This window comes from Kitasatospora sp. NPDC058184 (assembly GCF_042883725.1).
In the GTDB taxonomy this organism is placed as follows: domain Bacteria; phylum Actinomycetota; class Actinomycetes; order Streptomycetales; family Streptomycetaceae; genus Kitasatospora.
In genome coordinates, this window is record NZ_JBHVVE010000029.1 from 1 (window position 1) to 105,521 (window position 105,521).

Annotated in this window: 97 protein-coding genes; 42 read left to right on the forward strand and 55 right to left on the reverse strand. The window is 72.7% G+C overall.

From position 1 onward, the window contains the following. Positions 1 to 442 precede the first annotated feature (442 nt). Positions 443 to 937, forward strand: coding sequence for a hypothetical protein (locus tag ACFVXH_RS36020; protein WP_049661190.1), 495 nt, complete (start codon positions 443 to 445; stop codon positions 935 to 937). Positions 938 to 984: 47 nt separating this feature from the next. Here ACFVXH_RS36020 and ACFVXH_RS36025 read toward each other — a convergent pair whose 3' ends face one another. Next, on the reverse strand, positions 985 to 2,427 hold the full coding sequence (locus tag ACFVXH_RS36025; protein ID WP_387830334.1) for a BTAD domain-containing putative transcriptional regulator: 1,443 nt from the start codon (positions 2,425 to 2,427) through the stop codon (positions 985 to 987). A 153-nt stretch (positions 2,428 to 2,580) separates the two neighbouring features. Between ACFVXH_RS36025 and ACFVXH_RS36030 the strand changes: the two genes are divergently transcribed. The 5 genes from ACFVXH_RS36030 to ACFVXH_RS36050 all read left to right on the forward strand — a co-directional run bounded on the left by ACFVXH_RS36030 (position 2,581) and on the right by ACFVXH_RS36050 (position 9,056). Beyond that, positions 2,581 to 5,514 (forward strand): BTAD domain-containing putative transcriptional regulator, encoded by a 2,934-nt coding sequence (locus ACFVXH_RS36030; RefSeq protein ID WP_387830336.1) that lies wholly within the window; start codon positions 2,581 to 2,583, stop codon positions 5,512 to 5,514. Between the two features lie 133 nt (positions 5,515 to 5,647). Beyond that, the gene (locus ACFVXH_RS36035; RefSeq protein ID WP_387830337.1) at positions 5,648 to 6,553 is read left to right on the forward strand and encodes a CAP domain-containing protein; all 906 of its coding nucleotides are present in this window, start codon (positions 5,648 to 5,650) and stop codon (positions 6,551 to 6,553) included. A gap of 42 nt (positions 6,554 to 6,595) precedes the next feature. Beyond that, on the forward strand, positions 6,596 to 7,465 hold the full coding sequence (locus ACFVXH_RS36040; protein WP_387830340.1) for a peptidoglycan-binding protein: 870 nt from the start codon (positions 6,596 to 6,598) through the stop codon (positions 7,463 to 7,465). A gap of 35 nt (positions 7,466 to 7,500) precedes the next feature. Then, entirely contained in the window at positions 7,501 to 8,067 is a 567-nt protein-coding gene (locus ACFVXH_RS36045; protein WP_074005532.1) for an RICIN domain-containing protein, read from the forward strand. 281 nt (positions 8,068 to 8,348) lie between these two features. Then, positions 8,349 to 9,056, forward strand: a complete 708-nt coding sequence (locus ACFVXH_RS36050) for a hypothetical protein (protein ID WP_079272758.1) — start codon at positions 8,349 to 8,351, stop codon at positions 9,054 to 9,056. Between the two features lie 50 nt (positions 9,057 to 9,106). Here the strand turns inward: ACFVXH_RS36050 and ACFVXH_RS36055 are convergent, their stop codons facing one another. Further along, a complete protein-coding gene (locus ACFVXH_RS36055; RefSeq protein ID WP_049656674.1) occupies positions 9,107 to 9,772 on the reverse strand; it encodes a TetR/AcrR family transcriptional regulator in 666 nt (221 codons plus the stop codon). Positions 9,773 to 10,097: 325 nt separating this feature from the next. Between ACFVXH_RS36055 and ACFVXH_RS36060 the strand changes: the two genes are divergently transcribed. The 3 genes from ACFVXH_RS36060 to ACFVXH_RS36070 all read left to right on the forward strand — a co-directional run bounded on the left by ACFVXH_RS36060 (position 10,098) and on the right by ACFVXH_RS36070 (position 12,735). Beyond that, the gene (locus ACFVXH_RS36060; protein ID WP_049656675.1) at positions 10,098 to 10,556 is read left to right on the forward strand and encodes a DUF6542 domain-containing protein; all 459 of its coding nucleotides are present in this window, start codon (positions 10,098 to 10,100) and stop codon (positions 10,554 to 10,556) included. Further along, positions 10,549 to 12,171, forward strand: a complete 1,623-nt coding sequence (locus ACFVXH_RS36065; protein WP_387830345.1) for an LCP family protein — start codon at positions 10,549 to 10,551, stop codon at positions 12,169 to 12,171. The genes ACFVXH_RS36060 and ACFVXH_RS36065 overlap by 8 nt, the downstream gene beginning before the upstream one ends. 180 nt (positions 12,172 to 12,351) lie before the next feature. Then, positions 12,352 to 12,735 (forward strand): VOC family protein, encoded by a 384-nt coding sequence (locus tag ACFVXH_RS36070; protein ID WP_387830347.1) that lies wholly within the window; start codon positions 12,352 to 12,354, stop codon positions 12,733 to 12,735. A 78-nt stretch (positions 12,736 to 12,813) separates the two neighbouring features. Here ACFVXH_RS36070 and ACFVXH_RS36075 read toward each other — a convergent pair whose 3' ends face one another. The 20 genes from ACFVXH_RS36075 to ACFVXH_RS36170 all read right to left on the reverse strand — a co-directional run bounded on the left by ACFVXH_RS36075 (position 12,814) and on the right by ACFVXH_RS36170 (position 36,979). After that, on the reverse strand, positions 12,814 to 13,869 hold the full coding sequence (locus ACFVXH_RS36075) for a 2-oxoacid:ferredoxin oxidoreductase subunit beta (protein ID WP_387830350.1): 1,056 nt from the start codon (positions 13,867 to 13,869) through the stop codon (positions 12,814 to 12,816). Further along, positions 13,866 to 15,863, reverse strand: a complete 1,998-nt coding sequence (locus ACFVXH_RS36080; RefSeq protein ID WP_387830352.1) for a 2-oxoacid:acceptor oxidoreductase subunit alpha — start codon at positions 15,861 to 15,863, stop codon at positions 13,866 to 13,868. Before ACFVXH_RS36080 ends, ACFVXH_RS36075 begins: the two co-directional genes overlap by 4 nt. 277 nt (positions 15,864 to 16,140) lie before the next feature. Beyond that, complete coding sequence (locus tag ACFVXH_RS36085) at positions 16,141 to 16,803, reverse strand: response regulator transcription factor (protein WP_049652547.1); 663 nt, start codon at positions 16,801 to 16,803, stop codon at positions 16,141 to 16,143. 216 nt (positions 16,804 to 17,019) lie between these two features. Beyond that, a complete protein-coding gene (locus ACFVXH_RS36090; RefSeq protein ID WP_049652569.1) occupies positions 17,020 to 18,030 on the reverse strand; it encodes a polyprenyl synthetase family protein in 1,011 nt (336 codons plus the stop codon). A gap of 312 nt (positions 18,031 to 18,342) precedes the next feature. Then, entirely contained in the window at positions 18,343 to 19,980 is a 1,638-nt protein-coding gene (nuoN, locus tag ACFVXH_RS36095) for an NADH-quinone oxidoreductase subunit NuoN (RefSeq protein ID WP_049652549.1), read from the reverse strand. Next, positions 19,977 to 21,596, reverse strand: a complete 1,620-nt coding sequence (locus tag ACFVXH_RS36100; protein WP_074005526.1) for an NADH-quinone oxidoreductase subunit M — start codon at positions 21,594 to 21,596, stop codon at positions 19,977 to 19,979. Before ACFVXH_RS36100 ends, nuoN begins: the two co-directional genes overlap by 4 nt. A 34-nt stretch (positions 21,597 to 21,630) precedes the next feature. Beyond that, positions 21,631 to 23,526, reverse strand: coding sequence for an NADH-quinone oxidoreductase subunit L (gene nuoL, locus ACFVXH_RS36105; RefSeq protein WP_049652555.1), 1,896 nt, complete (start codon positions 23,524 to 23,526; stop codon positions 21,631 to 21,633). A 14-nt stretch (positions 23,527 to 23,540) separates the two neighbouring features. Continuing rightward, positions 23,541 to 23,840 (reverse strand): NADH-quinone oxidoreductase subunit NuoK, encoded by a 300-nt coding sequence (nuoK, locus tag ACFVXH_RS36110; RefSeq protein ID WP_049652557.1) that lies wholly within the window; start codon positions 23,838 to 23,840, stop codon positions 23,541 to 23,543. Further along, a complete protein-coding gene (locus tag ACFVXH_RS36115) occupies positions 23,837 to 24,775 on the reverse strand; it encodes an NADH-quinone oxidoreductase subunit J (RefSeq protein WP_387830454.1) in 939 nt (312 codons plus the stop codon). Before ACFVXH_RS36115 ends, nuoK begins: the two co-directional genes overlap by 4 nt. Then, the gene (gene nuoI, locus ACFVXH_RS36120) at positions 24,775 to 25,383 is read right to left on the reverse strand and encodes an NADH-quinone oxidoreductase subunit NuoI (RefSeq protein ID WP_117489179.1); all 609 of its coding nucleotides are present in this window, start codon (positions 25,381 to 25,383) and stop codon (positions 24,775 to 24,777) included. Before nuoI ends, ACFVXH_RS36115 begins: the two co-directional genes overlap by 1 nt. A 6-nt stretch (positions 25,384 to 25,389) precedes the next feature. Next, entirely contained in the window at positions 25,390 to 26,745 is a 1,356-nt protein-coding gene (gene nuoH / locus ACFVXH_RS36125) for an NADH-quinone oxidoreductase subunit NuoH (RefSeq protein ID WP_375876368.1), read from the reverse strand. Then, positions 26,742 to 29,303, reverse strand: coding sequence for an NADH-quinone oxidoreductase subunit G (locus ACFVXH_RS36130; RefSeq protein ID WP_387830358.1), 2,562 nt, complete (start codon positions 29,301 to 29,303; stop codon positions 26,742 to 26,744). The genes nuoH and ACFVXH_RS36130 overlap by 4 nt, the downstream gene beginning before the upstream one ends. Further along, entirely contained in the window at positions 29,300 to 30,661 is a 1,362-nt protein-coding gene (gene nuoF, locus ACFVXH_RS36135; protein WP_049651165.1) for an NADH-quinone oxidoreductase subunit NuoF, read from the reverse strand. The genes ACFVXH_RS36130 and nuoF overlap by 4 nt, the downstream gene beginning before the upstream one ends. Further along, positions 30,661 to 31,521 carry an NADH-quinone oxidoreductase subunit NuoE gene (nuoE, locus tag ACFVXH_RS36140; protein WP_387830361.1) on the reverse strand — a complete coding sequence of 287 codons (861 nt, stop codon included), beginning with the start codon at positions 31,519 to 31,521 and terminating at the stop codon, positions 30,661 to 30,663. The genes nuoF and nuoE overlap by 1 nt, the downstream gene beginning before the upstream one ends. After that, positions 31,518 to 32,858, reverse strand: a complete 1,341-nt coding sequence (locus ACFVXH_RS36145; RefSeq protein ID WP_049651167.1) for an NADH-quinone oxidoreductase subunit D — start codon at positions 32,856 to 32,858, stop codon at positions 31,518 to 31,520. Before ACFVXH_RS36145 ends, nuoE begins: the two co-directional genes overlap by 4 nt. Beyond that, a complete protein-coding gene (locus tag ACFVXH_RS36150; RefSeq protein WP_387830365.1) occupies positions 32,858 to 33,571 on the reverse strand; it encodes an NADH-quinone oxidoreductase subunit C in 714 nt (237 codons plus the stop codon). The genes ACFVXH_RS36145 and ACFVXH_RS36150 overlap by 1 nt, the downstream gene beginning before the upstream one ends. Next, a complete protein-coding gene (locus tag ACFVXH_RS36155; protein ID WP_074005520.1) occupies positions 33,568 to 34,122 on the reverse strand; it encodes an NADH-quinone oxidoreductase subunit B family protein in 555 nt (184 codons plus the stop codon). The genes ACFVXH_RS36150 and ACFVXH_RS36155 overlap by 4 nt, the downstream gene beginning before the upstream one ends. 127 nt (positions 34,123 to 34,249) lie before the next feature. Further along, positions 34,250 to 34,609 (reverse strand): NADH-quinone oxidoreductase subunit A, encoded by a 360-nt coding sequence (locus ACFVXH_RS36160; protein WP_030060100.1) that lies wholly within the window; start codon positions 34,607 to 34,609, stop codon positions 34,250 to 34,252. 535 nt (positions 34,610 to 35,144) lie between these two features. Beyond that, entirely contained in the window at positions 35,145 to 35,855 is a 711-nt protein-coding gene (locus ACFVXH_RS36165; RefSeq protein WP_380776165.1) for a response regulator, read from the reverse strand. A gap of 44 nt (positions 35,856 to 35,899) precedes the next feature. Further along, entirely contained in the window at positions 35,900 to 36,979 is a 1,080-nt protein-coding gene (locus ACFVXH_RS36170) for a sensor histidine kinase (RefSeq protein WP_387830368.1), read from the reverse strand. Between the two features lie 197 nt (positions 36,980 to 37,176). Here ACFVXH_RS36170 and ACFVXH_RS36175 point away from each other — a divergent pair, with 197 nt between their 5' ends. Then, positions 37,177 to 37,752 carry a hypothetical protein gene (locus ACFVXH_RS36175; protein ID WP_387830371.1) on the forward strand — a complete coding sequence of 192 codons (576 nt, stop codon included), beginning with the start codon at positions 37,177 to 37,179 and terminating at the stop codon, positions 37,750 to 37,752. Positions 37,753 to 37,765: 13 nt separating this feature from the next. Here the strand turns inward: ACFVXH_RS36175 and ACFVXH_RS36180 are convergent, their stop codons facing one another. Together ACFVXH_RS36180 and ACFVXH_RS36185 are read right to left on the reverse strand one after the other, a co-directional pair. Next, positions 37,766 to 38,782, reverse strand: a complete 1,017-nt coding sequence (locus ACFVXH_RS36180; RefSeq protein ID WP_387830374.1) for a DMT family transporter — start codon at positions 38,780 to 38,782, stop codon at positions 37,766 to 37,768. A 176-nt stretch (positions 38,783 to 38,958) separates the two neighbouring features. Next, positions 38,959 to 39,624 carry a CatB-related O-acetyltransferase gene (locus tag ACFVXH_RS36185; protein WP_387830377.1) on the reverse strand — a complete coding sequence of 222 codons (666 nt, stop codon included), beginning with the start codon at positions 39,622 to 39,624 and terminating at the stop codon, positions 38,959 to 38,961. 94 nt (positions 39,625 to 39,718) lie between these two features. Between ACFVXH_RS36185 and ACFVXH_RS36190 the strand changes: the two genes are divergently transcribed. From ACFVXH_RS36190 to ACFVXH_RS36200, 3 genes are all read left to right on the forward strand, one after another. Continuing rightward, on the forward strand, positions 39,719 to 40,369 hold the full coding sequence (locus ACFVXH_RS36190) for a TetR/AcrR family transcriptional regulator (protein ID WP_387830380.1): 651 nt from the start codon (positions 39,719 to 39,721) through the stop codon (positions 40,367 to 40,369). Between the two features lie 84 nt (positions 40,370 to 40,453). Next, entirely contained in the window at positions 40,454 to 41,161 is a 708-nt protein-coding gene (locus tag ACFVXH_RS36195) for a peptidylprolyl isomerase (RefSeq protein WP_063780137.1), read from the forward strand. A 92-nt stretch (positions 41,162 to 41,253) separates the two neighbouring features. Next, complete coding sequence (locus tag ACFVXH_RS36200) at positions 41,254 to 41,610, forward strand: MazG-like family protein (protein ID WP_049651176.1); 357 nt, start codon at positions 41,254 to 41,256, stop codon at positions 41,608 to 41,610. Between the two features lie 146 nt (positions 41,611 to 41,756). Here the strand turns inward: ACFVXH_RS36200 and ACFVXH_RS36205 are convergent, their stop codons facing one another. From ACFVXH_RS36205 to ACFVXH_RS36235, 7 genes are all read right to left on the reverse strand, one after another. Next, on the reverse strand, positions 41,757 to 43,046 hold the full coding sequence (locus tag ACFVXH_RS36205; protein ID WP_117491907.1) for a geranylgeranyl reductase family protein: 1,290 nt from the start codon (positions 43,044 to 43,046) through the stop codon (positions 41,757 to 41,759). Positions 43,047 to 43,296: 250 nt separating this feature from the next. After that, positions 43,297 to 43,992 (reverse strand): demethylmenaquinone methyltransferase, encoded by a 696-nt coding sequence (locus tag ACFVXH_RS36210; RefSeq protein ID WP_049651181.1) that lies wholly within the window; start codon positions 43,990 to 43,992, stop codon positions 43,297 to 43,299. Between the two features lie 113 nt (positions 43,993 to 44,105). Continuing rightward, the gene (locus ACFVXH_RS36215) at positions 44,106 to 44,693 is read right to left on the reverse strand and encodes a hypothetical protein (RefSeq protein ID WP_074005515.1); all 588 of its coding nucleotides are present in this window, start codon (positions 44,691 to 44,693) and stop codon (positions 44,106 to 44,108) included. A 254-nt stretch (positions 44,694 to 44,947) separates the two neighbouring features. Beyond that, complete coding sequence (locus tag ACFVXH_RS36220) at positions 44,948 to 45,664, reverse strand: hypothetical protein (protein WP_387830385.1); 717 nt, start codon at positions 45,662 to 45,664, stop codon at positions 44,948 to 44,950. 121 nt (positions 45,665 to 45,785) lie between these two features. Further along, positions 45,786 to 47,006, reverse strand: coding sequence for a cyclic dehypoxanthinyl futalosine synthase (mqnC, locus tag ACFVXH_RS36225; protein ID WP_049651178.1), 1,221 nt, complete (start codon positions 47,004 to 47,006; stop codon positions 45,786 to 45,788). Between the two features lie 159 nt (positions 47,007 to 47,165). Continuing rightward, a complete protein-coding gene (locus ACFVXH_RS36230) occupies positions 47,166 to 48,896 on the reverse strand; it encodes a protein kinase (protein WP_387830389.1) in 1,731 nt (576 codons plus the stop codon). Positions 48,897 to 49,137: 241 nt separating this feature from the next. Beyond that, positions 49,138 to 50,058 (reverse strand): menaquinone biosynthetic enzyme MqnA/MqnD family protein, encoded by a 921-nt coding sequence (locus ACFVXH_RS36235; protein WP_074005512.1) that lies wholly within the window; start codon positions 50,056 to 50,058, stop codon positions 49,138 to 49,140. A gap of 486 nt (positions 50,059 to 50,544) precedes the next feature. Between ACFVXH_RS36235 and ACFVXH_RS36240 the strand changes: the two genes are divergently transcribed. After that, positions 50,545 to 50,748 (forward strand): cold-shock protein, encoded by a 204-nt coding sequence (locus tag ACFVXH_RS36240; protein WP_045692393.1) that lies wholly within the window; start codon positions 50,545 to 50,547, stop codon positions 50,746 to 50,748. 344 nt (positions 50,749 to 51,092) lie between these two features. On the opposite strand, the gene ACFVXH_RS36245 is transcribed toward ACFVXH_RS36240, so the two are convergent. Next, on the reverse strand, positions 51,093 to 52,439 hold the full coding sequence (locus tag ACFVXH_RS36245; RefSeq protein ID WP_049655677.1) for a dicarboxylate/amino acid:cation symporter: 1,347 nt from the start codon (positions 52,437 to 52,439) through the stop codon (positions 51,093 to 51,095). Positions 52,440 to 52,925: 486 nt separating this feature from the next. On the opposite strand from ACFVXH_RS36245, the gene ACFVXH_RS36250 reads away from it, so the two are divergent. Then, on the forward strand, positions 52,926 to 54,134 hold the full coding sequence (locus ACFVXH_RS36250; protein WP_387830392.1) for an MFS transporter: 1,209 nt from the start codon (positions 52,926 to 52,928) through the stop codon (positions 54,132 to 54,134). A 98-nt stretch (positions 54,135 to 54,232) separates the two neighbouring features. Here the strand turns inward: ACFVXH_RS36250 and ACFVXH_RS36255 are convergent, their stop codons facing one another. From ACFVXH_RS36255 to ACFVXH_RS36275, 5 genes are all read right to left on the reverse strand, one after another. Further along, on the reverse strand, positions 54,233 to 57,607 hold the full coding sequence (locus tag ACFVXH_RS36255; protein WP_387830395.1) for an SdrD B-like domain-containing protein: 3,375 nt from the start codon (positions 57,605 to 57,607) through the stop codon (positions 54,233 to 54,235). A 222-nt stretch (positions 57,608 to 57,829) separates the two neighbouring features. Further along, entirely contained in the window at positions 57,830 to 58,996 is a 1,167-nt protein-coding gene (locus ACFVXH_RS36260) for a LacI family DNA-binding transcriptional regulator (RefSeq protein ID WP_387830398.1), read from the reverse strand. Positions 58,997 to 59,025: 29 nt separating this feature from the next. Then, complete coding sequence (locus tag ACFVXH_RS36265) at positions 59,026 to 59,370, reverse strand: DUF4229 domain-containing protein (RefSeq protein ID WP_380718657.1); 345 nt, start codon at positions 59,368 to 59,370, stop codon at positions 59,026 to 59,028. 114 nt (positions 59,371 to 59,484) lie between these two features. Further along, positions 59,485 to 60,015 carry a GNAT family N-acetyltransferase gene (locus ACFVXH_RS36270; RefSeq protein ID WP_074005508.1) on the reverse strand — a complete coding sequence of 177 codons (531 nt, stop codon included), beginning with the start codon at positions 60,013 to 60,015 and terminating at the stop codon, positions 59,485 to 59,487. An 80-nt stretch (positions 60,016 to 60,095) separates the two neighbouring features. Beyond that, positions 60,096 to 61,412 (reverse strand): MFS transporter, encoded by a 1,317-nt coding sequence (locus ACFVXH_RS36275; RefSeq protein ID WP_074005507.1) that lies wholly within the window; start codon positions 61,410 to 61,412, stop codon positions 60,096 to 60,098. A gap of 120 nt (positions 61,413 to 61,532) precedes the next feature. On the opposite strand from ACFVXH_RS36275, the gene ACFVXH_RS36280 reads away from it, so the two are divergent. Next, a complete protein-coding gene (locus ACFVXH_RS36280) occupies positions 61,533 to 62,615 on the forward strand; it encodes a GlxA family transcriptional regulator (RefSeq protein WP_387830403.1) in 1,083 nt (360 codons plus the stop codon). A 404-nt stretch (positions 62,616 to 63,019) separates the two neighbouring features. On the opposite strand, the gene ACFVXH_RS36285 is transcribed toward ACFVXH_RS36280, so the two are convergent. Further along, the gene (locus ACFVXH_RS36285; RefSeq protein ID WP_049658191.1) at positions 63,020 to 63,493 is read right to left on the reverse strand and encodes an anti-sigma regulatory factor; all 474 of its coding nucleotides are present in this window, start codon (positions 63,491 to 63,493) and stop codon (positions 63,020 to 63,022) included. 677 nt (positions 63,494 to 64,170) lie between these two features. Between ACFVXH_RS36285 and ACFVXH_RS36290 the strand changes: the two genes are divergently transcribed. Together ACFVXH_RS36290 and ACFVXH_RS36295 are read left to right on the forward strand one after the other, a co-directional pair. Next, complete coding sequence (locus ACFVXH_RS36290) at positions 64,171 to 64,749, forward strand: RNA polymerase sigma factor (protein ID WP_074005505.1); 579 nt, start codon at positions 64,171 to 64,173, stop codon at positions 64,747 to 64,749. Further along, a complete protein-coding gene (locus tag ACFVXH_RS36295; protein WP_387830406.1) occupies positions 64,746 to 65,972 on the forward strand; it encodes a zf-HC2 domain-containing protein in 1,227 nt (408 codons plus the stop codon). The genes ACFVXH_RS36290 and ACFVXH_RS36295 overlap by 4 nt, the downstream gene beginning before the upstream one ends. A gap of 32 nt (positions 65,973 to 66,004) precedes the next feature. Here the strand turns inward: ACFVXH_RS36295 and purU are convergent, their stop codons facing one another. Both purU and ACFVXH_RS36305 read right to left on the reverse strand, forming a co-directional pair. Further along, a complete protein-coding gene (gene purU, locus ACFVXH_RS36300) occupies positions 66,005 to 66,868 on the reverse strand; it encodes a formyltetrahydrofolate deformylase (protein ID WP_181970649.1) in 864 nt (287 codons plus the stop codon). Positions 66,869 to 67,009: 141 nt separating this feature from the next. Further along, complete coding sequence (locus ACFVXH_RS36305) at positions 67,010 to 67,525, reverse strand: hypothetical protein (protein WP_074005503.1); 516 nt, start codon at positions 67,523 to 67,525, stop codon at positions 67,010 to 67,012. Positions 67,526 to 67,699: 174 nt separating this feature from the next. On the opposite strand from ACFVXH_RS36305, the gene ACFVXH_RS36310 reads away from it, so the two are divergent. Next, positions 67,700 to 69,001 carry an ABC transporter substrate-binding protein gene (locus ACFVXH_RS36310; protein WP_049649970.1) on the forward strand — a complete coding sequence of 434 codons (1,302 nt, stop codon included), beginning with the start codon at positions 67,700 to 67,702 and terminating at the stop codon, positions 68,999 to 69,001. 91 nt (positions 69,002 to 69,092) lie between these two features. Here ACFVXH_RS36310 and ACFVXH_RS36315 read toward each other — a convergent pair whose 3' ends face one another. Then, positions 69,093 to 70,334: a hypothetical protein gene (locus ACFVXH_RS36315; protein ID WP_387830409.1), complete on the reverse strand. Its 1,242-nt coding sequence runs from the start codon at positions 70,332 to 70,334 to the stop codon at positions 69,093 to 69,095. A 178-nt stretch (positions 70,335 to 70,512) separates the two neighbouring features. After that, the gene (locus tag ACFVXH_RS36320; RefSeq protein ID WP_049649968.1) at positions 70,513 to 71,889 is read right to left on the reverse strand and encodes a hypothetical protein; all 1,377 of its coding nucleotides are present in this window, start codon (positions 71,887 to 71,889) and stop codon (positions 70,513 to 70,515) included. A 306-nt stretch (positions 71,890 to 72,195) separates the two neighbouring features. Between ACFVXH_RS36320 and ACFVXH_RS36325 the strand changes: the two genes are divergently transcribed. Continuing rightward, a complete protein-coding gene (locus tag ACFVXH_RS36325; protein WP_053111970.1) occupies positions 72,196 to 72,906 on the forward strand; it encodes a bifunctional DNA primase/polymerase in 711 nt (236 codons plus the stop codon). A gap of 483 nt (positions 72,907 to 73,389) precedes the next feature. Here ACFVXH_RS36325 and ACFVXH_RS36330 read toward each other — a convergent pair whose 3' ends face one another. Then, entirely contained in the window at positions 73,390 to 74,082 is a 693-nt protein-coding gene (locus ACFVXH_RS36330) for a metal-dependent transcriptional regulator (protein ID WP_049649967.1), read from the reverse strand. A 220-nt stretch (positions 74,083 to 74,302) separates the two neighbouring features. Between ACFVXH_RS36330 and ACFVXH_RS36335 the strand changes: the two genes are divergently transcribed. The 3 genes from ACFVXH_RS36335 (at position 74,303) to ACFVXH_RS36345 (ending at position 77,179) form a co-directional block, all read left to right on the forward strand. Next, a complete protein-coding gene (locus tag ACFVXH_RS36335) occupies positions 74,303 to 75,067 on the forward strand; it encodes a sugar isomerase domain-containing protein (RefSeq protein ID WP_049649966.1) in 765 nt (254 codons plus the stop codon). Between the two features lie 271 nt (positions 75,068 to 75,338). Continuing rightward, on the forward strand, positions 75,339 to 76,256 hold the full coding sequence (locus tag ACFVXH_RS36340; protein WP_049649965.1) for a DUF4231 domain-containing protein: 918 nt from the start codon (positions 75,339 to 75,341) through the stop codon (positions 76,254 to 76,256). Between the two features lie 11 nt (positions 76,257 to 76,267). Next, positions 76,268 to 77,179, forward strand: a complete 912-nt coding sequence (locus ACFVXH_RS36345) for an alpha/beta fold hydrolase (protein ID WP_049649964.1) — start codon at positions 76,268 to 76,270, stop codon at positions 77,177 to 77,179. 7 nt (positions 77,180 to 77,186) lie between these two features. Here the strand turns inward: ACFVXH_RS36345 and ACFVXH_RS36350 are convergent, their stop codons facing one another. The 3 genes from ACFVXH_RS36350 to ACFVXH_RS36360 form a co-directional block, all read right to left on the reverse strand. Beyond that, entirely contained in the window at positions 77,187 to 78,155 is a 969-nt protein-coding gene (locus ACFVXH_RS36350) for a 2-hydroxyacid dehydrogenase (RefSeq protein WP_387830413.1), read from the reverse strand. A gap of 31 nt (positions 78,156 to 78,186) precedes the next feature. Next, the gene (fxsT, locus tag ACFVXH_RS36355; protein ID WP_375876388.1) at positions 78,187 to 82,182 is read right to left on the reverse strand and encodes an FxSxx-COOH system tetratricopeptide repeat protein; all 3,996 of its coding nucleotides are present in this window, start codon (positions 82,180 to 82,182) and stop codon (positions 78,187 to 78,189) included. A gap of 73 nt (positions 82,183 to 82,255) precedes the next feature. After that, a complete protein-coding gene (locus ACFVXH_RS36360) occupies positions 82,256 to 83,719 on the reverse strand; it encodes a TIR-like protein FxsC (RefSeq protein ID WP_387830416.1) in 1,464 nt (487 codons plus the stop codon). A 198-nt stretch (positions 83,720 to 83,917) separates the two neighbouring features. On the opposite strand from ACFVXH_RS36360, the gene ACFVXH_RS36365 reads away from it, so the two are divergent. After that, on the forward strand, positions 83,918 to 84,112 hold the full coding sequence (locus ACFVXH_RS36365; RefSeq protein WP_074005498.1) for a DUF397 domain-containing protein: 195 nt from the start codon (positions 83,918 to 83,920) through the stop codon (positions 84,110 to 84,112). Between the two features lie 247 nt (positions 84,113 to 84,359). On the opposite strand, the gene ACFVXH_RS36370 is transcribed toward ACFVXH_RS36365, so the two are convergent. Continuing rightward, positions 84,360 to 84,716: a helix-turn-helix domain-containing protein gene (locus ACFVXH_RS36370; RefSeq protein ID WP_063780062.1), complete on the reverse strand. Its 357-nt coding sequence runs from the start codon at positions 84,714 to 84,716 to the stop codon at positions 84,360 to 84,362. Positions 84,717 to 84,853: 137 nt separating this feature from the next. Between ACFVXH_RS36370 and ACFVXH_RS36375 the strand changes: the two genes are divergently transcribed. From ACFVXH_RS36375 to ACFVXH_RS36395, 5 genes are all read left to right on the forward strand, one after another. Beyond that, positions 84,854 to 85,174: a hypothetical protein gene (locus tag ACFVXH_RS36375; RefSeq protein ID WP_387830418.1), complete on the forward strand. Its 321-nt coding sequence runs from the start codon at positions 84,854 to 84,856 to the stop codon at positions 85,172 to 85,174. A 68-nt stretch (positions 85,175 to 85,242) separates the two neighbouring features. After that, on the forward strand, positions 85,243 to 86,454 hold the full coding sequence (locus ACFVXH_RS36380) for an acyl-CoA dehydrogenase family protein (RefSeq protein ID WP_074005496.1): 1,212 nt from the start codon (positions 85,243 to 85,245) through the stop codon (positions 86,452 to 86,454). Beyond that, positions 86,451 to 87,326, forward strand: a complete 876-nt coding sequence (locus tag ACFVXH_RS36385) for a hypothetical protein (RefSeq protein ID WP_387830420.1) — start codon at positions 86,451 to 86,453, stop codon at positions 87,324 to 87,326. Before ACFVXH_RS36380 ends, ACFVXH_RS36385 begins: the two co-directional genes overlap by 4 nt. Continuing rightward, positions 87,323 to 88,321 carry a ThiF family adenylyltransferase gene (locus ACFVXH_RS36390; protein ID WP_053111967.1) on the forward strand — a complete coding sequence of 333 codons (999 nt, stop codon included), beginning with the start codon at positions 87,323 to 87,325 and terminating at the stop codon, positions 88,319 to 88,321. Before ACFVXH_RS36385 ends, ACFVXH_RS36390 begins: the two co-directional genes overlap by 4 nt. Beyond that, positions 88,318 to 89,379, forward strand: a complete 1,062-nt coding sequence (locus tag ACFVXH_RS36395; RefSeq protein WP_387830422.1) for a TauD/TfdA family dioxygenase — start codon at positions 88,318 to 88,320, stop codon at positions 89,377 to 89,379. The genes ACFVXH_RS36390 and ACFVXH_RS36395 overlap by 4 nt, the downstream gene beginning before the upstream one ends. Positions 89,380 to 89,389: 10 nt before the next feature. On the opposite strand, the gene ACFVXH_RS36400 is transcribed toward ACFVXH_RS36395, so the two are convergent. Then, positions 89,390 to 89,785 carry a MarR family winged helix-turn-helix transcriptional regulator gene (locus tag ACFVXH_RS36400; RefSeq protein WP_158077779.1) on the reverse strand — a complete coding sequence of 132 codons (396 nt, stop codon included), beginning with the start codon at positions 89,783 to 89,785 and terminating at the stop codon, positions 89,390 to 89,392. Between the two features lie 77 nt (positions 89,786 to 89,862). On the opposite strand from ACFVXH_RS36400, the gene ACFVXH_RS36405 reads away from it, so the two are divergent. Beyond that, complete coding sequence (locus ACFVXH_RS36405; RefSeq protein ID WP_387830424.1) at positions 89,863 to 91,341, forward strand: MFS transporter; 1,479 nt, start codon at positions 89,863 to 89,865, stop codon at positions 91,339 to 91,341. Between the two features lie 88 nt (positions 91,342 to 91,429). Here ACFVXH_RS36405 and ACFVXH_RS36410 read toward each other — a convergent pair whose 3' ends face one another. Continuing rightward, a complete protein-coding gene (locus ACFVXH_RS36410; RefSeq protein WP_380782601.1) occupies positions 91,430 to 92,359 on the reverse strand; it encodes a helix-turn-helix transcriptional regulator in 930 nt (309 codons plus the stop codon). Between the two features lie 91 nt (positions 92,360 to 92,450). On the opposite strand from ACFVXH_RS36410, the gene ACFVXH_RS36415 reads away from it, so the two are divergent. Further along, positions 92,451 to 93,002: an NIPSNAP family protein gene (locus ACFVXH_RS36415; RefSeq protein ID WP_387830427.1), complete on the forward strand. Its 552-nt coding sequence runs from the start codon at positions 92,451 to 92,453 to the stop codon at positions 93,000 to 93,002. A gap of 32 nt (positions 93,003 to 93,034) precedes the next feature. On the opposite strand, the gene ACFVXH_RS36420 is transcribed toward ACFVXH_RS36415, so the two are convergent. Further along, positions 93,035 to 93,562, reverse strand: coding sequence for a hypothetical protein (locus ACFVXH_RS36420; RefSeq protein WP_387830429.1), 528 nt, complete (start codon positions 93,560 to 93,562; stop codon positions 93,035 to 93,037). A gap of 94 nt (positions 93,563 to 93,656) precedes the next feature. Then, positions 93,657 to 95,162, reverse strand: coding sequence for an MBL fold metallo-hydrolase (locus tag ACFVXH_RS36425; protein WP_387830431.1), 1,506 nt, complete (start codon positions 95,160 to 95,162; stop codon positions 93,657 to 93,659). A gap of 78 nt (positions 95,163 to 95,240) precedes the next feature. On the opposite strand from ACFVXH_RS36425, the gene ACFVXH_RS36430 reads away from it, so the two are divergent. Continuing rightward, positions 95,241 to 95,834, forward strand: coding sequence for a TetR/AcrR family transcriptional regulator (locus ACFVXH_RS36430; RefSeq protein ID WP_387830433.1), 594 nt, complete (start codon positions 95,241 to 95,243; stop codon positions 95,832 to 95,834). Positions 95,835 to 95,882: 48 nt separating this feature from the next. On the opposite strand, the gene ACFVXH_RS36435 is transcribed toward ACFVXH_RS36430, so the two are convergent. Together ACFVXH_RS36435 and ACFVXH_RS36440 are read right to left on the reverse strand one after the other, a co-directional pair. Next, positions 95,883 to 96,125 (reverse strand): hypothetical protein, encoded by a 243-nt coding sequence (locus tag ACFVXH_RS36435; protein WP_375876465.1) that lies wholly within the window; start codon positions 96,123 to 96,125, stop codon positions 95,883 to 95,885. Then, positions 96,122 to 96,490: an ATP-binding protein gene (locus tag ACFVXH_RS36440; protein WP_074005487.1), complete on the reverse strand. Its 369-nt coding sequence runs from the start codon at positions 96,488 to 96,490 to the stop codon at positions 96,122 to 96,124. The genes ACFVXH_RS36435 and ACFVXH_RS36440 overlap by 4 nt, the downstream gene beginning before the upstream one ends. Positions 96,491 to 96,628: 138 nt before the next feature. Here ACFVXH_RS36440 and ACFVXH_RS36445 point away from each other — a divergent pair, with 138 nt between their 5' ends. The 3 genes from ACFVXH_RS36445 (at position 96,629) to ACFVXH_RS36455 (ending at position 97,991) form a co-directional block, all read left to right on the forward strand. After that, positions 96,629 to 97,522, forward strand: coding sequence for a helix-turn-helix domain-containing protein (locus ACFVXH_RS36445; protein ID WP_387830435.1), 894 nt, complete (start codon positions 96,629 to 96,631; stop codon positions 97,520 to 97,522). 2 nt (positions 97,523 to 97,524) lie between these two features. Further along, positions 97,525 to 97,722, forward strand: a complete 198-nt coding sequence (locus tag ACFVXH_RS36450) for a DUF397 domain-containing protein (protein ID WP_387830437.1) — start codon at positions 97,525 to 97,527, stop codon at positions 97,720 to 97,722. A gap of 71 nt (positions 97,723 to 97,793) precedes the next feature. Beyond that, positions 97,794 to 97,991 carry a DUF397 domain-containing protein gene (locus ACFVXH_RS36455; protein ID WP_387830439.1) on the forward strand — a complete coding sequence of 66 codons (198 nt, stop codon included), beginning with the start codon at positions 97,794 to 97,796 and terminating at the stop codon, positions 97,989 to 97,991. A 53-nt stretch (positions 97,992 to 98,044) separates the two neighbouring features. Here the strand turns inward: ACFVXH_RS36455 and ACFVXH_RS36460 are convergent, their stop codons facing one another. Further along, positions 98,045 to 98,548: a GNAT family N-acetyltransferase gene (locus tag ACFVXH_RS36460; protein WP_049649944.1), complete on the reverse strand. Its 504-nt coding sequence runs from the start codon at positions 98,546 to 98,548 to the stop codon at positions 98,045 to 98,047. A gap of 480 nt (positions 98,549 to 99,028) precedes the next feature. Between ACFVXH_RS36460 and ACFVXH_RS36465 the strand changes: the two genes are divergently transcribed. The 7 genes from ACFVXH_RS36465 to ACFVXH_RS36495 all read left to right on the forward strand — a co-directional run bounded on the left by ACFVXH_RS36465 (position 99,029) and on the right by ACFVXH_RS36495 (position 104,386). Next, positions 99,029 to 99,238, forward strand: a complete 210-nt coding sequence (locus ACFVXH_RS36465; protein WP_387830441.1) for a hypothetical protein — start codon at positions 99,029 to 99,031, stop codon at positions 99,236 to 99,238. Beyond that, positions 99,222 to 99,743, forward strand: coding sequence for a DUF6879 family protein (locus ACFVXH_RS36470; RefSeq protein ID WP_387830443.1), 522 nt, complete (start codon positions 99,222 to 99,224; stop codon positions 99,741 to 99,743). Before ACFVXH_RS36465 ends, ACFVXH_RS36470 begins: the two co-directional genes overlap by 17 nt. Further along, positions 99,740 to 100,555, forward strand: a complete 816-nt coding sequence (locus ACFVXH_RS36475; protein WP_387830445.1) for a helix-turn-helix domain-containing protein — start codon at positions 99,740 to 99,742, stop codon at positions 100,553 to 100,555. The genes ACFVXH_RS36470 and ACFVXH_RS36475 overlap by 4 nt, the downstream gene beginning before the upstream one ends. A gap of 151 nt (positions 100,556 to 100,706) precedes the next feature. Then, on the forward strand, positions 100,707 to 101,540 hold the full coding sequence (locus tag ACFVXH_RS36480) for a phosphotransferase (RefSeq protein ID WP_387830447.1): 834 nt from the start codon (positions 100,707 to 100,709) through the stop codon (positions 101,538 to 101,540). Between the two features lie 4 nt (positions 101,541 to 101,544). Continuing rightward, on the forward strand, positions 101,545 to 102,570 hold the full coding sequence (locus ACFVXH_RS36485) for a hypothetical protein (protein ID WP_259316706.1): 1,026 nt from the start codon (positions 101,545 to 101,547) through the stop codon (positions 102,568 to 102,570). Positions 102,571 to 102,580: 10 nt separating this feature from the next. After that, positions 102,581 to 103,255: a histidine phosphatase family protein gene (locus ACFVXH_RS36490; RefSeq protein ID WP_387830449.1), complete on the forward strand. Its 675-nt coding sequence runs from the start codon at positions 102,581 to 102,583 to the stop codon at positions 103,253 to 103,255. A gap of 9 nt (positions 103,256 to 103,264) precedes the next feature. Continuing rightward, complete coding sequence (locus ACFVXH_RS36495; RefSeq protein WP_387830451.1) at positions 103,265 to 104,386, forward strand: hypothetical protein; 1,122 nt, start codon at positions 103,265 to 103,267, stop codon at positions 104,384 to 104,386. A gap of 370 nt (positions 104,387 to 104,756) precedes the next feature. Here the strand turns inward: ACFVXH_RS36495 and ACFVXH_RS36500 are convergent, their stop codons facing one another. Next, complete coding sequence (locus ACFVXH_RS36500) at positions 104,757 to 105,290, reverse strand: NUDIX domain-containing protein (RefSeq protein WP_074005475.1); 534 nt, start codon at positions 105,288 to 105,290, stop codon at positions 104,757 to 104,759. Positions 105,291 to 105,521: the final 231 nt, after the last annotated feature.

Below are 105,521 nucleotides of genomic sequence, written 5' to 3' on the forward strand. Positions count from 1 at the left end.
TCCAACTCGCCGGTGTCTTCCGGGGTTTGACGCCCTGTCCGACGTTTCAAACTCTAGCCGATCCCCGCTCCGAAAAGCGAATCCGACCGCAACCCAATAAACATGCACACCGAATGCGCACCAGGCCGCGACGCGAAAACGACGAAGCGACCCGGCCTGAACCGGGAAGTGGTGTTTCAGAGGATTGGCCACCCCGGGACCGTCCGCGCGGCTGCGTGTCCGGTGCTCCCTGTCAGGCGACTAGGAGACACTACTCCCACTCCGGGCCCAAGCCAAATGCCCCTGGTCCCGCCGTGGGCCCCGGCCCGCCGGCCCGGCCCCCGGACCCCGTTAAACGGCGGCGTTCATCGTTTGTCTACCGCCTTCCGCCAAGGTCGTGCCACACCGCGCCCCGAGGACCTGGCGGGCGCGAACGCACGAGAGAACCACGAGGCACGGGTACATGAAGACGACGAAGACCCTCCGGCAGATCGCCCTGGCCACCGCCACCACCGCGCTCGCCCTGGCCGGGACCGTGGCGTCGACCGGTACCGCGGAGGCCGCGATCGAGCGGGCCGTCGACCACGTCTCCATCTGGGACGACGAGCCGCTCTACCAGGGCTGGTACATCGAGTCCGGCTCCACCCGGATGATCATGCAGCCCGACGGCAACTTCGTCGTCTACCAGTACGGGACCCAAGTCAAGATGGCCAGCGGCACCGTCGGCTGCGGCTACAAGGCCGTCATGCAGGTCGATGGCAACTTCGTCGTCTACTCCGCCAACGGCGCCGCCTGCTGGTCCTCCGGCACCTACGGCCACCCGCACGCCAAGCTGACCGTCACCGCCAGCGGCACCTCCGGCGTCTACTGGGGCGGCAACGACATCCCGCGCATCCCCCACTCCTCCAACCCCGGCCCCGTCCCCGGCGCAGTCCTCTTCTCCTCCGACCTCTACTGAACCGGCCCCGGTCACCGAGAAGGCCGGGGTCGCCGGGAGAGCCGGCGTTACTGGGCCCGCCCCGGCCCGTCGGCCCGCAGGGCGAGCCACCGCACCAGGTCGGCCACCGACCACTGCGGCCGGGAGGCGAGCCGCTCCGCCGCCGTGCGCAGCAGGACCGGCAGGTGGCCGCAGAGCGCGGCCACCTCGGCCACCGCCTCCGGCTCCCGCCGGACCCGGTCCGCGCCGGCGATCCGGGCCAGCAGTTCGTAGGCGTCGTGCGGCTCCAGCGGTCCCACCGCGAGCCGTACGGCGCCGTCGGGCAGGGTGCCCGGTTCGGCGCCCGCCACCACCGCCGCGCAGCCGGGCACCGACGGCAGCAGCACGCCCGGCTCGGCCACCCCGTCCAGCAGGACCAGCACCCGGCGCCCGGCGAGCAGCCCGCGGTAGCGCGCGCCGAGCTCCTCGACGTCCGCGCCCGCCGCCGGCCGGTCCCCCAGCGCCCGCAGGAAGCCGGCGAGCACCACACCGGCCCCGCCGCCGCCCGCGTACAGCCGACCGTCCGGGAAGGCGTCCTGGACGGTGTGCGCCACGTGCACCGCCAGCGCCGACGCGCCGCAGCCCGCCGGACCGGACAGCCCCAGGACCGGCGCCCCGGCCGCCCGCAGCACCCGCTCCGCCTCCCGCACCTGCGCCGCCCGCCCGACCAGGTCCGGGATGTCCGGCGGCAGCTGGCTCGGCCTCGGCAGCCGCCGCAGCAGCACCGGGGCCTCGCCGCGCCGGATCTGCCCGGCCAGCTCGACCAGTGCCGGGGCGGGTTCGAGACCGAGCTCCCCGTCCAGCCGCTCACGCAGCGCCTCGTACCCCGCCAGCGCCTCCGCCGTCCGGCCGCAGCGGTGCAGCGCCAGCAGGTGCAGCCGGTGCACCTCCTCGTCCTGCGGGTGCGAGGCGGCCAGCCCGGCCAGCGGCTCCAGCGCCTCGGCGTGCCGGCCGAGCGACAGGTCCAGGTCTAGCAGGGTCTTCACCGCCGCGAACCGCCCGGCCGCCAGTCGTTCCCGGACCCGCTCGGCGAACGCCCCGGGCACCCCGTCCAGCGCCCGGTGCCCCTCCCAGGCGCCCAGCGCCCGCGCCAGCGACTCGCGCGCCCGCAGGGGATCCTGGTGACGCAGCGCGACGGCCTCCGCCACCTCGGCCTCGTAACGGAAGAGGTCCACCGCCGTGCGCGGCGCCTCCAGCCGGTAGCCGCCCGCCGCTCCGACCAGCAGCCCGGGCTCGCCCAGGGCCCGCCGCAGACGGTGGACGTGGGTGCCGATCTGCCCGACCGGATCCTTCGGCCAGCGGGTTTCGTCCGCCCCCCACAGGTCCTCGACCAGCCGATCCGTGGACACCAGCTGCCCCGGCGGGACCAGCAGGGCCGCGAGCACGGCCCGCTGCTGCGGTCGGCCGAGGTCGAGCTCACGACCGTCGTGCCGGGCCCGCAGCGACCCCAGCAGGCTGAAAACGAGCCCCACGGCCCACCCCTCGAAGCCCTCGATCCGGTGCACAACCTGTGCACGATCCGGTGCACAATCTGTGACAGAGCATAGGCCGCCGGGGTATGGGGGCCCACCGTCCGGACGGAACTGGCGGGATCCCGGCGCAGGACGACTTTCGGGGACGGGTAGATGGGTGACATGGGGGGTTCCGGGCTGCGGTTCGGACTGCTGGGACCGCTGCGGGCCTGGTACGGGGAGCTGGAACTGGAGTTGGGCCGGCCGCAGCAGCGGGCCGTGCTCGCCGTGCTGCTGGCCGCCGCCGGGCGCACGGTGTCGGTCCCGGTGCTGGTCGAGGGGGTGTGGGGCGGGGCCGCGCCGGCCGACCCGCGCAAGGCCGTCCAGCTCGCCGTCTCCCGGCTGCGCACCGCGTTCCGGCCGTACGCCGGGGACGACCCGGACCGGATGCCGCTGGTGCGCGTCGGCGACGGCTACGCGTTCAGGGCGCCCGGCAGCGAGGTGGACGCCGCCGCCTGGGAGGCGCTGCTGGCCGAGGCCGAGCGGCTGCGCGAGGCGGGCGCCCCGCCGCGGGAGGTGCGGGAGGTGCTGCGCCGCGCCCACCGGCTCTGGGTCGGCGAGGCGCTGGCCGGACTGCCCGGGCCGCACGCCGAGGCCGTCCGCACCCGCCTCACCGAACAGCGGGTCTCGGCCAAGGAGACGGAACTGGAGCTGGACGCCGACCTCGGCGACCGCACCGACCTCACCGCGGCGATCGCCGCCCTCGCCCTGGAGCACCCCGGCCGCCCCCGGCTCACCACCGTCCTGATGCGCGCCCTCTACCAGGCCGGGCGCAAGGCCGAGGCGCTCGCCGTGTACGAGGACGCCCGCGCCTCGCTCCCGCCCGGCGAGGACGCCCCCGCCGAGCTCCAGCTGCGGATCCTGCGCGAGGACGCCGCCCTGCTGCCCGCCGGCGCCGCCCAGGCCGGGCCCGCCGCCGACGCCCCCGGCGCCGCCGACACCTGGCGGGCGCCCGACCAGCTGCCGTCCGGCCTGCCCGACTTCACCGGCCGCACCGAGGAGGTCGAGGCCCTCACCGACCGCCTCGCCGGCGCCGGCGGACGGGCCGTCGTGGTCTCCGCTCTGGACGGCATGGGCGGCGTCGGCAAGACCACCCTCGCCGTGCACGTGGCCCGCCGGACCCGCGACCGCTTCCCCGACGGGCAGCTCTTCGCCGACCTGCGCGGCGCCGACCGCACCCCGCCCGACCCCGGCACGGTGCTCGCCGGCTTCCTGCGGGACCTCGGCGTCGCCCCCGGCGAGATCCCCCCGGACACCGGGGAGCGCAGCGCGCTCTACCGCTCGGCCCTGGCCGGGCGGCGCGTCCTGGTCGTCCTCGACAACGCGGCCACCCCCGGCCACGTCGAACCCCTGCTGCCCGGCTCGCCCGGCTGCGCCGTCCTCGTCACCAGCCGCCACCGGCTGGCCGGCCTCGCCGGAGCCCACCAGCTGCGCCTGGACACCCTGCCGCCCGGGCAGGCGCTGGAACTGCTCACCCGGATCGTCGGCGCCGAACGCGTCGCCGCCGAGCCAGGGGCCGCCGAGGAGGTCGTCCGGGCCTGCGGGCTGCTGCCGCTCGCCGTCCGCATCGTCGCCTCCCGGCTCGCCGCCGACCCCGCGCTCACCCTGGCCACCCTCGCCGAGGGCCTGCGCCGGGAGCACCGGCTGGCCGAACTCAGCGACGGCGAACGGACGGTGGAGGCCAGCTTCGCGCTCTCCTACCACCGCCTCGACGTCGAACTGGCCCGCGCCTTCCGGCTGCTCGCCCTGCCCGACGCCCCCGACATCCCGCTGCCCTGCGCCGCCGTCCTGCTCGACCGCACCGAGGCCGAGACCGACGAACTCCTCGAAACCCTCGTCGACCTCAACCTCCTGCAGTCCCCCCGCTTCGGCCGGTACGGCTACCACGACCTGGTCCGCGCCTACGCCCGCGGCCGGCTCGCCGCCGAGGACGGCCCCGCCGAACGCACCGCGGCCACCGGACGGCTGCTCGACTTCTGCCTCGCCACCGCCCGCAACGCCGACGTCGCCGCCCGCAAGCCCGACCCGGTCGAGCTCAGCCTGCTCGACGTGCCGGTGCCACACCCCGGCCGGCCCGTCGCCGACGGCACGGAGGCCGTGCGCTGGATGCGCGAGCAGGCCGAGGTGCACGCCGCCGTCATCGCCCTGAGCTGCGCCGACCCGGCCCTGCCGCTCGACCGCGCCGTCGAACTCGCCGACCGGATGGGCGCGGTGCTCGCCGAACGCACCCAGACCACCGTCATCGCCGACCTCGCCGAACGCCTGGCCGACGAGGCCGAGGCACGCGGCGACCACGGCCCGCTCGCCCTCGCCCGGTACGTGCGCGGCAGCATGCTCTGGCACGTCAACCGCTACGCCGAGTCCGTGGAGGAGATCCGCCGGGCCGTCGAGGTCTGCACCACCACCGGCACCGACCGGGTGCTCGCCAAGGCCCTGCTCACCCTCGGCGGCAACGCCCGCGTGCACGGCCGCTACGCCGAGGCCGCCGAACACGCCGGCCGGGCCGCCGGGCTGTTCCACCGCCTGGGGGCCGGACGCTCCGAGGGCAGCGCGCTCGGCGAGTTCGCCTTCAGCTGCGCCCAGACCGGCCGGCTCGACGAGGCCCGGGAGGCCGCCGAGCGCAGCGCCCGCCTGATGCGCGACTCGGGGCCGGTCTCCGCCGCGATCGGCCGCTACTACCTCGCCCGGGTGCTGCGGCTGTGCGGCGACCCGGAGGCGGCGCTCGACCACGCGGTCGGCGCCCGCGACGAGTTCACCGCCCTCCAGGTCACCGTCTTCGCCGCCGCGTCCGGCGACCTCGCCGCCCGCATCCACGCCGAGGCCGGCCGCTGGCTGCTCGCCGTCGACGCGGCCGAGGCGGTCCTCCCGCTCGCCCGGCGCACCAGCCCCGCCCTGGAGGGCGCCCTGCTGCGCACCCTCGGCACCGCGCTCACCGGCCTCGGCCGCCCGAGCCAGGCCCGGGCCTGTCTGACGGACTCCCTGGAGGTGTACGAGCGGCTGGGGCTCACCGAGGAATCGGCGCAGGTCAGGGCCCTTCTGGCGCGGTAGACACGGCATCAACGGCGGCACCGGCCACGCGTGTTGACCGGCCGTCTACCGCCGTGCAGGAACGTCTCTCTCGTCAGGCCCCGGGCCGCAGCGGATGCGGCCCGGGGCGACACCACAGACGAGAGGCGCCACCATGCCCACGCTCCCGCAGCACGGCCAGACCTGGACGATCAAGTCCGCCAACGGAACCGTCGCCGACGTCCGTTCCAGCCAGACCGCCGCCGGCACCGCCGTCCAGTCCTGGGGCTCCAACGGCACCACCGCCCAGGGCTGGACCTTCTGGGCCAAGGAGAACGGCAGCTTCCTCCTGGAGACCCAGCTCACCACCGGCAAGCACGTCGGCGGCCAGGCCATGGTCATGGACTTCAACTACTCCACCGGCCAGGCCTGGCTGTACAACGAGCACAACCAGCCCAACCAGCACTGGTGCTTCGAGCCCCTCGACAACGACTGGGTCCGCATCCGCACCACCCGCACCAACGAGGGCATGCTCTACCTCACCGCGGCCGCCCCCGGCTCGCCGCTCACCCTCTCCAGGCAGGACGACGGCAACCCGGCGCAGCGCTGGCAGCTCGTCCCGGCCGGGGGCATCAGCGGCGGCGGCGGCCAGCAGCAGCCCCAGCCCCAGCCGCAGCCCCAGCCCGGCGGTGGCGGCGGCGACTTCCGCTCCGAGATGCTGAACGCCGTCAACGCCGAGCGCGGCCGGGTCGGCGCCCCGCCGGTGCGCCTGGACGACCGCCTCAGCGCGGCCGCCCAGCGCCACGCCAACGACATGGCCTCGCACGACCTCACCCAGCACAACGGCACCGACGGCAGCTCCCCCTGGGACCGCATCGCGGCCGCCGGCTTCGTCTCCCGCTCCTCCGCCGAGAACGTCACCCCGAGCAACAGCGTGCCGGAGGCGATGCAGATGTGGATGAACAGCCCGGGCCACCGCGTGAACATCCTCAACCCCGACTACAACTACATCGGCATCGGCTACGCGCCCCGCCAGCGCGGCAACTGGGGCCGCTACGTGCAGACCTTCGGCAAGGCCTGAGACCCCGACCGGCACCCTTCCAAGAACAAGGAGTCCACACCCATGTCCTCGAACGCGGCGGACCTGATCCGCATCGCCCGAGACGAGGTCGGCTACCACGAGGGTCGCAGCGGCGGGCACTGGAACAACATCCAGAAGTTCTCCCCCGCCGTCGCCGGCCTGGAGTGGTCCCAGGGCGAGGCCTGGTGCGCCACCTTCGTCTCCTGGTGCGCCGAGCAGTCCGGCAACGCCGGGCGCTTCCCGGTGACCGCCTCCTGCGCGGAGGGCGTCGCCTGGTTCAAGGAGCGCGACCGCTTCACCGAGTACCCGGTGATCGGCGGCCAGGTCTTCTTCGGGCCCGGCGGCGGCAGCCACACCGGCATCTGCATCGCCTACACCAGCTCCACCATCACCACCGTCGAGGGCAACACCAACGACGGCGGCAGCGCCGAGGGCGACGGCGTCTACCTCAAGACCCGTGAGCGCCGCTCGGACTGGGTCTACGGCTACGGCATCCCGGACTTCGCCGAGGGCGCGGTCCTCGCCGACCCGGAGTGGAAGGACCGGCCCGGGGCGCTCTACTTCGGGCAGGAGGCCTCCGCGGAGGACAGCCCCGACGGCGGGGCCCCGTCCGGCGGCGGCGCTCCGGCGGGCGGCGGCGGTGACGGCGGCGACGGCGGCGACGGCTACGAGCCCTTCCCCGGCGCCGACTTCTTCCACGACGGCCAGAACAGCGACGTCATCACCCGGATGGGCGAGCGCCTCGTCGCCGAGGGCTGCTCCGCCTACGCCGAGGGCCCCGGCCCCGAGTGGTCCGACGCGGACCGCGAGTCCTTCCGCAACTGGCAGCACAAGCTCGGCGACTCGGGCGCGGACGCCGACGGCGTCCCCGGCCCCAAGCAGTGGGCCGCGCTCGCGGTCCCGCGCGGCTGAGCCGGCCCGCCCACCACACCAGAAGGAGAGACCCGATGAGAACCACCACCCGTACCCGCAGGCTCCTCGCCTCGCTCGGGGCCGTCACTGCCGTCGCGGGGGCGGTCGTGGCCGGCGCGCCGGCGGCGCAGGCGGCACAGGCCGGCGCCTGCGACCTGTCGCCGTCCGTGGGAGCCTTCGCGGCCGTGAACAACGGCTCCGGCGCCGGAGCGCTCGACCTCTTCCACAACGTCGAGGCCAACGGTCAGCCGATCATCGTCTGGCCGGCCAACCAGTCGCCCGCGCAGACCTGGTCGTTCTGGAAGTACTGCGACGGCACCACGGCGATCGCGCACGGGCAGGGCAAGGTGATCGACCTCGACACCGGTTCGGGCGCCGTCCACCTCTGGGACACCCCCGGCGGACTGGACGGCCTCAACCGGCCGGCCGGCGACTGGATGCCCGCCAACCAGAAGTGGCGGCTGACCGACGAGGACCACGGCTGGTACCTGGTCCGCAACGCGGCCACCGGGCAGTGCCTCACCTCCAACGGCGGCGGCCAGGCCACCGGGGTGGCCTCCTGCGACCCCGCCGCCCCGGCCCAGCGCTGGCTGCTCGGCTGACGAACCACCGGGCCCGGTCCGCTCTCCAGGCCGAGCGGACCGGGCCCGGTCTCCTCCGGGTGCCCCACGGCCCCCCGCGCCGACGCCGGTCGGCCCCTCGCCGGCCCCCCGTCCGGGCGGCTGATCACGACTCGGCATCCCTTGTCACGGTGGCGCGAGGGACTCGTCACGACCGTGTCAAGGACGCGTCGAAGCCATGGCCCCGCTCGTTCGCGCTGCGCTATGAACGTCCCTCAGGAGGACCACCGGCACCGGGGGTCCGCTACCACGGGGGACATCACGTGAAGCCCATCCGCAGCAGTCGTCGCGCCCTGGCCCTGGCCTCACTGGCCGCGGTCGGCGCGCTCACCCTGACCGCCTGCAACGACGACGCCTCGTCGTCCGACACCGCCAAGACCCCGCCGGCGACCGGTGCGCCCGCCACCCAGGCCGCCTCGCCGAGCACCGCGGCCACCACCCCGGCCGCCTCCGGTTCGGCCTCCGTCCCGGCGGGCGGCGCCGGGTCCGGTTCGGCCACCGCGCCCGCGCCGGCCGGCAGCGCCCCGGCGGCCGGGACCACGCTGAAGCTCGGCGACGCCGCCACCGTCCCGTTCAGCTCGGGCAGCACCAAGGGCACCATCGCGCTCGCGGTCACCTCGATCGAGAAGGGCGACCCGGCCGACCTCGCCCCGCTGAACCTGGGCGACAAGGCCAAGGGCCTGGTGCCGTACTACATCCACTACAAGGTCACCAACGCCGGCGGCACCGACCTCTCCTACACCAGCGTCAGCCACATGAAGGGCCTGCTGGCGGACGGCACCGAGGCGCAGGAGCTGATGGTCATCGGCTCCTTCGCCAAGTGCAAGAGCGAGTCGCTGCCCAAGGGCTTCACCAACGGCCAGTCCGCCACCTCCTGCGCGGTGGCGATGTCCCCGGAGGCCTCCAAGGTCGCGGGCGCCGAGTACTGGGGCGAGCCGTACACCCTCGGCAAGGGCCTCAACTGGAAGTGATCCGCGGGTGGTCCGGGCGGGAGCGGCCGGCCGCTCCCGCCCGGGCGGGCTCAGCCCCGTGCCGCCGAGGACGCCTCCGCCGCCTCCGGCGCGCCGTGGATCCGCAGGAAGGCGTCCACGCCGGCCGTCGCGATCCGCTCGACCTCCTCGTCCGCCACCGGGAGCGCGCCCCAGAAGGAGCGCTCGGCGACGCCGTGGAAGGTCAGCAGGGTGAACTGCTCGGCGGCCAGGGCGGCGTCCTCGACCGCGAGCAGCCCGCGCCCGGCGAGCGCCTCGACGTGCTGCGCGAGCGCGCGCTGGGAGGCGACCGGGCCAGCCTCCAGCCAGGCCTCCAGGACGTCCGCCGGGATGTTGGCCACCTCGGCCCGGATCGCCCGGCCGAGCGCCCCGTGCTCCCCGGCCGACAGCACGGCGCGGGCCCGCTCGACGGCGAAGTCGATCAGGTCCCGGCGCAGGTCCACCACCCGGCCGAGGTACGTCGCCATCAACCCGTCGATGCGTTCGGTCAGTTCCGCCGAGGTCCGCAGGGCCACCGACAGGAAGAGGGTCTCCTTGTCACCGAAGTGGTTGTAGACCGTCCGCTTGGACACCCCGGCCTCGGCCGCGATCGCGTCCATGCTGGCCCGGACGTACCCCTCGCGGCCGAACACCACCGTCGCGGCCCGGGTGATCGCCTCGCGCTTCTCCGGCCGTCCCGCTCCGCCCGTCGTCGCCACGGCCCTCTCCTCTTCCGTCGGCGCACCGGCCGACCCTCTCAGAAACTGCCCGGTGTAGTTTATCCAGGCCACGGAAGACCCGGACGTCCCGCCGAACGGACGTGCTCTATGCTGCGTACGACTTCTACACCCGTGTAGAAGACATTGGGAAGCGCCTCCCCCGATCACGGGTGGCCGGACCCCCGCACGGGAACCGGCCGACCGGCAACCGGCGTCCGGAACTGGCAGCGCCACGAACAGAGTTCCGGACCGACGAAACCGACGGACGGCACGCGGCGCAGGCGCCACCATGGCGCGCGGAACACGGGAACACCGGGGTGAGGGCGTGGCGGGGCAGCGAGGACGGTCGGCCGACCAGCGGACGCGCCGACGGGCGGCGGACAAACCGGCCGGGCACATACGCCCGCTGCCCGGCGGCCCCGCGCTGCCGGCGGCCCTCGCCCTCGGACTACCGCTGGCCGGCGCCGCGGTCGACGAGCTCTCCGGCCCCGGCATGGGCCTGGTCTTCGCCGTGGCCGCGGTGCTCGGCACCGGCCTGGCGGCGGCACTGAGCAGCCGCAACGGCTGGTGGTGGGTGCTCGCCACCTCGCCGCTGGTGGTCCTGGGCGTGACGGCCGTCGTCGAGTTCACCGCCCACCGCGACCGGTACCAGGGCAAGGGCCTGGCCACCGGCGCCGCGAAGTGGGTGGTGCACGGCTTTCCCGTGATGGCCGAGGCCGCGGCCGCGGCCGTCATCGTGATCGCGGTCCGGCTGGTCCGGGCGAGGAGGAGGCAGCATGGCTGACAACCCCGGGACCGACGGCGGCGCCGAGGCCCGCCGCCCCCGCCGCCCCTCACCCGCCCTGGTCGCGGGCCGGGTGGTGGCCTGCACCGTCGGCCTGGCGGTGTTCGCCGCCAGCGGGGTGGTCTGGTACGAGTACAAGCAGCTCACCGACGGGATGACCACCTCCGGCGTCATCGCCGAGACCAAGAAGGACGCCCCCAAGCACCTCGACAACTCGGTCAACCTGCTGCTGATCGGCCTGGACAGCCGCAAGAACATGGACGGCACGGACCTCCCGCCCGAGTTCGTCCAGGACGAGCTGCACGCCGGCCACAGCTCCGACATCGGCGGCTACAACACCAACTCGCTGATCCTGCTGCACATCCCGGCGAACGGCGGCAAGGTGCAGGCCGTCTCGATACCCCGCGACGACTACGTGATGACCTACGACGCCAACGGCTCCCAGATGGGCATGGCCAAGATCAAGGAGGCCTACGGCGCGGCCAAGGACAAGGCCGACGCCGGTCTGCGCGCCAAGGGCCTCAAGGGCGCCGACCTGGAGAAGGCCGGCCGGGACATCGGCCGCGCGGCCACCATCCGCACCGTGCAGAAGTTCCTCGACCAGCCCATCGACCACATCGCCGAGGTCAACCTGATGGGCTTCTACGACATCGCCAAGGCCCTCCAGCCGATCGAGGTCTGCCTCACCCACGACACCAAGGACCCGGCCATCGAGGGCCAGGGCTCCGGGGCCGACTTCCACAAGGGCGTCAACAAGCTCAACGCCTCCCAGGCGCTCTCCTTCGTCCGCCAGCGCCACAACCTCGACGGCCCGGACGGCAACACCGGCGACTTCGCCCGCACCCACCGCCAGCAGGCCTTCATCTCCTCGGTGGTGCACAACCTCAAGCAGAAGGGCGTCATCGGCGACCTCGGCAAGATGCAGGAGCTGATGGGGGTGATGCAGAAGGACCTGGTGATCGACAACGAGTGGAACGTGCTCGACTTCGCCCAGCAGGCCCCCAACCTCACCGGCGGCAACGTCGAGTTCAACACCCTGACCTTCGACGGGTTCGGCACCAAGAACGGCCAGGACGTCAACCTGGTGACCCCGGCGAAGGTCCAGAAGGTGGTCAAGCAGCTCTTCGGCTACGCCGACGCCGCCCCCGCCCCGGCCGACCCGGCCGCCCCCTCCGGCGCGCCCGCCACCCAGGCCCCCGCCGCCACCACGCCCCCGGCCGCCGCCGGGCCGGTCACCGTGGACGTCTTCAACGCCTCCTCCGCGGCCGGGGTCACCTCCGCCGAGGAGGCCAAGGCCCTGGCCGGCCTGGGCTTCAAGGAGGGCCGCACCGGCTCGGCCGCCACCCGGCCGAAGACCACCACCGTCACCTACGGCAAGGGCGCCAAGGAGGCCGCCGAGCAGGTCGCGGCCCGCTACGGCGTGACCGCCACCGCGTCCGCCGCCACCGCCGCCGACCACGTCGTCGTCACCCTCGGCACCGGCTTCACCGGCGTCGCCGCCGACAAGCCCGCCGCCCCCGCCGGCGGAGCCCCGACCGACCCGGCCGCCAACCTGCCGATGCAGGGCCCGGCCGTCGACGCCCAGTCCGACGGCGGCATCCCCTGCGTCTACTGACGCGCGCCGCACCGGCCTCGCCGACCTCCTGAGGGAGGCTCCCCCGCCCGGGGAGCCTCCCTCCGTCGTTTCCGGCCCCGTCCCGGATTCCCGTGGAGACCCCTGGCGCAATTCTCCGTACTATGTATAGTGTACTTCGTACGGGATAACCGTGCGATGCCGACGAGAGGGTTCTCCGCCTTGCAGATCACCACGACCGCCGTCTCCCTGACCGTCGAGGACGTCACCACCTCCGCCGCCTTCCTCCAGCGGCACTTCGGCTACACCGAGCAGATGTCGGCCGACGGCTTCGTCTCGCTCGCGCACGCGGGCGGCGGGGTCAATGTCGTCTACCTGCGGCGCGGCCTCGAAGTCCTGCCCGAGGACCAGCGCCACCGGATCGCGGACGGCGTGATCCTGGCGTTCGTCGTCGAGGACATCGCCGCCGAGGAGCGGCGGCTGCGCGAGGAGGGGGTCGTGATCACCCTGCCGCTGCGCGAGGAGCCGTGGGGCGAGAAGCTCTTCCAGGTCGTCGACCCGAACGGGGTGGTCGTCGAACTGGTCGAGTGGGCCGAGCGGCAGTAGCGGTAGGAGCAGGCGACGACGCCCCCTGTCCCGGTCGGGACAGGGGGCGTCGCTCGCTCCGACGGGACGGTCGGACGGTCAGTCCACCGTCCAGGTGTCGTGGCCGGCGAGCAGCGTGGCCAGGTCGCCCGGGCCGCGCCCGTCGGTGGCGGTGGCCAGCTGGCTCGCCATCAGCTCGTCGTAGACCGGCCGTTCGACGCTGCGCAGCACGCCGATCGGCGTGTGGTGCAGGGTGTCCGCGTCGGCGATCCGGGAGAGCGCGAAGGCGGTGGCGGGGCTGGCCGCGTGCGCGTCGTGGACCAGGACGTCCGCCTCGTTGTCCGCCGTGACCGGGGCGGTGAACAGCTCGCCGTCCGGGCCCCGGAAGACGCCGTTCGCCAGGTCCGCGCCGAAGCGGGCGGCCTTCCCGTGCTCCAGCCGGATCAGCGCCTCGTCCCGGCTGCCCGGGTCCTTCAGCACCTCGAAGGCGCCGTCGTTGAAGATGTTGCAGTTCTGGTAGATCTCCACCAGCGCCGTGCCCTGGTGCTCGGCGGCCGCCCGCAGCACCGACTGGAGGTGCTGGCGGTCCGAGTCGATGGTGCGCGCGACGAAGGTGGCCTCGGCGCCGATCGCCAGCGACAGCGGGTTGAACGGCGCGTCCAGCGAGCCCATCGGGGTGGACTTGGTGATCTTGCCGAGCTCACTGGTGGGCGAGTACTGGCCCTTGGTGAGGCCGTAGATACGGTTGTTGAACAACAGGATCTTCAAATTGACGTTCCGCCGCAGGGCGTGGATCAGGTGGTTGCCGCCGATCGACAGCGCGTCGCCGTCACCCGTCACCACCCAGACGCTCAGGTCCTGGCGCGAGGTGGCCAGCCCGGTCGCGATCGCCGGCGCCCGGCCGTGGATCGAGTGCACCCCGTAGGTGTTCATGTAGTACGGGAAGCGCGAGGAGCAGCCGATGCCGGAGACGAACACCGTGTTCTCGCGCCTGATGCCCAGCTCCGGCATGAAGGACTGCACCGCCGCCAGGATCGCGTAGTCCCCGCAGCCCGGGCACCAGCGCACCTCCTGGTCGGTCTTGAAGTCCCGGGCGCTCTGCGGGCCTTCGGCCTTGGGCACCAGTCGCAGGGACGGGAAGCCGCTCTCGCTCATCGGTGGTCCTCCTCGTCCAGGGTGCCGATCGCGGCCCACAGCACGTCCGCCAACTGGGCCGCCTTGAACGGCAGTCCGCGCACCTGGTTGTAGGACTCGGCGTCCACCAGGTACTTCGCCCGCAGCAGCAGGGCCAGCTGCCCCAGGTTCATCTCGGGAACGATGATCTTCTCGTAACTCCGCAGCACCGAGCCCAGGTTGGCCGGGAACGGGTTGAGGTTGCGCAGGTGCGCCTGGGCGACCTCGCCGCCGTCCGCGCGCACCCGGCGCACCGCGGCGGTGATCGGCCCGTACGTCGAGCCCCAGCCGAGCACCAGCACCCGGGCGTCGCCGCTCGGGTCGTCCACCTCGACCGGCTTCACCGTGATGCCGTCGACCTTGGCCTGCCGGGTGCGGACCATGAAGTCGTGGTTGGCCGGGTCGTAGGAGATGTTGCCGGTGCCGTCCTGCTTCTCGATGCCGCCGATCCGGTGCTCCAGGCCGGGCGTACCGGGCAGCGCCCAGGGCCTGGCCAGGGTCCGCGGATCACGCAGGTACGGCCAGAAGGCGCCGTCCTCGCGGTTCGGGCCGGTGGCGAACTCCGGGTCGATCTCCGGCAGTTCGTCGACCTCGGGGATCCGCCAGGGCTCCGAGCCGTTGGCCAGGTAGCCGTCCGAGAGCAGGAACACCGGGGTGCGGTAGGTGACCGCGATCCGGGCCGCCTCCAGCGCCGCGTCGAAGCACTCCGCGGGCGTGGCCGGGGCGACGATCGGCACCGGCGCCTCGCCGTTGCGCCCGAACATCGCCTGCAGCAGGTCCGCCTGCTCGGTCTTGGTCGGCAGGCCGGTGGACGGGCCGCCGCGCTGGATGTCCACGACCAGCAGCGGCAGTTCGAGCGAGACGGCCAGGCCGATCGTCTCGGACTTCAGCGCGACACCCGGCCCGGAGGTGGTGGTCACCCCGAGCGCCCCGCCGAAGGCGGCGCCGAGCGCCGCACCGACACCGGCGATCTCGTCCTCCGCCTGGAAGGTGCGCACCCCGAAGTCCTTGTGCCGGCTCAGCTCGTGCAGGATGTCCGAGGCCGGGGTGATCGGGTAGGAGCCCAGGTACAGCGGGAGGCCGGAGCGCCGCGAGGCGGCGATCAGCCCGTAGGACAGCGCCAGGTTGCCGGAGATGTTGCGGTAGCGCCCGGCCGGGAGCCTGGCCGGCGGCACCTCGTAGGAGACGGCGAAGGACTCGGTGGTCTCGCCGAAGTTCCAGCCCGCCCGGAAGGCGGTGATGTTCGCCTCGGCGATCTGCGGCTTCTTGGCGAACTTGGTGCGCAGGAACGACTCCGTCCCGTGCGTGGGCCGGTGGTACATCCAGGACAGCAGGCCGAGGGCGAACATGTTCTTCGCCCGCTCGGCGTCCTTGCGGGCCAGGCCGCTGTCCTTGAGCGCCTCCAGGGTCAGCGTGGTCAGCGGCACCTTGTGCAGGTGGAAGCCGTCCAGCGAGCCGTCGCCCAGCGGGTCCGCCGGGTAACCGACCTTGGCCAGCGCCCGCTTGGTGAACTCGTCGGTGTTGACGATGATCTCGGCACCGCGCGGCAGGTCCGGCACGTTCGCCTTCAGCGCGGCCGGGTTCATCGCGACCAGCACGTTCGGGGCGTCGCCCGGGGTCAGGATGTCGTGGTCCGCGAAGTGCAGTTGGAAGGACGAGACGCCCGGCAGGGTGCCGGCGGGCGCCCGGATCTCGGCCGGGAAGTTCGGCAGCGTGGACAGGTCGTTGCCGAACGACGCCGTCTCCGAGGTGAAACGGTCACCGGTCAGCTGCATGCCGTCACCGGAGTCGCCGGCGAAGCGAATGATCACCCGATCGAGTCTGCGGATGGGCTTGCCCGGCTTCACCGGAGGGCCGCCCGGGCCGGGCGGTCCGGCGGACGCGTCCGCACCCGCGTGCGCCTCTCCGCTCCCGGCGCGGGCCTCGTCGCCGTCCGGGCCGTCCACTGCCTCTGACTGATCGACCTGACTGGTCACTGCCGCGGACCTCCTCGTGGGCGCACCACCGCGGGCGCGGCCCCGTGCCCCGTCCGCCTGGTGCACCTCTCGCATCCTATGCGGGCCGACCCGACGGCGACCGGAAGCACGGCAGTTATTTCACCGGCCCGCGGCTGCACCGCACATGAAGGTCAACGCCCGCCCGCCGGAGATCATTCCGGCTCGGACGGGCGGGCGCGAGCACCTCACGGGCGCATGGCCGAGATGCGCTCCCGGGGGCGCGCCCCGGGCGCCGGGGCGACGGAACCGGAGGGCGTCAGGAGTTGAGGTAGGTGAGCACGGCCAGCACCCGGCGGTGGTCCTCGGCGCTCTGAGCCAGTCCCAGCTTGAGGAAGATGTTGCTGACGTGCTTCTCCACCGCGCCGTCGGAGACCACCAGCTGCTTGGCCACCGCGGCGTTGGTGCGGCCCTCCGCCATCAGCCCGAGCACCTCGCGCTCGCGCGGCGTGAGATTGGCCAGAACGTCGCCCTTGCGGCTGCGGCTGAGGAGCTGCTGCACCACCTCCGGGTCCAGCGCGGTGCCGCCCTCGGCGACCCGGACCACCGCGTCGGCGAACTCGCGCACCTCGGCGACCCGGTCCTTCAGCAGGTACCCCACGCCCCGGGTCGAGCCGGCCAGCAGCTCCGAGGCGTAGCGCTCCTCCACGAACTGCGACAACACCAGCACACCCAGCTGCGGGTACCGGGCGCGCAGTTCCACGCAGGCGCGCAGGCCCTCGTCGGTGTGGTTCGGGGGCATCCGCACGTCGGAGACCACGACGTCCGGCAGGGCGTCGGCGGCCGCCAGGTCGTGGATGGTCTTCACCAGGGCGTCTCCGTCACCGACCCCGGCGACGACCTCCAGGCCGCGATCGGTGAGCAGCCGGGTCAGTCCCTCCCTGAGCAGTACGGAGTCCTCGGCGATGACGACGCGACGCATAACGACCTTCCGGGCAGGCGTGTGCTGACGGAAGTCAGTCTCCCCCATCCCGGGGCGGGCGGAGGGTCCGGGACGGGCCACCTCTCGGCCCGGCCCGGACGGCTCCCGGCGGTCCCGCCCGGAGCGGGGTCCCCCATCGTGCGGGGCCTCACCCGGAGCGGGGTCCTCCCCGGAGCGGGGTCCTCCCCGGAGCGGGGTCCTCCCCGGAGCGGGGCCTCACATCGTGCGGATCGCCACCGCGTCGCAGAGGCCCTCCAGGGCGGCCTTCGCGGCGCAGTCCGGCAGCGGCGCGAGCAGCGCCCGGGCCTCCTCGGCCCGGCGCAGGGTCTCGGCGCGGGCGCGCTCCAGCGCGGGGTGGGCGCGCAGCAGGCGCAGCGCCTCGGCGTGCAGGTCGTCGTCGGAGAGGTCCTGGTCGAGCAGTTCGCGCAGCCGGGCGTCGTCCGGGTCGGCCGGGTCGGCGGGCATCTGCTGCAGCAGCAGGGTCGGCAGGGTCGGCACGCCCTCGCGCAGGTCGGTGCCGGGGGTCTTGCCGGACTCGTGGCCGTCGCTGGCGATGTCGAGCACGTCGTCGGCCAGCTGGAAGGCGATGCCGATCCGCTCGCCGAACTCGCCGAGGGTGTCCACCAGCTCGCGCTCGGCACCGGCCATCAGCGCTCCTATCCGGCAGGAGACGGCGATCAGCGAGCCGGTCTTGCCCTCCAGGACGTCCAGGTAGTGCAGCAGCGGGTCCATGTCCTGGCCCGGGCCGCGGGTCTCCAGGATCTGGCCGGTGACCAGCCGCTCGAAGGCCTCGGCCTGCATCCGCACGGCCTCCGGGCCGAGGTCGGAGAGCACCTGGGAGGCGCGGGAGAACAGGAAGTCGCCGGTGAGGATGGCGACCGAGTTGTCCCAGCGGGAGTTGGCGCTCGGGGCGCCCCGGCGCACCGGCGCCTCGTCCATGACGTCGTCGTGGTAGAGCGTGGCCAGGTGGGTCAGTTCGACCACCACGGCGGCGGGCACCACGCCGGGCGCCCCCGGGTCGCCGAACTGGGCGGCCAGCAGCAGGAGCAGCGGGCGGAAGCGCTTGCCGCCGGCCTCGAGGAGGTGACTGGCGGTGACGGTGATGAAGGGGACGTCGCTCTTGACGGCCTCACCGAGCGCCGCCTCCACAGCGTCCAGTCCGGCCTGGACGTCCCGGGTCAGGTCGCGGTCCTGCACGCTGAGCCCGAAGGGTTCCACGACGGTCACGAAGACCACTCCTCTGTCCCTGGTCGATCTAGCGGCCTGGTCCCTGAGTGCCGCCGCTGGCCATACAGGCAGGGTATCCGGTCGCGAGTGGATCACTGCACGGGCGTGCGGATCCTGTCATGATCGGGCTTGATGCCCTGGTCAGGGCGGCTGCGCGGGCCGGACGGCGGTGGGGGGCGAATTCGGCTGGTAATAAAGGTGGGAGAGCCCCCGGAACTCCCCCGGCCCCGGCACCCGACACAGACCCGTCCGGGCCGCGCGGGCTGAGCGCGGCCCGGACGGGGCCCTGGTCGGGAGCGGTGGGCGTAAAGGTCAGCGCACGAACAGCGAGGCCTTGGAGGCGAGGTCGAGGAAGTACTGCGGCAGCAGTCCGAGACCCAGCGTGACCAGCACCCCCACCCCGATCGCGGTCGCCGTGAAGGCGCTCGGCACCGCCACCGTGGGGCCCCCCGGCTGGGGGTCCGAGAAGAACATCAGCACGATGACCCGGATGTAGAAGAACGCGGCCACCGCCGAGCTCAGCACACCGACCACCACCAGCGGGGTCGCCCCGCCGCTGGCCGCGGCCTGGAACACCGCGAACTTCCCGGTGAACCCGGAGGTCAGCGGAATCCCGGCGAAGGCCAGCAGGAACAGCGCGAACACCGCCGCCACCAGCGGCGAGCGCCGCCCGAGCCCGGCCCAGCTGGACAGGTGGGTCGCCTCGCCCTTGGAGTCGCGCACCAGCGTCACCACCGCGAACGCGCCGAGCGTCACGAAGGAGTACGCCAGCAGGTAGAACAGCACCGAGGAGATGCCCTGCTTGTTGACGGCGATCACGCCGGTCAGGATGAACCCCGCGTGCGCGATCGAGGAGTACGCCAGCAGGCGCTTGACGTCCTGCTGGGTCACCGCGAGCACCGCGCCCACCACCATGGTGAGGATCGCGACGCCCCACATCACCGGCCGCCAGTCCAGCCGCAGGCCCGGGAAGGCCACGTAGAACAGCCGCAGGAAGGCCCCGAAGGCCGCGACCTTGGTGGCCGCCGCCATGAAGCCGGTCACCGGGGTCGGCGCGCCCTGGTAGACGTCCGGGGTCCAGGAGTGGAAGGGCACCGCGGCGACCTTGAACAGCAGGCCGACCGCCAGCATCGCCAGGCCGGTCAGCACCAGCGCGTCGCTCTGGGTGGTGCTCAGCTGCGCGGGGGTGGTCATCGCCTTGCCGGAGATGACGTCCCCGATGTCGCCGAGCTTCACGCTGCCCGCGTAGCCGTAGAGCAGCGCGGTGCCGAACAGGAAGAACGCCGAGGCGAAGGCGCCGAGCAGGAAGTACTTGACCGCCGCCTCCTGGGACAGCAGCCGGCGGCGCCGGGCCAGCGCGCACAGCAGGTACAGCGGCAGCGAGAAGACCTCCAGCGCCACGAACATGGTCAGCAGGTCGTTGGCGGCGGGGAACAGCAGCATGCCGCCGACCGCGAACATGGTGAGCGGGAAGACCTCGCTGGTGGCGAAGCCGGCCCGGACCGCGGCCCGCTCCTGCTCGCCGCCGGGGGTCGCGGCGGCCTGGGCGGCGAAGGCGTCGGCGGGCAGGCCGCCGGCCTTGGGCTCCAGCCTCCGCTCGGCGTAGGTGAGCACCGCGACCACGGAGGCCAGCAGGATCACGCCCTGGAGGAACAGCGCCGGGCCGTCCATCGCGACGGACTCCATGGCCAGCAGGTCGATCCGGGTGAAGCCGTGGCTCTGCACGGCCAGCACCACCACGGCGACGAAGGCGCCGACCAGCCCGGCCAGGGCGAGCGTCACCTGGGTCCAGTGCCGGTACCGGCGGGGCACGAAGGCCTCCACCAGGACGCCGGCCACGGCGGCCGCGAACACCACGAGCATCGGGGAGAGCTGGCCGTACTCGATGTGCGGCGCCGGGATGCTGGGGGTGTTGCCGCCGGCGGCGGCGAGCACTGCGGTGGCACTCACTTCTGCTCACCTCCTGAGGTGGCGGCGACCGGGTGGGCCGGCGCCGGGTCGGTCTGGTGGACCTGCGAGAGCGTCGCGTTCACCGAGGGGTTGACCAGGTCGGTGAGCGGCTTCGGGTAGACGCCGAGCAGGATGGTCAGCGCCACCAACGGGCCTACCACGGCGAGTTCGCGGGCCTTGAGGTCGGGCATCGTGCGCACCCCGTCCTTCACCGGGCCGGTCATGGTGCGCTGGTACAGCAGCAGGGCGTACAGCGCGGCCAGCACGATGCCGAAGGTGGCCACGATCCCGATCGCCGGGTAGCGGGTGAAGGTGCCCACCAGGACCAGGAACTCGCTGACGAACGGGGCCAGCCCGGGCAGCGACAGGGTGGCCAGACTGCCGATCAGGAACGTCCCGGCCAGCACCGGGGCGACCTTCTGCACGCCGCCGTAGTCGGCGATCAGCCGCGAGCCGCGACGGGAGATCAGGAAGCCGGCCACCAGCATCCACGCCGCCGTGGACAGGCCGTGGTTCACCATGTAGAGGGTCGCGCCGCTCTGGCCCTGGCTGGTCAGGGCGAAGACGCCCATGATGATGAAGCCGAAGTGCGAGATCGAGGCGTACGCCACCAGCCGCTTGATGTCCTTCTGGCCGATCGCCAGCAGCGCGCCGTAGACGATCCCGATCAGCGCCAGGACCAGGATCGCCGGGGCGAAGGTCTTCGAGGCGTTCGGGAACAGCCCGAGGCAGAAGCGCAGCATCGCGAAGGTGCCGACCTTGTCCACCACCGCGGTGATCAGCACCGCGGTGCCGGCGGTGGACTCGCCCATCGCGTTCGGCAGCCAGGTGTGCAGCGGCCAGAGCGGGGCCTTCACCGCGAAGGCGAAGAAGAAGCCCAGGAACAGCGCCTTCTCGGCGGTGCCGGTCAGCTGGAGCCGGCCGTCGGCGATCGCCGAGGTCAGGGTCGGCAGGTCGAAGGTGCCGAAGCCCTGGTCCTGCGCCGTCACGTACAGGCCGATCACGGCGGCCAGCATCACCAGGCCGCCGAGCAGGTTGTAGAGCAGGAACTTCACGGCCGCGTAGGAGCGCTGACGCGCCGACTCGGGGCCGCCCGCCCGGTCGCCGAAGCCGCCGATCAGGAAGTACATCGGGATCAGCATGGCTTCGAAGAACACGTAGAACACGAAGACGTCGGTGGCGTAGAAGGAGACGACCACCATCGCCTCCACCGCCAGGATCAGGGCGAAGAAGGCCTGGGTGCGGCGCTTGTTCTCGAAGGTGCCGTCCGGCCCGGCCGGCGCCGGGTCGGCGTCGTGCCAGGAGGCGAGGATCACCAGCGGCACGAGCACGGCGGTGAGCAGGGCGAGCACCGCGCCGATGCCGTCCACGCCGAGCGAGAAGGTGATGCCGAAGGAGCGGATCCAGCTGTACGACTCGTTCAGCTGGAAGCGGGCGCCGTGCGGGTCGAACCGGGCCGCCACCACGGCGGCCAGCACCAGGGTGACGGCCGAGGCGCCCAGCGCGACGGCCTTGGTGGTCCTGCGCCGGCTCTCGGAGGACCCGGCGGGCAGCGCGGCCGTCAGCACCGCGCCGGCCGCCGGGACGGCGCAGGTGGCGGTCAACAGAAAGCTCATGGCCTGGCCCCCCAACGGATATCAGGACGAGTCATCACGTGGACCTCATCAGGAGAGTCATGGCGACCAGCACCAGCGTGCCGCCGAACATGGAGAGCGCGTACGAGCGGACGTAGCCGTTCTGGACCCGCCGCAGCCGGCCGGAGAGCCCGCCGATCCCGGCGGCCAGGCCGTTGACCACGCCGTCCAGGCCGCGGCTGTCGAAGAAGACCAGCGCCGCGGCGAGCGCCGAGCCCGGCCGCACCAGCACCGCGTGGTTGAAGTCGTCCTGCAGCAGGTCGCGGCGGGCGGCCCGGGTGAGCGGGGAGCCGACCGGCGGCACCACCGGGACCGGCGAGCGCCCGTACACCAGGTACGCCAGGCCGACGCCGGCCAGCATGCAGGCCGTGGTCAGCAGGGTGACGGTCAGCGGGGCGAGCGGGGAGTTGCCCTCCTCGTGCCCGGTGACCGGCTCCAGCCACTTCAGGAAGGAGTCGTTGAAGGCGAACAGTCCGCCCGCGAAGACCGAGCCGAAGGCCAGCAGGACCATCGGGACGGTCATCGTCCGCGGCGACTCGTGCGGGTGCGGGGCGTTGCCCTCCGCGTCCGGCTGCCAGCGCTTCTCGCCGAAGAAGGTCAGCACCATGACCCTGGTCATGTAGAACGCGGTGACCGCCGCGCCGACCAGCGCGCACCCCCCGAGGATCCAGCCCTCGGTGCCGCCCTTGGCGAAGGCCGCCTCGATGATCTTGTCCTTGGAGAAGAAGCCGGACAGGCCCGGGAAGCCGATGATCGCCAGGTAGCCGAGACCGAAGGTGACGAAGGTGACCGGCATGTACTTCCGCAGGCCGCCGTAGTGACGCATGTTCACCTCGTCGTTCATGCCGTGCATGACCGACCCGGCGCCGAGGAACAGCCCGGCCTTGAAGAAGCCGTGGGTCACCAGGTGCATGATCGCGAAGGCGTAGCCGATCGGGCCGAGCCCGGCCGCCAGCACCATGTAGCCGATCTGCGACATCGTCGAGCCGGCCAGCGCCTTCTTGATGTCGTCCTTGGCGCAACCGACGATCGCACCGAACAGCAGCGTGACCGCGCCGACCACCACCACGGCGGTCTGCGCGTCCGGCGCCAGGTCGAAGACCGCCGAGGAGCGGGTGATCAGGTAGACGCCCGCGGTCACCATGGTGGCCGCGTGGATCAGCGCCGACACCGGGGTCGGGCCCTCCATCGCGTCCCCGAGCCAGGACTGCAGCGGCACCTGCGCCGACTTGCCGCAGGCCGCCAGCAGCAGCATCAGGCCGATCGCCGTCAGCTTGCCCTCGCTCGCCTGGTGGGCACCGCCGAAGACCGGGTCGAAGGCGAAGGAGCCGAACTCGGCGAACATCAGCATGATCGCGATGGACAGGCCCATGTCGCCGACCCGGTTGACGATGAAGGCCTTCTTCGCCGCCGTCGCCGCACTCGGCTTGTGCTGCCAGAAGCCGATCAGGAGGTACGAGGCCAGGCCCACGCCCTCCCAGCCGAAGTACAGCAGCAGGTAGTTGTCCGCGACCACCAGAAGCAGCATGGCGGCCAGGAACAGGTTCAGGTACGCGAAGAAGCGGCGCCGGCGCTCGTCGTGCGCCATGTAGCCGACCGAGTAGAGGTGGATCAGCGTGCCGACACCGGTGATCAGCAGGACGAAGGTCATCGACAGCTGGTCGAGCCGGAAGGAGATATCGGCCTGGAAGCCGTTCACCGGGATCCAGCTGAACAGGTGCCGGGTGACCGCCCGGTGCTCGGCGTCACGGCCGAGCATGTCCGAGAACAGGGCCAGGCCGAAGCCGAACGAGAGCGCCGCGAGCGCGGTGGCCAGCCAGTGGCCGAAGCGGTCCAGCGCCCGGCCGCCGAGCAGCAGCAGGGCGGCGCCCGCCAGTGGAGCCGCCACCAGCAGCGGAATGAGAGATTTCACCGAGGGCCCTCCGCCTACAGCTTCATCAGGTTGCTGTCGTCGACCGAAGCGGAGTGCCTGGTCCGGAAGATGGAGACGATGATGGCGAGGCCGACCACGACCTCGGCCGCCGCGACCACCATCGTGAAGAACGCGATGATCTGGCCGTCCAAGGTCCCGTGCAGCCGGGAGAAGGTCACCAGGGCGAGGTTCGAGGCGTTCAGCATCAGCTCCACGCACATGAACAGCACGATCGCGTTGCGTCGGACCAGCACTCCGGCCGCTCCGATGGTGAACAACAGGGCCGACAGGTAGAGGTAGTTGACCGGGTTCACTCCGCGCCCTCCTCGTCGGCCGGGTGCTTCACGTTGTTCGCCGTCACCGCCCCGCCGTTCGCCGGCAGCGGGGCGCCGTTGGCCGGCACCGGCTCCAGCGACTTGCGCGGGGCCTTCACGGCCGGCCGCTCCGAGGACGGACGGCCCAGCCAGTCCGCCGTGCTGTTCTCCAGCTCCGCCATCCGCCGCAGCATCGCCTGGCTGACGTCCCGGACCTGGCCGCGCTCGCGCAGCGTCGCCATCACCGAGTCCTCGGCGATCGTGCCGTCCGGCAGCAGCCCCGGCACGTCCACCGCGTTGTGCCGGGCGTACACGCCCGGCGCCGGCAGCGGCGGCAGCTGGATGTTGTCCACGACCCGCTGCGCCGCCAGCTCGCGCTGCGTCTTCGGCGCCTTCACGTGCTCCCGGTGGGTCAGCACCATCGCGCCGATCGCCGCGGTGATCAGCAGCGCGCCGGTGACCTCGAAGGCCCACACGTAGCGGGTGAAGATCAGCCGGGCCAGGCCCGGCACGTTGCCCTCGGCGTTCGCCTCGGACAGCCCGGTGAAGTGGTCCAGCTTCGCGTTGGCGATCCCGGCGATCAGCAGCACGCCGAAGCCCAGCCCGCACAGCGCCGCGGCGAACCGCTGGCCCTTCAGCTGCTCCTTCAGCGAGTCCTCGCCGGTGACGCCGACCAGCATCACCACGAACAGGAACAGCATCATGATCGCGCCGGTGTAGACCACGATCTGCACCACGCCCAGGAACACCGCGCCCTGGGCCATGTAACAGACCGCCAGCGCCATCATGGTGGCCGCCAGGCAGAGCGCGCTGTGCACGGCCTTGCGCATCAGCACCATGCCGAGCGCACCGCCGACCGCGATCACCGCGAGCACCCAGAACTGGACGGCCTCGCCCGTCGAGGTCGTCCCGGTCGCCTCCGCCAGCCGCGCGATCACTGCTGCACCTCCTTGTCCCGCTCGGTGCGCTCCTGCTGGACCGTCCCCGGCGCCGCCGAGGTGACCTCGCCCCGGTAGTACGCGCCCTCGTCGGTGCCCGGGAAGATCGCGTGCGGGGTGTCGACCATGCCCTCGGACAGGCCCACCAGCAGCTGCTCCTTGGTGAAGATGAGGTCCCGCCGGGAGGAGTCGGCCAGCTCGTACTCGTTGGTCATGGTCAGCGCCCTGGTCGGGCAGGCCTCGATGCACAGCCCGCACAGGATGCAGCGGGCGTAGTTGATCTGGTACACCGCGCCGTAGCGCTCACCCGGGGAGTAGCGCTCCTCGTCCTGGTTGTCCGCGCCCTCCACGTAGATCGCGTCGGCCGGGCAGGCCCACGCGCACAGCTCGCAGCCGACGCACTTCTCCAGGCCGTCCGGGTGCCGGTTCAGCTGGTGGCGGCCGTGGAAGCGCGGAGCGGTGGGCTTCTTCTGCTCCGGGTACTGCTCGGTGAGCCGCTTCTTGAACATGGCCTTGAAGGTCACGCCGAAGCCGGCGGCCGGGCCGAGGATCGACGGACGGTCGCCCCGTTCGGCGTGGCCCGTTCGATCGGACTGGTCGGACATCTCGGTTCAGCTCCCTTCGGAATGGTCGGCCCCGTTGAGGGCGTCCTGGAGTTGCTTCGGGGCACGGCTGCGGCGGCGCGGCACCGGCGGGAGCACCTGGCCGGGCAGCGGCGGGACGGGGTAGCCGCCCGCCATCGGGTCGAACTCCCCCCCGTCCTTCGGCCGGGCCGGGCCCGCACCGGGCGGGGCCTCCCCGGACTCCGGCTGCTTCCTCAGGAAGTCCCGCAGCAGCGCCAGCAGCAGCACCGCCCCGACCGGGGCGCCCACGTACAGCACCACCTGGCCGAAGCCGTAGCCCTCGTTGCGCAGCGCCCGCACGCTCGCGATCAGCACCAGCCACACCAGCGAGACCGGGATCAGCACCTTCCAGCCCAGCTTCATGAACTGGTCGTAGCGGAGCCGGGGCAGCGTGCCGCGCAGCCAGATGAAGAAGAACAGCAGCAGCTGGATCTTCAGCGTGATCCACAGCATCGGCCACCAGCCGTGGTTGGCGCCCTCCCAGAAGGTCGTCACCGGCCACGGGGCCCGCCAGCCGCCCAGGAAGAGGGTCGAGGCCACCGCCGAGACCGTCACCATGTTCACGTACTCGGCCAGCATGAACATCGCGAACTTCAGCGAGGAGTACTCGGTGTTGAAGCCGCCGACCAGCTCGCCCTCGGCCTCCGGCAGGTCGAACGGCGCCCGGTTGGTCTCGCCGACCATCGCGATGATGTAGACGATGAACGACACCGGCAGCAGCGCCGCGAACCAGGTCGGCTGCTGGTGCGCCACGATCTCCGAGGTCGACATCGAGCCCGAGTAGATGAACACCGCCGCGAAGGACAGGCCCATCGCGATCTCGTAGCTGATCATCTGCGCGGACGAGCGCAGCCCGCCCAGCAGCGGGTACGTCGAACCCGAGGACCAGCCGGCCAGCACGATGCCGTAGATGCCCACCGAGGCCGTCGCCAGGACGTACAGCAGCGCGACCGGGAAGTCCGTCAGCTGGAGCGGCGTACGGGTGCCGAAGATCGACACCTCGTTGCCGGCCGGACCGAACGGGATCACCGCGAAGGCCATGAACGCGGGGATGGCGCAGACGATCGGGGCCAGGATGTAGACCACCTTGTCCGAGCCCTTGACCACCAGGTCTTCCTTCAGCGCCAGCTTCACGCCGTCCGCCAGCGACTGCAGCAGGCCCCACGGGCCGTGCCGGTTGGGCCCGATGCGCAGCTGCATCCAGGCCACCACCTTGCGCTCCCAGACGATCGCGATCAGCACCGTCAGGACCAGGAAGGCGAAGCAGAACACCGCCTTCAGCAGCACCAGCCACCACGGGTCCTGCCCGAAGAAGTGGAGCGTCTCGTACGGCTGCGACGTCATCGGTCCTCCCCTGTGCCGTCGCCGGCGGTCTCGTCCGCGGCCCCGGGTTCGGAGCCGGCCCCGGGTGCGGGTCCGACTTCGGGTCCGGGTCCGACTTCGGACTCGGGTTCTGACTCGGCCGCGGCGATCGTGACCAGGTGGCCGACGGTGGTGCCGAGCGCGCGGTGGGCGCCGCCCGGCGTGGAGTCCAGCGGGACCCAGACCGTGCGGTCCGGGATCGAGTCGGTGACCTCCAGCGGCAGGGTCAGCGATCCGGCCGAACCGGTCAGCCGCAGCTCCTCGGCCGCCTCGGCGCCGATCTCCTTGGCCGTCTCCGCCGAGATCCGGGCCACCGCCCGGTGCCGGGTGCCCGCCAGGTGCGGGTCCCCCTGCTGCAGCACGCCGTTGTCCAGCAGCAGGCGCCAACCCGCCAGCACCGCCTGGCCGGTGGCCGGTCGGGGCAGCAGGCCCGGGTGCGCCGCCGGGTCGGCCGTGCGGTCGCCCTCCCAGGGGGCGAAGCGGTCCAGCTCCAGCCGGGCCGCCCGGACGTCCGGCAGGCCCAGCCGGTGGCCCAGCGCGTCGGCCAGCATGCCCAGCACCCGCAGGTCCGGCTGGAGGTGGCGGCCCATCTGCTGGTCCGGCTTGAGCGCCGACTCGAACATCCGCACCCGGCCCTCCCAGTCCAGGAAGGTGCCGGCCTTCTCCGCCACCGCCGCCACCGGCAGCACCACGTCGGCCCGCGCCGTCACCGCCGAGGGCCGCAGCTCCAGCGACACCAGGAACGGCACCGCCGCCAGCGCCTCGTCGGCCAGCGCCGGATCCGGCAGGTCGTCCGGGTCCACGCCGCCGACCAGCAGCGCGTCCAACTCGCCCGCCGCGGCCGCCGCCAGGATCCCGTCGGTGTCCCGGCCCGGCCGGGACGGCGGCTCGGCGCCGCCCCACACCGCGGCCGCCTCCGCCCGGGCCGCCGGAACGGCCACCGGACGCCCGCCGGGCAGCAGGCCCGGCAGCACGCCCGCCTCGACGGCCCCGCGCTCACCGGCCCGGCGCGGCACCCAGGCGAGCCTCGCGCCCGTCGCGTGCGCCAGCCGCAGCACCGCCGTCAGCCCGCCCGGGACGGCGGCCAGCCGCTCGCCCGCCAGGATCACCGCGCCCGGGGTGCGCAGCAGTTCGGCCGCCCGGCCCGCGTCGTCGTTCAGCGGCTCGTCCGCCGCCAGCGCCGCGAACCACTCCGGCTCGGTGCCGGGGGCGGCCGGCAGCAGCGCCCCGCGCAGCTTCGCCAGGCCCCGGGAGCCGAACGCGGCCACCGAGAACACCTTCAGGCCCGTCGCCCGGGTCGCCTTGCGCAGCCGCAGGAAGACGATCGGCGACTCCTCCTCCGGCTCGAAGCCCGCCAGCAGCACCGCCGGCGCCCGGTCGAGGTCCTCGTACGACACCCCGGTGCCGTCCACGTCGACGCCCCGCCCGGCCACCGCCGCGGCCAGGAAGTCCGCCTCCTCGCCGCTGTGCGGGCGGGCCCGGAAGTCCACGTCGTTGGTGCCCAGCACCACCCGCGCGAACTTCCCGTACGCGTAGGCGTCCTCGACCGTCACCCGGCCGCCGGCCAGCACCCCCGCCCGGACCCCGCGCAGCCCCTCGGCCGCCCGGGCCAGCGCCTCCGGCCAGGAGGCCGGCACCAGCTCGCCGTCCACCCGCACCAGCGGGGCGGTCAGCCGGTCGCGCTGCTGGGCGTAGCGGAAGGCGAAGCGGCCCTTGTCGCAGTTCCACTCCTCGTTCACCGCCGGGTCCTCGCCCGCCAGCCGGCGCAGCACCTTGCCGCGCCGATGGTCGGTGCGCTGCGCGCAGCCCGAGGCGCAGTGCTCGCACACGCTCGGCGAGGAGACCAGGTCGAAGGGGCGCGAGCGGAACCGGTACGCCGCCGAGGTAAGCGCGCCCACCGGGCAGATCTGGATGGTGTTCCCGGAGAAGTAGGACTCGAAGTCGTCGCCCTCGCCGGTGCCGACCTGCTGCAGCGCCCCGCGCTCCACCAGGTCGATGAACGGGTCCCCGGCGATCTGCTGCGAGAAGCGGGTGCAGCGCGCGCACAGCACGCAGCGCTCGCGGTCCAGCAGCACCTGGCTGCTGATCGGCACCGGCTTCTCGTAGGTGCGCTTCATCCCCTCGAAGCGGGAGTCGGCGGCGCCGCTGCTCATCGCCTGGTTCTGCAGCGGGCACTCGCCGCCCTTGTCGCAGACCGGGCAGTCCAGCGGGTGGTTGATCAGCAGCAGCTCCATCACGCCGCGCTGGGCCTTCTCGGCCACCGGCGAGCTGAGCTGGGTGCGCACCACCATGCCCTCGGCCACCGGGATGGTGCAGGAGGCGACCGGCTTGCGCTGGCCCTCGACCTCGACGATGCACTGGCGGCAGGCGCCGGCCGGGTCGAGCAGCGGGTGGTCGCAGAAGCGCGGGATCTGGGTGCCGATGGTCTCGGCGGCCCTGATCACCAACGTTCCCTTGGGGACCCGCACTTCGACGCCGTCGATGGTGAGCGTGACCAGTTCGACCGCTGTCTCGGAGGCCGTTGGCTCTGTGATCGTCACGCGTGCACCTCCCTTTCGGTGGCGGACTGGTGGCCGGGGCGGGGGCCGTCGGCCCAGACGGTGGAGGCGGCCGGGTCGAACGGGCAGCGGCGCTCGGCCAGGTGCTGCTCGTACTCGGCCCGGAAGTGCTGGAGCGAGGAGACGATCGGACTGGCCGCGCCGTCGCCCAGGGCGCAGAAGGACTTGCCGTTGATGTTGTCGGCGATGTCGAGGAGCTTCTCCAGGTCCCCGTCGACGCCCTGGCCCGCCTCGATCCGCTTGAGCAGCTGGACCAGCCAGTAGGTGCCCTCGCGGCAGGGGGTGCACTTGCCGCAGGACTCGTGGGCGTAGAACTCCGTCCAGCGGGTGACGGCCCGCACCACGCAGGTGGTCTCGTCGAAGACCTGGAGCGCCTTGGTGCCGAGCATCGAGCCGGCCGCCCCGACGCCCTCGTAGTCCAGCGGGACGTCGAGGTGCTCGTCGGTGAACATCGGGGTGGAGGAGCCGCCCGGGGTCCAGAACTTCAGCCGGTGCCCGGCGCGGACGCCGCCGCTGAGGTCGAGCAGCTGGCGCAGCGTGACGCCGAGCGGGGCCTCGTACTGGCCGGGGTTGGTGACGTGGCCGGAGAGCGAGTAGAGCGTGAAGCCGGGGGACTTCTCGGTGCCCAGGGCCTTGAACCACTCCTTGCCGCGGGACAGGATCGGCGGCACCGAGGCGATCGACTCGACGTTGTTGACCACCGTCGGGCAGGCGTACAGGCCGGCGATGGCCGGGAACGGGGGCCGCAGCCTGGGCTGGCCGCGGCGGCCCTCCAGCGAGTCCAGCAGCGCCGTCTCCTCGCCGCAGATGTAGGCGCCGGCGCCGGCGTGCACGGTGATGTCCAGGTCGACGCCCGAGCCGAGGATGTTCCGGCCCAGCAGCCCCGCCCCGTACGCCTCGGCGACGGCCGCGTGCAGCCGGCGCAGCACCGGGACGACCTCGCCGCGCAGGTAGATGAAGGCGTGGTCGCAGCGGATCGCGTAAGAGGCGATGATCATGCCCTCGATCAGCGCGTGCGGGTTGGCGAACAGCAGCGGGATGTCCTTGCAGGTGCCCGGCTCGGACTCGTCCGCGTTGACCACCAGGTAGTGCGGCTTGCCGTCGTTCTGCGGGATGAACTGCCACTTCATCCCGGTGGGGAAGCCGGCGCCGCCGCGGCCGCGCAGGCCGGAGTCCTTGACCAGGGCGATCACGTCGTCCGGCGGCATGGCGAGGGCCGCCTTGAGGCCCTCGTAGCCGTGGTGGCGGCGGTAGGTGTCGAGCGTCCAGGGGCGGCTGTCGTCCCAGGAGTCGGACAGGACCGGGGTGAGCAGCTTCTCGGCCGGCTCGGCGGAGGTCATCACGCTTCGCTCCCTTCCTGGCCGTTGCCCGCTTGGGTGGTGCCCGCTTGGCCGTTGGCCGCCTGGCCGTTGCCTGCCTGGCCGTTGGCCTCGGGGCGGGGTGCGTCGGAGCGGGGTGCGTCGGAGCGCGGGGATTCGGGGCGCGGGGCGACCACCTTGGTGCCGGGGGTGCCGGGCAGCGCCTCGCCGCGGGCCAGCCGCAGGCCGGCCAGGGAGGGCGCGCCGCCGGCGCCGGACTCGTCGTTGGCCCCCGGGCGCTCGTCGGGGAAGCCGGCCAGGATCCGGGAGGTCTCCTTGAAGCCGCACAGCCGGGCACCGCGGGTGGGGCGGACCTCGCGGCCGGCCCGCAGGTCGTCGACCAGCTGCCGGGCGCTGTCCGGGGTCTGGTTGTCGAAGAACTCCCAGTTGACCATCACCACGGGCGCGTAGTCGCAGGCCGCGTTGCACTCGATGTGCTCGATCGAGACCTCGCCGTCCTCGGTGGTCTCGTTGTTGCGGACGCCCAGGTGCTCCTGGAGCTCGGCGAAGATCTGGTCGCCGCCGAGCACCGCGCACAGGGTGTTGGTGCAGACCCCGACGTGGTACTTCCCGGCCGGGCGGCGCCGGTACATGGTGTAGAAGGTCGCGACCGCGGTGACCTCCGCGGTGGTGAGGTCCAGCTGTTCGGCGCAGAAGCGGATCCCGGTCGGGCTGACGAAGCCCTCCTCCGCCTGCACCAGGTGCAGCAGCGGCAGCAGCGCCGAGCGGGCCTGCGGGTAGCGGGCGATCAGCTCGGCTGCGTCGGCGGCCAGCCGGGCACGCACCTCCTCGGGGTACGGTGCGGCCGGCAGTGCCGGCAGTCCGAGTTCGACGTTGGTCACCGGTCCACGCCTCCCATCACCGGGTCGATCCCGGCCACCGCGACGATCACGTCGGCCACCTGGCCGCCCTCGCACATCGCCGCCATCGTCTGCAGATTGGTGAACGACGGGTCCCGGAAGTGGACCCGGTACGGACGCGTCCCGCCGTCGCTGACCACGTGCACGCCCAGCTCGCCCTTGGGCGACTCGACCGCCGCGTACGCCTGGCCGACCGGGACCCGGAAGCCCTCGGTGACCAGCTTGAAGTGGTGGATCAGGGCCTCCATCGAGGTGCCCATGATCTTGCGGATGTGGTCGAGGGAGTTGCCCATCCCGTCCGGGCCGACGGCCAGTTGGGCCGGCCAGGCGATCTTCTTGTCGGCCACCATGACCGGGCCGGGCCGCAGCCGGTCCAGGCACTGCTCGACGATCCGCAGCGACTGCTTCATCTCCTCCAGGCGGATCAGGAAGCGGCCGTAGGAGTCGGCGCTCTCCGCGATCGCGACCTCGAAGTCGTAGTCCTGGTAACCGCAGTACGGGTCGGTCTTGCGCAGGTCGTGCGGCAGGCCGGTGGCGCGCAGGATCGGGCCGGTGGCGCCGAGGGCCAGGCAGCCGGGCAGGTCCAGGAAGCCGACGTCGACCAGGCGGGCCTTGAACACCGGGTTGCCGGTGGCGAGTTTGTCGTACTCGTGCATCCGGGAGCGGAAGACCTTGACCGCCTCGCGGATCTGGTCGACCGCGCCGGGCGGCAGGTCCTGGGCGAGGCCGCCGGGGCGCACGTACGCGTGGTTCATGCGCAGGCCGGTGACCAGCTCGAAGACGTCCAGGATCAGTTCGCGGTCCCGGAAGCCGTAGATCATCAGGGTGGTGGAGCCGATCTCCATGCCGCCGGTGGCCAGGCAGACCAGGTGCGAGGCGATCCGGTTGAGCTCCATCATCATCACCCGGATGACGTTGGCGCGGTCCGGGACGTCGCCGGTGATGCCGAGCAGCTTCTCGACCGCCAGGCAGTAGGCCGTCTCGTTGAACAGCGGGGTCAGGTAGTCCATGCGGGTCACGAAGGTGGTGCCCTGGACCCAGCTGCGGAACTCCATGTTCTTCTCGATGCCGGTGTGGAGGTAGCCGATGCCGCAGCGGGCCTCCTTCACCGTCTCGCCGTCGATCTCCAGGATCAGCCGCAGCACGCCGTGGGTGGACGGGTGCTGGGGGCCCATGTTGACGATGATGCGCTCGTCGTCGGCCCGGCCGACCGCCTCGACCACCTCGCCCCAGTCGCCGCCGGTGACGGTGAAGACCCGGCCCTCGGTGGTCTCGCGGGCGTCGGCTTCCTCGGTCTCTCCATAGTGCTGGGTGTTCATCAGCTGTACGACCTCCGCTGGTCGGGAGCCGGGATCTGGGCGCCCTTGTACTCGACGGGGATGCCGCCGAGCGGGTAGTCCTTGCGCTGCGGGTGGCCCAGCCAGTCGTCCGGCATCATGATCCGGGTGAGCGCCGGGTGGCCCTCGAAGACCAGGCCGAAGAAGTCGTAGGCCTCGCGCTCGTGCCAGTCGTTGGTCGGGTAGACGCTCACCACGGAGGGGACGCGCGGATCGGCGTCGGGCGCGGTGACCTCCAGCCGGATCAGCCGGCCGTGGGTGATCGAGCGCAGGTGGTAGACCGCGTGCAGCTCGCGGCCCTTGTCGCCGGGGTAGTGCACGCCGCTCACCCCCAGGCAGAGCTCGAAGCGCAGCGCCGGGTCGTCGCGCAGGATCCGGGCGGTCCTCAGCAGGTGGTCGCGCTCGATGTGGAAGGTGATCTCGCCGCGGTCGACCACCGTCCTCTCGACCACCTCGACCGGGTCCAGGCCCTGCTCCTCCAGGGCGCCCTCCAGCTCGTCGGCGACCTCGTCGAACCAGCCGCCGTACGGGCGTTCACTCGGACCGGGCAGCACGATCGGGGCGGCCAGACCGCCGAAGCCGGAGGTGTCGCCACTGCCCTCGGCACCGAACATGCCCTGGCGGCGGCCGACCACCTCGACCGGGATCTCGCGGACCGGCTGCTCGCGGCGGGTCTCGGGTACCTGCTCGTTCATCGCAGCTGCCCCCGCATCTCGCTGATCGGGGTGGCCTTGAGGGCGAGCGCCTCGCCGAGCTCCTCGGCCCGGCGCCTGTTCACGCCCAGCGGCTCGTGCTGGATCTTGTCGTGCAGCTTCAGGATGGCGTCCATCAGCATCTCCGGACGGGGCGGACAACCGGGCAGGTAGATGTCCACCGGGACGATGTGGTCGACGCCCTGGACGATCGCGTAGTTGTTGAACATCCCGCCGGACGAGGCGCAGACACCCATCGAGATGACCCACTTGGGGTTGGGCATCTGGTCGTACACCTGGCGCAGCACCGGGGCCATCTTCTGACTCACCCGGCCCGCCACGATCATCAGATCGGCCTGCCGGGGGGAGCCCCGGAAGACCTCCATGCCGAACCGGGCCAGGTCGTAGCGGCCCGCCCCGGTGGTCATCATCTCGATCGCGCAGCAGGCCAGACCGAAGGTGGCCGGGAAGAGTGACGCCTTGCGCACCCAGCCGGCGGCCGTCTCCACGGTCGTGAGCAGAAAGCCGCTCGGCAGCTTCTCCTCGATTCCCATCAGATCCCTCTCAATGCCCTCAAGTCCTCTGATACGTGGGCCGGTTCTGGCTTGTCCGCTCGTTCACAAGCGGGTGCTCAGCCGGCGGACGGGTGGGCCACCACCCCGCGCTCTGACCACCCCGCGCTCAGTCCCACTCCAGACCGCCGCGCCGCCACACGTAGGCGTACGCGACGAAGACGGTGGCGATGAACAGGAGCATCTCGACCAGCCCGAAGATCCCCAGGGCGTCGAAGGTCACCGCCCAGGGGTAGAGGAAGACGATCTCGATGTCGAAGACGATGAAGAGCATCGCCGTCAGGTAGTACTTGATCGGGAACCGACCGCCGCCCACGGGCTGCGGGGTCGGCTCGATGCCGCACTCGTACGCCTCCAACTTGGCCCGGTTGTAGCGCTTGGGGCCGGTGAGTGAGGCCATCACGACGGAGCCGACCGCGAACGCCGCCGCGATGGCACCGAGTACGAGGATCGGCGCGTAGGCATTCATAGCCCCCGCTCCCTCCGTCCAGTCGTCCTTGACTGCAGATCGGAACCGGCAGGTCACACTGAGGTGAACCCGCGTTCCGGTTCCCGAGATCCACCTCATGTGAGGCAGTTCACAAAGCCTGGAACGAGCGCATCTTATGCCCGTCGGCTTGTGATCTGCGACACGCAGTTCAACGCCATCTTTGTGATCTACGACACCCTGTAAATGGGGTCGAATGTGAGCATGCCCAGATTTGTCGACGCAAAGCAGTCAAACGATCACAAGCGGTCGCATTTACTTGTGAAGTGGCAGGTCAGGGGCATGTTCCTATATCAACTATGCGTCGTAGGGAGCAAATTTTCAGACGTCATGTTGACGTGTTATAGCGGCTCACTCGCAGGGGTGGCGGGGCCCGAACGCTCGCTTGACCCTTCGTTCACAAGCGCGCGAGCCTGCCGTCGGGCGGGGTTCCCTTCCCCCTCTCCCGCGCGCCCGCCGTCCCGCTCCGGCGGTGCCCGCCGGGGCCGCGGGCCCTCGTGCTCCGGGACGGGGCCCGCTACTGGCGGCCGGCCGTCTGCTCCCAGACCCAGGCCGCGATGCCCACCCGGTTGCGGGCGCCGATCTTGCGCTGGACGTTGGCGAGGTGGTTCTTCACCGTCCCCGGTGAGATGAACAGCCCTGCGCCGATCTCGGCGTTGGTCGCACCGTCTGCCACCAGCTCGGCGATCTCCCTTTCTCTCGTGGTCAGTTCCTCCGTCGGCCCGGCTGTCGGCTGCGGAGCCGCCGCGGCCGCCTTCGCGCCTGGCCCCGACTTCAGCGCCGGCTTCGACTCCGCGCCCGGGAGTGCCATGTGCCGCAGCAGCCGGACGGTGACCTGCGGGCTGATCAACGCGTCCCCGGCCATCGCCGCCCGGACCGCCTCGATCAGCAGCACCGGCCCCGAGCGCTTCAGCAGGAACCCGGCCGCTCCGTGCCGCAGCGCCGTGTGCACGTACTCGTCCAGGTCGAAGGTGGTCACCACGATCACCTTGCACTGGTCGGCCAACTGGCGTGTGACCTCCAGGCCGTCGAGCTTCGGCATCCGGATGTCCGCGAGCACAACGTCCGGCCGCAGCCTCCGTGCCTCCGCCACCGCCGCGGCGCCGTCCGCCGCCTCCGCGACCACCACCATGTCCGGCTGAACGTCCAGGATCATCCGGAACGCGCTGCGGACGTCCGCCTGGTCGTCCGCGATCAGGATCCGAACCGGCCCTGTGCCACTGCCCATGTCCCGCACCTCTCCCCGTTGCCGACCTTCGTCGGCTCCTACGATCACGCCGGCCCCGTGCCGGCCTCCTCCAGCGGCAGCACCGCCGTCACCCGCCAGGCCTCCCGCTCGTACGGACCGGCTTCCAGCGAACCGCCGAGGGCCTCCACCCGGGCCGCCAACCCCGGCAGTCCGCTGCCGCCGCCCCGGCGCGGCCGCCCCGCCGGGCCCGGTGCCCGACCGTCGTTGGTCACGGTCAGCTCCAGCCGTCCACCGCTGCGGCGGGCCCGGATCTCGACCGCCCGCGCGGCCGGAGCGTGCCGCCGGACATTGGTCAGGGACTCGACCACGATCCGGTGGACGGTGCCCTCCACCTCGCGCGGCACCGGCTCCTCCGGCAGCTCCAGGCGGACGTTCACGCCGCCCGTCGCGGTGAACCGCTCGGCCACCTCGGCGAGTTCGGCGAGTCCGGGCTGCGGACCGCGGCCGCCCTGCTCCTCGCTGCGCAGCAGCTGTACCGTCCGGTCCAGCGAGGCCAGCGCCCGCTGCCCGGCCTGCTCTATTCGCTGGAACATCTCGGCCGCGCCGGCCGGATCGATCCCCGCCAGATAGGCCCCCGCCTGGGCCTGGGCGACCATGCCGCTGACATCGTGTGCCACGAAGTCGTGCAGGTCATGGGCCAGTTCGAGCCGCTGCGCCCGTCTGGCCTCGGCCACCGCCTCGTGGCGCCCCTCGTCCAGGCCCCGCAGGTAGAGCCCGACCAGGACGGCCGGCAGCGAGAGCATCGATCCGAACCCGAAGAGCGTGAGTGTGTCCGCGGGCCCCTCGACGAACGCGAACCGGGACGGCCAGAGGGCGACCGCTCCGCAGGCTGTCCAGGCCGCCGCCGCGCACCGCGGGCCGTCCTCGGCGCGCAGGCTGACGACCACCGACAGCAGCAGGACGGCCAGCTCGACCAGGCCCGCCAGCCCGGCCCACCGCTGCCCCTCCGTCCAGCGGCCGAGGAGCCAGACGGCGACCGTGACCACGACCGACGCCGCCCCGAGCGCCATGGTCACGGCCGCCGCCCCGTACCGCCCCCGCGCCACCCAGGCCGGCGGCGCCAGGACCAGGACGATCCCGGACAGGATCTGAGTCATCGTCATCACCCCTTCTCGACCCTTCGACTGCCGTCACACTACGACGCCGCCCGGGCGGCGCGCCTGTGCCGATCGGCATATTTCAAAGGCCGGTTGAGCAGGAGGAACAGCCCGATCGGCATCTGCCGCGAACCCCTGGCGAGCCTCCAGTCTTGAGTCATCGCACCGGCCACGGAGGCCGGAGCCGAAGGGAGTCCACCACCATGTCGAAGCTCGTGATCACCGCCCGCGGCACCGCCCACCGGGCCGCGGCGGCGGCCCCGAACGTCCCGCCCGCCCCGCGCTGGGCCCGGCTCGCCGCCGGGGCCGCAGTCCTCAGCACCATCCCCTCGGGGCTGTGGCGGATCGCCTTCGGCTTCGGCGTCCCGGTCGGCTTCTCCGGCGCGACGGCCGCGGTGTACGGCGCGCACCAGCCGGGCTGGGGCACGGTCTACTGCGTGGCGCTGAGCGCCCTGGCGGAGGCGCTGGCCTTCCTGACCCTGGGCCTGGTCCGGCCCTGGGGGCTGGTGGCGCCCCGGTGGATCCCCCTGATAGGCGGCCGTCGGGTCCGGCCGCTCGCCGCGATCGTCCCGGCGCTGCTGGGCTCGGCGGTCCTCACCTACGTCGGCACTGCCGCACTGCTCGGCGGCTGGGCGCACAACCTGGCCGAGCCGGATTCCCCGCACGGCTTCGCCGCCGTGGTGATGACGCTCGCCTACCTGCCCCTGGTCGCCTGGGGCCCGCTGCTCGGCGCGGTCGCCCTCGACTACGCCCGCCGGACGCTGCGGCCGCGCCGGTGACGAGGACGACGGGTCACACCGCGGCCGGCTCCGAGCCCGGCCCCACCGCGTCGGCCCCGCTCTCGTCCTCGCCCCCGGCCGGGCGCGGCGCCGGGGCGGGGGCGACAGCCGGGGCGGGGGCGGGTACGGGGGCGGTGCGCCGGCCCCACTCGGTCGCGACCAGCACCAGGGCTCCGCCAAGCAGGGCGAGCGGGCCCATGCGGTTCCCGGCCACGGTGATGCCGAAGACGGCGGCCCAGAGCGGCTCGGTCCCGAGCAGCAGGCTCACCCGCGAGGGCGAAGTGGCCCGCACGGCCCACATCTGGACGAAGAAGGCGAACAGGGTGCAGAACAAGGACAGGTGCAGCAGCCAGCCCCACTGGCCGGCCCCGTACGAACGCGCGACCGTCCACGGCGCGGGTCCGACCAGGAACGCGACGGCGGCGAACACGCCGGTGGCCACCGCGAGTTGGACCCAGGTGACGGCGAGCACGTCGGTGTCGCGGACGGCCCGGGTGCGGGCCATCGCGAGGACGTACGCCGAGCGGACGAGGGCGGCGCCCAGCACCAGCAGGTCACCGAGTGCCGGAGGGCGCAGCCCGCCGTCCCCGGTGAGCAGAGCGACGCCGAGGACGGCCAGCCCGGCGGCGGCGAGGAAGGCCTTCGGCGGTGCGGTCCGGGCGAGGGCGCTCTCGCCGAGCGGCGTGAGCACCATCGCGAGGCTGATGATCAGCCCGGCATTGGTCGCGGAGGTGTGCACAGCTCCGTAGGTCTCCAGCAGGAAGATCCCGCTGAGCACCAGCCCCAGTGCGGCGCCGCCGAGCCACTCGGCGCGGCTCAGCCTCCGCAGGGCACGCCAGGCGACCAGCCCGAGCAGCGGCAGCACCAGGCCGAACCGCAGCACCAGCATCGCCACGACCGTCCCGGGCTCGGCCACCCGCTGGACGGCGAGGAAGCTCGATCCCCACACCACGGCCACGAGCAGGACCGGAAGATCGCGAAGGACCGACGAGGACGAACCCTCGGACGGGTCGGACAAGGAGGCTGGCATGCGAAAGATCCCTCCGAACGGACGGAACCGGCGGGCGCGAGTACCGTACGGCGTCGGACGGACCCAGGAGCCGGGCGGAAGGCCTGGCAGTGGACGGGGCGGTGCGCGGAGCAAGGGGGCGCCATCTTCGCGCACCGGGCCCCCGATGATCAATGCCCTCCACGGGCACGGTTGGGTCAGGCGGAGAGCAGACCGTTCGCCGCGGCGATCGCCTCGATGTCGGCCGGGGTGCCGGACATGATGGCGCGGACGTGCTCGGTGACCAGCTCCACCGGCCAGTCCCACCAGGCCGCACGGAGCAGGCGCGCGATGTCGGCGTCGTCGAAGCGGCGGCGGATCGGGCGGGCCGGGTTGCCGCCGACGACGGTGTAGGGCTCGACGTCGGCGGTGACCATCGCCCCGGCCGCGATGATCGCACCGTCGCCGATCCGGACGCCGGGCAGGACGGTGGCCCCGTGGCCGAACCAGACGTCGTTGCCGACCACGGTGTCACCCCGGCTGGGCAGGCCCGTGACGATGTCGAGGGTCCGCTCGGTCCAACTGCCGCCGAACATCGTGAAGGGGAAGGTGGAGACGCCGACGGTCGGGTGGGCGGCGCCGGCCATCAGGAAGCGGGTGCCGGTGGCGATCGCGCAGTACCTGCCAATCACCAACCGCTCGGGGCCGTACGCGTAGAGGACGTTGCGCTCCTCGAAGCGGGTGGCACCGTCGGGGTCGTCGAAGTAGGTGTACTCGCCGACCTCGATCCGCGGGTCGGTGACGAGCGGGCGCAGCAGGACGACCCGGTCGTGGCCGGCGAGCGGGTGGAGGGCGGTGGGGTCGGGAACGGCAGTGGCGGACACGCGGGCTCCTCTCGTAATGCGACGTAAGTCGCATTACGATGAGCATGGCACGGCCGCCACCCCACAGTAAGCCTTAATGCGACTGGAGTCGACTTTGACTGGAGCAACCCACCCCGCACCGGAGCCCCGCACCCCCACCCCGCGCCCGGGCGGCCGCAGCGCCCGGGTCCGGGCCGAGGTGGTCGCCGCCACGCTCGCCGAGGTCGCCGAGAAGGGGTACGACGGGCTCACCGTCGAGGCGGTCGCCGCCCACTCCGGCGTCCACAAGGCGACCCTCTACCGGCGCTGGGGCGGAGTGGACGGCCTGGTCGCCGACGCCCTGACCGCCTCCGCAGACCAGCCCTGGCCCCTGCCCGACACCGGCGACCTCCGGCAGGACCTCCACCGGATCACCCAGGAGGTGTTCAGCGTCTTCACCGATCCGGAGCTCGGCCCCACGCCCACCGCACTGATCTCCGCGGCCCAGCGCTCGGACACCGGCGCGGCCGCCCTGCGCGCCTTCTTCGCGGCCCGCCACCGCCAGGCCGCCGAGGTGGCCGAACGGGCCGTCGCCCGGGGCGAGCTGCCCGCCGGGACGGACGGCACCGAGGTGGTCCGGGCCGCCACCGCGCCGCTCTACTACCGCCTCTTCGTCTCCGGCGAGCCACTGGACGCCCGCACCGCCGAGCGGGCCGCCGACGCCGCGGCCATGGCCGCCCGCGCGGGACTCTTCACACCCACCACGACCACCCCGGAGCAGAACTGACAAACCATCACACTGTCGCCGCCCGGGGAGCCACGGCCGCCCCAACCCCTACCGCATCCCCATCCGGCCGTGGATGATGCACCCATGACAACACCGCCGTCCACCACCCCCCGGAAGGCCCGTCACGTGAAGCGCAAGCACTGGGCGCTGGTCGCCGCCGCCACCGTCCTCCCGCTCGTGGCGAGCACCGGCACCGCCATCGCGGACACCCCCGCGGCCGCGACCCCCGCTACCGGCTGCGCCTACACACCGGCCGTCCCGGCCGACAACTTCAAGGGCATCCCGGTGTTCGACGCCAAGAAGGCGGCGAAGCCCTACCGCGCGACACTGCGGACCAGCCAGGGCCAGATCAGCTTCGAGGCCCTGACCGACAAGGCGCCCTGCACCACCTTCTCGTTCCGGTTCCTCGCCGAGCACGACTACTTCGACCGCAGTCACTGCCACCGCCTCACCACCCAGCGGATCTACGTCCTCCAGTGCGGCGACCCGACCGGCACGGGCAGCGGCGGTCCCGGCTACTCGTTCCCGGACGAGAACCTGACCGGCGCCACCTACCCGGCCGGAACCGTGGCCATGGCCAACGCCGGCCCGAACACCAACGGCAGCCAGTTCTTCTTCGTCTGGAAGGACACCAAGCTCTCCCCCGCCTACACCCCCTTCGGCCGGATCACCGGCGGTCTGGACGTGCTCCAGAAGATCGCCGCCGGCGGCGAGGACGACCAGAACAACCCGGGCGACGGCTTCCCCAACCTCCCGGTGAACATCCGCAACGTGAAGATCAGCGCCCGCTGAGGCTGCTCGTCCCCGGCGGGCCGGACAGCCCCGGCCCGCTCCCGTACGGTGGCAGCACCAACGACACCGCGTGGGAGCAGGAGCAACGCCGCATGGACAGCCGGATCTGGGAGAGCGTCGACGACCTGGTCGCACGGCTGGACGAGCAGAGCACGCAGTCGCCCCAGGAGGAGCGACTGCTGCGGATCCTCAAGCTCTCCGAGGAGGTCGGCGAGGTCGGTGCCGCGGTGATCGGCGCCACCGGCCAGAACCCGCGCAAGGGGGTCACCCACACCTGGGAGGACGTCCAGCACGAGCTCTGCGACGTCGTCTTCACCGCCCTCGTCGCCCTGAGGACCCTCACCCCCGACGCGGCCCGGATCTTCGACGAGCGCCTCGCCTACGTCGAGCAGCGCTCCGCCGCCTCCCGCCGGGCGCCGGAGGCACCCCGGACGGCCGAACAGCCGTAGGGCCGGCGGGGACGGACATCCCCACCGGCCCCAACACCCGGTCCGCGCCAGGCGTTCGGCGTCCGGCCCTTCGGCGTCAGCCGCCAGGCATCAGGCGCCAGAGACCAGCCGTCAGGCACCAGCCGTCAGGCACCAGACACCAGCCGTCAGGCGTTCGGCGCGACCCTGGCGAGGCCGTTGATCACACGGTCCATCGCGTCGCCGCCCTGCGGGTCGGTGAGGTTGGCGAGCAGCTTGAGGGTGAAGCGCATCAGCATCGGGTGGGTGAGGCCGCGCTGGGTGGCGATCTGCATCACCTTGGGGTTGCCGATGAGCTTCACGAAGGCGCGGCCCAGCGTGTAGTAGCCGCCGTACACGTCCTTGAGGATGCGCGGGTAGGCCTGGAGGGCGCGCTCGCGGCCGCCGTCGGTGACCCGGGCGAGGGCCTGCACGATGACCCCGGCGGCGATCTGCCCGGATTCCATCGCGTAGGCGATGCCCTCGCCGTTGAACGGGTTGACCATGCCGCCCGCGTCGCCGACGAGCAGCAGGCCGCGGGTGTAGTGCGGCTGCCGGTTGAAGGCCATCGGCAGCGCGGCGCCGCGGATCGGCTCGGTCATGTTCTCGGGGGTGTAGCCCCACTCCTCCGGCATGTTGGCGCACCAGGCCTTGAGCACCTCGCGCCAGTCCAGCTCACCGAACGCCGGCGAGGAGTTGAGGATGCCGAGGCCCACGTTGGAGGTGCCGTCGCCCATGCCGAAGACCCAGCCGTACCCGGGCAGCAGCTTGCGGTCGCCGTCGCGGGTGTCCCACAGCTCCAGCCAGGACTCCAGGTAGTCGTCGTCGTGGCGCGGCGAGGTGAAGTAGGTGCGGTAGGCGACGCCCATCGGGCGGTCCTCGCGCCGGTGCAGGCCCATGGCGAGTGAGAGCCGGGTGGAGTTGCCGTCGGCGGCGACCACCAGCGGGGCCCGGAAGGTGACCGGCCGCTTCTCGTCGCCGAGCTTGGCGGTGACGCCGACGATCCGGCCGGTGCGCTCGTCCAGGACCGGCCCGCTGACGTTGCAGCGCTCGTAGAGCCGCGCGCCCGCCTTCTCGGCCTGACGGGCCAGCAGCTCGTCGAAGTCGGCACGCTTGCGCACCAGGCCGTAGTCGGGGAAGGAGGACAGCTCGGGCCAGTCCAGCTCCAGCCGGACGCCGCCGCCGATGATGCGCAGGCCCTTGTTGTGCAGCCAGCCGTTCTCGGTGGAGACGTCGATGCCCATGTCCACCAGTTGCTTGGTGGCGCGCGGGGTCAGGCCGTCGCCGCACACCTTCTCGCGCGGGAAGGCGGTCTTCTCCAGCAGCAGCACGTCCAGCCCGGCCTGGGCCAGGTAGTACGCGGTGGTGGCGCCGGCCGGGCCCGCGCCGACCACGATGACGTCGGCCGTGCTCTCGACGGGGCTGTCCGGCTTCGTCAGATCGGCTGCGGTCTCGGACACGTGGACACACTCCTGGAACTGCGGCGGGGGACGGCGGCTTTGTCTCCGGCAGTCTAGTTCCGCTCACGCCACCGGATGCTCCCCCGCCCCCGACCTCCGGCTCCGCCCGTCAGCCCCGACCGCCAGCCCCGACCGCCCCGACCACCAACCCGAGCCGAGCAGCCGGGCGGCCGAGCGACCGGGGCGCGGGCCCACCGAGCCCGCCGAGCCCCGAGCCCGCCGAACCCGGCTACGCGATCTTGTACGCCCGGTGCAGCGCGACGATCCCGCCGGTCAGGTTCCGCCAGGCGACCTTCGACCAGCCGTTGTCCTGGAGCTTGGCGGCCAGCCCCGGCTGGTCCGGCCAGGCCCGGATGGACTCGGCGAGGTAGACGTACGCCTCCGGGTTGCTGCTGACGGCGGTCGCCACCGGCGGCAGCGCGCGCATCAGGTACTCGGTGTAGACCGTCCGGAACGGCGTCCAGGTCGGGGTGGAGAACTCGCAGATCACCAGCTTGCCGCCGGGCTTGGTGACCCGCTGCATCTCGCGCAGCGCCTCGTCGGTGTCCTGGACGTTGCGCAGCGCGAAGGAGATCGTCACCGAGTCGAAGGTGTCGTCCGCGAACGGCAGCCGGGTGGCGTCGCCGGCGGTGAGCGCCAGCTCGGGGTGGCGGCCCTTGCCCTCGGTGAGCATGCCGACCGAGAAGTCGCACGGGACGACCTTCGCCCCGGCCTCGGCGAAGGGCAGCGAGGAGGTGCCGGTGCCGGCCCCGAGGTCGAGCACGAGGTCCCCCGGCCCGGCGGCCACCGCCTCGGCCACCGCCCGGCGCCAGGCGCGGGCCTGGCCGAGGGAGAGCACGTCGTTGGTGCGGTCGTACTTGGCCGCGACGTCGTCGAACATGGCGGCGACTTCGTGCGGCTGCTTGTCCAGAGAGGCTCGGGTCACGCCCCCCATTGTTCACCCTCGCACGGACACCCCGACCAACGGGGCCGCGCCCACGGACCTCACCGGCCGCCCCCCACGGTCCTCACCGGCCGGGCCGTACCCGCACGCCCCCGTCAGTGCTGGGCGCGCCGCCCGCCCGCTCGGCGCCGCCGCCGGGACCGCTTGCCGTGGGTTATCGCGGGCATCCCGTCCGCGAGCGCCCCCGCCGCCAGCGCGAGGTTGGCGGCCAGCGCCCCCTGCCCGCTGCGGACCGCGAGGGCCTTGTGGTGCCGACGGATGCGCAGCACGCAGATCACGAAGAACACGAGGGCCACCGGCACGCTGAACCGGGCCAGGCCCACGCCGACCGGCTGCGGGTAGGTGTCGCCGCAGATCCGTACCGCGCCCGGGTCGTCGGCGGCGTGCTCCAGGCAGACCGCGTCGCCGACCTTGGCGCTGTCCGAGAGCGGCAGCGCGGCCGCGGTGTGCGGCTCCCCGTCGGCCCGGTAGCTGACGGCGCTGTAGGTGCCGCCACCGGTCGGGAGCTGGGTGACGACTCCTTCGACTCTCACCGGGTGCGCCTCGATCCGGTCGGCCTGGTCGGCCTGGCGCCAACCCAGCAGGCACATGCCGACGGCCAGCACTGCGCTGAGCACGGCGGCGAGGTACCAACCACGGCCCATCCGCGGGGTGCGCGGCGGGGGAACGGTCGCGGTTCGCATGGTTCCTGTCCTGGCTTGCCTTCGGGGCCGGGGACACGGCCCCGCCACCCGCGGGCGCGGGCGGTGGTGTGGTGAGGGTACGGAGTGGGTGAGCTGTCCGGGATCGTATCCGCTGGCGGGCCCTCAGGTCACGATGAAGGGACAATCACTCTCCGGTACCGGCCCCGGAGTTCGGGTGCACACGAAGGAAGTCCCGTGCGCCACAAGGAAATCCGGCTACTGACGAGTACGTCACACCCGCCGTGACGCCCGTCTCAGCGTCGGCGGTACACCAACCGCCCGCCCAGCACCGTGGCCAGGCACCCGCCCGCCACCGGTTGCGCGCCCCCGTCCCCCGCGACCGCGGCCGTCGCGAACACCGCGAAGTCCGCCCGGCCCCCGACCGCCACCCGCCCGTACACGGCCTCGGCGAACGGCAGGACGGCCAGCGGGTCCAACGGCCGCGCGCCACCGTCCTGCGGCCCGCTGCCCTCCGGCCCGCCGTCCTGCGGCCCGCCGCCCACCCCGCCGGACGACACAGCGGACGACACGGCGGAACCGGGCAGCCCCACGACCCCCGACCGCGCCACCGCCGTCCGCACCGAGGCCCGCTCGAAGGGCCCGGCCACCGCCGTCACCCCGTACCCGAGCATCCGCTGCAGCCCCCGCCGGGCGCTGGCCCCGCACCGCGCCTCGTCGGTGGACCCGGCCAGCCCGTCCGCCACCGGTTCGACGCCGACCTCCTCCCGCGGATCCGGGTGGTACGCGCGTTCCAACAGCCAGTGCCCGTACGGATTGCGCAGCCCGGGGGCGAGCACGGCCGCCCCCCAGTCCCGCACCCGCGCGCCCGGGTACCCGGCCGCCAGCTCCCCGTACGGCCCGACCGCCTCGACCAGCTCGCCACGCACCACCACCGCCCCGTCGGCGATGGACGGGGCGGTGGGATCGGCCGGGTCGGGCAGCACGAACGCCGCCCGGTGCAGAGTCAGCACAACAGCGCCTTCGACTTCGACAACAACGGCAACGGCAACAGCGCCGACGCCGGCACCGCCATCAGCGGCACCGGCACCGGCACCGGCACCGGCACGACAAGAAGGGAGGAGGAACGAGGACTCAGTTGTCCAGGATCTTCAGCTCGGGGTGCGCGGTGCCGCCCTCGATCGCCGTGGAGGCGATGTGCGAGGCGACCCGCGGGTCGACCGGGTCGTTGGCCGGGTCGTCCAGCACCCGCAGGTGCTCGTACGTGGTCGAGCGCTGCGCCGGGACGCGGTCGGCGGCCCGGATGAGGTGGATCAGCTCGGTGAGGTTGGAGCGGTGCTTGGCGCCCGCCGCCGAGACGACGTTCTCCTCCAGCATCACGGACCCGAGGTCGTCCGCACCGTAGTGCAGCGACAGCTGGCCGGCCTCCTTGCCGGTGGTGAGCCAGGAGCCCTGGATGTGGGCGACGTTGTCGAGGAACAGGCGGGCGATCGCGATCATCCGCAGGTACTCGAAGACGGTGGCCTGGGTCGAGCCCTTCAGGTGGTTGTTCTGCGGCTGGTAGGTGTACGGGATGAAGGCCCGGAAGCCGCCGGTGCGGTCCTGCACGTCGCGGATCATCCGCAGGTGCTCGATCCGCTCGGCGTTGGTCTCGCCGGTGCCCATCAGCATGGTGGAGGTGGACTCCACGCCGAGGCCGTGGGCGATCTCCATGATCTCCAGCCAGCGCTCGCCGGACTCCTTCAGCGGGGCGATCGCCTTGCGCGGCCGCTCCGGCAGCAGCTCGGCGCCGGCGCCGGCGAAGGAGTCCAGGCCCGCCTTGTGGATCCGGGTGATGGCCTCCTCGACGGAGACGCCCGAGATCCGCGCCATGTGCTCGACCTCGGAGGCGCCCAGCGAGTGGATCACCAGCTGCGGGAAGTCGGCCTTGATCGCCGAGAACGCGCGCTCGTAGTACTCCACGCCGTAGTCCGGGTGGTGGCCGCCCTGGAACATGATCTGGGTGCCGCCCAGCTCGACCGTCTCGGCGCAGCGGCGCAGGATCTCGTCGAGCTCGCGGGACCAGCCCTTGTCGCTCTTCGGCGGCACGTAGAAGGCGCAGAACTTGCACGCCGTCACGCAGACGTTGGTGTAGTTGATGTTGCGCTCGATGATGTACGTCGCGATGTGCTCGGTACCCGCGTAGCGGCGGCGGCGCACCGCGTCGGCGGCGGAGCCGAGCGCGTGCAGCGGCGCGGAGCGGTAGAGCTCCAGCGCCTCCTCCGGGGTGATCCGGCCGCCGGCGGCGGCCCGGTCGAGCACGGCCTTCAGGTCGGTGCTGGACGCATCGAGGGTGGTCGCTGCGAGCTCGGTCACCTGGCGGCCTTCTCTCTCTCAAGTGCTACTCGGGTACGGCCGAACCAGCCTACGCCAGCACATTCCGCCGCCCGCGTCAGCCCGCTGAACAGCGCGCGGAGCACCCCGGAGCACCCCGGACCCCGACCACACCGGACCGCCCCGGACCGCGACCACGCCTCAGCCGTTCGCCCTGCGCATCGTGCCCGCCGGGTTCCCGGCCGGCGGGTCGGCGGAGGTGAACCGGACCGTCCCGTCGGACTGGAGGGTGAGCGTCTCCGCGTTGGAGCCGCCGGTGCAGGCGCCGGGGATCGAGGAGCGGACCAGCCGGGACTGGAACACCAGCGCGGTGGCGGAGGCCGACCTGAGCGTCCAGGCGCCCTCGCAACTGATCGAGATCAGCCCGGAGGCCGCGTTGCGGCTGGTGGTGCTCTCCTGACCGATCGCCGCCGGACGGACGGTGAGCGTGGTGGTCCCGGCGGGCAGCCCCTTGTCGGTGACCATGTCCCCGCTCCAGGTGCCCAGGAAGGCGGCGGGCACCACGCTCGGCCCGCCCGTCCCGGGTGGCACCGCGCCCGGGGCGGACGACGTCGCGCTCCCCGGAGCACCGGGGGCCGACGCCACCCCGGAGCCGAAGGCCCCGCTCGGCAGGACGGCCTGGCTCGGATCGACCGACACCTCCGGCAGCGGCCCCACCGTCGGCGACGGCCCCGAGGCCGCCGGTTCGGCCCGGTGCAGCCACTCGTACAGCCCGTACCCGCCGCCCCCGAGCACCGCGAGCGCCGCCACGGCCGCCGCGACCGCCACCCCGGTCCGGACCCGCCGCGGCCGCGCCCCCGCCGGCTCGTCCCAGACACCCGAGCACAGCGGCTGCCGATCCCCCTCGCCCTCCGGCCCGCCCCCGGATGCGACGGTCGGAGTCCGCACCACCCCGGAAGCACCCGCCTCCGGAGCCGGCTCCCCCGAAGCCCCCGGAATCCCCTCCGGGTCCGAGTCCGGGTCCAAGTCGAGGTCCAGGTCCAGCAGCCCCACCGCACTGCGCCCCACCCCCGCCGCCAGCTCCGCCGGCAGCCAGCCGCCGTGCGACAGCCGGGTGGCGGCCGTGCCGTCCGGGTCCAGCCGGTCGTGGAGCTGCCGCGGAGTGGGGCGGGCGGCCGGGTCCTTGGCCAGGCAGGCGAGGACGGTCCCCCGCAGCGGCTCGGGCAGTCCGGCCACGTCCGGTTCCTCGTGCAGCACCCGGTAGAGCAGCACGGCCGCGCTGACCCCCTCTCCGAAGGGGTGCACGCCGGTCCCGGCGAAGGCGAGGACGGCGCCGAGCGAGAAGACGTCCCCGGCCGGCCCGACCGCCTGCCCGTTCGCCTGCTCGGGTGACATGAAGCCGGGCGAACCGACCACGTAACCGGAACGGGTGAGACCGCCGGCGGCGTCCAGTGCCCGGGCGATCCCGAAGTCGATCAGCCGGGGCCCGTCCAGGGTGAGCAGCACGTTGGAGGGTTTGACGTCCCGGTGCACCAGGCCGAGCCCGTGGACGTGGGCCAGCGCCCCGGTGAGTCCGACGCCGAGCGAGCGCACGGCCGGCTCGGGCAGCGGCCCGTACGTCCGGACGGCCTCGCCGAGCGCGGGGCCCGCCACGTAGCCGGTGGCGACCCAGGGCTGCCCGCCCTCGGTGTCGGCGTCCAGGACCGGCGCGGTCCACGCGCCGCCGACCCGCCGGGCGGCGGCCACCTCCTGCCGGAACCGGGCGCGGAACTCGGCGTCGTCCGCGAGTTCCGACCGCACCACCTTGACGGCGACGGTGCGCCCGCCGGCCGTCCGGCCGAGGTAGACCCGGCCCATCCCGCCCGCGCCGAGCCGCCGCAGCAGCCGGTAGCCGCCCACCTGGCGCGGATCGTCCGACTCCAGTGCCCGCATCCCCGTACGCTCCCTCGCCCGCTCGGCCACGCGCGCCGCCGACCGCCGACCGCCGGGGGCCGAGCGGCCACCCGGCCGGCCGACCGACCGTCAGCCGGACGCGCCTCGGGTGCAGACCGTACCGGGCCCGGCCGGGCCCCGCCCGGCCCGCGGACCGGAACGGGGCCAGGAGCCGGACCGCGCGCCCCCGGGGGCCGTCGTCACACTCCCGTCGCCCCGCGGGCGGGGGCGAGGACGGGCCCTACGACCCCAGCGGCAGCGCCGCCGGCTCCAGCAGCCGCACCGCGACGTCCGGGGCGAACCCGCTGTCGTGCGCGACCCGCCGGGCGAACTCCGTGACCCCGGCCAGCTGCCGCTCGCCGAGCGAGAAGTCGAGCGCCTCGCTGAAGTACCGCTCCAGCACGTCCGCCCCGATGGTCTCCCAGCGGGCGGCCTGCTCGGCGACCTTGGTGGCCTCCACCAGCGACAGGTCGCGGGACTCCAGGAAGGCCCGGTGCACCGCGGCGGTCATCTCCGGGGCGCGCTCGGCGAACTCGCGCCGCACCGCCCAGACCGCGAAGACGAAGGGCAGTCCGGTCCACTCCTTCCACATCTCGCCGAGGTCGTGGACGGTCAGCCCGAGGTCGGCGGCCTGCCCGAGGTAGGCGCGCAGGGCCGGGTCGCCGATCAGGACGGCGGCGTCGGCCTCGGCGAGCATGGAGCCGAGGTCCGGCGGGCAGCTGAAGTAGTCCGGGCGCACGCCCTCGCGCTCCTCCAGGAGCAGCCGGGCGAGCCGTACGGAGGTGCGGCTGGTGGAGCCGAGGGCGACCCGGCGGCCGTCGAGGTCGGCGAGCGGCACCTTGCTCACGATCAGGCAGGACATCACCGGGCCGTCGCTGCCGACCGCGATGTCCGGCAGGACGAGCAGGTCGTCCGCGTTGCGCAGGTACTCCACGCAGGTGATGGGGCCGATGTCCAGGGCGCCGTCGACGAGCTGGTCGCTCAGCTTCTCCGGGGTGTCCTTGGTGAGATCCAGATCGAGCAGGTTGCCGGTCCTGGCGAGCCCCCAGTAGAGGGGGACGCAGTTCAGGAACTGGATGTGGCCGACCCGCGGCCTGACCGGGGTGTCCTGCCGGGGCTCCCGCGTCCGCGCGTCCGGTGTTCGTGCTTCCGGTGCTGCCACTGCGCCGCTCCCTTGCTGTTCGTGCCTCCCCGCAGCGTATGCCTGCTGTCGGCGGTGGCTCGCACCGGCCACCCGACACGCCTTCACGCGCCGCCGGCGGGCCTTTCCGCGCCCGCCCCCACCCTGACGAACGGCCTGACGCACACCCTCCCGACCGGCCGACGGCCACCCGGCAACCGACCCGGCGAACACCCGCAACAGCCTTGCGCCCGGCCCCTGTGAGCGCCTCAGGACCGCCCTACGACACGCGCCTTCCACGCCGTAAGTGACCTCTGGTCGTCACAGCGGCCGCATGCTAGCGTTGCCCTCAGTTGCAGTTTGATTCCCCTTGCAGTACTTGAAGCCTGCGGAGCATGTAACCGCAGGCTTTTTGTAGTTTTTCAGCAATATCGAAAAATTTCGGACACGTCCGGAGGCAGGGCGATCAGCGCAGCGGACCGGGTGCCACACGGTGTGGCCCCCGACACGCCTCGCAAGGAGAACGGCATGGCCACGGGAACCGTCAAGTGGTTCAACGCTGAGAAGGGCTTCGGCTTCATCGCCCAGGAGGGCGGCGGCCCGGACGTCTTCGTCCACTACTCCGCCATCAACGCGAACGGCTTCCGTTCGCTGGAGGAGAACCAGGCGGTCACCTTCGACGTCACCCAGGGCCCGAAGGGCCCGCAGGCGGAGAACGTCACCGCTGTCTGACCATCCTCTGATGATCTGATCGCTCGTGGACCCCGACGGGTCCGCCGGCGGCTCCCGACAGCCGCCACCATGAGCACAAGAGCAGTACCCAAGGGGGCCCGCCCGTCCGGCGGGCCCCCTGCCTTTTCGAACGCCTTCCGGCCGAACTCCACTCGAACGTCACTCGAACGTCGAACGGGTGGTTCGGGCCGGGAAGTTCGGGTGCGGAGAAAAGGAATGCGGAAAGGGCCCTCCCCCGTCACCGGGAGAGGGCCCTTTCCGTCCGGTCGATCGGACGTCCCCTCTGGCGTCCGATCGGGCATTCGGCCTCCGGCTGAGCGGCCGGACCGGAGGCCGAACGAGCCTCAGGCCGCGGCCGTGGCCGCTCCGCCCTGGGCGGCGACGACGGCCGGCTTGGCGTCCTCCTCGTACAGGTCCCCGGACGGGTTGTTGTACGCGGCGACGTCCAGGATCTTCTCCCGGGCGGCGACCACGATCGGCACGACGACCTGGCCGGCGACGTTGGTCGCGGTGCGCATCATGTCCAGGATCGGGTCGATGGCGAGCAGCAGGCCGACGCCCTCCAGCGGCAGGCCCAGGGTGGACAGGGTCAGCGTCAGCATGATGATCGCGCCGGTGAGGCCCGCGGTGGCGGCCGAGCCGACCACCGAGACGAAGGCGATCAGGATGTAGTCCTTGATGCCCAGCTCGATGTTGAAGACCTGGGCGACGAAGATCGCGGCGACGGCCGGGTAGATCGAGGCGCAGCCGTCCATCTTGGTGGTGGCGCCGAACGGCACGGAGAAGGACGCGTACTCGCTCGGGACGCCGAGGCGCTCGGTGACGCGGCGGGTGACCGGCAGGGTGCCGACCGAGGAGCGGGAGACGAAGGCCAGCTGGATGGCGGGCCAGGCGCCCTTGAAGAAGTGCAGCGGGTTGAGCCCCGCGGCGAAGCGCAGCACCAGCGAGTAGACGACGAACAGCACCAGCGCGCAGCCGAGGTAGATGTCCAGGGTCAGCGTGGCGAAGGGCTTCAGCAGGTCCCAGCCGTACTTGGCGACGGACTTGCCGATCAGGCCGAGGGTGCCGAGCGGGGAGAGCCGGATGACCCACCACAGGGCGGTCTGGGTCAGCTCCAGCACGGACTCGCTGAGCTTGAGGACCGGCTCGGCCTTGGCGCCGAGCTTGATGATCGCCGCGCCGACCACGACCGCCAGGAAGACGATCTGGAGCACGTTCACCTTGGCGAACGAGTCGACGATGTTGGTCGGGAAGATCCCGGTCAGGAAGTCGATCCAGGTGCCCTTGGAGTCGAGCGCCTTGAGGCCCTCGGTCTTCAGGTTGGTGCCCTCGCCCGGGTTGGTCAGCAGGCCCAGGCCGATGCCGATGCCGACCGAGATCAGCGAGGTGATCATGAACCAGAGCAGCGTGCGGGTGGCCAGGCGGGCCGCGTTGGTGACGTTGCGCAGGTTGGCGACGCTCACCACGATCGCGGTGAACACCAGCGGCGGGACGGCGACCTTGAGCAGCTGGACGAAGATCTTGCCGATCGTCTCCAGGGTGGTGGCCAGCCAGGAGATGTCGGCGGCGCGGGCCAGGTAGCCGAGGCCGACCCCGAGCACGAGGCCGGCGACGATCTGCACCCAGAAGGGCGTCTTGCGGATGCGGGCGAGCACGGACGGCGACGAGGTCGCCTCGGGCGCTGTGGACATGGGGGAGCGTCTCCGGGGGAGGGCGTTGCTGACGGTGAGGTGGGGGCGGAGCAGGCGGCACGGCGCGGGGCCGGACGAAGGGGTCGGCCCCCGATCAGGGGCGTGCCGCCGCGGTACAGCTCGGGGCGGTACAGCGCATGGCGCGGCAACGGCCCATGGCGCGACAACGGCGCGGACTGTCCACAGCACCGGTCAGAGCACACGGGCGGGCGGCGCCGGGCAGCGGGCCCGGGCCGTGCATCCGCAGTGCGTCTGAGGCTGTCATGGCCGATACGTTAGCAGCAAAGGTTTGAGATGTTCAAAGTACTTGTTTGAGGTCACGGAGAGTTCCTGCCCACCCGAACCCCGCCGCGAACCCGCGCTCCGGACACGAACGAAGCTGACGCCCCATCAGGACGGCTCGACGGTCCGATTGACCACTGAAAGGTTATACGTATAACTTTGGCGGCGTCCCCGCCCCTGCCTGCCCACCCGGAGAGGACGCCGATGGGCTACCTCGCCCTGCTCCGTGCCCCGCACGTCACCCGCCTGCTGTTCGGCACCCTGCTCGGCCGCCTGCCCGCCGGCATGACCGCCCTCGTCATCGCCCTCGCGCTGCGCGACGCCGGAGTGGCGTACGGCCGGGTCGGACTGGCCACCTCCTGCTACGCGATCGCCGCCGCCGTCGGCGGGCCGGTGCTCGGCCGGATCATCGACCGCACCGGACAGCCGCGCGTCCTGCTCGCCTCCGCCGTGGTGGCCGGCGGCGGGTACGCGCTGCTCGCCCTCGCCCCCGGCTCCGCGGTCGGCGCGCCGGTCGGGGCCGCGATCGCCGGCCTCGCCATGCCCCCGCTGGAGCCCTGCCTGCGCTCGCTCTGGCCGGACGTGGTCGAGGAGAAGCAGCTCGACACCGCGTACGCCTTCGACTCCGCCTCCCAGCAGATCCTCTACGTGGCCGGCCCGCTGGCCGTCGCCGCCATCTCCGGACTGTTCAGCCCGGTCGCCGCGCTCTGGGTGGCCGCCGGACTCGGACTGGCCGGCGCGCTGATCGTGGCCACCACCGGACCCGCCCGGTCCTGGCGGGCCCCGGCCCGGGAACAGTCCGCCGGACTGCTCGGACCGCTGCGCTCCCCCGGGCTGGTGCTGCTGCTGGTCGGACTGGCCGGGGCCGGCTGGGCCGTCGGCGCGCAGAACGTGCTGTTCATCGCCTACGCCGAGCGGAACGTCGGCGCGCTGCCCGGCGGCGGAGGCACCCTGCTCGCCCTGGCGGCGCTCGGCGGCCTGCTCGGCGCACTCGCCTACGGCGCCGTCAGCTGGCGGCAGACCACGGCCACCCGCACCTGGATGATGGCCCTCGCGATGGCCGCCTCCTACCTGCCGCTGATCGCCCTGCCCGGGCCGTACCCGATGGCCGCGCTGGCCTTCCTCTCCGGGATCATGCTGGCCCCGCTGCTGGCGGCGGCGTTCGTACTGGTCGCCGAACTGGCGCCGACCGGCACCGTCACCGAGGCCTTCGCCTGGCTGGTGACGCTGTTCGCCACCGGCAACTCGCTCGGCTACGCCGTCTCCGGCAAGCTCGCCGAGGACTCGCTGCGCCCGGTGGCCCTGTGCGCGGTGGGCGGCATCGCGCTCGGCGGGCTGCTGCTGTTCGGCGCCCGGCGCTGGTTCCACCCGGCGCCGGTCGCCCCCGCCGAGCAGCCCGTCCCGGTGGGCTGACCCGCCCCCACGAACGACCGCGCCCGCCGGTGGTCTGGCCGGCGGGCGCGGTCTTTGTCCTTCCTGTCCTTCACCTACGGGTGATCAGCCACGCGCGGTCAGCTGTGGCGGCCCCGACGGCGCCGGGCGACCACCGTGAACAGCACGCCGAGGCCCAGGGCGGCGGCACCGAGAGCGGCCGGCAGCAGACCGGGCCCACCGGTGTGCGGCAGCTCGCCGCCGCCCCGGTCCGGGGACGGCCGCTGCGGATCCTGCGATGGCGCGCCGGGCTCACCCGTGCTCGGGGGCTCGCTCGACGACGGGCCGTTCGAGGGGCCGTCCGACGGACCGCCGGTGGGGCCGCCCGACGGCGAGGTCGAGTCCGTCGGTGCCGGCGAACCGGTGGGCGTACTCGTGGGCGAACCCGTGGGGGACGGCGAGTTCGTCGGAGTCGGCGACGAGGTCGGCGTCGGCGAACCCGTCGGAGTCGACGTAGGCGTCGAAGTCGGGGTCGCAGTCGGAGTAGGCGTAGGCGTCGGCGTCGGCGTCGGCTCGTCCGCCGGCACCAGCCCCAGGTCCAGGCTCAGGTCCCGGGCCCCGCCCGACAGCCGTACGGTCTGGGTGGTCCCGGTGGCCGGGTCGGCGTCCGAGTCCCGCGCCGGGTCCTTCCCCGCGTGCCGCGTGGTGGCCCTGGCGCCCGCCGGAGCGGTCGTCAGGTCGAAGCGCACCGCGTACTCCCCGTCCGGCAGCTTGTCGAACAGGTAGTTCCCGTCCGCGTCCGTCACCGTGGTGACCGGCTTGCCCAGCTTGTCCCGGACCGGCTGTCCGGTCCCGTCCAGCAGCTCGACCCGGACGCCGGGGACCCCGTTCTCGCCGGGGTCCTGGACGCCGTTGCCGTCGCGGTCGGCCCAGACGTGATCGCCGAGCGCGTTGTCCGGCGGCGCGGGTGCCTGGACGCCGACACCGACCTTGGCGGGCTCGGCCGGCAGCAGCGGGCTGCCGGTGGAGTCGGTGGCGGTGTAGGCGAAGCTGTTCCACGCGAAGTCGGCGTTGCCGGCGTCCACCGAGGCGACCATCGGCCAGGTCAGGGTGAACAGTCCGCCGGACGGCAGGGTGCCCGGCCGGCTGACCTTGAACCAGGTGGTGTTGCCCGGCCCGGGGAAGTCGGTGCTCCACTTCGCGTTCGCGTCGCACGGCCCGGGCACGGTGATCGGCCCGGTCGGGCAGGGGTTCGGCGAGGTGGTGTACTCGATCGCCACGGTCGGGTCGCTGGACGTCAGCGGCCGGGTGAGCGAGGGCGTCCAGGCGGAGCCGCGCGGGACGTCCGGGCGCAGCAGGTAGGAGTCGCCGGGGGTGGGCAGCTTGTCGTACGCGACGAAGTCGGTGACCGGGTCCGGCGAGTCGTTGCGGACGGTCAGCCGGTAGGAGAGGCCGCCGCCGGGCGTGGTGGTGCCGGTGGTGGCGTAGTCCTGGTCGAGGTCGCCCTTGACCTCCTTGAAGGAGCGCAGCACGGCCGGGACCTGCACCTCGACCCGGGAGGAGGCGTGGCACATGGTCTCGGTGGTGTTGCCGTCGCCGTCGAGGTCGTGGGTGTCCGGGACACCGCTGTCGGTGCCGAAGTAGGAGCAGGCGACGGGTTCCCCGGCGCCCTCGGTGGTGACGTACGCGTCGTTGGTGAGGGTCCCGGGCCTGGCGCTGCCGGCCACCTGGACGTCGATCAGGGTGCGGTAGGCCCGGTGGTCGTTGAGGTACGTCATGTCGGGCGCGCCGGCCGGCCAGGTCAGCTTGAGCAGTTGGCGGCCGTCCGGTCCGGGCAGCACCTGGACGGAGCTCGGGGCGACGGACTCCGGGTAGCCGGGGTCGCGCCGGGCGCTGCCGTCCTGGTAGACGAGGCCGGGCGGCAGCAGGTCGTACATCACCAGCGGGGTGCCCAGGGTGCGGCCGGTGCGGTTGTACGGGGTGAGCTGGAAGGTCGCGATGCCGCCGGGGGCGAGGACCTCGCCGGAGACGGTGGTCTTGGCGGCGCCCAGGTTGGTGGCGGCGGAGACGGTGGTGTCGGCGCAGGCGTTCGCCGAGGCGGTGGCGCCGGCCGCGTCGGTGCCGGTCACGTCCACGCAGTTGTGCAGCGGGCCGGGGGCGGTGCGGCCGTCGTGGCCGGGGGTGACCACCTGGGAGAGCACCTGGACGGCGTTGCCGGGGCTCCAGCCGGTGGGGACGGGGCCGTTCCACTCGAAGCGCAGCCCGTCGAGCCGGCGGCCGGCCGGGAGGCCGAGCACGTCGTTCGCCGGGTTCCCGGCGCCTTCGGCGAAGGTGATCCGGCGGCTGCCCGAACCGTCGAACGGCTTGCCGGGGGTGAAGGTCCGCCAGGTCGGGTCGCCGTCGAGCCGGTACTGGAGGGTGAGGCCGATGGTGGCGGGGTTCCAGGCCTCCAGCTGGATGGACTGGGGGATCAGCCAGTTGTAGAGGCCGGTGGTGGTGCCGCCGCCCGGGTCGGTCATCACCAGGCGGGTGACGGGGCCGGCGGTGTTGACGGCGTGGAGGCTGAAGGAGGCGATGTCGCCGGAGACCACCTGGTCCTGCCAGACCTTGGAGGCGGTGACCTGGATGCCGGTGGTCGGCGGCTGGAAGACCGGGGACACGGCGGTGGCGTCGGACAGGTCGCGCATGCCCTCGGGGCCGAGCGGGTCGCCCTGCAGGACCACCGAGTTGGTGGAGGTGGTGCCGCTGGGGAACGCCGGGTCGGGGTAGTTGACGACCAGGACGCCGGGGTTGCGGCAGCCGGCCTGGCCGTTGCCGGCCCGGAAGGCGCCGATGTCGAACACCCAGCGGTCGGGGTTGCCCGGGTCCTGGGTCCAGCCGGGCGAGCGGCCGGTGTCGACGACGGCGCCGGGCGGCAGGGTGTCGACCAGCCGGCTCGCGTCCAGGTCGACGTTGGGGACGCCGCTGGTGGAGCAGGCGCTGAACTGGTAGGTGACCGAGCGGCCGTCCTGACTGCTGGTCTGGACTCCCTTGGTGACCTTGTAGTCGGGCTGGACGACGGCGCCGGTGGTGGCGGAGCCGGACTGCTCGGGCTCGCCGTCGGCGGTCAGGGTGGCCGAGTTGACGGCCTTGGTGCCGTTGGGGGTGGTGAAGTTGGGGAACCTGAGGACGACCTTGACGGTCGCGGTGGTCCCCGGGGTGAGGGTGAGGAGCCTGATGTCGAGGGTGCCGCCGACGGTGCCGGCCGCCGGGACGGTCGAGCCCGCGACGTCGACGGTGCTCGCGTCCGGGGTCCAGCCGACGAACTCCATCCCGGCCGGGAGGGTGTCGGTGATCCGGCCGTTGGCGCAGTCGGTGACGGAGCAGGTGTAGCGCAGGGTGTAGGTGACGTTCTCGCCGGGCGCCGCCGTCGGCTTGTCCACCGTCTTGGTGAAGCCGACGGCCGCCTGGGCGGTCGGGACGGTGAGGGTGCCGGTGAGCAGCGTGCCCGCGAAGAGGCCCAGGGCGGTGGCCATCCGGCCCGCCTTGGACGAGGGTGAGGGTATTGATCGGAGCGTCCGCATCCTGGAATCTCACCCTCTGTTAATCCGAATGGAGGTACGGCGCGAGAGTAAATGAGGATTATTCACCCGATTGGAGCAATTCTGAACGCATCCGAGGGGCATCTGTGAGCCACCTGAGGGCCATACGGGGGCAATCCGGACGGAGCGGCGCCACCCAGTGGTGACGGACCGTGATCAGCCCGTCGAAGCCGAACCGGCCGGCGCCGTGGAGGAGCGCAGCACCAGCGAGGTCGCCAGCGGCGCGACCGGCGCCACCCGCTCCCCGCGCAGCAGGGCCGCCAGCGCGGCCGCGCCCGCCCGGCCCAGCTCCTCGCCCGGCAGGTCGACGGTGGTCAGCGGCGGGGCGAGCAGCGCGGCCACCGCGACGTTGTCCATGCCGACCACCGACAGGTCCTCCGGCACCCGCAGCCCCAGCTCCGCGGCGGCCTGGTAGACCCCGGAGGCGACCACGTCGTCGTCACAGAGCACCGCGCGCGGCCGGTCCGCCCGCTCCAGCAGCCGGCCCGCGACGGCCCGCGCGGCCCGATGTCCGTCGTTCAGACTCACGCCCAACTCCACCACGTCCAGGCCGAGTTCACGGACGGCCTGCTCGAAGGCGGCCTGCCGGACCCGGAAGGTGTACGCGGAGTGGCTGGAGCGCAGCCGGCCGATCCTGCGGTGGCCGAGCGCGACCAGGTGCTCGACCGCGGCGCGCATCCCGCCGGCCACGTCGAGTTCGACGGTCGGACGCGCCCGGTCGGTGCCGGGGTCGGCGTCCAGGAAGACGGCGGGGGTGTCGGCGGGCAGCTCGCCGAGCTGGCTGTCGTCCGGGGAGCAGATCAGCAGGCCGTCGAAGCGGCCCGCGGTGGCGGCCTCGGCGAGGGTGGCGCTGCCCCAGCCGGAGCTGACCACGACGGCCAGGCCGTTGCGGCCGGCCTCCTCGTGGACGCCTTCCAGCACCCGGCCGAAGAACGGGCCCTGGAGGTTCGGCACGGCCAGCAGGATCATCCCGCTGCGGCCGAGCCGCAGCTGCCGGCCGGCCGCCTGCGGGCGGTACCCGAGGCTGCGGGCGGCCTCCCGGACCCGCTCCCGGGTCGCCTCGGAGACCCGTCGGCCGGCCTCGGCGCCGGAGAAGACCAGGGAGACGGTGGCCTGGGAGACCCCGGCGAGCCGGGCCACGTCCCGGCCGGTGGGCCGGCGGACGGGGGCCGGCCAGGTGCCGAGCGCCGCCTCGACGGACGGCTGCCCGGCGGACGGCGGCTCGGCGGAAGGCGGCTCGGACGGCTCGACGGACGGCGGCTCGACGGACGGCGGCTCGGCGGAAGGCGGCTCGGACGGCACGGAGTCTCGGGTGGCGGGCACGGCGGCTGCGCTCGCGGGCGGGGCCGGGGTCAGCTCTGGCCGGCGGTGGCCGCGCGGGCGGCGTCGTCGGCGGCGTCCTCCTCGGCGTTCTGCGCGGCGATCCGCTCGGCGGTACGGCTGCGCATCCCGGAGACCTTGCCGCTGATCTGCTCGGACATCGCGTCGCGCTGCCTGCCCAGCAGCGCGTAGCTGAGCGGCGCGGAGGCGAGCGCGGCCAGCAGGAAGAGGAAGATCATGCCGGCCTCACCGCTGACCGGGATGACCTGGAAGTGCCCGAGCAGCAGGGCCACCAGCAGGCAGCCGAGGAAGATGCTGACCCGCATGGAGGTGTAGCGGAGCGTGGCGTGCGACTTCTCCGGGCCGTTGCTGGTCACTCGACACATCCTTCTTCGTTGCGCTGGGGCCGGTCCTCCAGTCAAGCATGCCTGACAGCCGGAACGGGGCACGGGGCACCCGGTCCGGCCCGGACGGCCCGACCGGGGCCGGTGTCAGCGCAGGTCGAGCCACATGGTGATGTCGTCCCGGTCGTCCCCGGGGGCGACCCGGATCGCGGCCGGCACCCGGCCGACCTCCCGGTAGCCGCTGCGGGCGTAGAACCGCTCCAGCCCCTGGCCCCCGCGCGCGGTGAGCCGCAGCGACTCCAGGCCCCACTCCCGGGCCACCCGCTCGGCCTCGGCGAGCAGCCGGGCGCCGTGGCCGAGGCCCTGGAAGTCGGGGTGCACCATGACCCGCTTGAGCATCCGCCAGTGCTCCATGAGGTCGAAGCGCATCGACTCGAAGAACAGCACGCCGACCAGCCGACCCGTCCCGCTCTCGTGGGCGACCAGCAGCCGGTCCGGACCGTCCGGCGCGATCCCGGCGAACTGGTGGTCGGCGGTGTCCCAGACCTCCTCCTCGGTGACCGGCGCCACGAAGCCGACCGCCCCGCCGGCGTTGGTGACGTCGACCCACAGCCGGACGATGTCCGTCCGCAGGTCCGGGTCGGGCTTCGGGTCCAGGGTGAAGGTCAGGGCGGCCATGGACCGGAGCCTAGACCTCCGGTACGACAGCCCCGCCGGGGGCACCGACCGTCACCGGAGCCCGCCGGGAGCACCGGCCGTCACGGCAGCGCCGGCACCGCCCGGTCGGTCCGCCCGGTGCGCAGCGCCAGGCAGAGCCCGACCGCGACCGCGCACAGCCCGCCGGCCCCGTACCAGGTGAGGTCGTAGTTGCCGAGCGCGTCGCGGGCCAGGCCGGCCAGTCCGGCGACGACGGCCGCGCCGATCTGGTGGGCGGCGAGCACCCAGCCGAAGACGATCGGGGCGTCCCCGCCGAAGTGCCGGCGGCACAGCGCGACGGTCGGCGGCACGGTGGCCACCCAGTCCAGCCCGTAGAAGATCACGAAGGCGAGGATCGGCGGCTGGAGCGTGCCGGCCATCAGCTGCGGCAGCAGGAGCAGGGACAGGCCGCGCAGCCCGTAGTAGACGGTGAGCAGCAGCCGGGAGTCGACCCGGTCGGTGAACCAGCCGCTGGCCACGGTGCCGACCACGTCGAAGACGCCGATCAGGGCGAGCAGGCTCGCGGCGGTGGTGACCGGCATGCCGTGGTCGTGCGCGGCCGGGATGAAGTGGGTGCCGACCAGGCCGGCGGTGGTGGCGCCGCAGATCGCGAAGGAGCCGGCCAGCAGCCAGAACGCCCGGGTGCGGGCGGCGTCCCGGAGCACCTTCAGCGAGCGGGTCAGGGCGCGGCCCTCGGTCACCGGCGCGGGCGGGGCCTCGGTCGCGCCGTACGGGAGCAGGCCGACGTCGGCGGGCCGCTCGCGCATCAGCAGCAGGACCGGGACGGCGACGGCGCTGGCGGCGAGCGAGACCACGACCACGGCCGAGCGCCAGCCGTGCTGCTCGACCAGCCAGGCGCCGACCGGCAGGAAGACCAGGTTCCCGGCGGCCCCGGCGGCGGTCAGCACCCCGGTGACCAGGCCCTGCCTGGCCTGGAACCAGCGGCCGGTGATGGTGGTGGCGAAGGCGCCGGCCATCGAGCCGCTGCCGAGGCCGACCAGCACGCCCCAGCAGAGCACCAGTTGCCAGGGCTCGCGCATCAGCATGGTCAGCCCGGCGCCGACCGAGATGGTCAGCAGCGCGCAGACCACCACCAGGCGCACCCCGAAACGGTCCATCAGGGCGGCGGCGAACGGGGCGGTGAGGCCGTAGAGCGTCAGGTTGACGGAGGTGGCGCTGGAGATCGTCCCGAGCGACCAGCCGAACTCGTTGTGCAGGGCGTCCATCATCAGGCTCGGCGTGGAGCGGAAGCCGGCCGAGCCGAGCAGGACGAGCAGGGAGACGGCGGCCACCACCCAGGCGTAGTGCACCCGGGGGCGCTTGGCCGGGGCGGGCGGTCCGGAGCGGGAGGCGGGGGCGAGGACACGGCGTTCGGTCACGCGAACGAGTGTTCCGGGCCGCCCGGCGCCGGACGAGTGGCCTGAATGACAGCTTTCGCAAGAATCGGGCCAAGGTCCGACGTAGGCTGGCCCGGACCCACCGACATCCGAGGGGACGGCATGGCACACCTGGTCGCGGTACTCGCCCTGGAGGGCGTGATCGCCTTCGAACTCGGCATCCCCGCCCGCATCTTCGGCGGCGCCAAGGACCCGGCCGGGCGGCCGCTGTACGAGGTGGCCACCTGCACCCTGGACGGGCGGCCGGTCGCCACCAGCGCCGACTTCCGGATCGTCGTCGACCACGGGCCCGAACTGCTGGAGCGGGCCGACACCGTGGTGATCCCGGCCTCCGCCGACTCCAGCCCGGCCGTCGCCGACACCTGCTTCACCCCGGCACTGGCCGCCGCGCTGGCCCGGATCCGGCCCGGCACCCGGCTGATGTCGATCTGCACCGGCTCCTTCGTGCTCGCCGCCGCCGGCCTGCTGGACGGCCGCCCGGCCACCACCCACTGGCGCTACACCGAGCGCTTCGCCCAGCTGTTCCCCCGGGTGCGGCTGGATCCCGACGTGCTCTACACCGACGACGGCGACGTCCTCACCTCCGGCGGGGTGGCCGCCGGGGTGGACCTCTGCCTGCACGTGGTGCGCCGCGACCACGGCAGCGCGGTGGCCAACGCGGTGGCCCGCAACTGCCTGGTACCGCCGTGGCGCGAGGGCGGCCAGAAGCAGTACGTGGAGGCCCCGAGCCCGGTGGACCCCGGCGACAGCGGCACCGCCGCGGTGCGCGCCTGGGCGCTGGAGCACCTGGACCGGCCGCTGGTGCTGCGGCAGCTCGCCGACCGGGCGGGGATGAGCGTACGGACCTTCACCCGGCGCTTCCGGGAGGAGACCGGGGCCAGCCCCGGCCAGTGGATCACCACCCAGCGCACCGAGCGGGCCCGCCAGTTGCTGGAGCGGACCGACCTGACGATCGACCAGGTCGCCCGGGAGTCCGGCTTCGGCACCGCCGCCTCGCTGCGGCTCCAGCTGCGCGGCCGGCTCGACGTCGCGCCGAGCGCCTACCGGCGCACCTTCCGTGCCCTCCCCGAAAGCAGCGCCCTTCCCGAAAGCAGCGCCCTCCCCGAGAGCGGCACCGGCCACGAGAGCGGCACCGGCCATCAGAGCCCCGCCGTCGCCGAAAGTCCTGTCCGGCGGGCTTCCTGAGCGAAGTCTGGGAACGGACCGACCGGTGGCCGGATCCCGTCGCACGGGGGCGACGCATTGGATGGCGGCAGGCCGAGCGCACTGCGAGCACGGCACGGCAGGCCGCCATCCAACCGCGGCGCGCGAGCCCTGAGTCCGCGCCACACCCTCCGCACTCGCCAAGGAGCGGCCCGTGGCCGACCGTCCGCGATCCCCCCTGCTGGCACGAATCCCCTGGACAGCAGCACCGCGACGGTGGACGAACGTCCCCTCGGCGTCCCCTCGCAACGGAGCGCCGCACCCAAGAGTGATCAGTCGGATACGTCACGTCAATGGGTAGTCCGAAATTCGGAATGGTTGCGTCACCTTTCGGCCGGTGATCAGCACCGGTGATCGGCACCCGCGGACGGCCGCCGCGAAAGCCGCTATTGCGCCAAAGCCGCCCAGTCCACGTCGGCCAGCGGCTCGGTCGGCCGGGCGTCACTGCCGATCTCGCACCAGACCCGCTTGCCCGAGCCGTCCGGGTACCAGCCCCAGCGCTCGCAGAGCAGCTCGACCAGCTCCAGGCCGCGCCCGTTGGTCGCGTCCTCGTCCGCGCCCGCGTGCCGCGGGGCCGGGGGGGCCTGGCTCGCGTCGGCGACCTCCACCCGCAGCGGGGCGGCCGGGCCGCCCTCCTGCGGGCCGTCGGCCACCGGCAGACAGAGCCGCAGCACGGCCGGACAGCCGGTGTGCACCACGGCGTTGGTCACCAGCTCCGAGACCACCAGCACCACCGTCTCGGCCATCGGCGCGTCCGGGTCCACCCCGTGGTTCAGCAGCCGCGAGCGCACCCACCGGCGGGCCCGACCGACCTCGGCGGGGTCAGCCTGCACCGCCAGCTGTACCTGAAGAACCTGCACCGCTCCACCACCCGCACTCGCAGTTCGGCTGAGTCCCGGTCGGGCCGGACCGGCCGGCGGGCCCGAGCCCGTCGCCCGGTGCCGCCCGAGCCGTGCCCGGGCGCCCGCGCGATCCGTTCGCCCGCGCCCGTTCGTCCGCGCCGTCTCGTCGGTCGGGCACCGGCCGCGACACGAATACGCCTCAGGATGGGCGGGGGGACGGAACGCAGCAAGCGCTTCGGGCATATTCCGGCGATCGGGCGACAGCGCGGTGCATACTGTCCCGCTCACGCTCGCGAGCCTCGTACCGGTGATCGTCCGACCCGGGCCGACCTGCCGGTCCCGCGGTCGGGAACCTACCGCCGCGCGCCCCGGGCGCCCCGCCCGCCACTCGCGAACCACCCGTGCGGCGCGTGTCCGACGGTGCTCGTACGGCGGCGCCGACGGACGCCCCCGCCGCCCCTGCCGTCACATCGACCGACCGTCGCACCATCCGACGGTCCGGTCCCGGAGGACGGCGGCCCGTCCCGGAGGACGACGGTCCGGCCCCGGGGTCGGCGGACCGGACCGGGGAGCACGTCCAGGAGGACGGCGATCCGTGGGGAACGGTTCCGTTCTTGCCGGAATCGCCCCCGGCACCGCCCGGCCGCGGGATACCGTTGGGTACGCCAGCGAACCCGTCAGGAGGGTGGTTCCCGATGGCCACCCCGGAGCGGACCCCGCGCTGGGACGAGCAGTTGCAGCGCCGCCTCGCCCGCGGCGAGGAGACGGCGCTCGGCGAACTCTACGACCAGCTCGCGCCGATGGTGCACGGCCTGGCCGGGCGGATACTGGCCGACCAGGCCGCCGCCACCCAGCTCACCCGGGAGGTCTTCGCCCACGTCTGGGAGCACCCCGAGGACTTCGACCCCGCCCGGGGATCGCTGCGCTCCTGGCTCGGCGCGCTGACCCACCACCGCGCGGTCGAACGGCTGCGGGCGCGGCGGGCCGCCGACCGCGGACCGGGCGCGGAGGCCGAGATCCGCGCCGTGGCCACCGCCGCGCGGATGCAGTACGTGGTCGACTCCCTGCCCCAACCCCTGCGTGAGACCATCGCGGTGACCTACTACGACGGTCGCACCTACCACGAGACGGCCCGGCTGCTCGGCATCAGCGAACAGGTCGCCAAGCAGCGGATGCGGCTCGGTCTGGAGCTGCTGGCCACCGAACTGGCCGAGGAGCGCGCCCGCCAGGACGGAGCCGGGGACGGAATCGGGCACGGGGACGGGGAGACGTGAGCAGCACTGAGGAGCAGCACGACGCCCTGCGCTCGCTGCTCGGCGCGTGGGCCCTCGGCGCCTGCCCGGCCCGCGAGGCGGCCGAGTTGGAGCAGCACCTGCGCGACTGCCGGGAGTGCGCCGAGGAGGCGGCCCGGCTGCGCGAGGCGGCCGGCTGGCTCTCCCTGGACGAGCCGCTGGACCAGCCCGGCTCGCTGCGCCAGCAGGTGCTCGACTGGTGCCTGGCCCGTCGGCCGGCCGAACTGCCCGTCCCCGTCTGGGGGATGCCGTACACGGCGGAGACCGCCAAGCTCGACGCGCTGCTGCGCGACCTCGGCCCGGAGGAGTGGCAGGAGGTGGCCGAACTGCCCTGGCACGGCGGCACCGAGTGGCTGCGCCCGGCCGAGGTGCTCGGCCATCTGACCGCGGTGGACGGCTTCCTGGCGCTGGCGCTCGGTCTGCCCGACCCGGTGCCGGCCGCCCCGGGCCTGCCCGCCGCGCGGATCGGGCGGCGGGTGCCGCCGCAGGAGCCGGCCGCCGGTCCGGCGGTGCCGCGCGTTCCGGCGCAGGGCGGTCCGTACGCCGCGATCACCGCGCGCACCGCCCGGCTGGTCGCCGACCAGCGCGGTCTGGCACCGCAGTCGGTGCGCTCCCGCTGGCGGCGGCAGGCCCACGACCTGGTGCGCGGGGCCGCGCTCCGGCCGCAGGGCAACACCCCGGTCGACTACGGCTTCACGGTGCTGCCGCTGCGCGACGCCTTCGTGGACCGCGCCTTCGAGTGCTTCGTGCACGGCGAGGACGTGGCCCGGGCGGTCGCCTACCCGTACGACCCGCCGGCGCCGCAGCACCTGCGGCAGATGGTGGAGCTGGTGGTCCGGCTGCTCCCCCGGGCGCTGGCCGGGCTGCGCGCGGCCCGCCCCGAGTTCGCCGGGGTGCCGGCCGCGCCGGTGGGCGGGGTCAAGGCGGCCCGGCGGGTGCGGCTGATGGTCGACGGCCCGGCGGGCGGCGAGTGGCTGGTCCCCCTCGACGGCGACGGCTTCCGCACCGACGGCTCCGACAGCACCGACGGCAGAGCCGGCAGAGACGGCACCGAGCCGGTGGCCTCGATGGTGCTGGACGGCCTGGAGCTGTGCCAGCTGGCCGCGGCGCACCGCGACCCGGACCGGCTGCCGGTCGGCACCCACGGCGACCGGGCCGCCGTCCGCGAGGTGCTGCACGCGCTCCCGCTGCTCTCCAGGCCGTAGCGGGCCCCAGGGCCCCGGCGCCGCGCCGCGCCTCAGGCGAAGACGACCGTCCGGGTCCCGTCCAGCAGCACCCGGTGCTCGCTGTGCCACTTCACCGCGCGGGCCAGCGCCTGGCACTCGACGTCCCGGCCGAGCGCGACCAGCTGGTCGGGGCTGACGTCGTGGGTGACCCGGGCGACCTCCTGCTCGATGATCGGGCCCTCGTCCAGGTCGGCGGTGACGTAGTGGGCGGTGGCGCCGATCAGCTTCACGCCGCGCGCGTGCGCCTGGTGGTACGGCTTGGCGCCCTTGAAGCTCGGCAGGAAGGAGTGGTGGATGTTGATCACGCGGCCGGACAGCGCGGTGCACAGCTGGTCGGAGAGCACCTGCATGTAGCGGGCCAGCACGACCAGTTCGACGTTCTCCTCGGCGACCAGGTCGAGCAGCCGCTGCTCGGCCTCGGCCTTGGTGTCCTTGGTGACCGGGATGTGGTGGAACGGGACCCCGTAGCTCTCGGTCAGGTCCTTCAGGTCGGTGTGGTTGGAGACCACCGCGGCGATCTCCACCGGCAGGGCGCCGATCCGGGTGCGGTAGAGCAGGTCGTTCAGGCAGTGCCCGAACTTGCTGACCATGAGCACGATCCGCATCCGCTGCTCGGTCGGGTGGATCTGCCAGTCCATGCCGAAGGAGGCGCCGATCGCGGCGAAGCTGGCCCGCAGCTTGTCGGCGGTGACCGGCTCGGGGGCGGAGAAGTGCACCCGCATGAAGAAGAGCCCGCTGTCGCCGTCCCCGAACTGTTGGCTGTCGATGATGTTGCAGCCGGTCATGAAGAGGTAGCTGGAGACAGCGTGGACGATGCCCTGCTTGTCGGGGCAGGACAGCGTGAGGACGTACTGGGCGCCGGCCGGCTGCTGCACTGGGGGTATCCCGTTCTAGGTCGTGACGTGCGTGGACGGTCCAGCGTGTCACATCCCGGACATGCGCCGTCCCGCTGCCCGTACTGCGGGACGGCTGCTGCCGCGGGGCGGCTGCTACTGCGGGACGGCGGCGCCCGGCGGTCAGACCCGGGTGAGGATGCGCAGCACGTCCAGCGACTTCGGCGGCGCGTCCGGGTCGTCCCCGTCGCCCACGGCCATCGCGACGTGCGCCTCGCGGGCGGCCCGGACGGTCTCCGGCCAGCCGGGGTGGCCGAGGTAGGCCGAGGCCGGCGCGTCCGCACCGACCTCGTGCAGCATCTGCACGGCCCGCAGCACCGCGACGTCCACCAGCGCGGCCTCGGCGGCGTCGCGGAAGATCGTCCCGACGTACTTCTCGGCCGACCAGTGGTCCAGCCAGGTGTCCTCGACCAGCCGGTAGACGGCGTCGGTCACGTCGCCGTACCCCTCCCGGCCGGTCAGCCAGGCCTCGTGCTGGAAACCGGGGTCGGACAGCATGTGCAGCGCCGAGCGCATTCGGGCTCGCCAGCGCCACCAGGGCAGGTCGTTGAGCGGCATGCCGCCCATCGTGCTGGAGCGGTGGCCCGGACGAGAAGGGTTTCGGGTGGACCGATACGAAGAATCTGTGCTGGCGGACATGGTGAACGATCGTACGTTCCCCGTCTGTTCGTGCTCCACTCGCGATCTACACGCGTACCGCCCCGGATTTCGGCGTCCGTTTGCCGTCCGTTCGCACTTCGGCCCTCTCGGCTTGCGGCGCCGGGGCTTGGCTTGCTCCGGTGCGCCGGAGGGCGCCCCAGAGAGGGAAAACCGATGACCAGCCGAAGGGACTCCTTCCAGGCCCGTCCCCCGATCGTGCGACGCCGCCGCCGACGCCCGATCGCAGCCGCCGCCACCGCCGCGGTCCTGCTCCCCACCCTCTTCTCGGCCTCCGCGTGCGGCGGATCGGCCGATGCTTCCACCAGTGGCAGCGACCTGACCGTGATGACCTGGGCCCCGGCGGGCACCGGCTCCGCCGACCGCCCGGGCATGACGGCGCTCGCCTCCGCCATCGGCCAGGACGTCAACACCAAGGGCGGACTGAACGGCCACCGGCTGCGCGTGATCACCTGCAACGAGCACAACACCGTGGACGGTGCCCGCGCCTGCGCCCAGCAGGCGGTGGACGCCAAGGCGGTCGCCGTGATCGGCTCGTACAGCCAGTGGGGCGAGGCGTTCATGCCGGTGCTGGAGCGCGCCGGCATCCCGCTGATCGGCGGCTACGGGCTCTCCCAGCCGGAGTTCGCCAGCCCGCTGTCCTACCCGGTGGACGGCGGCATGCCGGCGCTGATCGCGGGCAACGGCCGCCAGCTGGTGGACGCCGGCTGCAAGTCCGTCGCCCTGGTCCGCCCGGACACCCCGGCCGGCGACAACCTGCTCGGCTACCTGGGCACCGCGCTGCGGCCGGCCGGGATCCGGCTGACGGACGTCAAGGCGCCCGAGCAGTCCTCCGACTACACCCCGGTGGTCCGCAAGGCGATCGGCAAGGACGAGCCGGGCACCTGCGTCACCAGCGCCCTGGCCGCCGAGCCGACCGGCAACCTGCTGGACTCCTACCGGCGGCTGAACCCGAAGAACACCCGGATCGCCTCGATCATCGGCAGCGTCCAGCAGTCGGTGGTGGACTCCACCGGCGGCGACTCCGGCCCGCTCGGCGGCGCCTACGTCACCAGCTGGTACCCGCCGGAGTCGGCGAAGATCTGGGACGGGCTGCGCGCCGTGGTGCGCACCGACACCACCAACGGGCACCCGATCGACGTCTCCGACCCGGGCGTGCAGACCACCTGGGTCGCGTACGAGGTGTTCCGGACGGCGGTGCAGAAGCTGGCGGAGGCCGGCAAGCCGGTCTCCTCGAAGGCCGTCTCCTCGCTGCTGGACGGCGGCGAGGTCATCGACGTCGGGATCACCCCGCCGCTGAACTGGGGCACCACCAACATGCTGCCCAGCAGCGGGTCGCCGCGGCTGGTGAACACCTGGGTCACCTACCAGGTGGTCAGGAACGGCCGGATGACCCTGCAGCAGCCGGGCTTCGTGGACATCCGCTGGACGCTCACCGGAGGCCGTCCGCCGGCCTGACGCGCGCCACCCGGAGCGGAGCGGGGACGGGCCCTCGGGCCCGTCCCCTCCGGTCGTTCAGGGGCCGCCGTCGCTCAGCGGGCGCCGCCGCTCAGAGGTCGCCGTCGTTCCGGTTGGGCAGTCCGCTCTGGGCGGCGATCGTGTTCCAGAGCGTGGCGGCCTGCTTCTTCGCGGTGGTCGCGGTGCCGCTGGCCTGGACGGCGTTCTTGTAGTGCGGGTTGTCCTGCTTCTTCGCGTCGCAGCCGCCCTGGGCGTCCTGCGCCCAGGCCGCGTACTCGTCGTCGGCCTGGGCCGAGGCCGTCCAGGCCGCGTTGAGCTGGTCGACCAGCTGCTGGCCGCCGGGCAGCTTGTCGGTCTTCAGCTGGCCGAGCTTGCTCTGGAGCTCGCGCCTCTTGCCGGCCGCGGCGGTCAGCGCCTGCTGGGACTCGGGCAGCTTGTCGCACTTCTGCACCGAGGCGACCGCGGAGACCACCGAGCTGCGGCTGTCGCTCGCGGTGCCCAGCAGGTCCGACAGCGGCTGCGCCTGGGCCTTGACGTCCGGGTCGACGGCCGCGCCGGAGCCGCTCGCGCTCGCCGTCCCGGGGGCGCCGGTGCCGGTGGCGCCGGCGGTGGCGGCCACCGGGCCGGTCTTCTTGGTGTCGTCCGTGGGCTCGCTGCCGCCGTTCATCAGGACGGCGACCAGGATGCCGGCCGCCGCGCAGCCCGCCACCACACCGCCGATGATCAGCTTGTTGGACGGACGCCCGCCCCGCCCAGAGCCACCCGCCTGGGTCGCGTCGAAGCCCTGGCCGTAGTCCTGCCCCTGCTCCGGGGCGTAGCCCTGGTGGTAGTCCTGCGCCGGGTAGGCAGGCTGCGGCTGCGCGGCCGGCGGGTAGGCCTGGTACCCCGGCGCGGGCTGCGGCTGCGGGTAGCCGGGCTGGGCCTGCGCCGCCGGGTAGCCGGCCGTCTGCGGGTCGCCGCCGGGGTACGGCGGCAGGTACTGGGTCTCCGGGGCCGGATCGGGCTGCGGCGCACCGTACCCGGGCTGCGCGGCGCCGTAGCCGGGCTGCGGCGCGCCCCACGGGGCGTTCGGCGCGGGCATCGGCTGGCCCGCCATCGACTGGCCGGGCATCGGCTGCGCGGGCATGGCCTGGGTCGGCAGCGCGTGCGCGCCCTCGCCGAGGTACTCCGGCTGCCCGGACGGCTGTCCCACCGGCGGCACCGCCGAGTGGGCCTGCGGCGGGCCCGGCTGGCCCGGCTGGCCCGGCTGGCCCTGGGGCTGGCCGGGCTCGGGGCGGAACAGGTCGTCCAGGTTGAAGTCACCGGAGTTCGGGTACGAGCGGCGCTGACTCAACGCGATTCCTCACCTGTGCAGGACCGCGCACTGACGGCGGACCACATCTCGTCGGTTCTTGGGAGCATCACAGTTCCATTGGACGTCGCGCCCACGCTACCGGTTCGCCTCACCGGGTGACCACGTGGGCGGGACATCCGTCACGCTCCCTGCACAGACGATCCGCGGCGGCCCCTGGTTAGGCCGCCTCGGCGTCGGCCCGGGCGTGGAACTCCCGGACCACCCGCTGCTCCCGGTAGGGCTCCAGGCGGCGCCGGAACTCGTCCAGGTACTCCACGCCCCGGTTGGAGCGCAGCCCGCTCAGCAGCCGGACCGCCTGGGTGCCCGTCTCGCAGGCGCGTTCCAGGTCCCGCTGCTGGAGCTGGGCGGTGGCCAGCAGGACGAGGTCCACCGCGCGGCGCCGGACCCGGGTCGGCGGGTGCAGGTCGAGCGCCCGCCGGGCGTAGTGCTCGGCCGGGCCGGCCTGCTCCAGGTCCCGGTGGCAGTGGGCGAGCTCGTCCGCGAGGTAGGCGTCGTCGAAGTGGGCGATCCAGTCCGGGTCGTCCTCCGGGCGGCGCTTCTCCATCGCCTCCAGCGCCCTGGCCGACACCGTCTCGCAGGAGCGGGCGTCGCCGAGCAGGGCGTGGCCGCGGGCCTCGGCGGCGTAGAACATCGCCATCGCCGTCGGGGTGGCCACCGAGCGGGCGCCTTCCTGGGCGGCGCGGGCGAGTTGGGCGATCTCGCGCGGGTTGCCGAGGGTGGCGGCCAGGTGGCTCATCGAGGCGGCCAGCACGTAGCCGCCGTAGCCGCGGTCGTCGGCGGCCTGGGCCAGCCGCAGCGCCTGGATGTAGTAGCGCTGGGCGAGCCCGGGCTGTCCGGTGTCCACCGCCATGTAGCCGGCCAGTTCGGTCAACCTGGCCACGGCGGCGAAGAGTTGGCGCCCGGTCTCCTCCCGGTAGGCGCCGCCGAGCAGGCCGGAGACCACCGAGTTGAGGTAGTGCACCACCACCGGGCGCACGTGGCCGCTGCCGAAGCGGTGGTCCAGGTCGACCAGCATCGCGGTGGTCGCCTTGATCGCGGCCACGTCGGTCGGACCGACCCGGGGGCCGCCGGCCCGCGCCACCACCGGGTCCGGCGGGGTGATCAGCCAGTCCCGGCTGGGCTCCACCAGCGCGGAGGCGGCGACCGTCGCGCCGGTCAGGAAGTCCCGCCGGCCGACGTCACTGCGCCACAGCTCGCACACCTGCTCCAGGGCGGCGCCGATGGTCGGCGCGAACTGGAGCCCGATGCCGGAGCTCAGGTTCTTGCCGTCCGCCATGCCGATCTCCTCGACCGACACGCTGCGGCCGAGCTTGCGGCCGAGGGCCTCGGCGATCACGGCCGGCGCCTGCCCGCGCGGCTGCTGCCCGCGCAGCCAGCGGGCGACGGAGGTCTTGTCGTACCGAAGGTCCAGCCCGTGCTCGGCGCCGCAGAGGTTGACCCTGCGGGCCAGGCCGGCATTGGAACAGCTGGCCTCCTGGATCAGTTGCTGCAGACGCTCGTTGGGCTGTCGTGCGACGAGTGGTCTCGCGGCCATTGGGCTTCGCCTCCCCACACCCTCCGGTCCCGGCCGGCGGGCGACGATTCTGCTGATCTGTTGCCGACTGTCCGACCGTCCAAGGAATCTGACACCAGGTTAGCGATCAGCAACGCCAGCGGGATACCCACGGTGACGAACCGCACCCCCCTTGCGCCCTGGTAAATGCTCCTGTGCGCCCCCGCTGCGCCTGCCCTCGGGCCCTTCAACTCGGTCGACTAACCGGAACGGGTGACATTGCCGCGATGCACCCAACCGGGCGGCTCCGGGCCGTAACCAGCCTCACGCACGGTAGTTGAGCACCCCGTGGAAGACATCCCCGACGCGGACCGGAACGAGAAGGCCGCTCCGCCCCCCTTACTCATCGAAGCCGTCGGCTACGCCGAGACCCGCCACTGGGAGGTCGCCCCGGGCGCCTGGCTGGTCGACGACGGCGACGGCGGCGTCCGCTGCTCCTGCGGCGACCGGCGCTGCACGCTGCCGGGCGCCCACCCGCTGGACCCGGACTGGGCGCGGCAGGCGAGCGCCGGCCCCGGCGCGGTGCGGAGCTGGTGGACCGAGCGGTCGCAGGCGTCGATCCTGCTGCCCACCGGGCGCTCGTTCGACGTCCTGGACGTCCCGGAGACGGCCGGCTGCCTGGCGCTCGCCCGGATGGAGCGGATGGACCTCCAGCTCGGCCCGGTGGCGGTCCAGCCCGCCGCGCCCGGGCGGATCGGGCGGCGGCTGCACTTCCTGGTGCTGCCCGGGGTCGCGGCCAGGCTCCCGGAGATGCTCCGCCGGCTCGGCTGGCCGCCCGGCCGGCTGGACCTGGTCGCCCGCGGCGAGGGGGACTGGACGGTGGCCCCGCCGTCCCGGATCGGCTCCCTCGGGTACGCCCAGTGGGCCCGCTCCCCCACCGCGCTCAACCGCTGGCTGCCGGACGCCGCGGAACTGATCAGCCCGCTCGCGTACGCCTGCGGCCGCGAGGCGCCCTCGGTCCGCACCGCCGGGGCCGCCCAGCCCGCGCCGGTGGGCTGAGCCCGGGCCGCTCCCCCGACCCGCTCCGTCCGAGCCGCGCCATCCGACCTGCTCCGTTCGGCCCCGGGCGTGTCGGACGCCCCCGAGACCAGCCGCCCTCTGCCGATCGGGTGAGGGCGTGCTCCGCGCGACACCACGCGCGCGAGTGACGGGCCTTGTCCCCCACCGGGGACGGGGCCCGTCATACGCATGTCCGGATAAGGCCTCCGTGTACCCGCTGGTCAACCGGCAAAGCCCCTCGTACGAGTGACAGCACTCAAGGATTGCCATGATCGGCCGAGGGGAGGAATTGCGATGTGTGGGGACGCCGGCAGGGGCGCTCGGACGGGGAAGCCGGGCGGCGGCGACGGAGGGGAAGCGGGAGGGAACAGGAGGGGACGGAGGGGATGGGGAGGACGAAGGGGCCCGCTGCACGGGGAGCAGCGGGCCCCTTCGCCGTACCGGAGCACCCGGCGTACCGGAGTTCTCAGGCGCGGTACGGGCTCAGGCCTGGGCGACGAAGACGTGCTGGGCGATGTCCTTGCCCAGCTCCGCCGCGTTGTCCCCGGTGCCGACCAGCACGCCGCCGACGCCGGCGCTCACCTTGACCGTGGAGCCCGGCCGGACGCCGGCCCGGCGCAGGGTGCTCATCAGCGCGCTGTCCGTCTGGATCGGCTCGCCGATCCGGCGGACCACGACGTCGGCCCCGGCCTCGCCCGGCTTGACGGTGTCCAGCGGGACGAGCCCGGCGTCGAAGCCCTCGCCCTCGGCCTTGGTGTCGCCCAGCTCGTCCAGGCCCGGGATCGGGTTGCCGTACGGGGACTGGGTGGGGTGGCCGAGCATGGCGAGCACCTTGCGCTCGACCGTCTCGCTCATCACGTGCTCCCAGCGGCAGGCCTCCTCGTGCACCTGCTCCCACTCCAGGCCGATCACGTCGACGAGCAGGCACTCGGCGATGCGGTGCTTGCGCATGACGCGCACCGCGAGCCGGCGGCCCTCCTCGGTCAGCTCCAGGTGGCGGTCCCCGGCGACCTGGAGCAGCCCGTCGCGCTCCATCCGGCCGACCGTCTGGCTGACCGTGGGACCGCTCTGTTCCAGGCGCTCGGCGATGCGGGCGCGCATCGGGACGATGCCCTCCTCCTCCAGCTCCAGGATGGTGCGAAGGTACATCTCAGTGGTGTCGATCAGCCCAGACATCGCCGCTGGCTCCGTTCTTCGGTGTCCTCACCGCCAATTCTGACGTACCGGACCGACAACCGGGTCCGCCCCGGGGCTCCGGGGACCCGTTTTGTTCCTGTTGACAACGATGCCGCCGGGGCGCGACCGTGCTCGCCGAAGCTTTCTCCACCGGCGGTCTGGACCACCCGGACCACCCCACCCGGCCGGATCCCCCACCGGCAGAGAGCGAAGGCAGCAGATGAACGACCTGGTCGGCCGGTACTTCGACGCGGCGATCTCCCACCTCCAGCGGGTCCGCGAGGAGGAGGCCGACACCATCGAGGCTGCCGCCGCGCTGCTGGCGGAGGCGATGACCGAAGGTCGCCGGGTATTCACCTTCGGTGCCGGGCACTCCGCGCTGCCGGCCCAGGACGTGGTCTACCGGGCCGGCGGGCTGGTCCCGGTGAACCTGCTGAACGTGCCCGGGATGGCCGGGGTGACGGTGATGCCCGCGCCGCTGTCCAGCGCGCTGGAGCGGGTCTCCGGGCTGGCCACCGCCACCCTGGACCTGACCCCGGCGACCGCCGGGGACCTGCTGTTCGTGATCTCGCTCTCCGGCCGCCAGGTGATGCCGGTCGAGCTGGCCCGGTACGCCCGGGACCGCGGCCTCAAGGTCGTCGGTGTGACCTCGCTCGCGTACCCGCGGGAGGTGCCCTCGGCGCACCCGACCGGCACCTACCTGAAGGACCACTGCGACGTGGTGCTGGACAGCAAGATCGCGGTCGGCGACGGCGAGCTGACCCACCCCGGCGCCGAGACCACCTTCGGCCCGGTCTCCACCATCGTGACCAGCGCGCTGATGCAGGCCGTGGTCGCCTCGGCGGTCGGCCGGCTGGCCGACCGGGCGGCCGCCGGGGAGTGCCCCGCGCCGCCGCTGTTCCGCTCCGGCAACGTCCCGGGCGGCACCGAGTGGAACGCGAAGCAGATGGCCGAGAACGCCGAGCGGGTCTTCTACACCTACTGAGCCGCACTCCCGCCCGGGTGAACCCGCCGGTCCGCACCGGCAGGTCGCCCGCGCACACCCGTCGGCCGCCGCACGCCCCCACCACCTCCCGCACGCTGGGTGCCGGACCGAACACGGGGAGTACCGGACAACCACCGGGTCTTCCCGGCCACATCCGGCCGCCCCGGCCGTCACCAGGCGTACCGGCGAGCCGCCCGGGGCAGGAGAGCGGTGCGACCGGAGCGACTGGTGGGGGCCGAACATGGCGTCTGTTGCGGGACGGACCGGGTGGGTGCGTGAGCGGGACCTGCTGCCCGAGTTCTTCTGGGCCGCCGACGCGGCCTCACTGCGCGGGCAGCGGCGCTCGGTGCTGCTCTCCGCCTGGGAGCTGGTCCTGCTGGTGGTCGCCGCGGCGACCGGCTCCGCCGACGGCGAGCCCTGGGCCTGGCCGGCGGCGGCCGCCTACCTCGGCGCGATCGCGCTGGCCGTGGTGATCAGCCGGCAGAACCCGCAGGGCCTCTGGTACGAGGGCCGGGCGGCCGCCGAGTCGGTGAAGACGCTGGCCTGGAAGTACGCCGTCCGGGCCGACGCCTACCAGCCCCCGCCGCGCCCCCTGCCGGACGCCGAGGGCCTGTACCGCTTCCAGCTCGCCCGGGTGCTCGGCGCGTTCCGGGAGACCCCGGTGGGCGTCCCGGACGCCGGGGTGGAGATCACCCCGGCGATGCGCGACCTGCGCGGGCAGCCGCTGGCGGTGCGCCGCGAGGTGTACCTGGCCGAGCGGATCCGGCTGCAGCACGACTGGTACCGCGCCAAGGCCCGCTACTGCGCCCGCGCCGGGCACTGGGCCGGGGTGCTGGGCGTGCTGCTGCCCGCGCTGGGCCTGGTGCTCGCCGTCCTGCGGGCGCTCGGCGCGTTCGGCTACGACGCGCTGGGCACGGTCTCGGCGGTGGCCGCCTCGGTCGCCGCCTGGGCGCAGCTGCGCCAGTACCGGCCGCTGGCCGCCGCGTACGCCCTGGCCGCCGAGGAGCTGGCGCAGGTCCAGCGCCAACTCGCCCAGCTGGACCTGGAGTCGATGGAGGCCGAGGAGGTCTGGGCCCGCCTGGCCCGGGACGCCGAGGACGCGATCTCCCGCGAGCACACCACCTGGCAGGCGCGCCGGGAGGTGCGCACCACCACCGACCGGGAGCACGCAACCGACCCGGAGCACTGAGGAGGCCGCAGGTGTCGTTACGGACGGTCAAGACGGCGGACGACCGCGCCCTCGCCGTGGAGTCCCTCGGCGACCCGCGCGGCCGTCCGGTCTTCCTGCTGCACGGCATGCCCGGCAGCCGGGTCGGCCCGCACCCGCGCAGCACCGTGCTGTACCGGCTGGGCGTACGGCTCATCTCGTACGACCGGCCCGGCTACGGCGACTCGACCCGGCTGTTCGGCCGCCGGGTGAGCGCGGCGGCCGCGGACGTGCGGACCATCGCGGACGAGTTCGGGCTGGAGAACTTCGCGGTGCTCGGCCGCTCCGGCGGCGGCCCGCACGCGCTGGCCTGCGCGGCGCTGCTGCCGGAGCGGGTCAGCCGGGCGGCGGTGCTGGTCGGCCTGGCCCCGCGCAACGCGACCGGTCTGGACTGGTACGCGGGGATGACCCCGTCCAACGTCCGCGCCTACAAGGAGGCCGAGCGCGGGCACGGCCGGATCGCCGACGCGATGGAGTTCCGCTCCCGGCAGATCAAGGACGACCCGGTCCGGCTGCTGAACGGGCTGCGCACCGAACTCTCCGCCGCCGACCGGGAGGTGGTGGCCGACAGCGGGCTGCGGCGGATGCTCCAGAGCAACTACCGGGAGGCGTTCCGGCACGGCGCGGACGGCTGGATCGACGACGTGCTGGCCTTCACCGCCGACTGGGGGTTCGAGGTCGGGTCGGTCCGGGTGCCGACCTGGCTCTGGCACGGCGCGGACGACCAGTTCTCGCCGGTCGACCACTCCCGCTGGCTGGCCGACCACATCCCGGACGCCGAGCTGTTCCTGGAGCCCGGCGCCGCGCACTTCGGGGCGTTCCGGGTGATGACCACCGCGCTGGCCTGGGCGGCCGGCTGGGGTGCCCCGGGGGGTTCGGACCTCCACCGGCGTCCGGGGCGCTGAGCGGCCGTCAGATGGGCTGGACCACCGGCGTCAGCGGCGCCGAACCGCCGAGCACCGCCAGCACGTTGTCCACCGCCAGGCCGCCCATCGCCTGCCGGGTGCGGACGGTGGCGCTGCCCAGGTGCGGGGCGAGCACGGCGCGCTCCTGGGCGAGCAGCGCGGACGGGACGGCCGGCTCGCGCTCGAAGTTGTCCACGGCGGCGGCGAACAGCGCGCCGGACTCCAGCGCGGCGGCCAGCGCCTCCTCGTCCACCACGCCCGCGGTCATGCTGACCACCACCGCGCCGCGCGGCAGCAGGGCGAGCCGGCGGGCGTCCAGCAGGTGCCGGGTGTCGGCGGTGAACGGGCAGGTGACGACCAGCACGGTGGAGGTGGCGAGCAGTTCCTCCAGCGGCTTCCAGTCGGCGCCCCCGGCCTGCTCGGGCGGCAGTTCGCGGCGGTTGTGGTAGCCGACCGGCATGTCGAAGGCGCGGGCCCGGCGGGCCACCGCCTGGCCGATCCGGCCCATGCCGAGCACGCCCAGCGGGGTGCCGGCCAGCTCCATGCCGAGCAGGAAGTTCGGCGCCCAGGTCCAGGGCGCGCCGGAGCGCAGCAGCCGCTCGCCCTCGCCGAGCCGGCGGGTGGCGGCCAGCAGCAGCGCCCAGGCCATGTCGGCGGTGGCGGTGGTGAGCACGCCGGGGGTGTTGGTGACCAGCACCCCGCGTTCGGCGCAGGCGGCCACGTCCGCGTTGTGGTAGCCGACGGCGTGGTTGGCGACGACCGCCAGCCCCGGGCCGGCCGCGTCGAGGAACTCGGCGTCCACCCGGTCGTCCAGGGTGGTGATCACGGCCCGCCGGCCGCGGACGGCGTCCAGCAGGGCGGCCCGGTCCATCGCCAGGTCGGAGTCGTGGCAGGTGACGGCGTGGTGCGCGGTGAGCCGTTCGATGACGCCGGGGGCGAGGCGCCGGGTGACCAGGACCGGGGGCGGGGTGCTCATGGTCCGGCAGCGTACCCCGCCCCCTGCCCGGTCAGACCGGCTGCGGCTCCAGGTCCCGGTTGATCCGCTTCCAGCCGCGCGCGGCGACCGTGTTGGGGTGCTCCTCGCCGAACTGCCGGATCAGCTCGGAGATCGCCCGGGCCCGCAGTTCGGCCGCCTGGGTGTGCCGCCCGCCCGACCGCAGGGTGATCGCCAGGTTGGCCTCGCAGGCCACCGCGTCCGGGTGCTGGGCGCTGTAGCGGTCGCAGAGCCCCTGGTACGCGGCCCGGCCGAGCCGTTCGGCGCGGTCCAGCTGCCCGTCGTCGCCGTAGGCGTTGGCCAGGTTGATCATCGCGTTGAGGGTGTACGGGTGCTCGGGCCCGACCGAGCGGGTCAGCCCCTCGAAGGTGATCCGGCCGCGCTCGATGGCGCCCGGGACGTCGCCGCTGCCCCGCAGGTAGATGCCGAGGTTGTTGGCGCAGGCCAGGGTGAACGGGTGCTCGTCGCCGAACAGCCGCCGGTGGCCCTCGAAGACGGTGGAGCAGAGGTCGCGGGCGGCCTCCTTGTCGCCGGAGGCGCTGTGGTCGGCGGCCAGGTTGAGCGCGCAGGCGAGCGCGTCGGGGGCGTCGGCGCCGTAGCGCTCCAGGTAGCGCTCGTAGGTCTCCTTGGTGATCCGGCGGGCCTCGGCGAGCTGGCCGATCCGGCGCAGCGAGACGGCCAGCGACTTGGCGTTGCGCAGGTTCTCCGGCAGGTCCGGGTCGAGCACGTCGCCGAGGTCGGAGGTGACCTCCTGGAGCAGGTCCACCGAGCCGCGGTAGTCGCCGAGTTCGCGCAGGTCGCGGGCCAGGTTGGACTTGGTGGACAGGGTGTAGGGGTGCTTGGGGCCGAGGACGGCGGTGCGCCGGTCGAGGGTCTCCTGGTCGAGTTCGCGGGCCGCCTCGCTGTCGCCGACCAGCCGGTAGTCGATCGCCAGGTTGTTCGCCATGGAGAGCGTGCGCGGGTTGTCGTCGCCGAACAACTCGCGGAACTGGTCGAGGATTTCGCGGTCGAGGTCGAGGGCGGCCTGGAACCGGCCGAGCGCCCTGCGGTCGGCGCCGAGCGAGCCGGCCGTCATCAGGGTGTACGGGTGGTGCTCGCCGAGCAGGGCCCGCTGGCGCTCCAGGGTGTCCTCGTCCAGGGCCAGCGCCTCGCCGTAGTTCCCCTGGGAGCGCAGCACGTTGGCGAGCTGGAAGCGCAGCAGCAGGGTCTGCCGGTCGTCCTCGCCGAGCTTGCCGGTCCACTCCACGTCCAGGGCGTGGCCGAGGTCGCGGGCGCGGTCGAGCTCGCCGCGCTTCCACAGGTAGCGGACCCGGTCGATGAGCAGCTGGCGGGTGTCCGCCTCGTCGCAGTTGTGCGCCTTGGACGGCGACAGGTGCGGCCAGATCTCGTCGAAGGCGGGCCAGTTGGCCGGGTCGTCGGTGTCGCCGAGGACGGGCCGGGCGCCGGTGAGGATGCGGTGCACCTCGTGGACGGCGACCTCCTGCTCGTCGGCGGTCATCCCGGCCCGGATCACCGCCTGGACGAGCCGGTGCACCTGGAAGCTGTTGCTGCCGGCGTCGACCTTGGCCAGCGCGTACCGGCCGATCGCCTGGATCACCTTGCCCAGCATGAACTTGTCGCTGAGGTCGGCGTCGAACCGCACCAGCGCCCGGATCATCTGGTCGCTGTAGAAGAGGTTCATCGAGATCGGCTCGGGCGCGAAGAAGGCGCAGAGCTGGAGCAGCCGGACGGCCGCCGGGGACTGCTGGCGCAGCCGTCCGATCGACACGTTCCAGGTCGCGGCGACCGGGGTCGGGTAGTCGGCCGGGCGGCCGACGGCCAGCGCGCGGGCGGCCTCGGCGTGCAGCTGGGAGACGTAGGTCTCCACCGGGGTGCCGGTGGTGTCCAGCCAGGCGGCGGCCACCTCGACGGCCAGCGGCAGGTCGCCGACCGCCTCGGCGACCCGGTCGGCGTCCGGGCGGGAGAGGCTGCGGGCGCGCCGGCACAGGTGCTCGACGCTCTCCCCGCGGGTGAAGACGTCGACCTCCAGCGCCTCGGCGTGCCCGGTCCAGGCCTGGTTCCGGGAGGTGACCAGGATGTGGCCGGAGCCGCCGGGGAAGAACCGGCGGATCTCGGCGGGCTCGTCGGCGTTGTCGAAGATCAGCAGCCAGCGCGAGGTGGGCACGCCGCGCCGCAGCGCCTCCCGGGCCGCCTCGGCGGCCTCGGTGACCGAGTCGCCGACCCGCAGGCCGAGCCGGCGGGCGAGTTCGGCGAGCGCCGGGGCGACCAGCTCGATCTGCTCGGCGTCGATCCACCAGACCAGGTCGTAGTCGGACATGAAGCGGTGGGCGTACTCCAGGGCCACCTGGGTCTTGCCGACGCCGCCGAGCCCGTACAGGGTCTGCGGGGTGGGCAGCACGGCCGCCATGCCGCCGCGCAGCTGGTTGCGCAGCTGCTCCAGGACGGCGGCGCGGCCGGTGAAGGAGGGGTTGCGCGGCGGGACGTCCCACACCGAGGGCTTGCTGCCGGGAAAGCGCGGGCCGCCGCTGGGCGCTTCGTCGAGCGGGGAGTCGCCGCGGCCGAGCGCGCGCAGCAGGCTCTGGATCGACTGGGTCTCGTCGCGGCCGACCAGGTCGACCGGGTTGCGGTTGCTGAACGGCGCGGTGAGCCGGACGTCGCCGACCCGGACCGGCAGCAGCTGGCGCCGGGTGCCGGAGGGGTCGGAGCTGACCACCGACTCCCACAGCGCCCGCGCCTGCGGGGAGCGCTGGTAGGCGGGCGAGAGCACGGCGACCGTCCGGTACGCGGAGTCGATGCCGCGCTCGGTCTCCTCGCGCGGGTCGGTGCCGGCGCTGAGGTCGCGCGGCAGCACCCGGAAGCCGGCCCTGGTCAGGACGGACTCGATCCAGTCCGCCCACATCCGGTCCTCGGGGACGTAGGACAGGTAGAGGTCGGCGGGCACGGACGGGCGGCGGCGGGTGAACGCGTCCACGTAGCGCAGCCGCACCTCCTCGTCCATCGGCGGCAGGCCGGCCGCCCGGCCCTCGGTGATCATGGAGGTGAGCCGCTCGCAGGCGGCCAGCATCGAGGTGGGCGTGCCGGTCTGGTCGCCGAAGGTCGCGAGGATCTCCTCGTAGGCGTAGAACGGCCGGTACGGGATCTCCACCGAGCCCCAGTACTGGGCGAGTTCCTCGCCCTCGAAGCCGGTCGGCAGCCCGTCGAAGCGGACCCGGGCGAGGGCGCGGCCGGCGTCCGCCTTCTCCTTCTCGCCCTCGTCGATGCGCATCGGGACGGGCAGGATGCGGATGCCGCGCTCGCGGTAGCGGTCGTGGATGTGCTGGGCGATCCGGGAGGCGCCGTCGATGGACTGGTCGCTGAGGGTGAAGCAGACCACCAGGTCGTCGGGCATCTGGACGGTGCAGATCTCGGCGATGTCGGACAGGCCGGTGCGGGAGTCGATCAGCACGTAGTCGTAGCGCTTGGCCATGTCGGCCTTGAGGGCGTCGAAGAACTGCCCGCCGTCGAAGCGGTCGTAGAAGATGTCCCAGTCGAGGTGGGTGACGGCCTCGGAGTAGTCGCGGTTGAACTGGCCCGCGGAGAGGAAGTCCAGGCTGCCGCCGGCCGGGAAGTGCGGCCAGATGAGCGAGAGCGCGTGCGGGTGCACCCGGGCGAAGTCCAGGTGCCAGCCCTCGGCGTGCTCGACCGGGCGCAGCGCCTCCTCCCGGTACTCGGCGATCAGGTCCATCATGCCGGTGGTGCCGGCCAGCGAGGCCTGGTCGAGGAACGGGTGGAAGAACTTGGCGAGGCCGGGCGCCTCCAGGTCCCAGTCCACGGTGAGCACCCGGAACCCGTTGGCGGCCAGGATCCAGGCGGTGTTGGCGAGCGCCATGGTGCGGCCGGTGCCGCCCTTGTACGAGTAGAAGGTGATGATCCGGCCGTTGCGGTCCTGCTCCGCCGCCTGCCGCTGGGCGGCCAGGTCGGCGGCGGTGAGCCCGCCGAGGCGCAGGTTCCTGGTGACGTTATCGCTCATGCGGCCACCTCGCTGCGCTCGGCGGTCGCTTCGCGAGACACGCACCCTCCGATGATTCGTTCGCTTCGCTCACTCATTGCGGTCCTCGTCCTCCCAAGGGCGCCATCCCGTCATCGGGTTCATCGCCGTCGTCGCGGTACGGTGCGTGCTCGCGGTGCGGGTCGTTGCCGTTGTTCCGACTCCGGTGCTGGGTGCGGCCGTTGCCGTTGCTTCTGCTGTCGGCGGGGTCGTCCCCCTGGTCGTCCCCGAAGGGGTCCGCCGAGGCTCCGTCCGACCCGTACCCGCCCCCTGGGCGCCGGAACGCGTCCCGCAGGCTCGGCCGCGGTGGCGGCGGTTCCTCCGGTTCGGCCCGGGTGCGGCCCTCGAAGGCGTACTTGGCCTTCATCGCCGCCCGGGGCAGCGCGTCGTCGAAGTCCTCCAGCGTGTGCAGCCCGGTCGGGCCGGTCGCGCCGAGGAAGCTCGGCCGGCTCGCGCGCCGGGTGATGCGCAGCGCATCGTCGCTCAAGTCGCCGAGTTCGTCGGAGCGTTCGGCGCACTCGGGGTCGTCGCCGTTGAACGGCTCCAGGATGCTCACCCAGGTGGCGTCCGAGCGGTCGAAGCGCCGGACCAGTTCGCGCCGGCGCGGATCGCGCAGCGCCCAGCGGTCGAGCAGCAGCAGGCCGGGCGCCTCGGCGTTGCCGTCGATGATCGACTCGACCTCGTCGTCGAACTCGTGCACGGTCGGCTGGAACCCCAACTGCCGGGCAAGGCGGGCCGCGTGCTGGGCGATCGGCGAGCCGACCGGCCGGTACGGGTGCCAGTCGGTGCGCCGTTCGCCGTAGTAGTCGGGGCTGCGGTCGGCGGGCAACTCGTTCTGGTGGTAGGAGAGTACGGAGATCCGCAGCTGCTTGGTCGGGGCGGTGACGTTGAAGGCGCTCGGGAGGGTGTTGAACTCCAGCCGCCGCCCGACCGGGATCACCGTCTCCTCGGCGACCTGGACGATCCGGGCCGCCAGCCGGTGCACGGCCAGCTCGTAGGAGGAGCGGAAGTAGCTGAGCTTCATCAGCGCGTAGAGCCCCTCGGTGGCGTACTCGGGTCCGAAGCTCGTGTGGTTGAACTGGAGTTCACTGGCCACGTTCGGCAGCCGGTAGCGGCTCATCGGCGCCCACAGCACCGGCACGATGCCGCTGGTGCGCTCGGAGTCGAGGTTCGCCGGGTAGACCGGTCGGCGGGTGAAGGCGTGCCACTCCTGGCCGCACGGAACGCTGTTGAAGTACCTCGGGGAGTACAGGGGTACGAAGACCCGGCACGTCGCCAACTCGTCGGACAGCCGTTCGGCCCACAACTCGCCCTGGTGCATGGACTCGTCCATGAAGCCGACCGCGACCCCGTCCGGGACGGTGGTGAGCTGCAGCACCGCCTCGCAGAGATCCCGGTACAACTGCCTGACCCAGTGGTTCGGGTCGCTCGCGCCCCGCGCACCGGCCTTGGGGGTGTGCGCGTAGGAGAGGAAGAAGTACGGCCGGGCGTCGTCCTCGTCCCAGCCCCGGTCAGTCACACGCGCCTCCCCCGGGCCCGTCGGCAAACCTGCCTCCCGCAGCCCCCGTGCGGCGGGGCTTCAGTGTAGGAACGACTGACACCCCAATGGAATAGCACAACGTCTCGCACGAATTGACATGACCGAAACGATGCCGCCACCCGTGCACAGGGAGCAGTACCCTCGTTCCGGCCGCCACGCACCACCAGGAGGGCATCCGTGGACCACCTCGACTGGCAGAGGTCCAGCACCAGCAGCGACAAGGATGACTGGATCGAGATCGCCTCCGCGGGCGACCACGTCTACATCCGGCAGTCCAACGACCCCACCCTCGTCGTCACCACCACCCGCATCAAGTTCAACGCCTGGGTCCGCGGCGCCAAGGCCGGCGAGTTCGACCACTTCGTCGCCTGACCCCGTCGGGCCCCTGAGGCGGGAACGGGAAAGCCGGACAATTCAGCGCCTTTCCCGATTTCTCCCGCAGACTTCCGCACCGCCGCGGACCCGGCCGGTTCCGCGGTGCGGAATGGGCCGGGCCCGCGGTCGACCGGCTATTCGCCGGGCCGCGCGTGCGAAGAAATCATTTCCACAATGTTTCGGCCGGTTGCACCGCACCGGAACGACGCCCTGATCCCGTACGATCGCGCGCCCGGCGCCCCGGTCAGCCGACGGCGGCCAGTTCGAGGTCCGCGTACGCCTGGCGCGCCCGCTCGATGTCCTCGCCGTACAGTTCCGACCAGGCGACGATGCCCTCGACCAGTCGCAACAGGCTCTCGCCCATGGGCGTGAGCTCGTACATCACGGCCGGCGGACGGCTCCCGACGACCCGGCGCCCGATGAAGCCGTCCCGCTCCAGGCGGACCAGCGTCTCGGACAGCACCTTGCCCGAAACGCCCTCCATGCCGGATTTCAGATCGCAGAATCGTCGCGCACCGGCGGAAATCTGCTGACAGGCGAGCATCGTCCACCGCTCGCCAATGCGGTCCATTACCAGACGCGCAAGACAGTCACCATTCATTTCGGTCTCCCCCCGTGGACCGGCTGTTACTTCGGGGTAACCATAACTCCCCGGGGTGCGGTCGTCACGGTGAAGTGGATCACGGTCCTGATCTATAACTGGGGACCTCCTCGATCACCACTTCCCAGGGGTTCCCCATGACCATTTCGCCCGAGAAGACCGTCACGGCCCTCGCCGCGGCCGCCCAGGCCGCGCCCGAGTGGGCCGCCGCGGGGGCCACCGTCCGCTTCGTCCTCAGCGACCCCGACACCGAGGTGACCCTCGACCCGCGGGGCCGGACCACCGACGACGCTCCGACCCACGTGCTGCGGATCAGCTGGGCCGACCTGCTGGACATCACCTCCGGCCGACGCACCTTCATGCGCTCCGTCACCGGCCGCCGGCTGTCCTCGCACGGCCCGGTGATGCAGACCTTCGCTTTCGGCCAGGCCCTGGCGGCCTTCGGCCTCGGCCGCTGAGCACCCGGAGTCCGGAATCCCGGACTCCGAGCCCTCCGGACGTCCACCACCCCAGACAAGGAGCACCCATGTCCACCCTCCACTCCCCCGCCGACCACCCGCTGCTCGCCGCCCACGAGGCGGACGCCCTGCGCACCGTGGTCGCGTTCGCCAAGGACCAGGTGGCCCCCGGCGCCGCCGAGCGCGACGCCGTCGAGAAGGGCCAGGTGGACTGGGACACCGTCCGCGCCGGTCACCAGGTCGGCCTGCTGCGGATGGCGATCCCCCGGGAGCTGGGCGGCCTCGGGCTGAGCCAGATCGCCGTCTCGCTCGTCCTGGAGGAGCTGGCCGCCGCCGACCCCGGCATGGCCGTGGTCTTCGGCGCGACCGGCCTGTTCCAGACCCCGATCCTGATCTCCGGCGACACCCGCCTCCAGGAGCGCTACCTGCCGAAGTTCCTCGGCCCCGACCCGGTCCTGGCGTGCAACGCCGTAGCCGAGGAGCGCAACGGCACCGACCTGGTGCTCCCGCAGAACGCGCCGCACGCCCAGGAGATGACCAGCGCGAGGCGTTCCGGCGGCGAGTTCCTGCTGAACGGCACCAAGCGGTACATCACCAACGCCCCGGTGGCGACGTACGCGACGGTCATGGCCAACCTGGAGGGCGAGCCCGGATCGACCGGCCTGACCTGCTTCGTCACGGACCTGGAGCAGGACGGCGTCACCCGCGGCGAGATCCACGACAAGGTCGGCTACCGGACCGCGCCGGCGGGCGAGCTGGTCTTCACCGACGCCCGGGTCCCCGAGGAGAACGTCCTCAACGGCCTGGCCGGCGGGTGGGACCTCAACGTGGCGATCGGCAACGTGACCCGGGTGACCTGCGCGGCACTGGCCACCGGCATCGCCCGGCACGCCCTGGAGCGGGCCGTCGCCTGGAGCGGCAGCCGCCGGCAGGGCGGCCGGCTGCTGTACGAGCACCAGATGTCCGCGCGCAAGCTCGCCGACATGGCCGCGCGCGTCTCCGCCTCCCGGGCCCTGTACCTGGACGCCGCGGTGAAGGCCGACAACGTCATCCCGACCCCCGCGTACGAGCCGGCCGTCGCCAAGCTGGTCGCCGACCGCGCCGCCATCGACAACGCCGACGCCGCCATGGCCCTGATCGGCGCCCAGGCCTTCCAGCGCGGGGACGGCATGGACCGGGTCCTGCGGGACGCCTACGGGCCGCGGATCTACGAGGGCTCCCCCGAGGCGCTCGCGCTCGTGATCACCGGTGAGCTGTTCTCCGTCCCGGAGATCCGATGACCACCGCCCTCGCCGACCGCCACCGCGACGACCTCCTGCGCGACGGCGCCGACATCACCCTGCCGGGCCTGGAGGAGTCGCTCACCGGGGACCCGCTCTTCCACGCGGTGAGCCCCGAGGGGCTGCTGGTCCTGACCGTCGCCGGCGCGCGGCTGCCGGCCGCCGCGCTGGACCAGGTCTACCGCTTCCGCCTGGTGCAGTACCTCCAGCGCGGGTGGGTCGACGCGGCCGCGGTGGCCGCCCGCGGTCTGCGCGCCGAACCGTACGACGAGTTCGCGCTGCGGGACTTCCACACCCTCGTCGTGGAACGGTCCACCGGGCGCCTGCGCGGCTACGGAACCCTGGCCGCGGCCCGCGACCACGCCGACACCCCGCTCGGCGACCCCGGCCACCGGCCGTTCGTCGTCGAGCGGGACTACGCCCTCCCGCTGGCCGAGCACCTCGGCCCGCAGACCCCCTCGCACCTGGTGCGGGAGGGCAAGCGCCTGGTCCGCGACTACGCGATGCCCCGCTCGCAGGCCGCGGTCAGCGTCCCCTGGTGGGTCTACCTAGCCTGGGCGGCCGGCTGCCTGGAGGTGCTGGACAGCGACCCGGCCGCCGCGATCGTGGGCGACGGCAAGCTCGAAGGGGCCGTCAACCAGCTGCGCCTGCTGGGCTTCGCGGTGCGGACGCTGGATGTCGCACCCGTCCCGCCCGACCCCACCGACCTCTTCGCCCCCATGTGGGACCAGCAGGAGCGCTCGTACCCCTTCGTCCTCACGGACGACGGGGCGCTGCGGCCGACGCTGGAACACCTGCGGACCGTGCTCGGCTCCGGCCGGGAGGGCTCGGTGCGCTCCCGACTCGTCGACTTCCTGGAGGCCCGGTCATGACCGCGATCGACGTGGAGACCCCCGAACAGGCCCGTGAGCTGGACGAGGCGCAGTTCTACGCGTGCCTGACCCAGCGCAACCAGGGCCTGATCCCGGACGAACTCCAGGAACGGATCGGCCGGACGCGCCTGCTGATCGCCGGCTGCGGCTCCATCGGCGGGGCCACCGTCCAGCCGCTCGGACGGATGGGGTACCGGCACTTCGTCCTGGCCGACGTCGGCACGTACGAGCTCAACAACCTGAACCGGCAGAACGCCACGGTGGACGACCTGGGCCGGAACAAGGCCTCCGTCGGCGTCGATCTGCTGCGCGGGATCAACCCGCACGTCGACGCCCGGGTCGTCCCGGACGGCATCACCGCGGCCAACGTCCGGGCGCTGGTGGAGCAGGCGGACGTGATCGTCGACGGTGTCGACGTCACCACCCCCTCGGGCCTCGCGGCCAAGATCCGCCTGCACCAGGAGGCCTGCCGCCAGCGCAAGCCGCTGGTGACGGCCTGGGACATGGCGGGGATGCTCGCCGCCCAGTGCTTCGACTACCGGGTGGTCCGGGAGATCTTCGACGGCCAGATCGCCCCGGGCGACGAGGAGCGTCTGGACACCTGGGAGGTGGTCTTCCGGATCGCGCCCCGGGCGCACATCCCCGGCGAGATGTACCGGGAGCTGCGCCGCGGCCTGGCCCGGCCGGACTACAGCGTTCCCCAACTCACGGAGGCGGCGACCCAGTTCGGCGCGCTCGCGGTGCACATGGTCAACGTCCTGGTCTCCGGGCGGCCCCTGCCCCGCACCGTCGCGGTGGACGTCCACCACGTCGCGATGACCAGGGGCCGGCGCCTCGTCGACCGCCTCCACCGCCACCTGGAGCGGGCCCGTTTCCTCGCCTGGCTGCCGCCGGAGCAGGCCTGGAACGGCTTCGCCCCCGCACCGGTCTACCGGGCCCGCCGCCAGTGGGCCCTGCGCGCGGCCGGCCCGTCGAGAGAGAGGACAGCACCATGACCAGTGACTTCACCTACACCGACATCCGCAGCGCCGGCATCCGGCTGACCGCAGAGGAGTCGGAGCAGATCGCCCGGGCCGCGCTGGCCGTCGCCCTCGACTTCCGCGGGCACTCGCTGCACGACGCCGGTCTGCTGCACGCGGTCGAGCTGGCGGCCGCCGCGCTGCCGGCCCCGGTCCGGCGGGCGCTCATCGCGTTCCGCGACCGCAGCAACGCCGGCGGCTGCCTCCTGCTCACCGGCCTGCCGGTCGGAACGCTGCCCGCCACCCCGGACCGGCCGGGGTCGGAGCCGACCTGGTCGGAGGTCCCGGTGGCGACGATCAGCCAGCTCATGGTCATGTCGATGCTCGGCCGCTCCATCTCCTACAGCGACGAGAAGGACGGCCGGCTGGTCCAGGACGTCTGCCCGAAGCGCGGCGCCGAGCAGCGCCAGGAGAACAGCGGCTCCGTCCTGCTGGAGCTCCACACGGAGGACGGCTTCCACCCCAACCCGCCGCACTTCCTCAGCCTGGTCTGCCTGCGCGCGGACCACGACCAGGTCGCCGCCACCGTCAGCGGCGGGATCGGCGACGCCCTGCCGCTGCTGGACGCCGAGACGGTGGCGGCCCTGCGGCGGCCGGAGTTCCGGACCAGGTTCAGCTCCTCCTTCGTCCCGGACGCCTCGGTGGGGGTGCTGACCGCGCCCATGCCGGTCCTCTCCGGCGAGGAGGACTGCCCGGACCTCATGGTGGACTTCCACGCCACCGTCGCGACCACGCCGCGGGCGCGGACCGCGCTGGAGCGGCTGGAGGAGGCCGTGCGCCGCACGCTCAAGGGGCTGGTGCTCCGGCCGGGCGACCTGATCATCCTGGACAACCGCCGTGCGGTGCACGGGCGCACCGACTTCACCCCGCGCTACGACGGGAACGACCGCTGGCTGCGGCGCTCCTTCGTGGTCACCGACCTGCGGCCGCTCAACGGCCACCTCGGCCAGGGCGGTCAGGGCCGCAGCCACCGGCCGGTGACCCCGGTGGCGGCCGGCGCCGAGCGCGTGCTGGTGGGCACGGCCGGCGTCTGACGCCCCGGGCTCAGGCCATCCACACCCGGGCGTCGGCGTTCTCGTCGGTGATCCGCTTCAGTTCCCCGTCGACGGTCGCGGCCGCCCGCCGGAAGACCTCCCGCCCCGCTTCGGTGAGTCGGATCTGGTAGCCGCGGCCGTCGCCCGGGGAGGGCCTGCGGTCCACGTACTCCGCGTCGACCATCTGCGTCAGCATCCGGGAGACCTGGGGCTGGCTGCGCGAGGTGCGGGTACTGACCTCTCCCGGGCGGACCCAGTCCCCCTCCGCCCACAGCACCTCCATGATCTCGTACGCGGTCACGCAGAGGTCGAACTCGTCGGACAGGGTGTGCTCGATCCTCTGGTTCATCTGCGCGCAGACGCGCACCAGGGACAGCCACCGATCGGCAAGAGGAGTGTTCGCCACGCTCCGCAGTCTAGATCCGACCCCCCTTCCATGTCGATTCATGCGCATGTATCTTGTTGCCCCGGAAAGGAGAACCGATGACTGAGGCAATCTCACTCGTGGACGCCAAGCAGGAGAACGACCGAGGAACCGAGCAGGGGCAGGAGCGGCAACCCGCCAAGACCTCCTGGATGCCGATGGCCGCCGTCGGCGTCGCCCAGCTGATGGTCATGCTGGACTCGACGGTCGTGAACGTGGCGCTGCCCTCGATCGGCTCCGAGCTCCCCGCCGACCAGACCGCCCTCCAGTGGACGATCAGCGCCTACATCCTCATGTACGGCAGCCTGCTGCTGTTCGGCGGCCGCGTCGCCGACGTCGTCGGACGGCGCCGGTCCTTCCTGGCCGGCCTGACCACCTTCGCCGTCGCGTCCGTCCTGTGCGGCCTCGCCGGCAACCAGGAACTGCTGATCGCCGGCCGCGTGCTCCAGGGCCTGGGAGCCGCGGTGCTCTCCGCCGCCGCCCTGTCGATCGTGGTGACGGTGTACCAGAACGAGGACCAGCGCAAGGCCGCCCTCGCCACCTGGAGCGGCCTCGGCGTGATCGGGGCCATCCTCGGCGCCGTCCTCGGCGGGCTCGTCGTCTCGGCCGTCAGCTGGCGCTGGGCCTTCCTGATCAACATCCCGATCAGCCTCGCCTCCGGGATCATCGGCCTGCGCAGCCTGCCGGCCATGCGCGCCGACGGCCGCCGCCCGCTGCGCCTGCCCACCGCCTTCTTCGCCACCGCCGGCCTGGCCTGCCTGTCCTTCGGCCTGATCCGGCTGCACGACGGCATGACCTCCGTCACCGCGTGGGCCAGCATGGGCCTGTCCGTACTCCTGCTCGCCGGCGTCGCCCGGGCCGAACTGGGCAAGTCCGACCCGCTGCTCCCGCTGCACCTCCTGCGCATCCCCACCTACTGGCTCAGCAGCCTCGGGCTGCTGCTCGCCGCGATCGTGATGATGGGCAGCTCCTACCTGGCCAGCAACTACTTCCAGGGCGCGCACGACATGAGCGCCTTCGCCACCGGCCTCTCCATGCTCCCCATGGGCCTGGCCGCGCTGGTCTTCGCCTCCGTCGTGCCCAACCTCATCGGCGCCGTCGGCCCGGGCCTGACCTACCTGATCGGCGCACTCACCCAGATCGCCGGCGCCGCCGTCCTGGTCACCGGACCGTCCAGCACCGTCGTCGCCATCGTCGCACTGACCGTCATCGGGGCCGGCCTGCCCACCTGCTTCGTCCCGCTGTACGGGGTCGGCACCTCCCACGTGCTCCCCGAGGAGTCCGGCGTCGGCTCCGGCCTGCTGAACACCTTCAACGAGAGCGGCGCCGCCCTCGGCATCGCGGTGATCGGCACCATCCTGGCCACCTCCACCGACGGCGAGCTGGCCTCCGGCGCCACCGCCCCGGACGCCATGACCACCGGCGTCGGCAACGGCTTCCTCGCCGTCGTGATCTGCGCGGCCCTCGCCGCCTGCATCGCCCTGGGCCTGCACCGGCTGACCCGTGCCGCCGGGCGGACCGCGACCACGGAGTCCTGAAACCACCCCCTCCCCGGGCCGAACCGGCCCCCCGGAACGCCCGACCGGCCCCCCGCCGGTCGGGCGTTCCGCTGTCCGGGCCCGGGGGTCACCCCCCGTAGCGGGCGGCCAGGGTCCGGACCGTTGCGGCGATGCGGGCGCGGAGTTCGGCCGGTTCCAGGACCTCGACGTCGGCGCCCAGCCGCAGGAACTCCCCGTGCGCGTGGTCCAGCGACTCGATCGGCACCCGGGCCTCCGTCCAGCCGTCGGCCGCGGCGGCGACCCCGAGGCGCCGGGCGCCCTCCGGGGTGAGCCGGAGCAGCGCCTCCCCGGTGTGCAGCCGGGCCCGGAAGTCGGCGAGGTAGTCCGCCCAGTACGCGCCCAGGCCGAAGCCATCCGGCACCGCGAACCCCTCGTCCAGCTCGCGCAGTTCGACGACCTGGTCGACCCGGTACGTGCGCATCCCGGTCGGCCCGGCGGCGACCAGGTACCAGCGCCCCGCCTTCAGCACCAGCCCGTACGGCTCCACCCGCCGCTCGATCTCCTCCGGCGCCCGCCAGCGCCGGTACCGCAGCACCACCGCCCGCCGCTCCCACACCGCGGCGGCCACGGCGGCCAGGTGCGGGGTCTCGTCCGCCGCGCCGTACCAGCCGGGCGCGTCGAGCAGGAAGCGCTCCTGGATCCGCCCGGCGTGCTCGCGCAGCTCGGCCGGCAGGGCCGCCCGCAGCTTGAGCTGGGCGGCGGCGAGCGCCTCGCCCAGGCCCAACTGGGCTGCGGCGCCCGGGAGTGCGGCGAGGAAGGCGGCCTGGGCCTCGGCGGCGGTCAGCCCGGTGAGGCGGGTCCGGTAGCCGTCGACCAGCCGGTACCCGCCGGCGTGCCCGGCGTCGCCGTACAGCGGGACACCGGCGGCGGCGAGCGCCTGGACGTCCCGGTAGACCGTGCGGACGGAGACCTCCAGCTCCGCCGCCAGCTGCTCGGCGGTCAGCCGGCCCCGGTTCTGGAGCAGCAGGAGCAGGGCCACCAGCCGACTCGCGCGCATGCCGCCCAGTATCCACTGACAGGGGATGTCAGGGGAGCGCTCCTACGCTGCGGCCCATGAACGACTTCACCCGCACCGGGGCGGCCACCGCATGAGCCCCGTCGTCGAACTCCGCCGGTACACCTTGCACCCCGGCGCCCGGGAGACCCTGATCGAGCTGTTCGAGCGCGAGTTCGTGACCGGCCAGCAGGCGGTCGGCATCACCGTCGGCGGCCGCTTCCGCGACCTGGACGACCCGGACCGCTTCGTCTGGCTGCGCGCCTTCCCCGACATGGCCGGCCGGCGGCGCGCCCTGGAGGCCTTCTACGGCGGCCCGGTCTGGCGGGAGCACCGCGACGCGGCCAACGCCACCATGGTCGACAGCGACGACGTCCTGCTGCTGCGCGGCCCCTGCTTCACCCCGCCCGCGGGCGCCCGCGAGGTCCTCGCCACCGTCTGCCACCCGGCCGACGCCGCCGCCTTCGACGCCTTCGCCACCGAACACCTGCTCCCGGCCCACGCGTTGCACCGCACCGAGCACGCCGAGAACGACTTCCCCCGGCTGCCCGTCCGCACCGGCGAGGACGTCCGCGTCTGGTTCGGCCCCGCCGAGCCGGCCCCCTGGCCGTCCCGGCGACTTCGGCTGGAACCCGTCACGCCGTAGCCCGCCGGACGCACCCCGCCGCACCCGCTCCGTCAGGGGCCGACGAGCCCCGCCAGCTCGTCGGCCGACTCCGGTGCCAGGCGGTAGAACCCCTGGAGGCCGACCGCCCGTTCGAGGCGGCCGTCCACCACGTGCTTCAGGTTCCGCGCCCGGTTGCGGCGGTTGCGCCAGGTGAGCCGCTCCAGCAGCTCGCCCGGCACCGGCCGGTCGAAGCGCACCGGCGTCGCGTCCACGTGCACCGCCGAGGCGCCGCAGCCGCCGGCGCCGAGCATCGACCAGGCCTCGTGCCCGGGGAACGCCGGGTCGTCCCAGCTCGCGGCGGCGGCGCCGCAGCAGTCGCCCCGCTCCCGGTCGACCACCCGCATCCGGCTCACCACGAACACCTCGCACCGGTTGACGTGCAGCGCGTACACCTCGTCCCCGGCCCTGGCCCCCGACCAGGCGGGCAGCGAGGTGTGCACCCCGCTGAAGGCGACCGGGGGCCGGGCACCCACGTGGCCGGCCTTGCGCAGGGCGCGGCAGGTCGGCTGGGTCCACAGGACGGTGAAGGCGTCGGGCATGCGGCGATCGTAGGAGCGGGCACGGACAACGGCGGGTGCGCGTTCCCTGCGCGCGCCGGGCACGTGCCCTACGCGCCCGCTCCTGCTGCCGCCCCTACGCGCCGGCCCCGGAGAGCCAGCCGTCGACGGGGACCCGGCAGGAGTTGAGGATTCCGGCCACCATCCGGTACGTCCCGACCAGCGCCAGCAGCTCCAGCAGCCGCGGCGCGGAGTAGCTGTCCGCCAGCGCCTCCCAGGTGGCCGGGGAGAGCGCGTGGCCGTCGTGCAGCTCGTCGACGGCCCGCAGCAGGACGCGGTCGGTCTCGGCCCAGTCGGGGTGGTCCGGCCCCTCCGGGACGCGGGCGATCTCGGGCCCGCTCAGCCCAGCGAGGCCGCCGAGCCGGACGTGGTGCTGCCACTCGTACGTCGAACCGGTGCGGTCTGCGGTGCGCAGAACGGCCAACTCCCGTTCGCGGGGCGGGATCGTGCCCTGGTTGAGCAGGGCGAGCAGCGGCGCCAGGCTGGTCAGCAGGTCGGGGTGGTGCCCGATGGTGGCCAGCACGTTGGGCACCGGGAAGCCCTCCAGCGGCCCGGCTCCCTCAGCCGGGAACAGCTGCCGGACGATGCCCGGCAGGCCCGCGGCCAGCGCGGTGACCTCGGCGGCGACCTCGGCCCCGGCCCGCGGGGCCAGCAGCGGGGCGGGCTCGTACGCGTCCAGGAGGCCCAGGAGTTCCATCTCGCCCGGGGTTCCGTCGCCGTTGAGTTCGCGGTGGACGGCGCCGATGTTGAGGACCAGCCGCTCGGGGTCGGCCAGGTCGGCGAGGCCGATCAGGTCCATCTCCCGTGCGGCGCGCAGCACCGGCACGCCCGCCCGGTGGGTGCGCTCGGCATGGTCGCGGACCCGCTCCAGGTAGTCGCGGAAGGAGCGGACCTCGGGCTTGCCGACGACCGGCCCGTGCCCGGGCACGATCGTATCGACGTCCAGGCCGAGGATGCGGTCGCAGACGGCGATCCAGTTGCCGATCGGGCCGCTGTGGATCACCGGGTGGCCGCCGATGAACAGCAGGTCCCCGGCGAACAGCACACCGGTGTCGGGCAGTTGGACCAGGATGTCGCCCCGGGTGTGGGCGGGGCCGACCTCGATCAGCCGGACGGTGCGCCGCCCGACAGCCACGTCCAGCTCGCCGGTGAAGGTCCGGTTCGGCGGGGTCGGGGTGATGCCGCCGAAGTCGAAGGTCTCCCGCATCCGCTGGACGACCTTCGGCAGCCGGAGGTCACCCGGCGCGGCGACCACCGCGTGCAGGTGGTCGGCGCGCATCTCGGCCGCGGCGGACTCGGAGGCGATGGTCACGACGTCCGGGAGGAGCTGGTTGCCCCACCAGTGGTCGCCGTCGCTGTGGCTGTTGACCAGCGTGCCGATGGTGACGTGCGGCAGGGCGCGCGCGACGGCGTCGAGCAGCTCGCGGGTCTGCGGGACGGTGAACAGGGTGTCGACGAGCAGGGCCTCGTCGCCGGAGGCGATCAGCCCGGCGTTGCTCAGGCCCCAGGAGCCGTTGGGCTGCAGGTAGGCGTAGGTGTCCGGGGCGATCTCGTGCAGGCCGAGGGTGTACGGGACGGCCATGAGTGGGCCTCCTCACTGATTGGACTGGAGTACCAACATGTACTCCAGTCCATCAATGGATTCAAGTACGCTCCCCTTGTGACCTCTCCTCCCAACCGACACGACCAGCGCCGCACCGCGACCCGGGAACGGCTCCTGACGGCAGCCCTGGAGCTGTTCGCCACCCAGGGGTACGCGGCCACCACCTACGACCACATCGCCGAACGCGCGGACGTGGGACGCCAGACGGCCTTCAACCACTTCCGCCGCAAGGAGGACTTCGTCACCGCCTGGGTCCAGCAGCGGCACGAGGTGCTGGACCGGCAGGACGAGGCGAGCGCATCCACCGGCGACTCCGTCATCGATGCGCTCGCCGACGCCCTGCGCACCCTCGCGGAGCTCAACGAGCGGGAGTACGCGCTGGCCAAGGACCTGCACGACAGCGGAGTCCTCCACGCCGCCTTCGCCCTCGGCACCACGACGCCGCAGGCGTTCGTCACCGCCACCACCCGGGGAGCCGAACGGGGCGAGATCCGGCCGGACTTCGACCCGGCGGCCGTCGCCGACCTGGTGTTCGACACCTACATCACGACCCTCGGCCGCTGGCTCGCCGCCGGCGCGGACCGCCCGCTCGCCGATGCCCTGCTGGCCAGGCTCGACATCCTCGCCACCGGCTTCACGGCCGGCTACTGACCGCACGGGCGCGGACCCCGTCCGACGGACGGAGCCCGCGTGCGCCCGCTACCGGTACTGCCTGAACTCGCGGACGAGCGCGAGCAGGTTGATCAGAGTGCTGGCCGGAACATTGCCGAGCGAGACCAGGACCTGCCCGTTCAGGACGGTCTCCCCGGGCTGGGCGGACGGCCAGAGCAGGCCGAACTCGCGCCCCTCGGCGCGGAGTTCCACGATCAGGCCGGCGATCTGCCGGCTGGTGAGGTGCCGGATCGCGGGATCGGCCGGCCGGATGGGATAGAGGGCGTTCACGCGACCAGGTCCAGCTCGAACCAGACCCGCTTCCCGAGCTTCTGCGGCTCGACACCCCAGCGGTGCATGAGCCCCTCGATCAGCTGCAACCCCCGCCCCGACTCGGCGAGCAGACCGAACTTCTGATGCTTCGGCAGCTCCGAGCTGCGGTCGGCGACGGTGACGCGGAGGGTGCTGCCGGAGTAGACGACCGTGACGACCGGCGAGGCCGTCAGCCCGTGCCGCCACGCGTTCACGACCAGCTCCATGAGCGCGAGTTCGGCGTCCCCGATGACCGGGTCGGGGTACCCGGCGCGCTCCATCGCGTCGCGCAACACCTCGCGGGACACGGTGAGGGAGGGGGAGTTGAGGTTGGGGTCACACATGGGGAATCTCCCATCAGCTCAAATGAGCTACGCACGGAGAGACCTGACGCCTCATCCGGCGAGCAGTGCAGTGAAACTTTAGGGTCTTCTCGGCAAAGTTGGCAACACGCTCTGCGCATGGATCTACACTGTCCGTAGGTGACGGTCCGCGAGGAAGGCACGCCGATGGCATTCAGGACTGGGATCAGCGAACGTCAGCGCCGGTTCGGCGAGGAGCTTCGCCGTGTGCGCGATGCCGCCGGGCGCTCGGCACTGGAGGTCGGACAGGCGATTGGCGTGAAGGGGCCAGCGGTCAGCCACATCGAATCCGGCCGGATGGGCCTCAACCTTGACCGATTGAATGTCTGGCTTGATCTGTGCGAGATCACGGACACCGACTACCGAGCCGGCCTTGCAGCCATGAGCAAGGGCTCCAAGACGGCCTGGTGGAACGACTACAAACCTCACGTGCATCCCACCGCGATCGATCTCGCCGAAGCAGAGGCGAGCGCGACGGCCTTGGACAGTTACCAGACGCTCCTGATTCCCGGCCTGCTCCAGACCAAGGCCTACAGCGAGATCATCCACGACTACGCGGAGAAGAGGGTCGAGTTCCGTCAGCGCCGACAGGAGCTACTAACCATCGAGAACGCCCCACCCTTCCACGCTGTTATCCATGAAGCAGCTCTGCACATGATGTACGGGGGACCAACCATCATGCGCGACCAGCTGAATCATCTCATCGAGGTCAGCAGGCTGCCTCATGTCACGGTCCAGATCCTCTCGTTCGACTGCACCACCTACTCCCGGAGTGAGACCCCGTTCGTCCTGATGCACGGGGCTCACGTACGCCTTGACTCGGTTCTGCTGGAACATCCACATGATTCAGACTTCTTGGGAGATCCTGAGGACGTGGCCGCATTCCGACGTAGGTTCGAGCGACTCAGGGGACTGGCTCTGCCACCTCTGAACACGGCCACGCCCGCGTCGCCTTCCCATCGCGACTCGTGGGGCTTGATCCAGCACGTTCGGTACAAGATTCAAGGTAGGTAGTCATGAGCCAGCTCAACTGGCAGAAGTCGAGCTTCAGCGGCGACAGGGCAGACTGCGTCGAAATCGCGTCCGCTGGCGACCTCGTCTACATCCGCGAGTCCGACGACCCCACCACCATCGTCGCCACCACCCCCACCAAGCTCGCCGCCTGGCTCCACAGCGCCAAGGCCGGCGAGTTCGACCACCTCACCGAAGCCTGACCCTCCTCCCCCGTGCCCCGGCGCCGGGCCGGGGCACGGGCATCCGTTACGCAGCGCCGGGAAGGTAGGGCATGGAACAGCTCAACTGGCAGAAGTCGAGCTTCAGCGGCGACCAGGCCAACTGCATCGAAGTCGCATCTGCCGACGGCCGCGCCTACATCCGCGAGTCCGACGACCCCACCACCATCGTCGCCACCACCCCCACCAAGCTCGCCGCTTGGCTCCACAGCGCCAAGGCCGGCGAGTTCGACCACTTCACCGAAGCCTGACTCCCCTCTCCGTGCCCCGGCGCCGGGCCGGGGCACGGGGCCTCCGGGTCAGCTCACGCGTCGGGGTGTGCGGACAAGGCGAGCCAGTCAGTCCACGAGATCCCCCGGCCGAGGAAGCGCGGCTGCTCGAACGGCCAGTCGGCGGCGATCCACTGCGGCACCAGCGCGTCCAGGGCCCGCTCGACCTCGCTGCCCACCAGGTCGTCCACCACCCACCAGGCGATCTCGCCGTCGGCGCCGGCCTTCGCGGGCGGGTCGATGTAGACGCAGCCGAGCAGGGCCGTCTCCGCCTCGTCGAGCAGCGCGTAGTTGAACGACTGGTGTGCGGCGATCTCCTTCTCGTGCCGCAACAGGTCGGCCTGGTTGGCCTCGAAGGTCATGGTGGCCGCGGGCCAGCCCCAGGCCGGACCGAAGACGGTCCACAGCCGCTCGCGCGAACCCATGACGGCCGGATAGTCGAGCGGCGCGTCCGCCTCCCGGACCGGCCGCAGGTGGTGGCGCCCGCCGGGCAGCGGCACGTGGACGGGGTGGACGAAGTCATCGGGTAGCCAGCTCATGGCGCCCGACCGTAGCACCGTGCCGGCGCCCGTCCCCCTGGTTTTCTCCCCGCCAACCGGACGATCCCGCCGCCCCGGCGCAAGGCTCGTCTCCACGCCTTCCGCATCGATCCCGGCCAGGTCCCGGAACCGCTCGAAGACGCCAGCAATCTCCCCACCCACCCCCAAATCAACAACCGCCTAAAGCCTCGCGCGGGAAGTCGACAGGGCCGACTTCCCACGCACGAGGCCCACGAAGCGGCTCCGCCGGCTGCGGGGCCGAGGGGCATTCCAGGTCCTGCCAGCCCGTGTGGGCACCATCGGGGAACGGGCCGTCACCCGACCCTGTGGCCTCTTGCTCCCCGCAAGAGGCCACAGGCGAAAGGCCACCCGATCCGGTGAGTTCGCAGCGGTTTCCTGTTCTCTCAACTGCCAAGCCTTGACCCGCAAGTCACGACTTCGCCAGCATCAGACAGGACGCCGGACCCTAGGAAGGGAAGCGTGGTGAAACTGACACGTCTTGCCGGGGAGTGCGAGAAGGGCACCTGCCCGACGGTGTACGCCGTGGACGGCACGGGTGATCTCATCATCCAGGGGCACATCGTGGACGACCCCGAGGCCCTGACGACGCTCCGGCTCCCCACCGGAGAGGACGCGGTCCGCATTCCCGCTTCGCTGATTCGGAGGATCCCCAGTGAGTGTCTCGGGTGAAGACTTCGAGAACCTCTTCTCGACGTTTCAGCGGGAGGCATTCAGACTGGAGACGCTGGACGACTACAGCGGATCGTCGAACGCGGACAGCATCCGCTCGTTCCTCAACGGTGAGCCGCAGCCGAGCGACTACAACCAGGAATGGGTGGAGGAGGTCCGGGCGAATACCATCAGCGGGAAGCGCATGTACCGGGTCCACATCCTCTCCCGTCCGCTGACCCCCTACCTCCGGTTCGAACTCGGCTGGGGATACACCAAGAACGCCACCGCCGGCGAGGAGTTCTTCATCCTCGACACCACCGAGCAGTCGAATCCGCTCGACGGCGTTCCCGATTTCTGGGCTTTCGACGAGTCCACCATCGTCACCATGCGCTACGGCGACGGCGGATCCTTCCTCGGCGCCGACGAGGAACCGACCCCCGAGAAGTGGCTGGGGTACCGCGACCTCGCCCTCAGCCACGCCACGCCGTTCGCCGAGTGGTGGGAGCAGCACGGAAGCGCGTGAAAGGGACAGATCTCGGAAAAGCGCTGCGGGAACTGCGACTGGCCGCCCGCAAGGAGGCCAAGGCGGTTTCCCGCAGCGCTGCCATGTCTCCGAGTAAGCTGAGCAAGATCGAGAACGGTCGTCTCGCCCCCAGCGTCATCGATGTGGAGCGCATCCTCGCAGCCCTTGGCGTACCCGAGGACACGAAGTCCCACCTGACCGAGGCCGCACGTGCCGTCGCCACGGAGGCCACCGCTTGGCGCATCCTTCGCCGCGCCGGCCTGCACAAGCACCAGGAGGACATCCGGGCGATAGAGGCACAGACGCAGGAACTCCGCGTCTTCCAGCACTCCTGCATTCCGGGCCTACTTCAAACGCCGGAATACGTTCGAGCGGTCCAGCAGCATTCCGAGCTCACAGACGAAGCGCTGGAAAAGATGATCAGCGCCCGGTTGCGCCGCCAGGAGGTCCTCTTCGATCAGGCCCGACGATTCCATTTCCTGATCACCGAGCCCGTCTTGAGATGGGAGCTCATTCCGCGCCTCATGACGGCAGCACAGTTGGACAGGCTTGTGGCAGCGTCACGCCTACCCAATGTGACCATCGGAATCGTTCCCCTACCCGCGCCGAAATCCCAACTTCCTACCTGCTCGTTCGCCATGTTCGATTCGCGCCTGGTCATCGTGGAGATTCCGCATGCGGAAATCACCACGAGCGAGCCGAAGGATATCGAACAGTATGTGCTCAAGTTTCACGCCTTCGAACGCGCGGCCGCCACTGGGGGCGAGATGCGGGGCCTGGTCGAAAGCATTCGGGATGATTTCTTGAGATAACAGGAAATCGCTCCCCTGGAATCCCCGACCACCGCTACGTTGCTTGCCGTACAGCACAGGAACGCTACGGGAGGACGGCCAGGTGATCGGCTGGGAGTTCGTGAAGGGCAGAACGGCTACCCGGGGCGCGGTCTGGAGATCAGCAGATGGCTTGTTCTACAAGCGGACCGGCGGCGAGGACCTCCGGGTGGAAGCCGAGTTCCAGCAACTGGCAGCCACCCTGGGCTACCCCGTCCCGGAGATCGTCGACAGTGGGTCCGACGACGGAGGCTACTTCGTCATCGAACGGGCCATCGGCAAAGCCTCGCTGCACGAGGAGGCACTGGCACACGCCAACCGCGACGGGCACGTCGGCGACCAGGTCATCAGCACGGCGGCTGCTGTCGCCTCGAAGCTGCTCCAGGCCCAGGCACGCCACCCCCTGCCCTCAACACCATGGTTCGAGAAGGCGGCCTTCGCGACCGAAGTCCTCACGGAGAACCCGGACTTCGACACCCCGCGAGTCCACGACGCGGTCGACCGCGCCCTCGACCGGCTGGCCCGACTCCCCGTGGTGCACGGGCACTTGGACTACGGCCTGCCCAACATCCTCCCGGCCGGGGTCATCGACTGGCAGCACCACGGCCCGGTCCCGCTCGGCTACGACGTCTACCCCACGCTCGACATCGTGGCCTTCAAGGGCGGCGACAAGGGCTACTCGATCACCGCGGAACAGCGCGCCGCCTACATCTCCGCGCTCGACGGGACCACCGCGTCCCTGATCGGCCGGCGGGTGAGCGAGCACCTGGGCGACTTCCTGCTCGTCAAGTGCTTCTTCTTCCTCGCACTCATGCGACCCACCGACCCCACGCGGCACGACAAGCACACCAAGTGGCAGTACCGCCGCGCCCTGTTCACGATGGGACTCGATCAGTATGAGTCGTCCGGCACGATCGACACCGGCACCTTCCCCACCTTCGAACGGTTCACCGCCGAACACCGGTAGTCCGTTGCCCTCCGTCCGTGACCGCGACTACCTGATGGACCACCACGGGGTCGTCTTCAAGGTCATCGGCGACAGCCACCCGGGCAGCCACTACCTCGGTTACGTCAAGTACCACCCCGACGAGAAGGGCGACCGCCGGCTCCTCGGCCGGACCTACCGGCAGAACAGCGTGGTGTCGAAGTCCTTCGGCATCCTGGCCGGCCGGCCCGAGTGCTACGTCTACTCCGACACCCTCGGCTGCGTCATCACCGGCATCCCCCGCGAGGACGTGGCCGTCCACTACCCCTGCCGCCAAGCCCTCGCCGCCATCCACGAGGCGCCCGGCGCGGTCGCCGACAACCCAGCGGGCAAGGACCTCCTGGCGATCACCGAGTGGATCACCTCGACCGACGCCCGGGGTCTGCTCGGCGTCACGGGCTCCTTCCTCGTCGGCTGCTTCAACGAACGCTCGGACATCGACCTCGTCTGCTACGGACCGGAGGGCTACCAGGCCGCCCAGGAACTGTTCCAGCGGACCGACCTGATCCGGCCGTACGACGGCGAGGACCTGACCAGGCTGTACCTCCGCCGGGCCAAGTACCTGGAGGGCAGTTCCTTCGACACGCTCATCAAGCAGGAACGCCGCAAGCTCCAAGGGCTCACCGCGGGGACCGGCGCGCACGTCAACTGCGAGCCCCTCCGCTCCGACCACGACCGGACCTTCGCCCGCCTGTCCTCCAAGGAGATCGGCGAGATCTCCCTCCTCGCGAAGATCACCGACCACACCGAGGGCCTCACCACCCCGGCCGTCTACGGGATCAAGGTCAGGACCATCCTCAGCTCGACCATCGACGAGCCCGACTCCTTCGCCCGCCGGATCACCCACATGCGCTCGTACCTCGGCGCCTACACCGGTGCCTTCCGGTCCGGCGACACCGTGCACCTGTCCGGCAAGCTCGTCCACACCCAGGACGGCGATCACAGCGGCTTCGGCATCGAACTCACCCCCTGGACCGTCAACGGCTCCTACGTCGCCAACCTCGCCGGATAGGACCCGCACCGTGACTCTGCTCGTCATCCGGCACGCCGAGTCCGTCGAGAACGCCGACAAGTACCGCGGCTTCTACCAGGACCCCCGCCCGTACAGCGGAGCCGCCGCACACACCATCTCCCGCACCGTCGTCGGCCTGACCCCGCGCGGCTTCCGCCAGGCCCAGTGGCTGGCCGGCGTCCTACCGCAGATCGCCGGCCCGGAACCGCACGTCTACACCTCGACCTACCGCAGGGCGGTCGACACCGCCGCGATCGCCCTGCCCGGCCTCCCCGACGGGTGGCCTCGGCAGACCGCGCTCCTGGACGAACAGCACTACGGCGACGCCACCTACATGACCAAGCGCGAGCTCTACGACAGCTATCCCGAACTCGCCGAGGACCGCCGCCTGCGCAAACACGTCTGGACCGCGCCGAGCGGAGGGGAGTCGCTCGCCGAGGGCGTGCTCAACCGGGCCGCCGAGTTCGCCGCCCTCGCCCAGGCCGATCTCCAGGAACCACGCACCGTCATCGCCTTCACCCACCAGACCACCGTGGTGGCGCTCCGTTCCCTGCTCGAAGCCCGCATGCTGCCCGAGATCCTCGCCGAGGAGCGAAAGGGCAAGCTGCCCAACGCCGCGATCCTCCACTACGCGCTACGGGGCGGCCGGTTCACCCGGACGGGCACCACCACCCCGCCGATCTAGGAGGCACCTGTGCGGCACCTGTTCCTCAACGGGCCCGTCCAGAACGGCCCCTTCACCTTCGACACCCGCCCCGGCAAGGCCGTGGGCATCCACCTGGCCGCCGCCCTCAACGCCATCCTCGGCTCGCCGCCCGCGCCCCACCTGTGGAACACCGTCACCCTCGCCGGAGACCTCCGCCACCGCGAAGCCACCGGACCGAGGATCCCCCGTCAGCGGTTCGAAGCCGACCTGATCGAAGCCAAATACAGCCACGGTCGATCCCCGTCCGGCGGGATCACGACCGATACCGACGCCGAAGTCGTCGCCCTCGCACTGGAGATGATCGAGACGAACCTTCGCGCGGGCACCCTGACCATCAGCCCCGAGACCGTCCCCGTCTGCCGCACCTGCGGACACATGACAGGCAGCGGCAGCCACCCCTGCAAGGCCTGCGGCGGCACCGACACCCTGAACCGCACCGGTCTCCAGCTCGTCGCCGAACCCGCCAAGGACCGCCCCGTCCTCGACCGCTCGGACATCCACGCCAACCACCGCCAGCAGCCCAGGCGCCTCCTGCACACCGCCGCCAACCTCCCGGAGCGGCTGGTCCTCTCCCGAACCCGCGACCACGGCATCGACCTCTCGCCCCTCGGCCTCGACGGTCTGGTCCTCGACCCACGGGTCGGCGTCCACACCACCGTCCTCGCCGCAGCCCGAAGGCACCGGGCAGAGGTTGCCGTCATGACCATCACCCAGAACGCCGCCAACCACATCGCCGCCCACGGCCGGCACTTCCGCCAACACGACGGCACCCGCCTCCAGTACACCCTCCACGGCCACCTCCCGTACGACCACATGGCGAGTCTCCAACCGCTGCACGAGGCGTACCGATCCACGCGAGCGCTCAGGGAAGGCTTCGAATCGTGGTTCCTCCCGCTCTTCTCCCTCCGGGCCAAGGCGGTGACCCGGCCGGACCAGCTCCCGGCGCTCTTCAAGCACTACATGCGCGCGTACCTGGCCCAGCCCGTGGACGTCGACGAGGAGATCATTGAGGCCGTACGACGCTCGGTGGAGACCGGTGACACGGAATGGATCACTCGCAAGCCCGCGGTGGCCAACGCGATGGCCTCCGGCGCAGGGCACTACGAGTAGAACGCGGGCTTCCGCGGCTCTCCATCGTGTGCGTGAGAAGTCGGCCTGGCCGACTTCTCACGCACACGATGGGGTTGGGCCCCGACGCGGGCGGGGTGGGGCGGAGGGGTGGGGCGGAGGGGTGGGTGCGGGGGCGGGGGGTGGGAAACAGCGGGATCACTTGTCAGCGGTGGGAACAAGGAGCGGGTTTCAGGGGCGGCAGGTCGAGTTGGCGTGCGCGACCGCCACGGAAGCCGCCGATCTCGCGGCAGTGATCGAGTCCCCCCGAGTGGTCGCCCACCTCCAGGAGTTCCGCCACCTGCTCAGGCCCTACCGGGCCAATGCCTCAGTAGCGACGTTGGCCGACCGGATCACCAGTGCGGCCGGCTGATCAAAGGCCAGCCTCGTCCAGCAGCAGGTGGAGCACGCCCACGAGCGTGCCACTGCTGACGATCTCGCGACGGTTGATCATGCCGCGCAGATCGGACAGCGGAATCCACTCGATCCGGTCGGACTCGTTGCGCTCGGTCGGCGGTCCCACGTACTCCGCGGCGTCGGCCCGGAAGACGAAGTGCTCCGAGTCTGTGATCCCGTTCGCCGGCTGCGCGTAGATCAGCGGCTTCACGTCCGAGACCTTCCAGCCGGTCTCCTCCAGTGCTTCACGGGCCGCAGCCTCCGCCGGGGTCTCATCCGGCTCGACCAGGCCCATCGGGAGTTCCCAGGCCCAGGTGTCGGTGATGAAGCGGTGCCGCCACATCATGAGGACCTGCTTCTCGCTGTTCACGATGGCGGCCACGGCCAGGTGCCGCAGCTTGACCACGTGGTACTCCCAGCGGCGCCCGTCAGGCTGCTCGACGTCGGCCAACCACAGGTTCACCCAAGGGTTCTCGTAGATCGGACGTTCCCCGTGGATCTTCCACTGCATCGCTGCGACCCCTCTCGACGGACCATCAGCATGTCAGACGCCGCAGGCTGGGCAAGCGGCTTCCAACCCGGTTGCGTCACACTGACGAATAGGGGCACCTTGCTCGCAGCCGTGGGGCCCAGGAGCCGCCAAACCGATCGGGAGGACAGCGTGCGTAGGAAGTCGGCGGGGCCGACTTCCTACGCACGCAATGAGGTTGGAGCCCCGTCGCCGCTTCCGGGGGGGCCCCAC

What these genes read in the sequence shown, in the direction of transcription:
- ACFVXH_RS36020 (WP_049661190.1), top strand. Translation starts at nt 443, where the DNA reads ATGAAGACGACGAAGACCCTCCGGCAGATCGCCCTGGCCACCGCCACC.
- ACFVXH_RS36030 (WP_387830336.1), top strand. Translation starts at nt 2,581, where the DNA reads ATGGGTGACATGGGGGGTTCCGGGCTGCGGTTCGGACTGCTGGGACCG.
- ACFVXH_RS36035 (WP_387830337.1), top strand. Translation starts at nt 5,648, where the DNA reads ATGCCCACGCTCCCGCAGCACGGCCAGACCTGGACGATCAAGTCCGCC.
- ACFVXH_RS36040 (WP_387830340.1), top strand. Translation starts at nt 6,596, where the DNA reads ATGTCCTCGAACGCGGCGGACCTGATCCGCATCGCCCGAGACGAGGTC.
- ACFVXH_RS36045 (WP_074005532.1), top strand. Translation starts at nt 7,501, where the DNA reads ATGAGAACCACCACCCGTACCCGCAGGCTCCTCGCCTCGCTCGGGGCC.
- ACFVXH_RS36065 (WP_387830345.1), top strand. Translation starts at nt 10,549, where the DNA reads ATGGCTGACAACCCCGGGACCGACGGCGGCGCCGAGGCCCGCCGCCCC.
- ACFVXH_RS36075 (WP_387830350.1), bottom strand. Translation starts at nt 13,869, where the DNA reads ATGAGCGAGAGCGGCTTCCCGTCCCTGCGACTGGTGCCCAAGGCCGAA.
- ACFVXH_RS36085 (WP_049652547.1), bottom strand. Translation starts at nt 16,803, where the DNA reads ATGCGTCGCGTCGTCATCGCCGAGGACTCCGTACTGCTCAGGGAGGGA.
- ACFVXH_RS36100 (WP_074005526.1), bottom strand. Translation starts at nt 21,596, where the DNA reads ATGAGCTTTCTGTTGACCGCCACCTGCGCCGTCCCGGCGGCCGGCGCG.
- nuoI (WP_117489179.1), bottom strand. Translation starts at nt 25,383, where the DNA reads ATGTCCGACCAGTCCGATCGAACGGGCCACGCCGAACGGGGCGACCGT.
- nuoH (WP_375876368.1), bottom strand. Translation starts at nt 26,745, where the DNA reads ATGACGTCGCAGCCGTACGAGACGCTCCACTTCTTCGGGCAGGACCCG.
- nuoF (WP_049651165.1), bottom strand. Translation starts at nt 30,661, where the DNA reads ATGACCTCCGCCGAGCCGGCCGAGAAGCTGCTCACCCCGGTCCTGTCC.
- ACFVXH_RS36145 (WP_049651167.1), bottom strand. Translation starts at nt 32,858, where the DNA reads ATGAACACCCAGCACTATGGAGAGACCGAGGAAGCCGACGCCCGCGAG.
- ACFVXH_RS36150 (WP_387830365.1), bottom strand. Translation starts at nt 33,571, where the DNA reads ATGAACGAGCAGGTACCCGAGACCCGCCGCGAGCAGCCGGTCCGCGAG.
- ACFVXH_RS36155 (WP_074005520.1), bottom strand. Translation starts at nt 34,122, where the DNA reads ATGGGAATCGAGGAGAAGCTGCCGAGCGGCTTTCTGCTCACGACCGTG.
- ACFVXH_RS36160 (WP_030060100.1), bottom strand. Translation starts at nt 34,609, where the DNA reads ATGAATGCCTACGCGCCGATCCTCGTACTCGGTGCCATCGCGGCGGCG.
- ACFVXH_RS36165 (WP_380776165.1), bottom strand. Translation starts at nt 35,855, where the DNA reads ATGGGCAGTGGCACAGGGCCGGTTCGGATCCTGATCGCGGACGACCAG.
- ACFVXH_RS36170 (WP_387830368.1), bottom strand. Translation starts at nt 36,979, where the DNA reads ATGACGATGACTCAGATCCTGTCCGGGATCGTCCTGGTCCTGGCGCCG.
- ACFVXH_RS36175 (WP_387830371.1), top strand. Translation starts at nt 37,177, where the DNA reads ATGTCGAAGCTCGTGATCACCGCCCGCGGCACCGCCCACCGGGCCGCG.
- ACFVXH_RS36180 (WP_387830374.1), bottom strand. Translation starts at nt 38,782, where the DNA reads ATGCCAGCCTCCTTGTCCGACCCGTCCGAGGGTTCGTCCTCGTCGGTC.
- ACFVXH_RS36195 (WP_063780137.1), top strand. Translation starts at nt 40,454, where the DNA reads ATGACAACACCGCCGTCCACCACCCCCCGGAAGGCCCGTCACGTGAAG.
- ACFVXH_RS36200 (WP_049651176.1), top strand. Translation starts at nt 41,254, where the DNA reads ATGGACAGCCGGATCTGGGAGAGCGTCGACGACCTGGTCGCACGGCTG.
- ACFVXH_RS36215 (WP_074005515.1), bottom strand. Translation starts at nt 44,693, where the DNA reads ATGCGAACCGCGACCGTTCCCCCGCCGCGCACCCCGCGGATGGGCCGT.
- ACFVXH_RS36230 (WP_387830389.1), bottom strand. Translation starts at nt 48,896, where the DNA reads ATGCGGGCACTGGAGTCGGACGATCCGCGCCAGGTGGGCGGCTACCGG.
- ACFVXH_RS36240 (WP_045692393.1), top strand. Translation starts at nt 50,545, where the DNA reads ATGGCCACGGGAACCGTCAAGTGGTTCAACGCTGAGAAGGGCTTCGGC.
- ACFVXH_RS36245 (WP_049655677.1), bottom strand. Translation starts at nt 52,439, where the DNA reads ATGTCCACAGCGCCCGAGGCGACCTCGTCGCCGTCCGTGCTCGCCCGC.
- ACFVXH_RS36250 (WP_387830392.1), top strand. Translation starts at nt 52,926, where the DNA reads ATGGGCTACCTCGCCCTGCTCCGTGCCCCGCACGTCACCCGCCTGCTG.
- ACFVXH_RS36255 (WP_387830395.1), bottom strand. Translation starts at nt 57,607, where the DNA reads ATGGCCACCGCCCTGGGCCTCTTCGCGGGCACGCTGCTCACCGGCACC.
- ACFVXH_RS36270 (WP_074005508.1), bottom strand. Translation starts at nt 60,015, where the DNA reads ATGGCCGCCCTGACCTTCACCCTGGACCCGAAGCCCGACCCGGACCTG.
- ACFVXH_RS36280 (WP_387830403.1), top strand. Translation starts at nt 61,533, where the DNA reads ATGGCACACCTGGTCGCGGTACTCGCCCTGGAGGGCGTGATCGCCTTC.
- ACFVXH_RS36290 (WP_074005505.1), top strand. Translation starts at nt 64,171, where the DNA reads ATGGCCACCCCGGAGCGGACCCCGCGCTGGGACGAGCAGTTGCAGCGC.
- ACFVXH_RS36305 (WP_074005503.1), bottom strand. Translation starts at nt 67,525, where the DNA reads ATGTCCGCCAGCACAGATTCTTCGTATCGGTCCACCCGAAACCCTTCT.
- ACFVXH_RS36310 (WP_049649970.1), top strand. Translation starts at nt 67,700, where the DNA reads ATGACCAGCCGAAGGGACTCCTTCCAGGCCCGTCCCCCGATCGTGCGA.
- ACFVXH_RS36320 (WP_049649968.1), bottom strand. Translation starts at nt 71,889, where the DNA reads ATGGCCGCGAGACCACTCGTCGCACGACAGCCCAACGAGCGTCTGCAG.
- ACFVXH_RS36330 (WP_049649967.1), bottom strand. Translation starts at nt 74,082, where the DNA reads ATGTCTGGGCTGATCGACACCACTGAGATGTACCTTCGCACCATCCTG.
- ACFVXH_RS36335 (WP_049649966.1), top strand. Translation starts at nt 74,303, where the DNA reads ATGAACGACCTGGTCGGCCGGTACTTCGACGCGGCGATCTCCCACCTC.
- ACFVXH_RS36350 (WP_387830413.1), bottom strand. Translation starts at nt 78,155, where the DNA reads ATGAGCACCCCGCCCCCGGTCCTGGTCACCCGGCGCCTCGCCCCCGGC.
- fxsT (WP_375876388.1), bottom strand. Translation starts at nt 82,182, where the DNA reads ATGAGCGATAACGTCACCAGGAACCTGCGCCTCGGCGGGCTCACCGCC.
- ACFVXH_RS36370 (WP_063780062.1), bottom strand. Translation starts at nt 84,716, where the DNA reads ATGAATGGTGACTGTCTTGCGCGTCTGGTAATGGACCGCATTGGCGAG.
- ACFVXH_RS36375 (WP_387830418.1), top strand. Translation starts at nt 84,854, where the DNA reads ATGACCATTTCGCCCGAGAAGACCGTCACGGCCCTCGCCGCGGCCGCC.
- ACFVXH_RS36380 (WP_074005496.1), top strand. Translation starts at nt 85,243, where the DNA reads ATGTCCACCCTCCACTCCCCCGCCGACCACCCGCTGCTCGCCGCCCAC.
- ACFVXH_RS36385 (WP_387830420.1), top strand. Translation starts at nt 86,451, where the DNA reads ATGACCACCGCCCTCGCCGACCGCCACCGCGACGACCTCCTGCGCGAC.
- ACFVXH_RS36390 (WP_053111967.1), top strand. Translation starts at nt 87,323, where the DNA reads ATGACCGCGATCGACGTGGAGACCCCCGAACAGGCCCGTGAGCTGGAC.
- ACFVXH_RS36395 (WP_387830422.1), top strand. Translation starts at nt 88,318, where the DNA reads ATGACCAGTGACTTCACCTACACCGACATCCGCAGCGCCGGCATCCGG.
- ACFVXH_RS36405 (WP_387830424.1), top strand. Translation starts at nt 89,863, where the DNA reads ATGACTGAGGCAATCTCACTCGTGGACGCCAAGCAGGAGAACGACCGA.
- ACFVXH_RS36410 (WP_380782601.1), bottom strand. Translation starts at nt 92,359, where the DNA reads ATGCGCGCGAGTCGGCTGGTGGCCCTGCTCCTGCTGCTCCAGAACCGG.
- ACFVXH_RS36415 (WP_387830427.1), top strand. Translation starts at nt 92,451, where the DNA reads ATGAGCCCCGTCGTCGAACTCCGCCGGTACACCTTGCACCCCGGCGCC.
- ACFVXH_RS36420 (WP_387830429.1), bottom strand. Translation starts at nt 93,562, where the DNA reads ATGCCCGACGCCTTCACCGTCCTGTGGACCCAGCCGACCTGCCGCGCC.
- ACFVXH_RS36425 (WP_387830431.1), bottom strand. Translation starts at nt 95,162, where the DNA reads ATGGCCGTCCCGTACACCCTCGGCCTGCACGAGATCGCCCCGGACACC.
- ACFVXH_RS36440 (WP_074005487.1), bottom strand. Translation starts at nt 96,490, where the DNA reads ATGTGTGACCCCAACCTCAACTCCCCCTCCCTCACCGTGTCCCGCGAG.
- ACFVXH_RS36450 (WP_387830437.1), top strand. Translation starts at nt 97,525, where the DNA reads ATGAGCCAGCTCAACTGGCAGAAGTCGAGCTTCAGCGGCGACAGGGCA.
- ACFVXH_RS36455 (WP_387830439.1), top strand. Translation starts at nt 97,794, where the DNA reads ATGGAACAGCTCAACTGGCAGAAGTCGAGCTTCAGCGGCGACCAGGCC.
- ACFVXH_RS36460 (WP_049649944.1), bottom strand. Translation starts at nt 98,548, where the DNA reads ATGAGCTGGCTACCCGATGACTTCGTCCACCCCGTCCACGTGCCGCTG.
- ACFVXH_RS36500 (WP_074005475.1), bottom strand. Translation starts at nt 105,290, where the DNA reads ATGCAGTGGAAGATCCACGGGGAACGTCCGATCTACGAGAACCCTTGG.